Here is a 115343-nt window from a genome sequence, read left to right on the forward strand (position 1 = left end):
AAAGTATATATCCATGTTGACGGAGCGTCCGGCGGCATGTTCACCCCGTTTTGCGGACCCAACCGGCCGTGGGATTTTCGTTTGAAAAATGTTGTTTCGATCAACACGTCCGGTCATAAATACGGTCTGGTTTATCCGGGGGTCGGGTGGATTTTATGGAGAGATGAAAAATTCCTTCCTAAGGAGCTCGTCTTTGATGTGAGCTACCTGGGCGGCGATATGCCCACCATGGCCATTAATTTTTCTAGATCAGCAAGCCATATTATCGGCCAGTACTACAATTTTTCCCGCATGGGCTTTGACGGTTATCGGGTTGTACATGAAAAAACGCGTAAAATCGCTATGTACATAGCAAAAGAACTGAAAGAACTGGGAATCTTCGAGCTTTTAAACGATGGGGATGAAATGCCGATTGTTTGCTGGAAGCTGAAAGCAGATGAAAACCGCAAATGGAATCTCTACGATCTGGCAGATCGGATCCGCATGAGCGGCTGGCAGGTTCCGGCTTACCCGCTGCCGCAGGATTTGGAAACCATCGTCATCCAAAGAGCAGTGATCCGGGCCGACTTCTCCAGACAGCTGGCTATCCACTTTATCGATGATTTCCGCCGCGCTGTCAAAGAGCTGGATGAAGCGCGGATCCTGCCCGGTCCGGCGACCGATAAAGGCGTCTATGGCTTCACCCATTAACCTGTTTATAAATGAGACGGCGGCGCTACTGCGCAGATGGAAGAAAGGGCATCCCCGGCTTCATCGATGAAAACGGTTTTTCGAGCGATGTCCGCCATGGACAGCATGCCCACCAATTTGCCATTTTGTGTGACAGGCAGCCGCCGAACCTGGTATTTTGCCAATAATAATGCCGCATGATGGGTATTCATATCCGGTGAAGCACAGACAATGTTTGTGGACATTACATCACGGGCTTTTAATTGGCTTTCTTGGGCGCCGGATTTTCCCGGCGCCTTTTTTTCGCCGGAATGATCCCCGATCTCTCTGGCTAAAGCGCGCAGCACCAGGTCTCGGTCTGTCACTACGCCCAAAACCTCTCCTTTATCATTGCAGACAGGAATCAGCCCAACATCCTCCTGTTTCATTTGTTTGGCGATCTGCTTTAATGAAGTATCTTCCTTTACACAGCTTATTCCTGTAGTCATCAAATCTTTTACCAGCATAAAAATCCTCCCTGCTTCCGTAGTAATAAGCGCTTTTCCCAACGAAAAGAGCACCCCAAACGTTAGGATGCCCATTTATTTCCTTTTCATGCGATTTTTAGCGGTCTCTTCCCCAGAAGTTTCTCGTAAAGAGGATGACAATTGTAAATAGTTCCAGTCTTCCTACGATCATCAGCAAGCTGAGATAAAGCTTAAGGCCGTCTCCGAACATAGAGTAATTGCCCAGAGCGCCCACTTGGCCGAACGCCATTCCTGTATTGGAAAGCATGGCTGCCGACGTGGTAATCGTCGTTTCCAGATCAAGATTTTGCAGGGATAAAATCAGACTGGAGAAGAGGAACAGCCCCATATACATAAGAATGAACACGGTGATGGATGAGACCACCGGCGCAGGTACTGCTTTGCCCCTCAGTTTTACCGCCACCACAGAGCGGGGATGGATTCGTTTGTAAAAGCCGCGTCCGATCAACTTAAGAAAAACCACGATTCGAATTACCTTAATTGACCCGCAGGTAGAAGCCGCACAGCCTCCGATGAACATCAGCGTGAAGAGGATCAACTGGCATAGTGCCGGCCACAGGGTATAATCGGCGCTGGAATATCCGGATGTGGTGGCAACGCTGACCACCTGGAAAAAGGAATCCCGCAGCGCTTTTCCCAAGCTGGGATAGTGACCAAGAAAATATAGGCCCAGGGTACACAAAATAACGGCGCCTATGAGGATTCTCAAAAAGGCACGCAGTTCAATATCTTTTAAAACATACTTCCACTTACGCTTAATCGCGTAATGATAGAGTACGAAATTGACAGAAGCCAAAATGGTGAACACCCCGATCACGACCTCCACATAAATGCTGTCGTAGTAAGCGATCCCGTCAGGATGAGCCAAAAGGCCGCCGGTGCTGATGCTGCCCATGGTATTGATCAGCGCGTCAAATGGTGTCATCGATGGGCTGAGTGCGAGCAGGACAAATTCGATCACGGTAAAGGAAAAATACATCAAATAGAGAATTTTAGCTGAATCACTCATCCGTACCGCCATCTTTTCCAGAACCGGGCCGGGTGCTTCTGCTCTGACGATCAGCTGGCCATTGATGCCCAGCGCCGGCAGGATGGAAATAACAAAGACCAGGATTCCCATACCTCCCAGCCAGTGGGAGATGGCCTTCCACATGAGCAGAGAATGGGGCATGGTTTCGGCTCCAATGGATGTGCAGCCAGTCGTGGTAAAACCGGCCGTTGATTCAAAGAATCCGTCAATAAAGCTACCGGTAAAATCGGAGAGATAGTAGGGCAGGGTGCCAAACAGCGAAGCAATAATCCAGCACAGCGCAACCACAAGATACCCTTCCCTGGCGCGGAATTTGGCCTTTACCGGTCGGATGAACAAAACTACCAGAATACCTGCACTGATGGTAATGACAGCCGAAATGAGAATTGCCTTGAAGTTTCCCGGCTCATTGTATAAATGGGCGCAAAACAGAGCAGGGAGCATGGAAATGCCCACAATCAGAGTAATGACTCCCAATATTTTTACGATAGCCTGATAGTTTAGTGCAGTATTGAATGACATAGTTCTTCTCCCTTGCGGTTAATGATCCTGGTTCCAGAATTTCGGCGTCAGCAGAATGAGCAGTGTAAACAGCTCCAGCCTTCCTGCCAGCATTAAAAAGGATAAAAGCAGTTTGGAAGGAATGGCGTAAATAGAAAAGTTCGCCGTCGGTCCCACCAGTTCGAATCCAGGGCCGATGTTGCCCAGACAAGTAATGACAGAAGTAAAGCTGGTCGTCATGTTAAACCCGTTGAGGGAAATCAAGATCGTAGAGATGAAAACGACAGCCATATACAAAAACGCATGGTTGGCAATGGCCGTAACCGTGTCGGCCGGTACGGTGCTGCCGTTAAGTTTCACGTTGACTACAGCGCTGGGGTGGAGCCTGGTGGCGATTCCCCTGCGGATCAGCTTGAGCAGAATCAGAATACGGATCACCTTGACCCCGCCGCCGGTGGAGGAAGAGCAGCCTCCGACGAACATTAAGAGCATGAGCAGCATCTTGCTGAAGGTGGGCCACAAATCAAAGTCGGTGGTGGCAAATCCAGTGGTGGTCAGTATAGAAGCAGTTTGAAATAAAGAATAGCGTACAGCCTGTCCAATGCTTTCATAATAATGAGTAAGGAGCAGGTTCAGGCTGATCAGCGCGGTTGTGGAAGCGATGATAAACAGATAAAAGCGGAATTCCGCATCTCGAACCAGCGTTCGGATACCTCTGCGCAGCGACATGTAATAAAGGTTGAAGTTGGCTCCGGAGAGAATCATGAAAAGCGCGATGACCATATCCACATAGGCGCTGTCAAAGTGAGCGACGCTGTCCCCATAATTGGAGTATCCGCCGGTTCCCACAGAGCCGAAGGTATGAATCAGCGCATCATAAAGGCTCAGGCCGCCCAAGCACAGCAGGACTGTTTCTATGATGGTGAAAATTAAGTATACAAAATAGAGGGCTTTGGCCGTGTCGGACATTTTGGGCGTAACCTTGTCCAAGGTAGGACCGGGTGCTTCTGAAACAGCGATGTTCTGTCCGTTGATTCCCAAGGAAGGCATAAGGGCGATGGCAAATACCAGAATGCCCATGCCGCCGATCCAGTGGGTGAAGGAACGCCAAAAGAGTATGCTTTTGGGCAGGGCTTCAATATCGGAAAGGATGGAAGCACCTGTGGTGGAAAAGCCCGAACAGGTCTCGAAAAAGGCATCCACAAAGTTTGGAATACTCTGAGAAAAAACAAAAGGAACGGCCCCGATCACCGCTGAGACAATCCAGCAAAGGGTGACAATGAGAAAGCCGTCTCTTACCTTTAAAACAGCAGTGGAGCGATGTCCAAAGCGGATCATCACAAGTCCGGAGATTCCGGCAATGGCGATGGTGGACAAAAACGCCAAAAGAGCAGGCATTTCGTTGTAAATGCCTGCTACTGCAAGTGATGGTATCATGGAAGCTCCGATCACCAGGAGTACCAGCCCGATGATCCGGCATACTGCGCGTAAACTAAGATTCATGTTCTGACCTGCCTCTATTTCCGAAAGAAGGAGAATTTGCCGCTTACCTTCAGCAGTTTTTCCAAGTTTGGAAGCTCTGTCAGCAAGCTGAAAATGATGACCCGGTCATCTTCCTCGATGATGGTTTCGCCGTCAGGAATAATGACGTTAAGCCCCCGGTGTATGGCAGCTACGATTACACCTCTTGGCAGATTCAGCTCCCGCAGCGGCGTATCGACAAGCCGCATGTGGTCGGAAGCCACGATCTCCATGATTTCAGCTTGTCCCTGAATCAGCACGGAAGAAATAACCCGTTTGGAGCCCTGCACAAAGCGCAGAATCGTGCTGGCAGTAATATCCAATGGGTTGAGGGCCATATCAATTCCCATGCTTTCGATCAAATCGGAATAGCTTTCTCGGCTGACCTTTGCAATTACATCTTCAATGCCGTGACGTTTTGCCATGAGCGCCAGCAGCAGATTTTCTTCATCATAGCCGGTGGCCGTTACAAAGGCATCCATTTCATCCAGGTTTTCTTCTTCTAAAAGATCCAGATCCGTGGCATCGCCGTGGAGAACCATGACATCTTCCAAATGGGTTGAAAGATAATGGCAGCGGTTTTTATCCATTTCAATGATTTTGACAGCGACTCCGAATTCAGATAATTTTCCTGCCAGATAATATCCGGTCTTGCCGCCGCCTACGATCATAACTTTCTGCAGATCGGTATATTTGCCTTTTTCGTGGACCTGAGCGTTCAGCTCCATAACCGGCGTGCGTTCTCCGATCACATAGAGGCCGTCCTCCGGGTGAATTACCGTATCTCCGTGAGGAATAATCACTTTTCCGTTCCTGGAAATGGCAGCTACCAGCATATCGCCCAGGACAGAGCTGACTTCGGGCATGGACAGACCGATGAGCTGAGGCAGTTTTTCAGAATTAAATTCCAGCAAAGACACTTTTCCGCTGGAAAAGATTCCGTTGCTCAATGTATATTTTTCCACCAAGTATTTGTAGATTTCCACAGTAATAGAAAGATCTGGGTTAACAATGCTGTCAATATCCATCGTTTCTTTGATGAACCCCAGCTGCCCCATATGTTCAGGGTCACGTACCCTGGAGATCACTTTCGCGCAGCCTAGCTTTTTGGCAAAAGCGGCGATCACAATATTTGTTTCATCACTTTCGGTGACGGCGATCAGATAATCGTAAGTGGAAATACCCAGGTTTTTTAATATTTTTGTTTCTTTGGCGTTGGCATTTACAGTCATCACATCCAGATGAGAGCTTAATTTCTGCAAAACAGATTCGTCCTGGTCGATGATGGTCACAGAATGATCTCCTCCCAGGAGCGCTTCCGTAACCTTGAGACCCAGCTTCCCTGCGCCAACTATCGCAATCTTCATTTCTTACCTCCAATATGAATAACACAACCATTTTACCACTAATTTGCGGTTTGGCAACAGATATTTGAGAGGAATATTGAAGGAAGTGTAAAAATAGCAGGAAAAGGTGTTTTTTTGGACGAAATTCTATATTTGTGGTAAAATAACTGACAAAGAAAAAAGGATGGTTTTGTTATGAAAATAAAGCGTTTTATCGGAGGGGTGCTGGAAAGCAACGGTTATGTGATTTACCAAAGGGAAGGCGGACCGTGTTTTGTCATTGATCCAGGTTACAACCCGGATCGGTTTGCTCAATATATAAAGAAGATGAACCTGAAGATGGAAGGTATTCTTCTGACCCATCACCATTATGATCATACGGGTGCGGTGAAAAAGCTGAAGGCAGAATTTGACTGCCCGGTCTACCTCCATCGGGAGGATATGGATTTGTATAAAGATCCAGTGGAATATCCGCTGGAGGACGGAGATATGGTTTATCTTGAAGAGGAAGCTATTGAGGTCATTCATACGCCGGGGCATACCAGAGGCGGCGTGTGCTTTTATTCGGAAAAAAGCAAAATCGCCTTTACCGGAGATACGATCTTCAACGTGGATTTGGGGCGGACGGATTTGGAGGACGGCAGTGAAGCGGATATGATCCACTCCTGCAAAGCGATCATCGATAAATGGAGCAACGAAATTTTCATTTATCCCGGCCACGGAGATGGCTGCAATATGAAAACGGTAAGAAAGCTGAATCAAGAATTTTTAGATATAGTGAGGGAAACATCATGTCAATCAAATTAATTGCTTTAGATTTGGATGGAACGACATTAAACGATGACCGGGTGATTAGTGAGGCCAACCGGAAGGCCCTGGAGGAAGCCATTGACCGCGGGGTCAATGTTGTGATTGCCACCGGGCGGACTTACAGCGCTCTGCCGGAAGATGTTTTTCGGATCCGGGGAATCCAGTATGTGCTTACGTCCAACGGGGCTATCATAACGGATTTGAGGGAAAAAAAGGTGATTTATGAAAATTGCATCGCGCCCTCAGCGGTGGAAGAGGCTGTGGCGCTGCTGAAGCAGTATGATTTTATGGTGGAGGCGTTTACGGAGGGCCATGCGTATATCGATAAGTCTTTTTATGATCATATCAAGCAAACGGGCCTCAGCTTCCGCCATGTGGATTATGTGCTGACCACCAGGGAGCCGATTGCGGGGCTGTTTGATTTTATTTTGGAGCATAAGGAGCATATCGAAAATATTAATGTAAATTTTGAGGACCAGAGGGATCGGGCCAGGATGCGTCAGGTGCTTTTGGGCCTGGAAAATACCACGCTGACCACGTCCTTCGACCATAATTTGGAGATCGGCGGCGCTACCACCAGCAAGGCGGCGGCGCTCCAGGAGCTGGAGCATGTTTTGGGCGTCAAGCCGGAGGAAATGATGGCCATCGGAGACAGCCCCAATGATGCGGCGATGCTGCGGCTGGCGGGGATGCCGGTGGCTGTGGGCAACGCCAAGGATGAGGTGAAGGCTGTGGCGAAGTATGTGACCGGGACCAATCATGAGGATGGGGTCGCGCAGGCGGTGCGCAAGTTCGTGCTGGAGTGAAGGAGCTGGCAGGCTGGGGTGTAAAGAGGAAGGCGTCTGGCAGCCTGGGCGTGAAGGCTGGGCTGAGGGGGTGTTTTGTGGGATTTGGCAGATGAGGTGAACGTTTGTGCTGCTACGCTTCGGGGGCTGCGGCCGTCGGGGCTGGGAGGCTGGGGCAGGTGCTGGTACTGGAGCCTTGAGGCTCGAGGATTTGAGGCTTTGCGATTTGATAAACCGTATCGGTAGATAAACGTTGATCTTCAGCTTTTGATATGGTCTGGTGAAAGAAGGGTGGATGCACCCATGGACACAGAATAATGAAAGATGCGAGTCTTGACGAGCATCTTTTTTCCTTTTGTACTAGTAAGTGTGGTTTTGTGGATTTGATAATCGGGCCGGGGAAGGGCGATTTTCATTTTTTTCGCCGAAACCTATTCGAAATGGGCCAAATTAGTGTGAATGTCCATATAAAAATGGAATATGTTTCCTAAAAGACATGAGAAAACTAACTAATTTGCTGCTGTACGTGTGCTTAAAATTGGGAAGCTTGCGCTAACTTGGTTTTGTGATTCTAATATTTACTTATTTTTACTAAAAAAGGATCGTTTCGTATGGACATTGGTCTCGAAAATGTCGATTTCGAATAGGATTTGAGAAAATTTCTGTTTTGTCGGGCTGCCGCTATATTGGTTGCCCAGTTTCTCTAAACGCTGACCTGATTTCCCGGGCCCTAGAACTGCCATGAAGACCAGTTCGGCCAGGTTTCCATTACGCAGACGGCTCCCAAAAACACAAAATTGAAAAAAATGTAAAATATGGAATAAATTTCTTGACTTTTGTCTCTCGATCCGCTAACATAAGGATAAAATAGAAACACAAAGGGGATTTGAGTATGAACAACCAATTATTGGGACGTCTTGGAGAAGATGCTGCTGCACAATATCTGGGCGGAAAGGGATACCGGATTTTATGCAGGAACTTTTGCTGCAGGGCCGGAGAGATCGATATTGTGGCATTAAAAGGAACTTCCCTGCATTTTATAGAAGTAAAGACAAGGCAAAGCGATCTGTTTGGCACTCCGGCCGAAAGCGTGGATCAGCGGAAAAAGGGCCACATGCGGATGGCTGCGCGAATTTACCTGTCCACCCGATCCAAGAGCTTCCGCCAGCCCCGCCAGCTCCAATTCGATGTGGTGGAGGTCCAGATCAATCACATAGAAGATGTTTTTTAAGGGGGCGTTCAATTATGCTTTCGAAGATTTTCACTGCTTCGCTGCTGGGGATGGAAGCGGACATGGTAACTGTGGAGATCGATCTGCAGCCAGGCCTTCCGGCCATGAACATGGTCGGCCTTGCCGATACTACCATCAAAGAGGCAAAAGAGCGAATCCGCGCCGCCATCTTGAATTCCGGATTTGAATTCCCCAAAAGAAGGATTACGGTAAACCTTTCTCCAGCAGGAAGACCCAAAGAAGGAAGTCATTTCGACCTTCCTATTGCAGTTGGTATCCTGCTCCTTGGCAGTCAATGTGTGCCGGTCCGAACAGACACGGCTTTAATTGGAGAGCTGTCATTAGATGGCAAGGTAAAACATATTCGAGGTGCCTTGCCTCTGGCCATTGGCCTCAGAGAAAGAGGCATCCGCAAGCTGCTGCTTCCCTATAAGAATCTTGAGGAAGTGGCGCTGCTCGAAGACATCGACCTCTATCCGGTCAAGGATTTGCAGGAGAGCATGGATTATTATCTGGGGCTGAGACCTGCTTCCCCATATAATAGGAAGAAAAAAGGTACCTTCAGTCAGGCAAACCCATCGGATGATTTTTGTGACGTAGTGGGTCAAGAATGTGTAAAGAGGGCTGTCACAGTGGCTGCGGCGGGAAATCATGGACTTTTACTGATGGGCAGTCCGGGCAGCGGCAAAACGATGATCGCCAAACGGATACCTCAGATTATGCCGGAAATGAGCTATGCAGAACAGCTGGAAACCACTAGAATTCATAGCGCTGCCGGGCTTTTAAGTGAAAACTGCCCTTATATAAAGGAAAGGCCTTTTCGCATGCCCCATCATACTATTTCCAGAGCAGCGCTGATCGGCGGCGGCAGTAAGCCCAGGCCGGGCGAAATTTCATTGGCCCATAACGGAATTTTGTTTTTGGATGAATTCGGTGAGTTTGACCATCGAGTGACAGAACTGCTGCGTCAGCCGCTGGAAGACGGCAAGGTAGCCATCAGCCGCGCCCGGGGGACGATAGCTTTCCCTTGCAGCATAATGCTGGTCGCTGCAGCCAATCCCTGTAAATGCGGATATTTGGGAGACGAGCGGCACGTTTGCACCTGTACGGAAAAGCAGCTTAACCAATATCAATCTAAATTTTCCGGACCAGTACTGGAGCGGATCGATTTGCACATCAAGGTATCTGCAGTGCTTGACCCTAATTTGAAAAAGAAGGAAGGCGCATTGTCCAGCTATGAAATGAAAAAACAGGTTCAAAAGGCAGCGGCGCTGCAGGCGCAGCGCTACAAAGGGACCGGCGTTCGTTTTAACAGCCAGCTGGGGGAGCAGCAGATTTACAAGTATTGCCCCATGACAGCAGCCGGGCGGAAACTTCTGACGGATGCTTATCAAAAACTAGCGCTGAGCATGCGCACATATTACAAAATTATTAAGGTTGCCCGAACGATTGCTGACCTTCATGGTACCCACACAATCGATGAGTACCATATAGCAGAGGCGTTACAATATCGGGCATTGGATGATTTTTACAGGAGGCCGGACAATGGACATTAAAAAAGTCTCTATCAAGGATGCTGATTATCCACTGCTTCTGAAAGAAATAAAAAATCCGCCGAATCCGCTTTACTATATTGGTGATTTGACGTTGGCGAAGAGACGCTGTGTAGCAGTGGTCGGATCAAGAAAAGCGACGGAGTACGGGTGCTGGGCCGCAAAGCGGCTGGGAAACTGTCTGGCTGAAAGCGGGGCGGTGGTGGTCAGCGGAATGGCGAAAGGGATCGATACATGTGCCCATATGGGTGCGTTAGAAAGCTGCAGCAGCCAGCTTTCGGATGAATCCGGCGGAAAAAACCGGAAGGGCGGAACCATTGCGGTTTTAGGTTGCGGTATCGATATTTGCTATCCTCAGTCCAACCGCAGATTGCGTGACCAAATCGCCGCCCATGGACTACTGCTTTCTGAATATCCACAGGGTACGGAACCGGCCAGATACCATTTCCCGCAAAGAAATCGAATTATCAGCGGCTTGTCCGAAACCACAGTAGTCGTACAGGCTAAGGAGAGCAGCGGAGCGCTGATCACGGCCGAACTGGCCGCAGATCAGGGGAGAAATGTGTATGCGATTCCGGGGAATATTAACAGCGCCTATAATTTGGGAAACAATAAACTGCTTCGAGACGGGGCAACGCCCCTGGCCGTGCTGGAAGACCTTTTGGCTGATATGGGACTTTCCGGTCTTAGGTTCCAGAATTTACAAAAGAATTTAGGCAAAGATGAATTTGAGATCGTTTCTCTCCTCAAAAAAAATGGTGAAATGACGCCGGACCAGCTCTGCCGCGCCACTGGAAAGCCGGCTGGCCTTCTTAACGGAATCGTGACCATTTTGGAGTTGAAAGGAGTAATTTACACTTCTTTGGGAAAAATTTTTATTGCAAAATAAAAAAAAGGCGATATAATAAGCTTTTAGAACCAATAAGGAACAAAGTCGGCTTCACCGATTCTTAAAAAGAAGTAGATTTTGTTGATACTTCGGAAATATCGCTGACGATATTTCCTACGTAATAAAAAAATTCTGCAAGTTGTAGGATAATGATAATAGATGGGGAGGATTTTTTATGGCTGCTGCCAAGAAAAATTTGGTGATTGTGGAGTCACCATCAAAAGCAAAGACGATTGGGAAGTTCCTCGGAAGCAAATATAAAGTGATTGCTTCTGTAGGGCATGTAAGAGATTTGCCAAAGAGTAAGCTTGGGATTGATATTGAACATGATTTTGAACCGCAATATATCGCGATTCGTGGTAAAGGCGACATTATTAAAGAACTGAAAAAAGAAGCTAAAAATGCTGCCAAAGTCTTTCTGGCAACTGACCCGGACCGGGAGGGCGAAGCGATTTCATGGCACCTGGCGTTTCTGCTCGGCATTGACCAAAATACGCCATGTAGAATTGTCTTTAATGAAATCACTAAAAAAGCAGTACAGGCCGCGATTAAGAATCCTAGGCCGATTGACCTAAAACTGGTAGATGCGCAGCAGGCTAGAAGAGTGCTGGACCGGCTGGTAGGTTACCAGATCAGTCCCCTGCTGTGGAGAAAAGTTAGACGGGGATTGTCAGCGGGCCGAGTTCAGTCTGCGGCTCTGAAGATCATCTGCGATCGAGAAAACGAAATCAAAGCATTTATCCCCAAAGAATATTGGAATATTACGGCTGAGCTGAAAAAAGGAAAGAAGTTCACCGCAAAGCTGGCTGAATATAATGGTAAGAAACTTACGGTAGAGAATAAAGAACAGGCTGATGAAATTGTTAAAGTTTTGAAGGCCGGCGAGTATATGGTGAAAAAAGTAGAAGAGAAAGAACGCGCAAGAAAGCCGTATGCTCCCTTTACCACCAGCAGCCTCCAGCAGGAAGCTTCAACCAAGCTGGGCTTTTATACGAAAAAAACCATGCTCATTGCACAGCAGCTCTACGAAGGTATCGAAATTAAAGGACACGGGACGGTAGGTCTGGTTTCTTATATCAGAACGGATTCGGTGCGAATCTCGGATGAAGCAAAAGCCGCCGCAAAAGAATATATTTTTGAAAACCTAGGAGCTGAGTATTATCAGAATAATGTATATTCCAATAAAAAAAAGGATGTACAGGATGCCCACGAGGCCATCCGCCCCAGCTATATTGAGCTGGAGCCTGATGAAATTAAAGACTCCCTCAGTAAAGATCAATACAATCTATATAAGCTGATCTGGTCCAGATTTATGGCCAGTCAGATGTCTCCTGCCAAATTTATGGGCGTTTCCGCAGCGATCGATAACAGCGACTATATGTTTAAAGCTACCGGGTCTAAGTTGATCTTTGATGGCTTTTTAAAGGTATATTCACCCGGGAAAGAGGATGACAGCGATAAACTGCTTCCTCACCTGGAAAAAGGCGAAAAGCTGGAACTGGTGGAGCTGCTGTCAGAGCAAAACTTCACTCAGCCGCCGGCCAGGTTCACAGAAGCAAGTCTTGTAAAAGATTTGGAGGAAAAGGACATTGGCAGGCCGAGTACTTATGCCCCTATCATTGCCACCATTATCGAACGAAAATATGTCAATCGTGAAAAAAAGACGCTGACTCCTACGGAGCTGGGCTTTATTGTCACACAGATGATGGAAGAATATTTTAAAGAAATCGTTGATACTGGATTTACAGCAGATATGGAAGATAAACTGGATGCGGTGGAAGTAAAAGATGTGGAATGGAAAGATATCATTCGCGACTATTATGGAACCCTTGAAAAGGAACTTGAAACAGCGGATAAAGAAATAAAGAAGGTTGAATTTGAAGTGGAGCTTACCGGAGAACTCTGTGAGAAATGTGGCAAACCGATGGCTGTCAAGCATGGCCGATTTGGCGAATTTGCAGCCTGTACCGGTTATCCGGAATGTAAGAACACAAAGCCGATCGTCAAATCAACCAATGTCAAATGCCCTAATTGCGGCAAAGATATCGTGGCAAGAAAGAGTAAGACTGGTCGTGTTTTTTATGGATGCAGCGGTTATCCCGAATGCCAGCAGTCTTATTGGAATAAGCCGATCGACAGGAAATGCCCGAAATGCGGTTCACTTCTTGTTGAGAAAAAAACTAAAACGAGTAAGTATGCGTGCTCTAACAGCGAGTGCGATTATAAAGAAGAATAGAAGTTTTATTAATTAGAACAAGGGGAATCATGAATGGAGGTATGAACATGGTACAGTTCCACGCGACGACGATCGTTGCAGTAAGAAGAGGCCCTGACGATGTCTGCATAGGCGGCGACGGTCAGGTAACAATGGGTGAAACAGCCATTATGAAGAATGGTGCAAAAAAGGTTAAAAAAATCTATCGCAATTCTGTTTTGACGGGATTTGCAGGCTCTGTAGCAGATGCTTTCTCTCTGACAGAGAAATTTGAAAGCAAACTGGATGAACATGGAGGTAATTTAAAGCGGGCTGCGGTAGCGCTGGCTCAGCTTTGGCGTTCTGATAAAGCTATGAGAAGTCTGGAAGCGCTGATGATTGTAGCTGATCGGGAAAGCCTGCTGGTTGTCTCTGGAAACGGCGAAGTGATCGAACCGGATCAAGATTTTATCGCCATTGGATCTGGAGGAAACTATGCTTATTCAGCAGCAAAAGCACTCTATAATAATACCGACATGACCGCAGAGGAAATCGTAAAAGAGGCCCTGGGTATTGCCTCATCCATCTGCGTTTACACGAATGACAACATATCAGTAGAAAAACTGTAGGAGGAAATTATGGCAAACAAATTATACCAGATGACTCCCAAAGAAATCGTAGGGGAATTGGATAAATATATCATCGGACAGGACGAAGCTAAAAAATCAGTAGCCATCGCCCTCAGAAACCGCTATCGGAGAAGTCTGCTGTCAGAAGAAATGCAGGAAGAAATCACACCCAAGAACATCTTGATGATGGGCCCGACCGGAGTAGGTAAGACAGAGATTGCCAGGCGTCTGGCAAAGCTGATGGATGCTCCCTTTGTAAAAGTAGAGGCTACGAAATTTACGGAAGTGGGTTACGTGGGAAGAGACGTTGATTCCATGATCCGTGATCTGGTGGAGGCGTCCATTCGTATCACAAAACAAAGCCAGCTGGATGAAAAGTATGCAATTGCTGACGAGATCGTGGAAGAACGGATCATTGAAGCAATCATTCCAGGGAAAAAAAAGCCGGCTAATGAACCGAGCAACAATCGGAATCCGTTCGATTTTCTGCTGAGCGGCGGTGGTTATCAAAGCCAGAAGCAACAATATGAGCAGCAGCAGATGGAACAAAATACACAGAATCCTGACGAAAAGCAGGATGTTGAACTGGCCAGAGAACAGGTGAGACAACAGCTGAGACAGGGACTTCTTGAGGAACAGTTCATTGAAATACAGGTGACGGATGCTCCCAAGAGCAATACGCTGGACCTGAACGGGGAAGGTATGGGCATTGCCATTGGAAACATTTTCGGGGATATGATGCCGCAGAAGAAAAAGAATAAGAAAGTAAGAGTAAAGGATGCCAGAAAGATCCTCAGGGAAGAAGAGGCACAGAATCTGATCGATATGGATCAGGTAATTGAAGATGCACTGCATAACGCAGAGCAGAATGGAATCATTTTTATCGATGAAATCGATAAAATCGCTTCCGGAGCCGGCTACCGCTCTTCCGGCGCAGACGTGTCTAGAGAAGGGGTGCAGAGAGACATTCTTCCCATCGTAGAAGGCAGTGTTGTCAATACAAAGCATGGACCGGTCAAGACCGATCATATCCTCTTTATCGGTGCGGGTGCATTCCATACGGCAAAACCGACGGATCTGATTCCGGAACTCCAGGGTCGTTTTCCAATCCGTGTAGAATTGGAAAACCTGGACCGAGAAACGTTCCTCAAAATCTTGACGATTCCGGAAAACGCCCTGCTGAAGCAGCATAAAGCCCTTTTAGAAACCGAGGGCGTAGAGATTGAGTTCACGGACAGCGCGATAGAAGAGGTTGCTACGATGGCCTTTTTAATGAATGAACAGACGGAAAACATCGGTGCAAGAAGGCTGCATACCATTCTGGAGAAGCTTTTGGAGGATATTTCCTTTAATATTCCGGATATGGAAGAGGACAAATTTGTAATCGATGCTGATTATGTTAAAGAAAAATTCATGGAAAAAATTCATCCGGAAGACATCGATCGGTTTATCTTATAAGGTGGAGAAGGGTTTGAGCAAACACTCTACAATATACGCAAAATAGTAAAAAAGCGAACAATATAAAGGACAACTTAGTTTTAATTTTCTCGTTATAAAAAACTTTTTAGAAAACTCAAAAAATGAGTTGTCATATTTGAGAAAACCATATATAATACCTATATCAATAAAAAGATTGGAAATTTTGTACAACGACAAGTTGTAGAAGGAGAGACATCATATATGGAAAATCAAATTTTAGCAAAAGTAAGAAAACTGAACTGGGTCCTGCAGGAAAGCGTCGCAGGTGCATTTTCATTTAAAGAGCTGTGCGCGATCCTCAGCGATCTGATGGATGCCAATGTTTACATTGTTAATCGAAAGGGAAAGGTCATCGGTGTTAACTATAAGATTCGTTCCGATAGTTCCACAATCGCCGATCCGGAAACGGGATCTGAAAAGTTCCCAATCGAATATAACGAAGCATTGCTGAAAGTGACCACCACCCAGGCTAACCTGACAGCGGAAGAAGCGCTGAAGATTTTTAAATACGATTATGATACTTCGGACAAGCTTCACACCGTTATTCCCATTCTGGGAGGCGGGCAAAGATGGGGTACACTCATCGTGACCAGATATGCGCCGGAATTCAGCGATGAAGACTTAGTTCTCGGAGAATACGGGGCTACTGTGGTAGGGCTGGAAATACAGAGAAGAAAAGCGCTGGAAGAAGAAGAAGAATCCAGACAGAGGGCTGTCGTGCAAATGGCGATTGGAACCCTGTCTTACTCTGAGATTGAAGCCGTACAGCAGATCTTTTCCGAACTGAATGGAAATGAAGGTCTGCTGGTTGCCAGCAAGATTGCTGATCGTTCGGGAATCACCAGATCAGTCATCGTCAATGCGCTGAGAAAATTGGAAAGTGCCGGCGTAATTGAATCCAGATCCTTGGGCATGAAAGGCACGCATATTAAAATCGTTAATTCCAAATTTAACGAAGAACTTGAAAACCTGAATATTTAACGAATGAATAATTCGAAAAACAAGCACAAAACATCTCTGCCGAACATAGACTGATATAGTCGGCGGAGGTGTTATTATGAAAAGAAAAAGAAGACGGAGAGAAAGACGGTCCTTTGTACTGCCTTTGTCTCTGTTTTTAATATTTATCGCCATTGCTTCCTCTGCCAGCTATTATCTCAAGACTACGATAGAGCCCAATCTGGAAGAGATCGGAAAAATGAGGGCGCGGACACTGGTAACGCGAATGGTCAACAAGGCTATCAACGATCAGTTTCACGAAGAGACGGACACGGATAATCTGATCATTCGCAAGACCAATGATAAAGGTGAGACGGAAATGATCCAGGCGGATACCAAGGCCATGAACCTCCTCATTACTGAAATTTCCAAGGAACTACAGGAGGAATACCGCCGCATGGAAGAAGACAAGATCGATGTCCCTTTGGGAGCTGTCCTGGGAAGCCAGATTTTATCCGAGCACGGCCCCAAAGTCGATGTTAAGGTGATTCCTCTCAGTGTTTCCGGAATCGACTTTAAAACGGAATTTGAAGCCAAAGGGATCAACCAGACCAAGTATAAGGTATACATAATTTTAAAGAGTCAGGTCAAAGTGTTAGCTCCACTGTCGGCAGCAACCTTCGATATGTCCAGTACGGTTCTCATCGCCGAAGCTGTTATTCTGGGCGGTGTGCCCAAGAGCTACGTTCAGGTACCGAAAGAAGATATTTTAGATGTGACGGATGAGTAAAAGGTAGCATAATGCGGAAGAGTTGTGGTAAGATATAGCCATGGTTAGATTTAATGAAAAGAATGAAATAATAAAAGAAGAAGATTATCAGGCCATTCTGGTGGGCCTGCAGCTTGGGGAGGATATCTCCTATTCCATGGAGGAACTTTCCGGGCTGGCTCAGGCAGCGGGCGTCACTGTGTTGGGCCAGATGATCCAGAGCTTGGAAAAACCCAACTCCGCCACACTGATCGGAAAGGGCAAGGTGGAAGAACTGGCGCAGATGTGTGCTAATATGGAAGCGGATACGGTTATTTTCAACGAAGAGCTTTCCGGCATGCAGCTGCGGAATCTGGAAGAATCCCTGTCCGTCAGAGTGATCGATCGCACGATTTTGATCCTGGATATCTTTGCAGCCAGGGCCACGTCCAAGGAAGGCAAGCTGCAGGTTGAGCTGGCGCAGCTTCAGTACCGCCTGCCCCGATTGACCGGCTTTGGCAAATCCTTATCCAGGCTGGGCGGCGGCATCGGCACCAGGGGTCCGGGTGAAAAAAAGCTGGAGACAGACCGCAGGCATGTTGCCGGAAGGATGGACGATATAAAAAAAGAGCTGGCCCGCATAAAAAATACCAGGAGCGTCCAGCGTACACAAAGAGAAAAGGCCCAGATTCCAGTCGTGGCATTGGTCGGATATACCAACTCGGGAAAATCTGCACTTATGAACCGGCTTTTGAGCATGTCGGAAAAGGAAGACAAAGCAGTAAAAGAAAAGGACATGCTTTTTGCTACATTAGATACACAACAGCGCAGCATTCAACTGGAAAACAACTTTGAATTCATCCTAATCGATACCGTAGGCTTTGTCAGCAAGCTTCCTCATTCACTGGTGGAAGCCTTTAAAGCAACTCTGGAAGAGGTAAACTATGCCGATCTACTGCTGCATGTGGTGGATGGATCTTATGAAAATTATGATTTCCACATAGACGTGACCAATCGAGTAATTGATGAGATTGGGGCCGGCGGAAAAGAAAAGATTATGGTCTACAATAAGCTTGATCTGATACAAGAGCTTCCAGTGGATGCTACAGAATGCGAGTGCGTTTTTGTGTCTGCCAAATATGGGGATCATATTGACGAACTTTTGGCTAAAGTACGGGAAAAACTCTTTGCCTCTCGGGTGCGGGCCGCACTATTAATCCCCTATGACCGGGGGGAACTCTCTTCTTACTTATGTGAGAAGGCTATTGTGCATGGGATGGACTACAAGGAGGAGGGTACCCTTTTTGATGTTGAATTGTCGGAGATAGATTATAACAGGTTGAAAAAATATGATACAGTATAAAACCGTTGAAAAAGAGGCTCATGCAGAGCAGATTATAGAGAAATCCCGTTTTATCGCCTATGTCAAACCGGTAGAAACCAGAGAAGAAGCAGATGCTTTTATCGCTTCTGTAAGAGACTTGCATAAAACTGCTACCCATAACGTTCCTGCATTGGTTGTGGGAGAACAGTTTCAACTGCAGTGGGCCAGCGACGATGGTGAACCGCAGGGGACTTCCGGTGCGCCGATTGTCCAAATGCTGGTCAAAGAGGGCGTGACTAATGTGGCAGTCGTTGTGACTCGATATTTCGGCGGTATTAAACTGGGCACAGGTGGGCTTGTGAGAGCATATACCAGCAGCGCAAAACTGGGGCTTGAGGCGGCTGGAATTTGCAAAATGATGGAAATGCAGGCTATCCAGTACAAGATCGATTATTCCTTCCTCAGTAAAGTACAGAATCTTTCGCGAGATGGAAATTTTTCGATTACAGACATAATTTATGAAGAATTGGTTACGATAAAAGTGGTGACCGATGTGGAGAAAAGCGATGAAATAAAGGCGCTGCTGGGCAATCTTACCGCAGGGAAGGCAGCTCTCATTTCTGAGACGAAAGAGTTGAGAAAAAATGCTCTATAAATTTCCATAAATTGCGTTGACACGCACCTTTAGCTGTGCTAATATATAAAAGCTCTCAAGTTGTTCCAAGGTAGCTCAATGGTGGAGCAACCGGCTGTTAACCGGTAGGCTGTGGGTTCGAGCCCCACCCTTGGAGCCAATTTTTAGAAACAAGAACAAAAAGGGCGAGAACCCGAGAGGGTAGAAAGCTCCGGCGGAGCTTTCTTCGTGAAGCAGTGCCCCGGCACGGCGGAGCGGATTCAGCTTGCGCAGCAAGCGTGAGCCCCACCCTTGGAGCCAATTTTTAAAAACTGCGAGAACTGACAAAAAAGATTAAAAAAGTTCTTGACAACTTGAGGAAAATGCTGTATATTTAATAAATGTGTCGAGTAGATAAAAACACTTGCTCATGGGCGCTTAGCTCAGCTGGGAGAGCACCTGCCTTACAAGCAGGGGGTCATAGGTTCGAGCCCTATAGCGCCCACCATAACAGTTGACGTTTGGCTGAAAAAGCGGACGTGTTATCAAGGAAATGCGGTCCGGTAGTTCAGTTGGTTAGAATGCCAGCCTGTCACGCTGGAGGTCGACGGTTCGAGCCCGTTCCGGATCGCCAATTTTATCAGACTGATACCAAACAGCGATGTTTGCTGGCGTGGCTCAACGGTAGAGCAGCTGATTTGTAATCAGCAGGTTGGGGGTTCGATTCCCTCCGCCAGCTCCAAAAAAGTCATGAGTTCCTTTCAAAGGTAAGCGAGCCCGAAAGGGTATGACTGTGAATAACGTTAAGCAAATTGTTTGCAAGACGAAAGTCGCATGAGAAAGATGCGGCACCTATATCGAGGGTTTCCCGAGTGGCCAAAGGGGGCGGACTGTAAATCCGTTAGCTGAGCTTTCGGTGGTTCGAATCCACCACCCTCGACCAATTTCATTATTATGTTTAGTGTGCGGAAGTGGCTCAGGGGTAGAGCATCGCCTTGCCAAGGCGAGGGTCGCGAGTTCGAATCTCGTCTTCCGCTCCATTTATGCGGATGTAGTTCAATGGTAGAACCTCAGCCTTCCAAGCTGATGGCGTGAGTTCGATTCTCATCATCCGCTCCATTTTTGGGCTCATAGCTCAGTTGGATAGAGCAACGGCCTTCTAAGCCGTGTGTCCGGGGTTCGAATCCCTGTGGGCTCGCCATTTTTTCAAGATTGGGGTATAGCCAAGCCGGTTAAGGCAACGGACTTTGACTCCGTCATTCGTAGGTTCGAGTCCTGCTACCCCAGCCATACGACCCATTAGCTCAGTCGGCAGAGCACTTGACTTTTAATCAAGGTGTCCGGAGTTCGAATCTCCGATGGGTCACCAACTTTTTTAGGGTATGGTGTAGCAGAACAAAGACTTACAAGTGAGGAGAGGTGTCCGAGTGGTTTAAGGAGCTGGTCTTGAAAACCAGTGACTCCGAAAGGGGCCGTGGGTTCGAATCCCACCCTCTCCGCCATAAGGATTCTGAGGATACTCGCAGAATAATATGACGGGAAAAAATTATTTTAGCCTGGAGAAGTACTCAAGAGGCTGAAGAGGACGGTTTGCTAAATCGTTAGGGTTCGTTAAGGGCCGCATGGGTTCGAATCCCATCTTCTCCGCCATTTATAGGGGTATAGCTCAGTTGGTAGAGCAGTGGTCTCCAAAACCACGTGCCGTGGGTTCAAATCCTACTGCCCCTGCCATATCACTAATCCCACTTTCGGGGTGTAGCGCAGTTTGGTAGCGCAACTGGTTTGGGACCAGTGGGCCGCGGGTTCAAATCCTGCCACCCCGACCATCATAGAGGAAGATTGTGACAGAAGCCCGGGTAAATGGGAAACCTGTATACGGTTCGCTTCTCAGCATACTTTGTTCGCTGCACTTGTACATAGCGATGAAAGACCGCGTGAAATGGGCAACGTGCACACGGTGCACTCCTACGCAAACAAAGTTTGCTCCGCTGTCCCATTTGTACGATGCGGCTAAAGACCGCGTAAAATGGGCCATTAGCTCAGTTGGTCAGAGCATCCGGCTCATAACCGGCAGGTCCGGGGTTCAAGTCCCTGATGGCCCACCATAAATAAATATGATTATGCCCAGATAGCTCAGTAGGTAGAGCAGAGGACTGAAAATCCTCGTGTCCTTGGTTCAATTCCGAGTCTGGGCACCATTTTAAAGGTAATCTTTTGCTGACTTTATGTCCGAAGGGTTACTTTTTTTCTTGTCTGTAATGAATGTTCCCTTAATTTTTTGGCTGCGTTAGCAGTTGATTTTCCCTTCCTGGTACGATACAATGGATAGGCAGAAAGAAGGGAAGAGGTGAAGATAATTGGCTCAGCTTTATTATAGATACAGCACTATGAACGCCGGAAAATCGGCGGAGATCATCCGCATTGCGCATAATTACGAGGAGAGGAGCAAGCGGGTACTGACTCTTACGCCCAGCGTAGATGACCGTTACGGCCTAGGCGTAATCACGTCTAGAATAGGAATTCAGAGAGAGGCCCTGGTGGTCAACGAGAACACCAATATTTTGGAACTTTTTATGATGGAGAATACCAAAGAAGAGATTTCGTGTGTACTGATCGACGAAGCGCAGTTTTTAAAAAGGCATCATGTGGAAGAGCTGGTAGAAATTGTTGACAGCTGCGATGTGCCGGTGCTGGCTTACGGACTGAAAAATGACTTCCGCAATGAGCTGTTTGAAGGCTCGTATTATTTGTTGGTCTATGCAGATAAAATTGAAGAGATCAAGACGATTTGCTGGTGCGGACGAAAAGCAACCATGGTAGCCAGGATCGTGGATGGAAAATTGGTGAAAACCGGAGAACAGATTGTAATTGGGGGAAACGACATGTACGTTTCGCTTTGCAGGAAACATTATAATGACGGTAGAATCGGGCCTAAAATCAAGAAATAACGAATATAAGAGATGCTTTGCGTATGCAGGGCATTTTTTTTATGCAGAAAATTATGGAGATGAAACTATCTCCTGCAATTAGTTGCCCGTGCCGGACATCCTGTCGGATATTATCCGAAGAAATTGACATTTGTCGTTTTTTATGATAGGCTTATTTGGCATAGATACACAGAATGTTGTATTGTAAACTATTCCCAATCAATAATTTAAGTTGGTGATACAGTTATGGATGTTAAAGGATGCTATAAAAAAGGGATGGTGATTATGAGGAAGCGATTCGTTTAATGGGTAGTGATGAACGAATCATCAAATATTTTATTTATGAAGCTTCCATGAATCGTTTTTGTCTGTTCTATCTGAAGAAACGCCTTATGAGGAAGAAGTGAAATGAAATACGATAAATTTCAATATGATAGAATATTTGAGATCTTAAAGCACAAAATTGAATCAGGGCTGATGCCCAAAGGGACTATGCTTCCCTCTTTTGCTGATCTTTGCAAGGAATACAAAGTATCTAACAAAACGATACGCCGCGTGGTTGCAATGCTGTCTGACGCAGGACTCATTGAGACAAAGGAACGGCAGCTTTCTGTGGTTATTTTTGATCAAACTGACCCGGCGAACGATCATGCTGACAATTTGAAAGCGCCAAATGTACCGATTATGACAGACATTTTAAAAACAGCTGAAATTCTTTACTATCCTTTTATCTGTTATGGAATTTCTCTGTGCAATAAGAGCGATTGGGATATTCCCGAAAAAATAGTCCGGCAATTGAATCCTAAGCTACCGAACCTTTTTTGGAAAAACTCTAAACTGATCTGGCGCTTTTTTATCGCTAGATGCGAAAACGAGCTAAGCCTTCATATTGTCGATGCTCTTGGCTTTCTTGGGGTGGAATATCGGGAAAACAGTTTTTATTCACGCGTCGCATATCAGCAGACACTCATTGATTTTATTGAAAAGAGTAGAAAAGAGACACCAACAAGCGATGCCATCAAAGATTTTCTTGCATATATTCATTTTATTACGATTTCAAGAGATGATTTTCGGTGTTATGTTCCTGCTGATTCGCCCTTTCGCATCGGCGTTCAGGGGCTGGACCAATGGATGAAAACGGCAGAAGAGCGCTATTCCAGTGTATATCTGGATATTTTGGGACTCATCGCAATCGGTTATTATCAGCCGGGAGACAGGCTGCCGTCTCACGCCCAGATGCAAAAGCAGTATGGTGTTAGTGTTAACACAACGACGCAAGCCGTTCAATGTCTGCAAAAATGGGGTGTTGTAGAGGCTACTCGTGGAAAAGGAATTTTTGTTTCAACGAATATACAGGCATTGAACGATATTCCTTTGGACCCTCGGTTGATTGCCAGCCATATCAGAAGATATTTTGAATGTTTGGAGCTGCTTTCCTTGACCGTGGAGGGAGTGGCTTGCCATGCTGCCGCTCATGTTTCTGATGAGCAGATACATGAATTAATTCAGCGATTAGACGAAGCAAAAATATACGGGAGTTTGTATCAGCCGGCGCCTATTGTTTTGCTGGAGTTTTTAACAGAGCATATTCCATATGAGACCCTGCAGTCTGTCTATGCGATTATACTCAAAAACTATCGAATTGGCCGAAAAATACCCAAGCTAATAAATAGAGCCAACGCATCTAGAAAACTAGAGATACACCGCAAGTGTGTAGAAGCGGCAAATGCACTGATCGGCGGGGATCGCAGCGCATTTGCAAAACAAGCTGCGGAGATGTTCACATATACTAATCAGCTTATTATTGAAGAGTGTAAAAGGTTAGGCTACTGGAAGACCGTTAAAGATATTTATGACGGCTCGCAGCTGTGGAAATAGCATGAATTGGCCCCTAATAAAAGACAGATGGTATAGACGTGGTGCTGGATTTTGGATATTTATGGCTCCTATGCACAACGTAATGATAGATGATAAAGAGCTTTTCGGTGTTTTCATGCTGGGGGATTCAAACACCTACGCAGAGATCGCAGCCACTGCGTTATATCAAAATCAAGGCGCTTCCTATGTGGTGAATCAGCGGGGCGTTATTGAACTGCGGCCGAACAAATCCGCCGCCAACAATTATTTTGGAGGATATAACCTGCTTCATACCTTGCGGGAAAAGAACGTGGACGAGCAGCAAATCCATGCGTTGCAACGGGGGATGCAAGAGCAGCAAGAAGTCGAATTTGTCGCAGATATTAGCGGAGAAACTTGGCGTATTCAAAGCTTTCCCGATAGCTGGGGCAACAGCATCATCATTGTAGTACCCGTTTCGGTTACAGCAAAAGGAAAATGTGTTAAAATTGACCTTGGAGGACGGCAGTGAAATCGAGGATGACAAGGTCTACACCGTCGCCGCTTGGGCCACTTCAATAGACGAATCCTATATTGCATCTGCCCTGAAGAGCCACAGTGAGCTTGGCAGCAATATTGATTTGGTTACTGCGTCCGTCAAAAAGGCAGGAACCATCTCACCGCCAAAGGATAACCGGATTACCTTGGTCTGGGATAAAAAAGAAGAGTAAATATTTGCAACAAGGCGTTGGGATAGGAGGATATATGCGTTATTTGATAAGAACAAAGAGGAAACATATCATAAAGTTTTTTGCTGCGGTTTTGATGTTTATCACGATACTTTCAAGTACAGCGCCTGTTTTTGCTGGAGAAGACGCTCACGCCCGGATTCGGGTTCCGTTTCCGGAGGTCAAAGGCTTTACGATGATTGACGAAAACGGAAAACGCTCCGGTTTGATCGTGGATTATCTGTATGAAATTGCAAAATACACCGGTTGGTCATACGAATTTATTGATATCGATGCCAATGAAATGACGGAAGAGTTTATTGCAGGGAAATATGATCTCATGGGCGGCACATACTATTCAAAGGCGTTTGAGCAATACTTTGCCTATCCGGATTATAGCTGCGGCAATACCAAAGCCGTGCTGCTGGCGTGTCAGGAAGATAATTCCATAAAAGGGTATGATTTAAGAGACTTGAACGGGAAAACGATAGGCGTTGTGAAGCGTGCGGTCGAGAATGTACGCCGGTTGAAGGAATTCCTATCTGCCAATGACATAAGCTGTACAATTAAGCAATATACCTCTGAAGAAGTTGCAGCCGATCAAATCAATACGGATCTGATTACCGGGAAAATTGACCTGAAACTTGGAAATGCGACTGATGACACAGGTGAGTTCCGCGCGGTCGCGTACTTTAATGCACAGCCTCATTATCTGGTTGTGCAGCCGGACAACCAGGAACTGCTCGATCAGCTGAATTGGGCCATGAAACGTATTATGTTATCGGATCCCCATTTTTCAGAAGAACTATACAAGCGATATTTTGATGATACAGGTGTGGAAAACCTGCTGTTGACTAGAGAAGAAGCAGCCTATATTGAACAGAAGGGCGCCGTGACTGTAGCGGTCCCCGACTATTTTCACCCGCTTTATTGTATTGGTTATGAGGACGGTAATCATGCTGGACTGATTCCGGAGCTGCTGGAAAAGATTACAGACCGATATGGCGTAAAGTTTGAATATATATCTGCTGACTCTTATGCAGAAACGCAACAGCTTGTTATAGATGGCAAAGCGGATATGGCGGGCTTTTTCTTTGAGGATGCAGCTGATGCCATGCGCGATAAATTGGCTCAGACGAAACCATATGCCGCATTAAATGACCTAGTGGTGCGCAACCGATCGGTTACTTATCCGTCTGAAGGATTGACCTGCGGACTTTTAAAGGGCCGCAGGCTGCCGTCATATGCAAAAGCAAGTGAAGTAAAATATTATGAGACAATTGACGAGGTTTTAAATGCGGTCGATGATGGAAAAGTGGATTTTGCCTACGGGATTTCTGCACGAATAGAGCAGATGATCCAGGACAACGTTTATACCAACGTGATTCCTGTTACCTTATCGGCGAATCGCACCAACATTAGCTTTGCTATGTCGATGCCGGCAAATCCGGAGCTGCTGTCCATCATGAACAAAGGTATCAACAGCTTATCTGAGGATGACAGGAACTCTCTTTTAGATCATAACTTGGTCTCGATCGGGGACGCTAAGGTATCACTGAAAAATTTTGTGGCGACAAATCCTATTTTATCAATTACGGTTATATCCGCTTTTTTACTGCTCTTTTCACTGGTGATTATCGTAATTGCCACTATGCGTGTAAAGAACGCCAATATGCAAAAAAAATATGGCTAAAGCAGAGGCAGAAAACAAGGCAAAAAGCGAATTTCTTTCTCGCATGAGCCACGAAATCCGTACGCCAATGAATGCCATTGTAGGGACAACTGCATTGATTGCAATGAAGGATGATATACCCCAAAGTATAAAAGGATATCTGGCAAAGCTGAAAGCAACCTCGCAGTATTTGTTGGGGCTGATCAATGATATTTTAGACATGAGCCGTATTGACAACGGCATGCTTTCAATTGTAAAGGAAGATTTTTCCTTACAAAAGCTGCTCGATGAGCTTTACAGCATGATGCAAACACAGGCGCAGGCCGAGCAAGTAGGGCTTACTTGCGAAATAAAGATTGAACATTCAGATGTATGCGGAGATTGTATTCGGTTAAAGCAAGTCTTGATGAATTTGATTTCCAATGCCATTAAATTTACACCGGCAGGCGGAGACGTTCAGCTGTCAGTAGAGGAGTCCGATGCAACCGACGTACAAGCTGTCTATCTGTTTCGGATTTCTGACACTGGCGTTGGCATCAAAGCAGAAGATTTAGAGCGTGTTTTTGAATCCTTTGAGCAGGCCGGAACCAGTCATCTGCGCAGTCAGGGAACGGGGCTGGGACTACCGATCAGCCGAAATATCGTACAGCTCATGGGCGGCACTTTGAAGGTGAAAAGCGAAGTGAATATGGGCAGTGAATTTTATTTTAGCATTTGTCTCCCCTTCGGAAAGCCTATAGGTTTAGAAATACAGGCTGAACCTTCTGCCCATTTTGAAAATGCGCGAATTTTATTGGCTGAGGATCACCCAATAAATGCAGATATTGCGATAGACATATTAGAATCAAAGGGGATACAGGTGGAACTGGCTGAAGATGGAGAAGCAGCGGTTAAACGCTTTGAGCAAAGTACTCCCGGGTATTTTGACCTGATTTTAATGGATATGCGAATGCCCAACATGGGAGGCCTAGAGGCAACAAAGGCTATTCGAACCTCTGCTCATTCCGATGCAGTAAGCATTCCAATCGTTGCCCTAACCGCCAACTCTTTCCAGGAGGATCGCGATATGGCAAAGGATGCAGGTATGGATGATTTTCTTACAAAGCCATTGGAGATCGACCTGCTTTATGCGGTTCTTCAAAAGTGGATATCAAGTAAAAATGAAAAACGACAATAAGATATCAATCTTTTCTCACGATGAAAAATCATCGCAAATTAGACCAAAACAATCTTGAGCGATCATTTTACATTTCACCTTTTATGAATCTGGATCCGGAGGGCCTGATCCTTCGGCTCCAGCATGGCAGAGCAGCGCCTCTCCGAATGCCTCGTATTTCCAATCGTTTACAAAATGGATGGAAAAAAGGGCACATCGCATTCGTTTTCATGAATGCGACAGCCCCTTTGCCAGTATACAGCGCCCCTATTTCGCCAAACGCCCCTGCCAGGTTTTTCGGTCTTTGAGGGCCTTGTGGATTCCGTTTAAAATAGTCCTTTTCTTATAGCTCCATTCCGGCGCAATGAGCGTCGGCCTGGGCGCATCGCCGGAAAGCCGGTGAATGGTGATTTCGGACGGAATGATCTCCAGGGCAGCGACCGCCAGATCAATGTATTCTTCGATTGACTGGAAGGACACATAGTCAGGATAGAGGGTTTCCATCTGGGAACCGCGAACTAAATTGAGCATGTGCAGCTTGATGCCAAAGATTCGCTGCGGACACCTGCGCGAATTATCGGATCCGCTGATACCATCCAAAGATAAATCCCGGCAAACGTAGCGCACCGAATCCAGCATCTGCTGCTGTGATTCGCCGGGAAGGCCGAAAATCAAGTGGGTCACCACTGGAATTCCCCTGGCGGAAAGCGCAGCCACCGCCTGATCGTACACCTTCAGCGGATAGCAGCGATTAATGAGCTTTGCTGTTTCCTCATGGATCGTCTGCAGGCCCAGTTCTACCCACAGGAACGTTTTTTGATTGAATTCAGAGAGCAGGTCTAAAACTTCTTCGGACAGACAATCGGGCCGGGTGGCGATGGCAAGACCCACCACTCCCGGATAATCCAGGGCTTGGGAATACTTACAGCGAAGCTCGCTTATAGGAGCGTAGGTATTGGTGTGGCTTTGAAAATAAGCCAGATAGCTGGCATGAGGCCACTTGTCCGACAAAAGGCGGACCTGGGAAGGTATATCGCTGGCCAGATCGCCCGAGCCTGCCGCTGAACAGAAGATACAGCCGCCGGTTCCCTTGGTGCCGTCCCGGTTGGGACAGGTGAATCCGCCGTCTATAGAAAGCTTGACAATTTTACGGCCCATTTTTTCCTTTAAGTAAGCGCCGATGGCGTTGAAAGTGTAACTCGTTGAAATCTCTGACATCTTATCCCTTTCTAATCATAGAAAAAACACATTTTTTTAAGTCCTGAATATTTTCAGAAGAATATTTATATGATATAATAAATTGTTAAAATTGCAAACAAAAATCTCAGATAAGAAGGAATGAACTTTATGACAGGGGAGAAACGGACAAAACCGCTGCCAAGCGGGGGAAACTTCGGCGGACAAGCGAAAGAAAGCTTTGCCTGCATGAAAGGATTTTCTGATAAAATCGAAAAACCATCTTTGCTTCTGCACAGCTGCTGCGGTCCTTGCAGCACAGCCGTTATAGAAAGACTTGCCGGTGACTATCAGATCACCATCTTTTTTTATAATCCGTGCATTACCGACCAGGAAGAATACCGGCGGCGCAGGGAAGCACAGATGACCTTCATTAAAAAATACAACGAAAGCCTGCCGCCCAAAGAACACATCAGCTTTATGGAAGGACCTTACGACACCAAGAACTTTTATCGGGCCATAGCAGGTTTGGAAGACGAACCGGAAGGCGGAAAGCGGTGCCTGGAATGTTTTCGCATGCGGCTGGAAAAAACCGCGGAAACCTGCAAACTGGCGGGATGCGACTACTTCGGCACCACGTTGACGGTCAGCCCTCATAAAAACTACGAGCTAATCAGCAGTCTGGGTAAAAAACTGGCGGTCCGTTACGGACTCAGCTTTATCGATGAAGACTTTAAAAAGAAGGACGGCTTTAAACGGAGCATCCAGCTGTCCAAACAATACGGACTGTACAGACAGAATTACTGCGGATGCGAATTTTCTAAACGATAAAAGGAGAAACTATATGTCAAAAGTAATTATACCTGAGAATTACACGCCGGTGATCGACTTTATGGAAAGCCAGAGAGCGATCAAAAAGATCAAGGATTTTTTCCAGCAGGAGCTGGCTTACGGCCTGAGTCTGCGCAGAGTCACGGCACCGCTGTTCGTGGCGCCGGAAACCGGACTCAACGACAACCTGAATGGCGTTGAACGGACCGTAAGCTTTACGGTCAAGGATATGGGAGAAAAACCGGTGGAGATCGTCCAGTCCCTGGCAAAATGGAAGCGGATGGCCCTGGGCAAATACAGAATCCAGCCGGGCAACGGCATCTATACCGACATGAACGCCATCCGAAGAGACGAAGAACTGGATAACCTCCACTCCATCTACGTTGACCAGTGGGACTGGGAAAAGGTAATCACCAAAGAGCAGCGAACAGAGGAATATCTGAGGGAGATTGTGACAAACCTTTACAATGCGCTGAAGAACCTGGGCGATTATGTAAATCGCCTCTATCGAAATCTGAGGACAGAGCTTCCCAATGAAATTTTCTTCGTCACCACCCAGGAGCTGGAGGACATGTATCCGGATAAGACGCCCAAGGAACGGGAAGATGCGATTACGGAGGAAAAACGGGCCGTATTCATTATGAAGATCGGCGGAACGCTCAAATCGGGCCGGCGCCATGACGGACGCGCTCCCGATTATGACGACTGGGAGCTGAATGGAGATATCATTCTCTGGAATGAGATCCTGGGGCAGGCTTTTGAAATTTCATCCATGGGAATCCGGGTCGATGAGAAAGCCATGGAAAAACAATTAAAGGAAGCGGGAGCTGAAGATAGGCGTGCCATGGAATTCCATCGTATGATTTTGGGAAAAGAGCTGCCATATACCATCGGCGGCGGTATCGGCCAGAGCCGTCTGTGCATGTTTTTCCTGCGGAAGGCCCATATCGGAGAGGTGCAGGTTTCCATCTGGCCGGAGGATATGATCAAAGAATGCAGTGAAAACAATATATTCCTGCTGTAAGGGGAGCGGATGAAATACATAAACGTAGCCATAGACAACAAAAGCGAACATACAGACACGCTCTATACCTACGGGTGCGAGGACGACCAGGTCCGCGTCGGACAGAAAATCCGCGTACCCTTCGGATTGGGCGACCGGGTGAAGGATGCTTATGTGTTTCAGGTGCTGGATGAACCGGAGCAGGAATACAAACGTCTCAAATTTGCCGGGGAAAGAGACCCGGAAATCTTTCTAACAGAAGAAATCATCGATACCTGCCTATGGATGAAACGCAGATATCTTTGTAAATATATCGATGCGGTAAAGTGCTTCACACCTGCGGGCAGCAGGTCCAAGCGGGGCAAAGAGAGAAACCCCTACAAAGATACGCAGGGCGAACCGCAGAACATACCCAGCTTGACCGGCGAGCAGAAACAAGTGCTGGAGCCAATCCGGCAGGGGCTCGTCCAGGGCCGCCACCGGCGCTTTCTGCTCCACGGCGTTACCGGCAGCGGCAAGACGGAAGTCTACATGCAGGCGGCGCAAACTTGTCTTGAGCAGCAGCGGCAGGTAATTATGCTGGTGCCGGAAATTTCGCTGACAAAGCAGATTATCGAGCGGTTTATCGGCCGTTTCGGCGCCGAACATATTGCGGTGCTCCACAGTCGTCTTTCTCTGGGAGAGCGGTATGACGAGTGGAGAAGAATTCGGAGCGGACAGGTAAGCATTGTCATTGGTGCAAGATCAGCGGTCTTTGCGCCGTTGTCACGGATCGGGCTTATCATTCTCGATGAAGAGCATGAAGCCACATACAAATCGGACATGACGCCGAAATACGATACCGTAGAGGTTGCGTTAAAACGGCTCCAATCCCATGAGGGCGTATTGCTATTAGGCAGTGCCACCCCCGGCATATCCACTTATTTCCGCTCAGAGGAGGGCATCTATGAAAGGCTGGAGCTGACCAGCCGCTACAATCAGGTGGCGCTGCCTCAGGTATCGGTGGTGGACATGCGGACCGAGCTGAAAGATGGCAACCGCTCCATCATCAGCAGGCCCCTTTACCAGGCCATGAAAACAGCCCTTGAAAAGAAGAAGCAGATTATTTTGTTTCTCAACCGGAGGGGATACTCGACGTTTATATCCTGTAGAGAGTGCGGAAAAGTCCTTAAATGTCCGGATTGCGGCATATCCCTCACCTATCATAAAGAAAAAAACCGGGCTGTCTGCCATTACTGCGGATATGAAGAGGTTCCGCCTCCCATCTGCCCCGACTGCGGCAGCCATTACATCCGCTATTTCGGAACTGGGACGGAAAAAGTCGAAGAGACGGTCCGTGAGTTTTTCGAAAACACGACCATCGAGCGGCTGGATTTGGACACAACCAAACGCAAAGGCAGCATTGAGCGGATATTAAATAACTTCAAAAAGGGTAAAATCCATATATTGATCGGCACCCAGCTGGTTGCCAAAGGGCTGGACTTTAAAAATGTGGGTCTGGTGGGGATTATTTCAGCAGATGTCACTTTAAACATTCCCGATTTTCGTTCCCCGGAACGGACTTTCCAGATGATCACCCAAGCCGCCGGAAGAGCGGGGCGGGGCGATGAAACGGGGACCGTGATCATTCAGTCCTACACGCCGGATAATTACGCCGTGCAGCTGGCGGCGGCTCAGGACTACCGGGAATTTTATGAGACAGAAATTCAATTTCGAAAATACATGGGGTATCCGCCCTACAGCGATCTGATTCAGATGGTCTTTGCTTCCAAAGACGAAGAAAAGGTCCGGGCGGCCGCGGAGGTTTGGTATGAACGGATCCTGCACCATCTAAAGGAGGATGAAAAGCAGCATGTGTTCCGGCCCCAGCCGGCGCCCATGAGCAAGGTCAAAGAGCAGTACCGGTACTGCCTGCTGATCAAATGCCCCCAGGGGAAGCGAAGAGCTTACTCGGAAATCCTTGACAGCATCAAGGAAAAGGAAAAAATAAAGAAAAAAGAATATACGGTTACAGTGGATATCAATCCATACAGCTTTGTATAACATGGAGGAGAAAATGGCATTAAGAAATATTGTACTTGAAGGAGATCCAATTTTAAGAAAACATTGCAGAGAAGTGGACCAGGTGGATGATCGCATCCGCATGATCCTGGACGATATGGTGGAAACCATGCGCAGCGCCAACGGTTGCGGACTGGCTGCGCCTCAGATCGGCATGATGCGCCGCATGTTTGTGGCAGAGCCGGAGGAAGGCAGGGTATACTGCTTTGTGAATCCTGAGATCGTAAAAATGGAAGGATCCCAGACCGGTGATGAGGGCTGCCTGAGCGTGCCGGGCTACCAGGGAACGGTGGAGCGGCCGATGAAAATCAAGATCAAAGGCCTGGATCGGGAAGGAAATCCGCAGGAATTCGATTTTGAAGGCTGGGACGCGGTGGTTATGTGCCACGAGTTCGACCATCTGGAAGGAATTCTTTATATCGACAAGTCGAGTAACATCTATGAGCTTACAGACGCACAAGAGGAACAATAAATGAAGATTGTTTATATGGGAACCCCGGAGTTTGCCGTGCCGGCGCTGACCGCCTTGGCCGATGCCGGCCATGAGATTGGATATGTGGTGACTCAGCCGGATGCGGTGCGTGACCGGGGCAAAAAAGTAAAAATGACGCCGGTAAAAGAAAAAGCGCTGGAATTGGGACTGAAAGTATTGCAGCCGGAGAAACTAAAAAAAGACGCTGCCTTTTTTGCAGCCCTTCGTAACTATGAACCGGATTTGATCGCAGTGGCGGCCTACGGGCAGATCCTTCCCAAAGAGATCCTGGATCTCCCCAGGCTGGGATGTATCAATATCCACGGCTCCCTGCTGCCCCGCTTTCGCGGCGCGGCGCCCATTCAAAGAGCGATCCTGGAAGGCGATGAAGAAACGGGCATTACTCTCATGTATATGGAAGAGGGACTGGACACCGGCGCCATGCTGGCCAAGAAAACCACACCCATTGGAAAAAAGAACGGGCAGCAGCTCCACGACGAGCTGGCTCTGATGGGGGCGGAGCTCTTAGCAGAAACGCTGCCGGCCATCGAAGCCGGAGAAATAAAGCCGGAACCGCAGGATGACGCCAAATCCACCTATGCGCCGATGATTGCCAAAAAAGACGGGGAAATCGATTTTTCCTGGGACCCTCAGCGGATTGAGCGGCTGATTCGGGCCTTTGATCCCTGGCCGGGGGCATTTACCTCTTATCAGGGAAAGCTGCTGAAAATTTGGCAGGCGGACGTGTCCGATGCGCCGCAAACCGAGCCGGCCGGCACCATCACTGGGGTAACGGGGGAAGGAATTGAAATTTCTGCAGGAGGCGGAACGCTGATTGCTCGGGTCATACAGCTGCCTGGAAAAAAGAGAGTGGCTGTGAGCGACTATTTAAAGGGCAATAGCATTGAAAAAGGCAGCGTTTTAGGATAAAATAGAATGAAAAACAAAAGGAGGGGTACGGAATATGCCGATGTTTGGGATGTTTGATCCTACGATTATTCTGCTGATTCCGGCAATTTTATTTACGCTGTACGCACAGGGAAAGGTCAATCGTGCTTATCGAAAATTTTCGCAGGTACAGAACCGGACCCACATAACAGGGGCGCAGGCAGCGAGAAGAGTGCTGGATGCAAACGGTCTTCAGAACGTAAGGATTGAAATGGTGGGAGGAACGCTCAGCGACCACTATGACCCGAGGGACCGGGTCATGCGTCTTTCCGCTCAAGTATATAACGATGCGACAATCGCGTCGGTCAGTATAGCAGCCCATGAATCAGGACATGCCATCCAGCATGGGGCGGGCTATACGCTTTTGACAGTCAGAAACGCCATCGTTCCGGTGGTCAACGTGGCTTCCAATCTTTCCTGGTTGCTGCTGATTATCGGAATCGTGATTTCCGGTACCGGAAGAGTCACAACCGGAAACTTGGTTTTCGATATCGGGATTTTGTTCTTTGCGGCCGTGGTGGTTTTTCATCTGGTAACGCTGCCGGTGGAACTTAACGCCAGCAGCAGAGCGATCCAGCAGCTGCAGAGCCTGGGTATTATCGGTACGGATGAGATTTCAGGCGCGAAGAAGGTCCTATCCGCGGCAGCCATGACCTACGTGGCGGCCCTTGCGACAGCCGTTTTAAATTTAATAAGGTTATTATTGATTAGGGAGCGTGATTGATCATGGATGCAAACAGGAAAACCGCTTATTTAACACTGATGGATGTGGAATCAAAAAAATCCTATTCCAATATCGCTTTGAACCACCAGATTATTTGCAATAAGCCTAATTCCCAAGGCTTTGTCAGGGAACTGGTCTATGGAGTGCTGGAAAACAAACTGCTGCTTGATTATTATATCGACCAGCTTGTGAGCTCGGGTGCAGGTTCGCTTAGAACCAGTGATCTGACAGTACTGAGGATGGGAATTTATCAGCTGGGATGCATGAATTCAGTGCCTGAATACGCGGCAGTTAACGAGAGCGTTATTCTTGCCAAACGATATTGCCGGGGCAGAGAGGGCTTCGTAAACGGCGTCCTGAGAAATTATTTGAATCGAAAGTTCTCCATCAAGCTCCCGGATCGGGCGGAAGATGAGGTCAAGTATTTATCTATAAAATACTCTTATGCACCGTGGATCATCGAGCTGTGGCTGGAACAATATAAAGTGGATTTTGTGGAAGAAATGCTGAAAGCCGGCAATGAAACGCCTCAAACTACCATACGGCTCAACTGGCTGCGGATTATAAAAAAGGACTTGATTCAAAAGCTGGAAGAGAAGGGGTATGAAGTGACGCCGGGCGAGCTGTGCCAGAATGCCCTTCATATCAAAGGCAGCGAGCTTTTAGGCACGGAACTTTACAAGCACGGCCTCTTTTCCATTCAGGATGAAAGCTCGATGTTGGTAGCGGAAAAGCTGGATCCTAAGCATGGAGATGTGGTGATGGATGTTTGCGCGGCTCCCGGCGGAAAGACGATGGCCATTGCAGAACGAATGAACAATACGGGCAGTATCATTGCATCCGATATTTATCGCAGAAAGCTGGATATCATCGATAAAGAAGCTGAGCGGCTGGGGATCACCAATGTGGAAACCCGTTCCTGGGATGCGACCAGAGTGGATTCGTCCATGATCGAAAAGGCGGACCGAGTGGTGGTGGATGTTCCCTGCTCCGGTTTGGGCGTGGTCCGCAGAAAGCCGGAAATCAAATATAAGAAAAAAACTACGGAGATGGAGCTGCTGCCAAAGAAGCAACTGGCAATCCTGTCCGCATCTTCTCAGTATGTCAAGCCGGGCGGAACGCTGCTATACAGCACGTGCACCATTAACCCTTATGAAAATCAGAGAATCATTGCTGACTTTCTCAAAAAGAACCCGAGCTTCAAAAAGGAAGAGGCCATTCAGCTCTTGCCTCATATCAATCATACCGACGGATTTTTTATCTGCGTGATGAAGAAAAGCAGGGGCCTCGTATAACATTTGTTAATACATTTGAGCGGAGAAATGAATATGGCGCAAATTGGATTTAAGAGCAATACCGGGGTAATTCGCAATAATAATGAGGACGCGTGTTTCGTCATTCCCAGCCACAACGTTTACGTTGTGGCTGATGGTGTAGGCGGAAACAACGCCGGGGAGATCGCCAGCAGGACCTGTGTGCGGGGCGTAGCCGAATATGTGGCTGCCAACCCCATTGAGGACTGCAGAGATGATCAATCGATTTATCAATATTTTACCCGGTGCCTGGAACTGGTCAATGAAGAGATTTACCAGATGGGGCAAAAACATAAAGAAAATAAGGGCATGGCCACAACAGTGGTCATCGCCTACATCAGGGAGAATACCGCCTATGTGATCAATGTGGGAGACAGCCGCGCGTATTTATACCGCCAAGGGAGGATTTCACAGATTACAGAGGATCATACTTATGTAAACGAACTTCTGCGCAACGGCGTGATCACCACCGAGGAAGCGGAGAACCACAACCAGAAAAATGTGATCACCAGAGCCGTAGGAGCAGAACCTGCGATAAAAGCTGACTTTTTTCAGACTCAGCTGGAAAAGAACGATATATTGATGCTTTGTTCGGACGGACTTTACGGTGAGGTAGATGAACAAACGCTTGTTGAAATACTGGGCAAAAAGAATACCATGTCAGGAACATGCGCCCGTCTTGTGGAAGAAGCGATCCGCTGCGGCGGCAGGGATAACATCACCGTAGTCTGTTTGAAAATATAAGGGAGGATGAGAATGAGCAGTAAGATCTTAGCTGGGCGATATGAACTGTTTGAAAAGATTGGCGAAGGCGGTATGTCTGTTGTCTATAAAGCAAAAGACAAGCTTTTGAATCGCTATATCGCCATCAAAGTATTAAAACCGGAATTTGTCAAAGACCAAAAATTCATCGAAAGTTTCAGGAGGGAATCCCAGGCAGCTGCCAGCCTGTCTCATCCCAACATTGTAAATATTTTCGACGTAGGCCAGGAAGGGAATATACACTATATCGTCATGGAGCTGGTGGAAGGCAGAACCCTCAGCGATTTAATCCATGAGGAGGGACCGCTGCCTTATCCCAGGGCGATCGAACTGGCAAAGCAGATTGCCGCCGCCCTGAGCGTTGCCCACAAAAATCAGATTATACACAGAGATGTCAAACCCCATAATGTGCTGATTACTGCCGGCGGTACTGCCAAGATCACCGACTTCGGAATCGCCAAAGCGGTCAATTCATCCACCATTGTCGATACCACCGGAGGCGGAATCATGGGGTCGGTTCATTACTTTTCCCCAGAGCAGGCCAGAGGCGGTTACGTGGATGAGAAATCCGATATATATTCACTGGGAATTGTAATGTATGAAATGCTGACCGGAAGAGTTCCTTTTGACGGCGACAATCCGGTGAATATCGCCCTCATGCATATCAACAGCGAAATGGTACCGCCTTCAAAATTGGTTTCCGGCATTCCGCCGGCATTGGAGCGCATCGTTCTCAAATGTACGGATAAATATCAGACGAACCGGTTTGCCAGCGCCGACGATTTGATCAAGGCACTGGATAACCTGGAGTTTGTGGGAAGCGTTGTCGGAAACTCGGTGTTCATGACCGGAAACGATGATCCGGAGAAACCTTTGGTAGATACGGATTTTGACGATGGCGAGGATGATGAGGACGATTACGAGGAGCCAAAAAAGAAAAAGAAGAAAAAAGGCGGTATGAGCAAAAACAAAAAGATTGTGATTGGCGTGATCGCAGGTCTGGTCGTGGTGGCCGCGGTTGCTGTGGCCGCAGCTATGGGGTTGTTCAGCGGCAAACCGGTTATCGTGCCTGATCTGAGCGGTCAGACCCTGGAGCAGGCTCAGAAGCTGGCGGAAGAGGTAGGCTTTGAGGTGGAACAGGGGGATCTGGTCTCCGATCCCAAAATCCCTGAGGGACAGGTCGTTTCGCAAAATCCGGAGGCCAATACCACTGCTAAGAAAGGGACTACCATCAAGGTTAATATTAGTAAAGGCCCTGGAAACGGTAAAGTGCCGGATGTGACCGGAAAGACTGAGGCCGAGGCCAGGGAGCTGCTGGAAGCCAATAACTTTGAAGTGGGCAACGTGAGCACCGGGGCCAGTGAGCTGGAAAAGGGGAAAGTATTCAAGCAGACTCCGGAAGCAGGCTCGACAGAGAAGGAAGGCACATCCGTGGATCTGGTATTGAGCGACGGCTCCCAGATGAAAGTCGCAGTTCCTTATCTGATCGGAAAGGATATTGATACGGCCCGCCAGGAGTTGGAGGATCTGGGTCTGAAGCCGGGGAGAGTCGATTATGCACCGAGCACTACTTATTCGGTCAACCAGGTTATGTGGCAGCAGTACGACGCCAATAAAGAGGTCTCCAAGGGAACTTCCGTCAAGCTGACCGTCAGCACCGGACCGGAAGAATCAAAAGAAGTAGACCTGTATATCGATTTCAGTCAGGCAGAGAACGAAATGTTCTTTATGACCGTAACCCAGTCCGACAGCGATGGTACTAGAAATCTGATTTTTAATCAGCAGAGAATGAAAAGTGACGGCGGCGAGACTGTCAAGCTGGAAGGTAAAGGTACAGCTACTGTAATCGTTACCTTTGACAACAAACAAATGATGAAGAAAAAAGTGGACTTTACGAAGGGGACCATCCGTTGATGAAGGGAACCATTATCAAAGGAATTGCAGGATTTTATTATGTAAAAAGCGGCACTGAGGTTTTCCAGTGTAAGGCCAGAGGTGTCTTTAAAAAAGACGGTGTTACACCTTTTGTGGGAGATCTGGTGGAATTTGAAATGGGGCGGGGTCAGGAAGATGACGGGCTGATCACCAAGATTGCAGAACGCAGGAACCAGTTCATCCGTCCGCCCATTGCCAACGTGGACTGCTTTGCGGTGGTCATGGCGGCGGCCCGGCCCAAACCCAATCTTTCCATTGTCGATCGGTTTTTGGTTATGGCAGAAAGAAGCGGCGCTGATATTATTCTTTGCATGAACAAGATTGATCTGGCAGATGAGGAGCAAGTTTCCGCTATCAGGTCTGTCTATCAGCCCCTTTATCCGGTAGTCTGTCTATGCGGCAGCACCGGCCAGGGAATCGAGACGCTGAAAGATCAGCTAAAGGGAAAACGTACCGCCCTGGCAGGACCATCAGGTGTGGGAAAATCGACGATTTTAAATCGCCTCAAACCGGGTGCGGATGCAGAAATCGGCGATGTGAGCCAAAAGACGAGGCGGGGAAAACATACCACCCGCCACTGCGAGCTCTTTGATCTGGGCGGGGGTACCATGATCTTTGATACGCCCGGCTTTACTTCTTTTGATGTCTTGGAAGCGGATGAAGAGGAACTCCAATATCTGTATCCGGACATGGAACCTTTTATCGGCGGCTGCAAATATGATAATTGCAGGCATATCAAAGAGCCTGGCTGCGCCGTGCGTCAGGCAGCAAAGGAAGGTTTGATCGCTTTCCGCCGCTACCAATCTTATCAGGAGCAGCTGCAGGAGATACAGGAAAAGAAAAAATACTGACTATGATTAATAGAAAGGACTAGTTATGATCCGATTAGCACCATCCATTTTATCCGCCGATTTTTCCCGGCTGGGGGAGGAAGCGGCGGCCATTGAAAAGGCAGGAGCCCATGTGATTCACGTTGATGTGATGGACGGGCATTTTGTTCCCAATATCAGCTACGGAGCGACTGTTATGAAGAGTTTGTGCGGCAAAACCAAGCTGCCCTTTGACGTCCATTTGATGATCGAACATCCGGATAATTATCTTGAGGATTTTGTGACCGATCAAACAGAATATATAACGGTTCACCAAGAAGCATGCCCTCATCTGCACAGAACCGTGCAGCATATCAAAAGCCTCGGTGTGAAGGCTGGCGTGGCCTTAAATCCGGCCACCTCCCTGACGACTCTGGACTATATTCTGGATGAGGTGGATTTGGTTTTGATCATGTCGGTCAATCCGGGGTTCGGGGGCCAGAAATTCATCGGGTCGGCGCTGAAAAAGGTGGAAGCGCTCAATGCCTTGAAAGAGCAGAATGGTTATCCGTTTACCATCGAGATCGACGGCGGTATCAATCTGCAGAATGTCCGTTCTGTTACTGATGCCGGAGTGGAGCTGGTGGTTGCCGGTTCTTCTGTATTCGGCGCTGAGGACATCAGACAGCGTGTCGGCGAATTTTTGGATTTATTCTAGAAAAAATAAAAAAACTGCTTCCGAATCGGGGGCGGTTTTTTGCTTTTTCTGTCGAAAGGCTTCGAAACGTGTAAAGGCATGACGAACGGTGGTGCCTTAGAAACGTTGAAATTTCAATTTTTGTATGGTATACTGTTTTCTTGTCGGGGGTAAAATTTATGGATGAAAAAAAGAAGCAAAAACTAAGCATGATCGTTCCCTGCTATAATGAAGAAAAAGTTCTCCGATTATTTCATGGTGCACTGATCAAGCAGCTTCACCAGCTGAAACCGGAAAAATACGATTATGAGCTAATCTTCATCAATGATGGAAGCCGGGACAAGACCTTAAACTTAATTCTTGAATTCGCGGCCAAAAACGACCGCATTAAATACATTTCTTTCAGCCGAAACTTTGGAAAAGAGGCGGCCATGCTGGCCGGCCTGGAGCACGCATCTGGAGACTGCGCAATTATAATGGATGCGGATTTACAGCATCCTCCTTCCATGATCCACCAAATGCTGGATAAATACGAAGAAGGGTATGACCAGGTCATTGCCAAACGGGACCGCAAGGGCGAACCGAAGAAAGCCGCCTTCCTTGCCAGGACTTATTACAGGCTGGTTAATAAAATGGTGGATGTCCGTATGGTGGACGGCGCCGGCGATTTTCGTCTCCTCAGCCGGGAAACCATTGAAGCGGTTCTTTCTCTGAAAGAAACCAACCGCTTCTCCAAGGGTATCTTTTCCTGGGTAGGCTTTAACCAGACCTATATCGAGTACGCCAACCGGCAGCGGACGTTCGATGAGAGCCGCTGGTCCTTTAAACGGCTGCTCCGCTACGGCGTTGACGGCATCGTCTCTTTCAATGTGCAGCCTTTGCGCATGTGCGTGTACTTGGGCGGTGTTCTCCTGGGCATCAGCATGCTCTATTTAATTTATCTCTTCGTGCGAATTCTGATCTACGGCATCGACGTACCCGGCTACTTTACGACGATTACCCTGATCGCCGTGCTCGGCGGCGTGCAGCTGATCTCACTGGGGATCATTGGTGAATATGTGGGCAGGATTTATGCAGAAGTAAAAAAACGACCGATCTATATTGTGGCCAAAACAAACATCAAGAAAGATTGATGAATTTCCATTGATGAGTTTCAATTATTGCCAAGGAATGTGAGTAAGAGGAATTGTTAATATGATGGTGAGATGTGTGCTTGATAAGACTTTGTTTAAGTTCGTTATTGTTGGGATTATAAATACGCTTTTGGGCATGGCGATCATGTTCGGGCTCTATAATCTGGCGGGCGTGTCCTACTGGCTTTCAACGGCCGCCAACTATGTGATTGTCAGCTTTCTCAGTTTTTATCTCAATAAGCGGTTTACCTTTCGCCATGAGGGCAGCGCCATTAAAAGCGGACTGCGGTTCGCTCTGAATATCGGAGTTTGTTATTTTCTTGCCTATGGGGTGGCCAAACCTTGGACCATGATTATGTTCAGCGGACAGGATCGCGGGCTGCAGGAGAATGTAGCCATGCTGGCGGGGATGTGCCTGTTCACGCTGTTCAATTATCTGGGACAAAGGCTGTTCGTGTTCAGTGATTCCGGGCGGGGTCTTTGGGGCGCCCGCCGCGGCAAGACCAGGGAGGAGCTGGAGGCTGAGCTGCGGGAGGTAATGGACAGGAAAGATGACCGGGATCCTGGGTGCTATTTCGACCGGGAAGCGCTGGAAAGGCGGCGGGAGAAGGCGCTGGCTGCAGCCAGGCGCAATGTGATCGCTACCGAGCCGCCGAAGGAGATTGCCCGGCTGATTTGGGAGGCGGAGGAACGGGATCGGAAACAGGATTCGCTGGAGGGGGATGAATCCCGGCGGAAGGATTAAATTTGGTATTTTAGGGTGAAAATGGGGGAGGGATGGGGTATAATGGGAAAGGATGAGTAACTAGTTTTCAAACTCTACCCTATTGTTAGAAAAGCTGTCCAATATAGTTCGTGGAGTGGGAAAGGACTTTTATATGACTAAGAACTTATTAAAAAAGATGCTCATAATGATCACTGTACTGACCGTTGGTTTTGCATTTTCCGTTTCCTCTGCCTTTGCGGCAACAGCAGGGGATGTGATTTATGGTATAAAAGGTAATGTAATTGGCATCTACAATTCGGCTGGAGAGATTGAGTTTCAACCTTTGGAAAGCGATTATAAAGGGACAGAGTATGAGAAATTAAATGCCTTGGCACTGCAGCAGCTGTGCGGCAATGATGCGGCAAAAACCATCGTAATTCCTTCCGGGAAAACGGTTAGAATGAACTTTGCCATTTTAGTCGGCAATAATACAACGATAAAAGCGTCAGGTGCGACCATCGTTCAAGTGGATTCGAAAAAAGGAATGATTGCCAATAAGGTTGATGCTACTTCTTATAACTCGGTGAAAAATGTAAAGATTCTTGGCGGAGTCTGGAAAAACGCCAGCAGCAGCGGACTGAAAGGCTCCATGTTTAAACTGGCTCATGGGCAAAATATCCTGATCGATGGGTGCGATATTTCCGCAAACTATAATGGCCATTCAATTGAATTGATTGCGTGTAAAAATGCGACTGTTCAGAACTGCCAGATATACGGATTAGGGAAAGCAAGCAAAACCTGCAGTGAAGAGCAGGTTCAGATTGATATAGCTACGCCCAAAACAGCACCGGGAATTAAAGCATATGGGTCTAAATATGTAAAAGGTCAGACCTGCAAGAACATAAAGGTTTTGAATAACTATATTAAGGGAGCCAGGGGCGTATGCGCCAATTATGCTTCCAAAGAGAAAACGTATAAAAATAAGTTTCACAGCGGTATTACAGTGACCGGGAATACCATTGAAGGCATCAGAAGTGAAGCACTGGCCTTGTTTAATACGACAAGCGTAACGGTAAAGAACAATAAAATTTACTCCAAGGGAGGCAGAACTGGGAGCGCATATACTGTTGGTGTTCATTGTGCGATTTTTGGTAAGGCGCCATCTTCCATTAAGAAAGCTAAGATTACAATAAGCAATAACACGATCAAAGGCGGCAGACAGGCTGTGCAGGTCTATTCTCATACCAAATCCAAGTATGGGAAGGTAGCCATCACGAAGAATAAATTGTATTGCAAGAAAGGGAAGAAGAATGCGATAAAAGCTCCAAAGCAGTCGATCAGAAAGCTGTCGAAGAAGGAGAATAAGATTTATAAGTGGAAATAATTTGTATGAGATATGAGTAAATAGCCCCTGTAAACCTTTCAGGGGCGCTGTACTTGATATGGGCTTTGATATGGAACATGCAGAAAGGGCATCTGTTTCTTGTTAGATAGTATAAGGCAGGACTCGGAATTACAAATAAATATTTAGCACTTCAAGTGCGCTTTGGAAAAAACAGCATTTTTCATGGTGTTTTAAATGGGCTTTGAAATGTAATACTTAGACTTAAAAAACCAAATTTTTTGTTATCCTTGACGTAATCTTGAATTTCTGTGCAAAATATGATATACTTATTCGAGTTTTTGGGGATATAATAACTGAACCAAATGTGTATTCATTAAGAAAAGAGTGACTTTTAACCAATGGGTAAAAAATATAGTAGGATTATCATCTTAATACTGGTTGACATGGCTATTGTTGCCTTCTGTTCAATTATGCCGTTGGCGCTGCGCTTCGGTATCTTTACTATGGATGTAATGTATCTTGAGCCCGCTATCAAATGTCTCCCTGCAGATATTGTGATTACGATTATCGTTATGGCATTGTTTAAGCTCTACAATCGGGTTTGGACTTATGCGGGAATGGATGAATTGATGTCCGTTTTAAAGGCGTCGCTAATTATTGAAGCCCTCTACGTGGCGTATCGACTCTTTATGGGAGTTGCTATGCCGCGTAGTTTTTATGTGTTCAACTGGATCTTTTTGTTTCTTTTGCTGGCAGGCTCCCGGGTTTCTGTAAGGCTGTTCCGTCAAATAAAGCATAAATACACAAAAGGCGCGGGGACCCACAGAATGATGATCGTTGGAGCGGGATCTGCAGGCTCTGTATTGATTAAAGAACTACAATATAGTAGTAATGCAAAGATTGCCTGCTTGATTGATGACAACCCTGGGAAAAAAGGCAAGTACATCCACGGGATCCCCATTGTGGGTAATCGTCAGGATATTCCTCATATGGCTGAGAAATATGAAATCGATGAAATTATTATCGCCATTCCGTCTTCTGAACCAAGGGTGATACGTGACATTATTTCTCTTTGCAATGAAACACCGGCTAAGCTGAAAATTTTGCCGGCAATTACGTCAACACTAACCTCCTCACTGAGCCAGAAGGTTCGTGAGGTCAATTATGAAGACCTTTTGGGAAGAGATGCGGTTGTTATTAATAATAAAGATGTTGAGGAGTTCGTCAAGGACAAGACAGTAATGGTCACTGGCGGCGGCGGTACCATTGGCTCAGAGCTATGCAGACAAATTGTGGCCAATCATCCAAAGCAGCTGATTATCGTTGACATTTATGAAAATGGCGCGTATGAATTGCAAATGGAGCTTTTACGAAATTATCCAGAGGCAGATGTCAGGGTGCTGATTGCGTCGGTCAGAGACTTTGAGCGAATGGATACAATCTTCCAAACATACAACCCAGAAATTATTTATCATGCGGCCGCCCATAAACATGTACCACTTATGGAATATTCCCCTAACGAAGCGGTCAAGAATAACTGTAAGGGTACCTTAAATATGGTCAAGCTGTCGGATCAGTATGGTGTACAGCGTTTTGTGCTGATTTCTACGGATAAGGCGGTTCGGCCGACCAATGTGATGGGCGCTACTAAACGAATCTGTGAGATGATCATCCAGTCCTACAATAAGATGTCTGAGACTGAATTTGTAGCAGTGCGGTTTGGCAATGTGCTGGGCAGCAATGGCTCGGTAATCCCACTATTTTTAAAACAGATAGAAGCGGGAGGGCCGGTGACTTTGACTCACAGAGAAATCACCCGTTTCTTTATGACAGTCAGTGAGGCGGTATCTTTAGTATTGCAGGCAGGCCTTCTTGCCAGAGGCGGAGAAATCTTCGTCCTCGATATGGGACAACCTGTAAAAATTTATGATTTAGCAGTGAACTTAATTCGCTTGAAGGGCTATGTTCCAGATGAAGATATCAAGATTGAAATTGTGGGACTCAGGCCAGGCGAGAAATTGTATGAGGAACTCTTAATGGCAGAGGAAGGCTTGGAGAGTACACCCAATGAGTTGATTTATATTGGACAACCGATTGATATGGACTGCAGAAAATTCTTGAGACAGCTGGATAATTTAATATATGTAGCTGAAAAGAATGGAAATAACATTAAGAAGGAAATTGGAAAAGTCTGTGATACGTATAGTCCGCAGATGTAAAAGGTAATAGGCAATTATGAAAGAAAAGATGAACATACCTTTTTCACCGCCGGATATAACAGAGGCGGAGATCGAACAGGTAGTTGAAGTATTGCGATCCGGATGGATCACCACAGGCCCAAAGACAAAAGAGTTTGAAAAGAGACTGGCAGCCTACATGGGAACGAATAAAGTTGCCTGCCTCAGTTCGTCAACGGCGGCCATGGAATTGACCTTGCGGCTTTTAGGCGTAGGACCGGGTGATGAAGTTATCCTTCCAGCCTATACTTATACAGCAACCTGTAGTGTAATCTGTCACGTGGGTGCCACACCAGTCATGCTGGATATTCAGAATGATTGCCCAGAGATGGATTACGACAAGCTGGAGGCTGCAATTACAAAGAAGACCAAAGTGATTATGCCTGTAGATCTGGCAGGGATTCTTTGTGACTATAATAAACTATATGAAATTTTGGAAAAACATAGAGGCAAATTCTCTCCAAACAATGATATACAACGTAAGTTTGACCGTATTGTTGTGCTGGCAGATTCGGCTCATGGATTTGGAGCAGTAAGAGATGGGAAAATATCTGGACAATGGGCGGATTTTACCTGTTTTTCGTTTCATGCAGTAAAGAATCTTACTACAGCAGAAGGTGGTGCTGTGACCTGGAAATCAATCCCAGGGGTTGAAGACACGGATACTTACAAGCGGTTTATGGATTTGTCTTTACATGGACAGACAAAGGATGCTTTTAATAAAACAAGGGCAGGGGCTTGGGAATATGACATTATTTCTCCGGCATATAAATGCAATATGACCGATATCCAGGCAGGGATCGGCTTAGCACAGTTGAAACGATATCCACAAATGCTTGAAAGAAGGCAGGAAATCATCAAAGCATATGATGCTGCCTTTGAAAAGAATAATGTAGAACTGTTAAGCCATAAAGGATTGAATCATTGTTCCAGCGGCCATTTATATTTGATGAGGGTAAATGGTATGTCGGAAGAGGAAAGAAATCAACTGATTGTAAAGTTGGCTGATGCAGGAGTGGCTGCGAATGTTCATTACAAACCGCTTCCGATGATGACTGCATATAAAAAATTGGGATTTCATATTGCTGACTATCCAAATGCATTGGAATTTTATAAAAATGAAGTTACCTTGCCGTTATATAGTAAGTTGACAGATGAGCAGGTAAGCTTTATTATAGCAGAAGTGAGAAATGCCCTGAAGGAGTTCGGGAAGTAATGTTGATGAAGTGGGAAGACCTTCCTGAAGAAATGAAGACAGATGGTGCGAGGCCTTATTATGATATTCTTGTAAAAAAGAGAGCAAGCCTGATTATTAAACGTATTTTTGATTTTGTGATATCGCTGCTAATGCTGTGCCTTCTATCGCCAGTATTTCTTGTTTTAGCAATTCTGATCAAGCTGGATTCAAAAGGTCCGGTCTTTTATAGACAAGTACGTGTTACAACAGGAAGCCGCGATTTTCGAATCTATAAATTTCGGACGATGGTGCAGAATGCGGACAAAATTGGCTCGCTGGTCACGGCGGGGAATGATGCAAGAATTACGAAAATAGGCAGCAAGATAAGGAAATGCCGGTTAGATGAATTGCCTCAGCTGCTCAATGTAATAAAAGGCGAAATGAGTTTTGTTGGGACAAGGCCGGAAGTTCGAAAATATGTAGAGGCATATGACGATGAGATGCGGGCCACACTCCTGATGCCAGCGGGAATTACATCGCTGGCCAGCATCAACTTTAAGGATGAAGATGTAATAATGGATCGGTATCTGGACCAGGGAATGAGTGCAGATACGGCTTATATAAAATATGTTTTGCCGGAAAAGATGAAATATAATCTGGAATATATGAAAACATTCAGCTTTTGGGATGATGTGAAACTGATGATAAAAACGTTTATCAAGGTGTTAACATAGAAGGGAGGGCCTTTCAGCAAGTGAATATATTAATTATCAATCATTATGCGGGGTCCCCTGATATGGGTATGGAATTCAGACCATATTATTTTGCGCGCGAGTGGATTAAGATGGGGCACAAAGTAGATATCATTGCCGCAGATTTTTCGCATTTAAGAAGAGCAAACCCTCAGGTGGATCATGATTTTCAGGAAGAGGTAATTGACGAGATCCATTACCACTGGATTAAAACAGGCACCTATGAGGGGAATGGAGGCAAAAGAGCAATGACCATGTTTCAATTTGTTTCGAAACTTTGGATTCATGCGAAAAGTATAATTGCAGAGATGGAGCCAGATGTGGTAATTGCCTCTTCGACATATCCGCTGGATACCTATGTAGGGCAACGGATTAGGAAGTTGTCAAAGAAGAAAGTCAAGCTGATTCATGAAGTGCATGATATGTGGCCGATCAGTCCGGTAGAACTGGGAGGCATGTCGCCAAAACATCCATTTATACGAGTTTTGCAGAAAGCGGAAAATTCTTTTTGCAAAAACTCTGATGTAGTAGTTTCGTTGCTACCAGCAGCTAAAAATTACTTTATAGAACATGGAATGGATGCGGATAAATTTAGGCATGTTCCTAATGGTGTTGTTTTAGAAGAATGGGAAAATCCACAACCTCTACCGGAAAATCTTTTAAAGACCTTGCTCAAGGTGAAAAAAGAGGGGAAATTTATTCTTTGCTTTTTTGGCAGCCATACACAGTCGTATGCACTAGATTACTTAATTGATGCTGTAAAAGAGTTGGAGCAAGTAAACCTGCAGTTGATTTTCATCGGAAACGGGATTTTTAAGGAAGAATTAAAGAAACAGGCCTATGGATATGAAGACTCTATTCTATTTTTAGAACCCATTCCAAAAGCCTGTATTCCATCAGTTTTCGAACACATAGATGCTTCCTATGTGGGGGCGTTGGACAATAATATGTTTCGCTTTGGCATCTGTATGAACAAGCTGTTTGATTCTATGATGGGAGGTAAGCCTATTCTTTATGCAGTTAAGGCTCCTAATAATTATATTGATGAGTATAAGTGCGGAATTTCTGTTGAAACTGAGAACGTTAGCGCTTTAAAGGAAGGAATTTTGCAGTTGATTAGTTTATCTGCAGAGGATCGTGAAAAATTAGGTACATGTGGGAGAAATGCAGTTCTGGAATATTTTAATTACAAATTTCTTGCTAAGCAGTTCGAATTAATACTAAAGGAAAATATGAAATGATGAAAAATAATTTATTGCAAAAAATTAGAGAAAAAACGATACGCGTTGGAGTTGTTGGACTAGGATACGTGGGATTACCCCTAGCAGTTGAAAAGGCGAAAGCAGGTTTTAAGACAATTGGATTTGACGTTCAAGCCGAAAAGGTTAGCATGGTAAATCGCGGGGAAAACTATATTGGTGATGTAGTTGATAAAGATTTAAAAGATCTTGTTCAAAATCAAATGTTATCGGCAACTACAGATTTCTGCTTTGTAAAGGATGTGGACTTTATCGCTATTTGTGTTCCCACCCCACTGGATACACATCAACAACCCGATATATCCTATGTAAAGAGCTCTGTTAAAGAAATCAGTAAATATTTGCAGAAGGGCACCATGGTTGTTTTAGAATCAACGACGTATCCTGGAACTACAGAGGAATTAATTCAACCAATTCTTGAAGAAGGAACTGGATTGAAATGTGGGGTTGACTTTTACCTGGGATTTTCACCAGAAAGAGTAGATCCAGGCAATTTGATTTATAAAACGAAAAATACTCCCAAAGTAGTAGGTGCGATTGGACCGGATGCCACGGAAGTGATTGCAGAAATGTATCGAACAGTATTGGAAAGTGATATTCATACTGTATCTTCTCCTGCTGTGGCGGAAATGGAAAAAATTCTGGAAAACACTTATAGAAATATTAATATTGGACTAGCAAACGAAATGGCAATTTTATGTGATAAGATGGATATCAATTACTGGGAAGTGGTTGATGCGGCAAAAACTAAGCCGTATGGGTTCCAGGCATTTTACCCGGGGCCAGGACTGGGCGGGCACTGTATCCCACTTGATCCGTACTATCTTTCATGGAAGGCCAGAGAATTTGGATTCCATACATCTATGATCGAATCCTCAATGATGGTTAATGATAAAATGCCGGAATATTGTGTAGAAAGGGCTAGTAAGATTTTAAATCGAGATAAGAAGGCCTTGAACGGATCGAAAGTTTTGGTACTGGGTGTGGCATACAAACAGGATATTGATGATTATAGAGAAAGCCCTGCCATTGATGTTATAAACATTTTAAAAGCTTCTGGGGCTGAAACGGATTTTTATGATCCGTTTATTAAGGCATTCAAGTCAGACGGAAAGTTTTATAGCGGCCTGGACAATATTGACCCTGAGGTGATTGCAGGCTATGACCTGGTGATGATTACAACAGCGCATACGACAGTAGATTATGAGATGGTGCAAAAGAATGCAAAAGCTATTTTTGATACAAAGAATGCGATGAAAGGCATTGCAGACAGAACGAATATTGAGGTGCTTTAATTTGAAAATTGTAACGATTGTAGGGGCAAGGCCTCAATTCATAAAGGCAGCAGTAGTATCAAGAAAACTCTGGGAATTTTGTGAAGAGACTATCATCCATACGGGCCAACATTATGATTACAATATGTCAGATATTTTCTTTGAAGAACTAGAAATTCCGAAACCCAATTATAATCTTGGGATCTCTGGTGGAACTCACGGAAAGATGACGGGAGAGATGCTTATCAAGATTGAAGAAGTTCTGCTGCAGGAACAGCCCAATATGGTGCTAGTATATGGCGATACGAACTCAACTATGGCTGGGGCTTTGGCTGCTGTCAAATTGAATATACCGATCTGTCATGTAGAAGCTGGAGCAAGACTTGGAACCTTGTCTAATCCGGAAGAAGTGAATCGAATTACTACAGATCACGTGTCCTCGCTATTAGCATGCTGCACAGAGTCTGCGATTAATTTCCTTAGAAAAGAAGGGAAGACGAGAAATGTGTATTTAGTGGGGGATCCTATGTACGATGCGTTCCTGTTTTACGGAGAAAAAGTGGGGGATAATCAGCAGGAGTCCTTGGTCGATCTGAATGGCTTAGAGGTTGAACTTCCAACAGAATACTATTACATGACTTGTCATCGACAGGAAAATGCTGGGTCTGACGAAGTATTGTTAGAGATTTTAGATGCTGCAAATTCTTTGGAAGCCCCTTGTGTATATCCAGTACACCCGCGTAATCAAGCTCGTGTAGCAAGGCTTATAAATAAATATGACTTTAAAAATGTTATTACATGTAAACCAGTTGGTTATTTGATGTCTGTTTATTTGACGTTACATTGCAAAAAGGTTATAACAGATTCAGGCGGCCTTCAGCGAGAGGCATTTTTTGCTGGGAAGCAATGTGTCACAGTTTTTGATTATGTAGTTTGGCCAGAGACAATGGTCGATAATCGAAATCAACTAGCAAGGCCAGACAAGAAAGATATTTTAGATAAATTGTCTGCGATACAGCATGTTCGAGAAAGCATGACCCCATTTGGTGATGGAGATTCAGCAACTAAGATTGCTAAACTTATTTTAGACTATTGTAGCCAGTAGTATGGCGGAGGAAAGAGACTGATGAGTTATTTTGTACATGAAAGCAGCTTTGTTGACGAGGATGTAGTAATAGGTGAAAATACGAAAATCTGGTTTTTTTGTCATATTCAAGCTGGGGCCCGGATTGGATCAAACTGTTCTTTTGGTCAGAATGTAAATGTTTCTAATAATGTAAAAATTGGAGATGGATGTAAGATTCAAAATAATGTGTCGATATATGAAGGTGTAGAATTAGAGGACCATGTTTTTTGTGGCCCGTCAATGGTATTTACCAATGATTTGACACCGAGAGCGAAATATCCCAAAGGCAGTGTAGGTTATAAAAAAACCATCTTGCATACAGGGGCTTCTATTGGGGCGAATGCAACGATTATTTGCGGACATGAGATTGGAAAATGGGCAATGGTTGCGGCAGGAGCGGTGGTGACGAAAGATGTGCCAAACTATGCATTGGTGGCAGGCATTCCTGCAAAACAGATCGGCTGGGTCTGCGAATGTGGTGAAGTGTTGAAACATGGATTAATTTGTGGCAACTGTGGAAACCAATATAAAGAAAACAATGATGTTCTAGAGGAAGTATAAATGAAAATAATTGTATCGCATGATGTGGATCATTTATATAGAGATGACCATTACAAGGACTTGATTTATTTAAAACTCTGGGTTAGGAGTACACTTGAGTTCTTTAAAAGAGAATATGGTATAAGAGAATGGTTCCTTAGAATGTGCTCTCCCTTTAGAAAAGAGCGGCATCGAATATACGATATGATGGAATTTGATAAGAAAAAAGGAATTCCTTCAACTTTTTTTTTCGGAATGGAGAATGGTTTGGGAATGTCGTATAAAAGAGATAAGGCAGTACCACTAATAAAATATGTCGACGAATATGGGTTTGAGGTAGGAGTGCATGGTATAGAGTACCAACATATTGAAAAAATGAAACAAGAATATGAATCCTTCAGACGTATTTTACAAAGAAATGATTTTGGCATGCGAATGCACTATGTAAGATTTGACGAAACATCTTTTGAAAAATTGAGCAAATGCGGATATCAATTCGATTCGACGGAATTTGATAAAGAGGTGGGAACACAGATAAAAAAACCTTATAAGGTAAATGGTATGTGGGAATTTCCGCTTACAATTATGGATGGGTACCTTCCGAAAGAAAAGAACGAAAAAAAAGAGAAAACTATAGAACTTATTAATAAGGCTGAAGCTTCCGGTTTGCCATATTTAACGTTATTGTTTCATGATTACCAATTCTGTAGTGGATATGCATCCGAACGTGACTGGTATGTTTGGATTATAAGCTGGCTTAAAGATAATGGATATGAGTTTATTTCATATCGTGATGCAATTGATGAACTTGAAAAACGAGGTTAATATGGACAAAGAGGAAAGACAATATGTTAACTCAGTCTTTGAAAAAGATTGTTGGCTGGACATAGTAGCAAAAGGAAGTTGGGAACGTATTACTATAAAGAATAAAAGTGGAGATACGATAGCTTCATTTCCTATTTATAAAGCGAGATATATGGGATTTAAGACTTTAAAAATTCCACCTTTTACACAGACCCTGGGTATATATATGGAGGATACAGGAGCGAAGTTGTGTAAGCGTCTTGAGCGTGAAAAAAAGCTTATTAACCAAATTATTGAAAAGATTCCGCCGGGCTATAATTGTGATTTTAGTTTAGATATTAATAATCAATATATTTTACCTTTCATCTGGAAAGGATTCAAAGTACAACCCAGATTTTCTTACCGATTAGAAGGATTGAACGATTTAGAACAAATCTGGAAGGATTTTAAAGAAAATATAAAAACGGACATACGTAAAGCGGGAAAGAAAGTAGAGATAAAGAAAAGCAAGGATTTAGATGTGCTCATAGATATGCAAAATAAAACTTTTGCGAGGCAAAATAGAAAGGCACCATTCAACATAGAAGAACTGAAAAAACTTGATGATATGCTCCAAAAATGCAATGCAAGAGAATTGTTGTACGCTGTTGATGAAAGTGGCAATGTTCATGCAGCAACGTATTTTGTTTATGATGAAAACAGATGTTACTATCTAATGAGCGGAGGTGATCCAAACTATAGAAATTCGGGGGCAACTTCTCTTCTTGTTTGGGAAGGGATAAAGCATGCGGCAGGAAGAGTGAATATATTTGACTTTGAAGGATCGATGATTGAGGATATAGAGAGATTTATTAGAGGGTTTGGCGCACAATCAAGAGTGTACTATAACGTTAAAAAATTGAATTTTATTTTGTCGTTTGTTGAATATATGAAACCCAAAATTAAGAAGCTTATAGGATATAAATAAGGGAGGATTAAAACATGAAGTATGCATTAATTGGCTGTGGGAGAATAGCAGTAAACCATATGAAAGCAGCACTTAATAACAAGCTGGAAATTGTTGCAGTTTGTGATATCTTGCCGAATAAAATGAATGATCTTCTTGAAAAGTATAACTTGGATATTAATACAATCATCAAAAAATATACAGACTATAAGCAACTTATTAAAGAAGAAAAGCCAGACGTAGTCAGTATTGCAACAGAAAGTGGAAGCCACGCTGAGATTGCACTATATTGTATAGAACAAAATGTAAATGTGATCATAGAAAAGCCCATGACTATGAGTATAGAGGATGCTGATAAAATTATTGGCTTGGCAGAGGAGAAAAACGTCAAAGTCTCCGCTTGCCATCAGAATAGATTCAATCTAGCTATTCAAGAGCTTCGTAAAGCGGTTGAAAAAGGCAGATTTGGAAAACTGTCACATGGTTCTATACATGTACGCTGGAATCGAAGCAAACAATACTATGATCAGGCTCCTTGGAGGGGCACTTGGGAACAGGATGGGGGAGCTCTGATGAATCAGTGTATTCATGGCATAGATTTACTTCGATGGATGATGGGTGATGAAATTGATGAAATTTATGGCGTGTCGAGACAGCAGTTCCACAATTATCTAGAGGCAGAAGATGTGGGAATGGCTGTAGTTAAGTTTAGAAATGGAGCAATTGGTACAATTGAAGGAACCACCAACGTTTATCCAAAAAATTTGGAAGAAACTTTATATATTTTTGGAGAGAATGGGACTGTCAAGATTGGTGGAACTTCGACAAATAATATTGATATATGGGAGTTTGCTGATCAAACATATGCAGATGAGAAAAATAAGGGCTTAGAAGAGCAGACAAGTAATGTTTATGGAAACGGGCATACAAGTCTTTTTGCAGATGTAATTGATGCTATAAAGACGGACAGGAAACCATATGTTGATGCAGTTGCTGGAAGAAATGCCCTTGAAGTTGTTCTTGCAATTTATAAAAGTCAAAAAACCGGATATCCAGTTAAAATACCTCTGAACCATTTTTCAAGTACAGATATGCGAGGCGAATTTGATTGAAGTGATATTTATGAGTACAAGTGCATTTGAGCTTTGTATAAGTGTCGATATATCAACATTTATATCTAACAGTTTTTCAAAATATTTGCTTTGTAGTTAAATGAAGGGGTTTATAAATGAAAGTATTACACATAAATTCATATTATACTTTGGCTCCATTATATAAAAATCTGTATGATGAGCAACAATTGGGCGGATGTGATATTGATGTATATGTTTCATGTAGAAAAGGACAAAAAATATTAACGAAAAATTTTGGGACATACTCGAAGCTTTCATATGATTTTAACACTCTAGATCGATTGTTTTTTTATAGAAAACATAGAAAAATTTTGGCATCTATAAAAAAAGAATATAATTTCAATTCTTATGATGTTATACATGCACATTCGCTTTTTTCCAATGGTTATATTGCCTATAAATTAAATCAACTATACAATATACCCTATATTGTAGCAGTAAGAAATACGGATGTTAATGTTTTTTTTAAAAGGATGCCTTACCTGAGAAAGCTAGGGGTTGACATTTTAAGAAAAGCGTCAGGCATAGTGTTTATATCAGAACCATATAAACATTACGTTTTAGAGCAATATATACCACAGGATGAGGCCGATATTTTCAAAATGAAGACAACTGTAATCCCTAATGGCATAAATAAATTCTGGCTAGAAAATTTGAATTTTAAGCAAAAAGCAGAGATAAAACATAACGAAATTAAAATATTGTGTGTTGGAGATATTGATAAGAACAAGAACTATTTAACAACACTCAACGCATGCATAGAATTAAATAATCGAAACTACAATACAGAATTCCATGTAGTTGGACGAGTTATAGATCAAAAAATATTTAAGAGCTTACAGAAATTCTCTGGATTTTATTACCATGGAACCATGCATAAAGAGCAATTATTACAGCTTTATCGTAAATACGATATTTTTGTAATGCCTTCTAAAGCAGAAACTTTTGGGCTAGTATATGCAGAGGCGATATCCCAGGGTATGCCAGTAATATATACTAAGGATCAGGGATTTGATGGGCAGTTTAAAGATGGTGAAGTGGGTTTTGCGGTAAAATATGATAATGTACCTGAAATTGTACAAAGAATAGTATATATATATGATAATTTAGCGGTGTTTTCAAAACGGTGTTCAGAGTATGCAAACAAATTTAGTTGGAAACGAATTTGTTTAGAATATAAAAAGATTTATTTGGAAGTAAAGCGTAATGTGATATGAAAATATCTCGGCTTTTAATAACTGCGAATTTAGAATAACTAAACCTTCCTAAATATTTGAAGAGATCTGATTACAACTGTCTGATTCTTGTAATTGCTGAAAAAACATGGTATACTTGTTGAAATTTTGAGGATTAAGCGTGAAGATGATGGATAATTAACATGTACAAATAAATAGCTGAAACTTAAATGAGGATAGAATAGGAGAATAGCTCAGATGTTTAATAGTATTACATTTAATAAAAGAATAGGACAACACATAATATATTTATACCCGCTTCTTTTTATTATGGGAACTATTATAAATATAATATTGGGTGTATTTCCAGGTTTGCAAAATGACACTCAAAGTCGAATTGCAATTGGAGGATATATAATAATTGCAATTATTATTGGCTTAAATTTTATTAATGTATTAATGCATACGGAAAAAAAGCTAAGACTGTTCATAATAGTTATATTAATTTCATTAATAGGTATGGCACCATTTATTTTAGGACTATTATTTAATGGGGAGCTATTTATCTATGAAATTTTATTTAAGTATATTTTATTTGAGATACCGATGTGTCTTTTGGCCAGTTGCATAATAGTGGAGCAAAAGATCACATCATTTATCCTTTCTTTTAAATGGTACGGTGTAATAGTAATACCTTTTTGTGTCTTTTATATTGGTAGAATTTTGCTTGCAGATGATGTTAGCTTAGATTATATAAATTTTAAATCTGTAAACTATATGTCTATTGCATATATGCTTATGCCTGTCATTGTATGTTTGCTGATTGAAACGGTATTTCTAAATAGGCGGCATGCATTAGCAAAATTAGCACTTATGCTGTTATTATGGGTAACGTTACTTTTTACAGGGACTAGAGGAGCGGTCTTATGTGTGTTTTTTTGTATAGGGATGGCGATTTTGTATGAGATCATTTGGAACTCTTGTAGAAATGTAAAACCTATAATAAGTATCTTATTAATAATGATTTTGAGTTATTGTTTTTTTGTATTTATTTGGTCTCCACAATCTTCGGGAGCCAATTACAGACTAAATGGATTTAGTCGAGAAATAACAAAGTATGATTTTGATGAGAATAATAAAGTAACGTTAAACTTGCCAAATCAGAATGGGAAAAAGGTGGAAAAAAATAGTAGTGTCCTCGATTGTTATTTAAACTATATGGTTGAGAGCTCAAATAAAGGCGCAATTAGTATTCGTGAGATAAAAAATGGACAAGCAGAATTCCTTAAATATATGAACAAAGAGGAACGGGAAAGCGTCCAGCAGTACGAATTCATACCAAATAGAATGGAACTTTTTAAGCTTGCTTTTAAAGAAGCTAAAAAACATCTTATAGTTGGGAATGGTCTCTTTTATTTCCAAAATAAGTATGAAACCTACCCTCATAATATGATTTTAGAGTATCTTTGTGATTTTGGGATCATTGGAGCTAGTGTATTTGTTTTAATTGTAATAGGATTGATGGTGCAGCTGATTAGAAAGGTGAAATTTAAGAATGATTTATTGCCTGCATTGCTATTCATTCTTTCATATATACCACAATTTATGATATCGGGGACAATTTACTTTAATCCCATTGCGATGTTTGCAATTTCATATGCAATTATATATCTTTTTTATAATAAGGATGAAAATACAATTAAAAGATAAGGAGTTATTTATGTTTGAAAAAAAAATAGTATTAGTGACAGGCGGAACAGGTTCTTTTGGAAACTATATTGTTCATCGGCTACTAAGCAATTCAGAAGTTAGTGAAATTAGAATACTTAGTAGGGATGAAAAAAAACAATATGATATGAATATTCATTACAATAATAATCCTAAATTGAACTTTTTTATTGGAGATATCAGGGATTACGATAGAGTTGATGAAGTAATGAAAGATGTAAATATTGTGTATCAAGCTGCAGCATTAAAGCATGTTCCTGTTTGTGAAAAGTCTCCATTTGAAGCAGTAAAAACCAATGTTATAGGGGTGGAAAATATCATTAGAGCCTCCTTAAAACATTGTGTTGAGAAAGTAATATGTGTTAGCACAGATAAAGCGGTTAAGCCGGTAAATGTAATGGGTATGACAAAAGCAATTCAAGAACGGCTGATAATTAATGCAAATAAGTCTCCTGAAAATAAAGGGACAATTTTAGCGTTGGTAAGATATGGGAATGTGTTGCTATCAAGAGGGTCGGTAGTCCCATACTTTAGAAAATTGTTAAAGGAGAACCAGCCTATTACAATTACAGACGTAAAAATGACAAGGTTTTTACTAACTCTAGATGATGCAATTGATCTTGTTATGTATGCAACTAAGTATGCAACCGGAGGAGAGACCTTTGTAAAAAAAGCACCAAGCACATATATTACAAAATTAGCAGAGGTTCTCTGCGAAGAAGCGAATGTTCCCTTTAAATATGATGTAATTGGACGTTTCCCAGGTGAGAAGTTGGATGAAATTTTAATTACTGAAGAAGAGATGCCACGAGCGGAAGACTGTGGGGACTATTTGACGATCCACCCATGGTGGGATACAAGAATGTTTGATGACTTCAAAACAGAATTTAGTTCTAGTGAAATGGTTATAACAGATTTAAATTTGGTTAGAGAACTAATTAAAAAGGCAGATGAGAAGGCAGCGTGTGTACACGTAGAGAAAGGGGAATTTAGTAAGATATGATACCGATAGTAAAACCATATATCGCGCCAAAAGAAAAAATGATGCCCGCAATAGAAGAAATTTTGTATAGTGGGTATATTGCAGAAGGGCAAGCAGTGTATCAGTTTGAAGACCAGTTAAAGGAATTTCTAAATGTACCAAACCTGATAGCAACTAACTCAGGTACAGCAGCATTGCATATTGCTTTATTATTATTAGGAGTGACTGAGGGAGATGAAGTGATCTCCACTGCATTTACAGCGGAACCAACCAATACAACTATTGCTCTTACAGGAGCCAAAATCGTATGGGGTGATGTGGAACAAGCTACGGGGCTTCTGGATCCCATATCAGTAGAAAAGAAAATCACATCTAAAACAAAGGCTATCGTAGTGGTACATTATGCTGGTATGGTTTGTGATATGGATCGTTTTAATACAATTTCGGAAAAATATGGTATTCCAATAATTGAGGATGCAGCGCACGCATTGGGAAGTTGTTATTTAAACAAGAAAATTGGGTATAATTCTGCCTTTACATGCTTTTCCTTTCAAGCAATAAAACATATGACAACTGTTGATGGAGGGGCGCTGGCTATCAGGGATCAAAATCTTGTAAACGAAGCGAAGCGTCTGAGGTGGTTTGGATTAGATAAAGGTGTGTCCAGGCTAAAAAACAATATTAATCGAGCCGGGTATAAATATGCTATGAACAATGTTACTGCCACAATCGGTAGTGTACAGTTGACTGAGATGGACAAAGTATTAACCAAACATTTGGATAATGGAAAATATTTGGATGATAAACTATCTAAAATCAATGGTGTTAAGACTATACCATATCATCAAAATACAACACCATCTTATTGGCTATACACTTTACATGTAGAAAAAAAATCTGATTTTATAAAAATGATGGAAGCAAACGGAATAACAGCAACGGAACTTCATTTGAGAAATGATGCCCATACACTCTTCGCTGAATCAAAATGTGCATTACCTGGACTGGATGCTTTTTATAAAACATATATCCATATACCATGTGGATGGTGGGTTTCGGAGGAAGATCGAGAATACATTATTGATATAATTCGGGGTGGGTGGTAGTATACAACAAAATATAATGTGAGGTGAACAAATGATCCCATTATTTAAACCATATATGCCGGAACTAAAAAAAATAGAAGAGATTCTTTATTCAGGAAAGCTGACTTCGGGTTTCTATAGAAATGGTTTTGAACATAAGCTGAAAGACTTTTTCAGGACGGATAGGTACATTACAGCGAACACGTTCAGTAACGCAATTTATGTCACTTTAACGGCTTTAGGAATCGGTGCAGGTGATGAAATAATTGCTTCTCCTATGGCATGCCTTGTGTCTACACAGCCTTATTTAACTATGGGCATAAAAATAATATGGGCGGATGTAGATCCTTTGACTGGTACATTGGATCCGGATAATGTGAGAAAGAAAATCACCCCAAAGACAAAGGCAATCGTACATAATCATTTTTGCGGATATCCAGGCTATTTATCAGAAATAAACAGCATTGGATATGAAAAAGGAATATTCATAATTAATGATTGTATTGAGGCTTTTGGTAGTGAGTCAGACGATAAGCTTATAGGTCTTGATGGGGCCGACGCATCTGTGTTTTCTTTTGGACCTGTTCGAATACCGAATACCATTGATGGTGGTGGTGTGATTTTTAAGGATCATGATATTTATAAAAAAAGTATTCTTATTAGAGACTGTGGAATTGATAGAACTTTGTTTCGTGATGAATTGGGTGAAATTAACCCTGAGTGTGACATTAACTTAAAAGGCTACAGTGCTATGATGAATGAAGTTAATGCATATATTGGTTTTTGTCAAATGGATGTGACAAATAAATTGTTGAATGCCCAAAGGAAAAACGCACTTATTTGGGATTCTTTTCTTTTAGAAAATGCAATCGGGATTCCGATCGCCAGAAAGAACACAAAACCCAATTACTGGATATACGGAATGCGAGTAAAGAATAAACGCAAAACAATTGAAACGTTTCGGGATCAAGGGTACTATGCTTCAGGAGTGCATGTAAATAATAATATCTATAGCGTATTTGGAGATGATAGCTATTTATCTGGAGTTGTAGAATTTAACAACAGTTTTGTTGCTGTTCCCTGTGGCTGGTGGTTAAATTCCGACGGATAAGGAGAAATTAATGATAAGACATATTTCAATCAGAGAAATCGTAAACCATTTTGGAGAAATTTTATGTTATGGAAATGAAGATTTAATTATTGACGGTTTAAATTTATGCAATCGAAAATCAATATATAAATCAGTACTTTCTTATGCTGAAACCGGAGAATTTATAAATATAATTAAAAGCAACAAAAGTATAACTGCTGTTATTTTGAATGAGGATATATGGAGACAGAATCAAGACGCTCTCACCTGCTCACAATATACAGTGCTTGTAGCAGAGCAGCCAGAAATAATGTTTTATAAAATACATGATTACTTAATCAGAAATACGGATTTCTATGGAAATAATAATTTTGATAGTATAATTGGAAGGAATTGCATTATTGATAGTAGTGCAGTAATTAAATCCGGTGTGATAATTGGCGATCATGTAGTAATAGGGGCGAATACTGTTATTTGTTCAGGAACAATCATAGAAGATAATGTGGTAATAGATAATAATACAACAATAGGTGATACAGGTTTTCAAATTATTAAAGAGAATGGAGTTCCATATAATATAAGGCATGCGGGAAAAACTAGAATCTGTGAAAGTGCTTATATCGCAAGTAATTGTGTTATAGAAAAATCCTTGTTTGAAGGCGAGACCTTTATTGGCAAAAATGTACAAATAGATAGTCTTACTATCATTGGACATAATTCGTATATAGGAGAAAATACAGTTCTGACTGCTGGAGTAATTGTTTGTGGATCTGCATACATTTCGCAGAATGCGTGGATAGGTGTGGGTTCATCTATTTTAAATAAGGTGACTATAGAGGAAAATGCCTTAGTTGGGATTGGTAGCGTTGTGACAAGAGATGTCGAAAGAAATTCTAAAGTGTTTGGCGTTCCAGCAAAAAAAAGATAGCATGCATTTATGGAGAGGACGTTATTAAGTATGTGGGCGAAAAAAGATACAATAAAAAATTCAATAGCTAATATAACAAGTAAGTTCTGGAGTATTGTAGCTATTTATTTTTTTATTCCATTCTATATTAATATTTTAGGTGAGGAAGCTTATGGGTTGGTATCATTTTTTGCTACCCTTCAGGCTGCGATGAATATCTTGGGATTAGGTCTGGCCAATACTTTAAGACGGGAGTTTGCAATAGGGGATAGTAAAAATGATAATGTTAATATCCGAAAATATAAATTGTTAAAAAGTACTGAATTAATCTACTTTATGCTTGCTATACTTGTGGTAGCAATTTGTTTTTTGGGGAGTCATACCATTGCAGATCAATGGTTTTCTCAGTCTTCTTTGGGACAAAATATCATAGCTGTTACATTGGTTTTAATGGGAGGATCAATTGCATTACAATTTTTAACAAATATGTATCATGGCTGCATTTTGGGATTGGGTAACCAAATTACTGCAAATGCTATGTATATTGGTTGGTCAGCAATAAAAAATATAGGAGCACTGGTTGTGATTTGCATTATTGCACCAGATATAAGAGTATTTTATGTATGGCATATAATTTCTGATTTGATTTATTTAGTGATTTTGCGAATATATGTTGTACATAAATTGAACAGTAATAAAAGACTAGAGTGGAAACTTCAAGACTTTAAAATTATGAAATCTATCCTCCCATATACGGCGGGGATTTTAATTATATCGATTATTGCACTAATAAATAAACAGATGGATAAAATTATTATTAGCAAATATATGAGCCTAGAGGAGCTGGGTGCATATAATTCTGCTTTTTTGCTAGGCCAACTAATAACAATCGTGTCGTCTGCGGTTTCGGTAGCTTTGTTTTCTTATTACACCCAAATGTTTTCAAAAGGGGACATTTCTTTATTGCGCTCTAAATTTTTATATGATAATAAACTGATAACAATTATCATTGCTTGTTTGGGTGTATATATTGCAGTCTTTGCTCCCGAATTACTCATGTTTTGGACAAAAAGTAATATTTATGTCAGTATTATAGAACACGGTGTTTTTTTTATAGTTATGGGGTCACTTTTTTTAGCTCTTCAAGAAATACCGTATGCGTTTGTATTGGCACAGGGGAATACAAAAATAAATATTCAGTTGGGACTGTTTTCATTACCATTTACTATCGTTGGAATGGTAATGGCTGTAAAATCATACGGAGTGACAGGGGCTTCTATTTTTTATTTTCTGCTAATGGTCAGTTCTACCCTTATTTATATATGTATAATTTATAAAAAATATTTTGGGAAATGGAATTTAAAAGTGCTGTTTATAGATATAGTAATGCCAATAACTATATGCTTAGGCATAGCGATAGTAAGTCGAATAGCAATAAAGTCACTGTTGGTTGGATTAGTACCTACGATAATTGCTGCAATTTTTTGTGGAGCAGTTAACCTAATCGTTATGTTGTTATCTATAAAAAGCATTAGAAGGGTTATAAAAACGAAACTGTTTCCGTGAGTTAGGAGATCATTTATACATATGAAAGGAGAGCTGATATATTAATAGTATGTCAGTATAAAGTAAATGGAGAAAGAAATATTATTGAGTATTGTTATCCCAACGAAAGACAGAAGCCAATATTTAAAGTATTTTGTAGAGTACATTGATACATTTGCCACCGAAGAATTAGAATTAATTATACAAGATAATTCTGAAGACAACAGTGAGATTGAATTGTTTCTACAAAATAATTCATTTAAGTTTTTGAAATATTACCATGATGCAACGCCTATGCCAATAATAGATAATAGTGATTTAGCAATTAAACATGCAAAAGGTAAATACATTTGCTATATGGGGGATGATGATTTTATTTCTAGCTATATTCTTTGTTTTGTTAAGAAAATGGATATGGACGGGATAGAAGCCGCAGTATTTAATAGAGCAAGTTTTAATTGGCCTGGCGTAACTTATGTTAAGCACAAATTAAAAAACTTAAGAATCCCCAAGTTAGATAATTCGATTAAATATCTAAATGTAAAAACAATATTAAACCACTGTATGCATATAGGAGCCAGCAGAATAGAAAATATGCCTAGAGTCTACCATGGTATTATTAAAAAAGAATGCATGGATAAAGTCTTTGAAAAGGCAGGCACCTATTTCCCAGGTCCGAGCCCCGATATGGCTAATGCAATAGCGCTTTGTAGTGTTGTAAAGAAACACGTCTATTATGGTATTCCAATAGTAAGTTCGGGCACATGTCCTAAAAGTGCAGGTGGCCTCGGGGCTAAACACGAGCATGTAGGTGAATTGCGCGGTAAATCGTTCTTACCGAAAGATATTGAACAACGCTGGGATGTTAAACTTCCTAAAGTTTGGACAGGTGAAACCATTTATGCGCAAAGCGCGATAGAAGCAATGAAAGCATTGGATATGACAGAAGAGTTAAAGAAATTTAATTATATTTATGTATATGCAGCATTTAGGTCTTTTCATGGAAATTTGAAGGAAATGATTAATCATAAGTTCAACTCAATAGATAGGGCCAAGTACGGAAAATATATACTAGAGATCTTTTGGCTACGTGTAAAATCGTATATTGGGAATATGTTTGAGAGTAAGCTTGGTGTTTCACGTGGAAGCGTATATGATAATGTAAAAAATTCTAAAATAGCAGCGCAAATTGTAGATGATTCTATTGAAGCCCAAAAACTTAAGATCATATAGTTGTTATTTATCCTGTATTCTTTCATATTGTGGTGAGCTGTTACTGTGGACATTGGAGCTAAGAACTTGAAAAATAAAGTACAAGAGAGGTAATTATGAGGAATTATAACAATATCGGAATTATTATTCCAGCATTAAATCCTGATCGTAAAATGTTCAAGATGCTAGAAGAACTAAATAATTTAGGCTTTAATAATATGGTCTGCGTTAATGATGGCAGCGAACCTGTTTATGATAGCGTTTTCGAAGAAGCAAAAGATAAATATAATTGCATCATATTAAAACATGCAACTAATTTAGGTAAGGGAAGGGCGCTTAAAACGGCCTTTAATTATGTTCTAAATCAAAATTTATTGTTAGGGGGGTGTAGTTACTGTAGATGCCGATGGACAACATAAAACCAAAGATATAAAAGCCTGTGCAGATTTATTAGTAAGTAATCCCCAGAGTCTAATAATGGGTTGTAGGAATTTCCACAGGATGGAAACAATTAAAACGGAGAAAAGCAATGCATAATTATTTGCCAAGAAGGTTAAAGCTTTGGGGGACTTTGCTTATATTAGTATTATCATTTCATTGTGGAGGATCATGTAATATTGATGGAAAGATATCTGTCATTACATAATTGCAAATGGATTGTCTCTCTTGAATTTTTGGTAAGCGATTAGTCCATATAATTCCATTATGCAACTAATGAGGGTACATACATAGAATTTAGCAATTAAAGTTTGGTGCGAAGTATCCCTGCTACTCTTACTCAGGTATATATCACGAAAGTTGTTGGGAATAAGTTTATACGGCATCATTGTAACAGCAGTTTCTTACAAAATAAGTGCATTTTGAAGATTGCGAATGGAACTAGTGCTTTACAAGTATACGAGATGCAACAATTAGCGAAAGACTATTTAACAAACCCAATTTCTGCTAACATTTACTAATATACACATGTGTTTTGGCAAAAAGAATATTTGTAAAAAGGAGATACTAGTATGCAATTCAGAGACTTAAAACAACAATACCAATTATTAAAAGAAGATATTGATAAAGCCATGATCCAAGTCGCGACTGACTGCAACTTCATCAACGGTCAGCAGGTAAAAGATTTGGAAAACGAATTAGCTGAATATGTAGGTATAAAACATTGCATTACCTGCGCCAACGGAACTGACGCGCTAACCATGGCAATGATGGCTTGGGGCATCGGCGAAGGGGATGCAGTATTCGTACCGGATTTCACTTTCTTTTCTTCAGGAGAAATCGTTTCCCATGCAGGGGCAGTGCCAATCTTTGTTGACGTGGATTTGGATACTTTTAATATTTCTCCGAAAGCTTTGGAAAAGGCAATTGATAAAGTCGTGTCAGATAACACATTAACACCAAAAGTAATCATAGCTGTCGATTTATTTGGGTTGCCAGCGGATTTTAAAGAGATTAGAGATATTGCCGAGAAATATAATATGTTGGTACTCGAGGATGGAGCACAGGGATTTGGTGGTTCTATAGAAGGGAAGATGGCCTGTAGCTTTGGAGATATTAGTACGACTTCCTTCTTCCCAGCTAAGCCTTTAGGGTGCTACGGAGATGGCGGTGCAGTTTTTACGGATGATGATGAATTGGCTACACTACTGCAATCCATACGTGTTCATGGAAAAGGTGAGATGAAATATGATAATATAAGAATAGGCCTGAATTCGAGACTGGATACTATACAGGCGGCTATTTTGTCGGTTAAGCTTAGAGCATTTTATGAATATGAACTACAAAATATTAATACAATAGCACAAAAATATACAAAGTTGCTTGGTGACATTGTAAAGACACCAATGATACCAGAAGGGTTTTATTCCAGTTGGGCACAATATACGATTCAGCTCTCTGATCAGGCAACTAGGGATAATTTGCAGAACAAACTTAAGAAAAACGGAATTCCCAGCATGGTCTACTATCCAAAAGCTATGCATAGGCAAGAGGCTTTTAGTCAGTGTGCTTATAATGATAAGGATTTGATAAATACACTTAAACTGACAGAAACTGTCTTGTCTTTACCGATGCATCCATACTTAACAGATCAGGAGATTGAGACAGTGGCTGCCATAATTAGAAATGTGTTAGTATAACTTGTGCAACTGCTTGAAACTTACGGATGAAAAATTTCTGAAAGCAGAAAAAACGATCGGGCCACAGAAACCATCCCAAGTATGCATGGAGTCAAAGTATTTGACGATGCGGCTTGTAAGGCATGCAAAAAAACCCATTCTGTATCAAATGATTTCAAGCCCTAATTCTTTACTTCAAGGATCTCTTTGGTTCTATTTCTGCAATATCCGATCAGACACGACATTTCAACGTATCAAGCATTTCCAACTCTTAATGATATACAATTGCAGCCTATAGTGAATATCACCAAGAGGGTTCATAAAGGTAATTTGAAGATTCGTGGATAGCTAGACATCTAGTATTGCCTAGAAAATTTGAAACAAATGTAGATAGGGCAGATAGCTTGTACCATGGCTTTCTGCCCTATTTTCATTTAGAGGAAGGGCGGCTTCATACCTCTCAATGCTGTTGACGGGATCTGGATTATTGAAAGGATCTGCTCACCTAATGCAGAAAGCACATGGAAATGCTAAATGTTAATTGTCAATAACTTGAGAAAATGTCTCTTTTTGTGAGAGAAATTCACTTGAGAAAATGTCTCCTTTATAAAAGGGCGGAACCGCCCTTTTATAAAGCTGGTTTGGATTGTTTTTCAAAGAAAATCTCGTAAAGGAATTTGAGCGATAGGTTGTAGTCTTCCATCCACCAGATCCGTTTCCATTCCTCGCTGCCATGTCGTAGCTCCACATGCGGCGTAACGGTGCTTACAACTTTCCTGGGAACCTTGGTATTGGCGTTTTTGTTCTGCGGCTTCAGATAGCGGATTGTGTCATAGGTTCGCCCCTGGTATTCTACGCGGATCCCGCGATTTGGATGGATGAGGACCGTGATTTCCTTGCGGGCGCTTACGATTGGGAAACCAGCGTCTAGGATTTGAAAGCAGCGGTTTTTGAAAGAAAACACACCGGCCGCGTCGGTTTTCCTTGTATGCTTCACGCACAGAATCGCGTCCAGGTCGATCGTCTCCCGCACGGGGACGAACAGGGAGCTTGCTTCGGCTTCTACTGCGAAACGGGCATTGAACTGGTCCAGATAAGCTTCTTCCAGGAACCGATTGGCCTCGGAAAGGGTCCGGAACCCCCGTTTGGCGAATTCGACGGGCAGGCGGCTCTGTAGCGTCGCCCAGAGGCGTTCCACCCGGCCTTTGGCCTGGGGTGAACCGGCAAAGATCAGGTCAACGCCCAGTTCCCGCATGGCCCGCCCAAACTGGGTCAAGTTCACCTGTTTGCCGTCCAGCAGTTCTTCCACGGTAAGCTTGCCGGTCTTGGGGGAACGGAAAATGGTATGGTTATCCGAATAAACGCTTTGCGGCACGCCAAAGCGGCGGCAGCATTGGCCCATGGTCCGCAGATAGCCATAGAGGCACTCGTTGCTGGTCAAGAACAGGCCGACAATGTTCCCGGTGGCGTCATCGATGGCACCATGCAGGGCGTATTTGGCCTTCCCGCCAAACCATTCATAAGGCGTGGCATCGACCTGGATGAGTTGTCCAGGATGGGGTTTGCGCGTTCTACGGTGTGTCCGATGGCGGATTTTTTTCTTTTTGGGGCTATCTTTTCCGGCGTTTTTCAGTATACTGGAAAGTGCGGAATAGGAAAGGGAAATTCCGAAATCCGTGGACAGAATTTCTTTGAAATGGAGGAAGTTGGCCCTAGACAATTCCGGGCGGGAATAAATCTTAAGGACTGCTTCCTTCGTTTCGTCTGAAACAGCATGGGCGGGTTTTCTACCGGTATTTTTATGAATCAGGGATTCGGGGCCAGAAGCGAGGACTCCTTTCTTTAAACGTGAGATCTGGCGGGTAGAAAGACCTAACAGGTCCGCGGCCTGCTGCCTGGTAATGTCTTTGTGGATGTAACGGTTGATGACCGTTAGTGTTTTCAGTTGTTTTTGTGACAACGCAATGTTACCTTCTTTCATAAGTTTCAGTCTATCAAATTGGGACATTTTCTCAAGTGAATCCTATGGTGACATTATCACAAGTTAACAACAAATGCTAAATGTTAATTTGCAATTGTTAGGGCTACTTGTTATAATTACAAATGCAGCCTGTCCTTGACAGACTTTGGTAAGAATAAATAGGAGATGACATCATGAGTTTGATACAAAAATTATATTGCACAATATTAAATCCCTGCTATGCGGTGATAAATAAAATACCGGAGAAAACGAGAACGCAGATAAATTTTGTTTGCGTGTTGTTGGTAGTGCTGCTTGCGTATTATGGTGAAGCAAAGGACTATATGAAGGGACCACCTATTACAACGTTATGTATTTTGCAGAGCATTTTGTTGATGATAATCACCCTTATGAGCATGAATGGCCCTCTCCGCCTAATGAAATGGAGCAAGCTTATCCCATGGAGCTGGTTTCTTTTCAGCATTATTGTTATACTAACAGGTTTTGATCATGTAATTGGCCCTGGATTCCGTCCAATGGCCATTGTAATGTTGCTATTTTATCCATTGTTATTTTTTGTATGGAGTAATAGAGGCGATTATCAGATGCTATTTGATATGGTGGCGAAATCAACCGTCATCGTTGGGCTTGCATTTTTCGTAGCATGCATGTTCTACAACCCCTTGACAGAGGAGGTGCTTCGTTACACAGGATTCACTGGAAATCCAGGATCCTTGGGAAAGATAGGAGTCGCTGTTTTGACCTGCGGTTTGTACCTGGTCATGACTATGCGCAGGAATTATTGGCTATATGCACTCTTTAGCGGACTGGCATGCACACTGATTATATTGTCTCTTTCAAGGACAGCTTTACTTGCCATGTGTGCGCTGCTGTTGTTTTTGCTGCTGTTTTGTATAAAAGAATTTCTGGATCATCGTGAAATTCGAAAAAAATTGCTGGTACGCATTTTAGCGATTGTGCTTATGCTGGTTATCGCATATCCAACAACAAATTTTTTATTAGAAAATGGCTACGCAATATTGCAGGAGACCTATCATGTTTCAAAAGAAAACAAGAATGGAGCACCCGGTGCGAGCAATTCAACAGACGTTAATAATCAACAAACGGAAGCTGCAACGGACACGATAGCTGAACGACAGAAAACGCAGGATGTTCCGGAAGGTGCCGATAAGGAAGAATTAACCAAAGAGCGTGTCAGCCTGGAGGGGAAGGATCTTAATTCATTTAGTACAGGCAGGCTTGCAATCTATAAAGCACGCATAGCCTTGTTGAATTGGAAGGGAAATGATGCGACTGATTCAATTTACGCAGAAGGCTATGGCCGGAACCGTTGGTCCCATAATACAGTTCTGGAATTCGCATACCGCAGTGGTATTATTGCAGGCGGATTGTTTTTCTTAATTGAACTGCTGTCTGCAATCTATGTATTCCGAAAACTGTTTTCAAGAGAAAAGGTTTTAATCTATCAGTACTTTGTGTTCTTTGCTATAATAGGATTTGGAATTATGTCCTTGACAGACGTTATTTTTACGCCGGCAGCTGATCCGGGAGTGCTATATTATTTCTTGGCGATGATGCCGTTATTTTGCAGAAAATCAAAGAAAAAGGAATGATTGATGATGAAGGGAATTCTTCTGACCGCAGGAAAGGGAAGCAGGCTGTATCCAATGACAAAAGCAACCAATAAAGCTTTGCTTCCTGTATATGATAAACCACTGATCTATTATCCTCTGGACACACTGATGCAGGCAGGAATCAGGGAAATCCTTATTATTATCTCGCCAGGGAACGAGGATGCATTTGAAGAACTGCTGGGCGATGGAAGCGATTTGGGTCTTTCCATCACCTATAAAGTGCAGGTAGAAGCCAGAGGCATTGCAGATGCTTTAATCCTTGGAAAAGAATTTATAGGAAGCGATGATATTTGCCTTATTTTGGGTGATAATATCTTCTATCATCCGAAAATTAAGGAAATGTTGCAGATAACAGAGAAGGAAATGGATGGTGCAGTAGTCTTTGGCTATTGGGTAGAAGACCCAAGACCTTTTGGTGTTGCGGAATTTGATGAATGGGGAAGAGTGGTTTCGATTGAAGAAAAACCCCAAAACCCAAAGTCGAATTATATTATTCCAGGGCTATACTTTTACGATAATCAGGCCATTGAGATTGCACAGAACTTAAAGCCTTCACAGAGAGGTGAGTTGGAAATAACAGATGTAAATGCTGAGTATCTTCAGCGTGGACAGCTGCGGATCATCCCAATGGAAAAAGATGTGCTGTGGTTTGATGCCGGGAATGCAGACAGGCTGTTTCGGGCATCAGAAGCAATTCGCCGCTTGCAGCAGGATGGCAGATATATTGGATGTATTGAAGAGACTGCTTATGAAAATGGTTATATTTCACTTGACCATATTCATTCCTTGGGGGAACGTATTGTGATGACAGAATATGGACAATACTTAAAAGAATTGAAATGATAATTGGATATTGTATGAGTTCAAAAAGAAAGGAAATGTGTAATGGATGGCTGCATCCATATACAGCGAAAGCAACATGAGAGTACCGGAAATTTCAATAATTGTCCCTGTTTATAATGTAGATAAATATCTCGATAAGATGCTTGGAAGTTTGCGGACACAGTCTTTTGCAGACTTCGAGGTGATTATCATAAATGATGGGTCGACTGATGGATCGGCAGAAATCATAGAACGATACTGTCATGAAGATGAAAGGTTTCATGGTTACTGGCAAAAAAACCAGGGGGTAGCTGCTGCCAGAAATACTGGCCTGACCTATGCACAGGGAAAATATATCGCGTTTTATGATTCAGACGATATCGTACCAACCGATGCACTTAAAAATCTTTATCAGACTGCGGAGAAAAAAGAGGCGGACCTGGTAATTGGCGTAACAGAAATTGTCGAGGGGTTTCAATCCCGAATTAGTCTGCCATCCAAGCGTCTGGCACTGGTGAAAAATATTGGAAAATACACCTATAATCTAGTCTGGAGTTTTGGACTATGGAATAAATTGTACCGAAGAAGTGTAATGGTAGAACACAATCTGCGGTTCGATGACCTGACATTTTCTGAGGATGCGGTTTTTGTTTTTCGATACATTTTCGCATGTGAAAAGATTGCGGGCTGCAATGCTGTTGTCTATCAATATCGCCTGAGGGATTTCTGGGAAAATCCATCAATTACGCAGAAAACAAGGAAAAAATCTTTATGTGATGCAGTTCAGGCATATGAGATTTTAAGAGAGCTGGTGACCAAAGCCATAGAGGAAGATGAAAAAAATTTAATTGATAACAATGACGTGACAGATCTGCAGGTCGAACGGGAAAAGCAAATTCATGCTAATTTCAGGCAAAAGCTTTTTACACGTATCATTAATTTTAATCTGTTGAACAATTTTTATCGAAGGATATGGCGTTCTGAAGAAGATTTATATCCGATTATGAAAAATGCGGTAGAATCCCTTAAAACAGAAATTTCTCAGGAGTATTGGCAAAGCATTGTTGCGGCCCAGAAAGATTTGCGCCTGGAAAGAGGGCTGATGACCATAGAGGAACTGACGGAAGAGCCGCTGGTTTCTTTTGCTGTCTTAGAATCAATATCGAAGAATCGGGCCGGTTTAATTCTTCAAGGAATTTACAATCAATGTGTCCCAGCTTTTGAGGTACTGGTGCATGAATCATTGCTCGAGTCTCTCCCTGAGCGGTTTCAGAATATGGCAAACCTTCATATATTAACGGAGAATAGCCATTCGGCAAAAATGGAAGCTCTGAAAAAAGCAAAAGGTGCTTTTCTTAGCTTTGTTGAAGAGGACATTTTCTTTTCAATCAATAATATGCGTACAATGGCAGAAATGCTGATAGACGATCCGGCAGCTGATGCAGTTTCTCTTTCCGTAAAGTATATTAAGAATGGCAGCATAGAAGGTATTCCTTGCCTTGACTTTGTGTTCTCCAGAAGAGCAGAAGACTTGCGTGATACGGCAGATTTTAATAGATTAAACTGGATGTTTACGAACAAGCTGTTCCGAGTTGCAGCGATTAAGAATCAGGAAATAACTTTTTCCGATGATAGCTTTAGTGATATGATGAAACTTTATGATCAGTTGAATATTATAAAGAATTACCAGGAATTTATGCTGACCTATGAAGTTGATGAGACGCTGATTCTGCAGAAATGTGGGCGGCTGGCGGAACTTTATCTGCAGGAGCAGGTTTATTTGAAAGCAGGAATTAAAAAGGAATGGTCCAGGAGAGTTTCAGCTCCGAAAGTCTATAAGAGGAGTGGTCTCCATGGGATTAAAAATAATTTGTTAGTGCTGGCGGAAGGGCGTTCACATTCTGGGTTGTCGGGAGGCTTGAAATGTATCTATGATAAGCTGGAGACGCAGGAAAACCTGGAGGTTAGAATCTACTTTTTGGATGAAGAGAAGTATAAGCCTTATCGATATCGGGCATTTTATCAGCAGGCTGCTGAAGCCAAATTCCTTTTTTATAATAACAAAAGAACTTTATCCAATCTGAAAGTCAGAGAGGAAACTACTGCAGTTTATATTCCTCTGGAGGCTGATTTTGATTTGTTTCAAGAAGCAGATGACATGGGTCAGACAGTAAGAAAAGAATTGGAACGCCAATTTCCGCAAGTAAGACGAAAAAAACTTGCATTCTATTGTGGAACACAGATTTTTTCTGCGGAAGAACTAAAGGCATTAAGAAAGATAATGCGACGCAGCAATATGATCTTAATGATTTGGCATATTCCAACTGCGGAAGAAAAAGGAATGTCTCTGAACGAAAGAGAAGAGTATTTAATTGATGTGTCCGCTTTCCTTACAGTGGACGCAGCGTTAAGTGCAAGTGATGTACTTGTATCAGACCGATGCGACCAACTTGGGAAATTTATTTTTTTGAATCGCCCAGCAGCAGTATGGAAGTCGATTTGGGCCGATGAAGATTTAGATTCAATGAAAAATGAGCTGATGAGGCAGAGTCCAATCCTCAAGAACACAGAGGAAATGGGTGCATGGATAGAGTCTTTGAAAAACGAGCAGAATCAGGCAGGGACGCTGCTGAAGGAAGAACTGTTTGGAAACTGTAAGGGCAGCTTCACTGAAGGTTTATTGCAAAGATTGAATCTGATTTGATTTTCAAGGGGGCTAGTGATATAATGAGTAGCAGTGCATTTTTGAAACATTGAAAAATACGAGGTGGCGCGATGAGAAAAGTAATAACATATGGAACTTTCGATTTATTTCACCAGGGACATTATAATATTTTAAAGCGGGCAAAGGAGCAAGGTGACTACCTGATTGTTGGAGTAACCAGCGAGAGTTATGATATTGAGAGAGGTAAGCTATCTGTCCAGGACAGCCTGACTCAGAGAATTGAAAACGTTAAAAACACCGGATTCGTAGATGAAATTATCATTGAAGAATATTTGGGTCAAAAAATACGCGATATCATAAAATATGATATCGATGTTCTGGTGATTGGCGATGATTGGCGAGGACGTTTTGATCATTTAAAACAATATTGCGAAGTTGTGTATTTGGAAAGAACGAAGAATATCTCCAGTACGCAGATCAGAGAACAAAGCAGCAATAATTTTAAAATTGGGATTATTACCGATGATGTAAACGATAATGGAGTCATTGATGAAGCAAAGTATGTCAGTGGACTTCATGTTGAAAATGTTCTGGTAGAAGACGAAACTGTTGGACGAAAATTCTGTGAAAAATACCCAGTTGATCGATATCATATGGACTTTCAGGAGTTTAAGGATGGATTGGATATTGTGATCGTGTCCACATCTTTGGATAAAAGGGCAGACTATGTTAAAAAGGCGCTCGAGGCCGGAAAACATGTAATTGCCGTAGCGCCTATTACGATGAACAAACAAGAAATCAAGGAACTTTTGGATCTGGCCAAAAGCAAAGGACTGGCATTGATTGAAAGTATTACTACGGTCTATCTACGGGCATTTACTCAATTATTATGGATGGTTCAGGGCGATATTGTGGGCAAAGTCCATAGTGTGAACTGTTCCCTCTCATCCAGCAGTTTTCGGAATAAAGATACTTATCTTGACATGGAAAATCTGGGTGTTACAATGATTGTCAAATTCCTGGGTACGGAATTTGATAACATTATTAAAAAAGTTGCGAAAGATGATTCCGGCAAGATTAAGTATGCCAATATTTTCTTCACAAAGGATAATGCTGTTGGGAACATTGAAATTGGAACCGATATCGAACTGGAAGATGAGATGGTGATTGTCGGAGATAATGCGACAGTTGTGGTCAAGGATGACTGGTGGAATACCGGATACTTTGAACTGAAAGACTATAAAGAAAAGTTTGTGAAGAAATATAGCTACAATTTTGAAGGCACCGGATTCAGATATATTCTGCAGGAGCTGTTGATCATGCTCAGAAATAACAGGAGTGAATGTACAAGATTGTTCCCGGAAGAATCCTTGGCAATTGTAGATATCATCAATAAAATTGATAATATATAGGTGGAAGTATGATTGTTAAATGCATGCAGAAAAATTTGCAGGATATATTGGACTATATAGGACAGGACTATGGACAATGCCTCTATCTTTATATAGACCTGCTTAAATATGGTTTCGAAAATGAAAATATCAATGTTTGGTGGCAAAAACAAGATGAGAAAACAACCGCGTTGGTATTACAGTATTACACTGGGACACATGTCTTTTCCAGACAGGGCAAATATGATGCAGCAGAAATTGCTTTTTTGCTCAAAGAAATCGACCCGTCCATGATTTGTGGCATGAAAATGACGCTCAGCCAACTGGAACCGTTCTTTGAAAACTATGAATTAGAACTTGGACTCGTAGGAAAGCTAACAAATCTCAAGACTTATCATACACAAGGATGTTATAAAGCAAACGAGGAAGAAATTCGGGAGTTGGCACAAGTACTGTCAGAAGATGAAGCTCTGGGAAAACCTTACGGATTTGAATTGCTGTATAAGCAGCTGCTGGAACGGTATAGAGAAGGATTTGGCAGAAACTATATTAACAGAGACGAGGGCAGGATTGTTGCTACAGCATCAACGTATGCAGAGCAGAGGGGAGTTGCCGTCATTTCTGGTGTTTTCGTGGAACCAAAATTTAGAGGGAAAGGGCTATCAAAGAATGTGCTGTCAGCTATTTGCGCTGATCTGATAGAAGAAGGAATCGAGGTCTTTTCTTACTACTATATTGAATCCGCCACCAGGATGCATCAAGCTGTTGGCTTTGAGCCAATTGGAGATTGGGCTAAACTGGTAAGGATATGAGTGTATTGCAATAAGATCGGAGGATAATGCTTTGGAAAAAATGCATGAGCATATTTTAGGCCTTTTACACGAAATAGATGAAATATGCAGGAAGTATGAAATTACCTATTATGCTGCTGGGGGGACAACTATCGGCGCAGCAAGACATCACGGTTTCATACCATGGGACGACGATGCGGATCTTTATATGACAAGAGAAAACTTTTATCGTTTTCGAGAAGCGTTTCGAAAAGAACAGCCAAAAGATCGGGTCCTTGAATGTCTGGATGATAATCCCCACTATCCAGGGACTATCCCGCGCTATATAGAAGAAACTACAACCACTTTGGGAAGATTTCATTGTTTGAATACTTGTTCCGGCGGCCTTATTATAGATATTTTTATATTGGATCCCATACCAGATGATCCGCAGAAGCAAGAAGAGCATTTGGCAAAGTTTAATATTTATAGTGACCTGGTTGTACCTTATTATGTATATTCTCATAGAAATAACAATGGATACTATCATTACTATGAATATTATAAGAAAAAAATAAAACACCAGGGACGAGAGTCAGTACTACGAGAACTAGAAGAGGAACTCTTTCAATATAAGGAAGAAGATTGTAGTTCCTATGTTTTGAGATGGGCAACGTTGCCAAGCATTTTTCCAAAGGAGATGATGGGTGAGCCTGTCTATTTGCCGTTTGAGGACATGGAGATTCCAGTGCCTTCAAAATGGTGGGACTATCTGTATCAGTTATATGGAGCTGATTGGATGTATGTACCTAATCATGAGGAAGCTACACAGCATGTTTTTGTTGTTAATATGGAACAGCCGTATACTGTCTATACTTCACAGATCGATCGTTTTATCGACAAAGAAGAAGCATTGAAAGACTACTTGCTACGAAAAGATCTAAAGGTTGAAGAAGAAAAGCTGAGAAGGCCATGGTATGAAATTCTTTTGCAAGTGAATTCAGACTATGTAATGTATGTTCAAAAGAAAATCATCAGAGAGCACGGTTACAATTTAGCAGAAATGATGAAGTCAGGAAAATATAGAGACATTGTTCATGCTTTTGAATTCTATTTAGAAAATCAATGTACTCCACAATTCTTAGGAAGTATGAGGCATTCGTTATGGTACCGGTATAAGAATCCTGTATTTATTCAGCTGGAAGATAGCCTGTTATCCTACCTGCTGTATGCATTGATCGCAGTTGGACATGAAAAAAAGGCCCAAAACATTTTAAAAGCTCGAAAATTTACTGGTATCAATCTGATGGAAGAGCTGAAGAACATCGAGCAGCTGCTCTATCAAATGAAGAATATCTGTAATGCCTATTATTCGGGGAGACTCGATGAAGCGCAAAAAGCTTTAGAACGAGTAGCAGATAAGGACATGCATGTCTTAACTTTGAGGCGTGTGTCTTTGCTTATGGCTGTTGAAAAGGCGGTACTCCCCACCGAATTCGAAGCAGTAGAGGAAATGATTCATGCCGCCCTTAAAAACGATCCTCAGGATGGCGAATTTTTAAAAGCTTATGGAGATTTGTTATACAAGCAGGGTAAAATTCAAGAAGCAAAAGCGATATATGAAAAAGCAGTGCCACTTACTAATAATGGTATGCTGATTTTGGATATAAAAGAAAAAATTGGTTTTTTTGGACAAGCATCTTCAGACAATAGTCCTGATGGCCTAGAAAAGACATCACATTTATCTCCATTTGAGCAGGTACAGTTTGAATTACTCAAGGAAATTGACCAGATTTGTAATGAAAACTCAATTGAATACGTTTTATATGGCAAAACGGCAACACAAGCGTATCGCTATCATACGTTTGAAAGGGACTATAAGAACAATACAATTGTAATGACTGCTGATAATGCACTAAAGTTTATGGAAGCGGTCAAGAAGGAAAATCGACAAGATCGCTATTTAAGCTCAATGCTCACCAATGCCAATCATGTGCTCTATGATCTGTGTTACGCAGATCAAAACACATTATACTTTCCCCTTAACGATTATGATCATAGTCAAAATATGGGAATCTATATTAGAATAAAAATTTTAAGGAAAAAGGGCTCCAACCGTATGAAAAATTATATAATGCGGGGACTCGAAAGTCTGCATGAGTCTTATCTGGTGAGGATTCCGGCAACAGCTAGTAAAAAGGAACGGCTAATAGGGAAAATCGGCAAAGGAATAATGAAAATCAGCGGCGAGAGTGGCAGAAAAAGATTGGCAGGATATTTGTTTAAATATATCAGTGATCAGGCTCTTCACCCAAAACGAAAAGAATATTTTGTTACGAATGGTAACATTGGGTTAAAACATAAAAACGAAGTCTACCCTGTCAAAAACTTTAATAAAAAAGAGAGCGCCCTGCTATATGATTACCAATTCCCAATTCCGGCATTTATCGCAAAAAGAAAGTATAGTTATGATGAGGGTGCAGGAGGGGCAGATGCTGGCCGCAGAGGGGTCTTTCGTTTTATGGATACGCATCTTACGTATTCGGAGTTTCTTAATAATATAGATTTATCGCCTCTTTATGGACCAGAAAGAGAAAATTTTGAAAAGTCCAGGAGCTATACAGACCGCGTTCGACTGCTCAACAGGCAAATTGGAAGATACTGGGCAATCGTGTGCAGGATTGATGATACTATGAAAATGAAGGAAGAATACGGTCCTCTCAAAGCTAAAATTAAATTATTGTATCAACAAAAAAAATATGATACGATTTTAGACATGTTGTGGGATTATGATGAGTTAGTCAGTTATTATCAGTCTTTCAAACTGGGCTTTTACTTTGATAAAGAAATTCTTGATATTTATTGTAATTGCCTTAAAATAAATGAGAGACAAGAAAAAGCGGATCGACTGCTGGAATATATTGGACAAGAAAAGGATTATTGATTTAGGAGGAAACGATGTACTACGTTAACGAAAATATTAAGGACTTAAACAGAATTTTTGACCAAAATTCTAGAGAAGGATATCTCAGATTAGACTTAAACGAAAACCCGGGCGGATTGTCAAACGATTTTATTCGCCAGGTTTTAGGTACGGTGGATTCTGAGTTTGTAGCAAAATATCCGGAAACGAAAGAGTTTACAGAAAAACTTGCCGATTTTATTCATGTGGATCCTGACCAGATTTGCTTGACGAATGGCTCTGCAGAAGCCATTCGTCATATCATAGAAGTATATACACAGCCTGGTGGAAAAATAGTATCTGTCGCGCCGTCTTACGCGATGTATGCGGTCTATTCTAAGATGTATGGACGTATACATGTACCGGTGCCATATAATAAAAACATGCAGGTTACAGCACAGGATATCATTGATAAGATTGATGATTCAGTCGATTTAGTAGTAGTTTTGAATCCTAATAACCCAATTGGTGATGTTCATAGTACGGAAGATATGAATCGTATCCTAGCTGCCGCGAAGGAACATGAAGCTACTGTTTTAATTGATGAGGCATATTTCTATTTCTATCCCAACTCCTTTGTTGAGTTTGCAATGAACAACGACCATGTGTTCCTGACAAGAACTTTTTCAAAATTGTTTTCGCTAGCTGGCTGCCGTTTGGGATACGTTGTGGGAAAAGCAGATGGGATTGCTTTAATCCAGAAGGCATGTACGCCGCATAATGTAAATGGATTTGGTATAAAGTTTGCCCAGGCAATTATTGAGAATAATATGATTGAGCAAATGGTAAAAGAGCAGCTGGAAGGTAAACGATATTTGGTTGAGTGTCTTGAGCAGAAAGGCTATGAGGTCAATGCAAGAGAGGGCAATTTTATCTTTATTAAACCGAAAAGCAACGCAAAGAGTTTGACAAAAAAATTAAAAGAAAATGGAATTCTTGTTAAGTATTATGATAATGAAATGCTGGGGGAACTTATTCGTGTAACGACAGGAACAAAAGAAATTATGCAACAGTTTGTGGATATGATAGTAAAGCTGGATTGTTAGTGAACTATAAACGACAAGTGACTCATTGTTAAATAGAGGGTGAGAGGATCATAGTGAACACGATTAGACAAATTTGTAAAGAGCATTATGAGTGGCGTAGTCAGATTTTCAAACTGGCAAAGGCTGATATTATAAAGACATATAGTGGTGCGGCGTTAGGCTGGGCATGGGCAATTGTTAAACCAACTGTTACGATTTTAGTCTTTTGGTTTGCTTTTTCAGTTGGCCTGCGTGCAGGAAAGGATGTAGAGGGCTATCCATTTATTTTATGGTTGATTTCGGGTTTGATTCCATGGTTTTATATGAGCGATATGATTACTCAGGGGGCAAATGCTATAAGAAGATATAAACATCTGGTTACAAAGATGAAATTTCCAGTATCTACCATACCGACATTTGTTTCGTTTTCTAAACTAGCGGTACATTTGTGCCTTATGGTAATTGTAATCGCGATATTTGTTTTTTTTGGGCGTTACCCCGATATTTACATGGTACAATTACCTTTTTATATGTTGTGTATGTTCTTATTCTTTACGGTATGGGGACTGTTTTCGTCGATGCTGTCAGCTATGAGTAAGGATTTTTTGAATTTGGTAAAATCATTGACGACAGCATTATTCTGGCTTTCAGGTATCATGTGGGATGTACATCGTATTCCATATGAGTGGCTTCAGACTTTACTGTATTTCAATCCGATCACGTTTGTAGCATCAGGATATCGAAATGTATTTATTTATAAGATATGGTTTTTCGACGAGCCGCAGCACTTGCTATACTTTGCAATTATGCTGGCACTGATGATGTTTTTAGCAATCTGGAGTTATAAGAAGCTGATTAAAGAAATTCCAGATGTATTATAGGAGCAATGTGATGGAAAAAACAGTTATTGAGTTTAAAGATGTGTCGAAAATCTACAAATTATATAAGAATGATAAGCAACGGTTGCTGTCTGTTTTTTCTAAGAGAGTGCCATGTAAGAAGAAAAAGGCAGTGGATCACGTTTCATTTGAAATTAAGAAGGGTGAATCAGTGGCCATATTTGGTAAAAATGGCGCGGGAAAATCGACAGTGCTGAAGATGATTACTGGAGTAGCCTTTCCAACAGAAGGGGATATAAAAGTTGAAGGCCGAGTAAGTGCACTTTTAGAACTGACATCTGGATTTGATCCGGAATTTACAGGCAGAGAGAATATTTATTTGAAAGGGCAATTATCAGGATTAAAGGATAGTGAAATAAAAGAATTGGAAGATGATATTGTTGAATTTGCAGAAATAGGAGAATATATAGATCAGCCGGTCCGCACTTATTCAAGTGGAATGAAAGCTCGGCTTGGATTTGCTGTTAATGTAAACATAAGGCCAGAAATTCTGATTGTCGATGAGGCGTTGAGTGTTGGTGATGTAGCCTTTAAAGATAAATGTATAAAAAAGGTCAACGATATTATTTATAATCAAGGCGTTACCTTGTTATTTGTGACGCATGCAACTGGCACTGCACAGCAATTTTGCAAGCGGGGTATCGTAATGAAAAATGGAAAGATTATCTATGACAATAAAATTGAGGATGCGGTAGAAGTGTACAACAAAAGTATTAAGAAAAAGTGAGATGGTGGATGATTAATGAGAATTATAATTTTGATCGGCAGGTTAGTTCTCAATGTAATTTACTTTTTTCACAAGCTGTTTCCGATTCGGAATAAAGTTGCGATTATTAGCCGGCAAAGTAATGAACCAACTTTGGATATACGGCTTATTTCAGAAGAATTGGAACAACGAAAAGATATTGAAGTAAAAGTATTATGCAAAACCTTGGAATCAGGGATGCTATCCAAAATCCGATATTTATTTCATATGATTGGTCCACAAATGCATGCATTTGCAACATCAAAGGTGGTTGTGTTAGATAGCTATTGTATTGCAGCCAGTTTATTACATCACCGCAGCAAGCTGAAAATTATTCAGATGTGGCATGCTATGGGGGGATTCAAAAAATTCGGATATAGTATCATAGATAAAGAAGAGGGCTCCAAGGGCTGGATTGCAAGAACGATGAGAATGCATAATAACTATGACTATATTTTGGCCAGCAGTAAAGAAAGTGCCATATTTTTTAGCGAAGCGTTTGGATATGATTTGGACCATTTTAAGATTCTGCCGTTGCCCAGAACTGACTTGCTCAGAAGTGCAGAGTTTATGACTGATACGCGTAGAAAAATTATTGAAACGATACCTCAGCTAGAGGAGAGAGAAACGATCCTTTATGCGCCGACATTTCGTAAGGATGAGGCTGGGATTGACGGCATTGATGATTTAATTCGTGAAGTTGATCTTGAACGATATAATCTTATCGTCGCTTTACATCCGCTTATGAGTGGTGTTCAGATGCCGGAACAAGTGATTACTACACAGCAATTTACTACACTGGAATTGCTTTCGGTATGTGAATATTTTATTACCGATTATTCGGCTATGATTTATGAGGCGGCTCTTGCAGCCAAACCTATATTCCTGTATGCTTATGATTTTGACCAGTATACAGGAAAGAGAGGCTTTTACATTGACTATTGTAATGATTTACCAGAGAGACCGTATTTCGATCCAAAGGAAATCATGGAGGCAGTCAAGCTGCACGAATACGATGTTAAACGCAGCATTTCTTTTGGGGAACGCTATGTTGCCAAAACAGAAGAACCATGTACGGTGGAGCTGGCGGACTTTATCAATACTCTAGTAAAAAAGCATAAACCCATTGTTGGAACAAAAGGAGAAAAGGAGATATAAGATGATATTTGGAGCAATCCTTGCAGGCGGCGTCGGTACCAGAATGGGAAACTCGGAGAAACCAAAACAGTATATGTTAGTGGGGGGAAAACCGATTATTGCTTATACGGTAGAAGCATTTTCATGCTGCAGTAAAATAGATATAACCATTGTGCTTTGTCCCAATGACTGGGTAGCCTATACAAATGACCTGCTAACCTCGAATGGTATAGATATGAATAAAGTGGTGGTTACTGCCGGTGGCACTATGCGCAATGATACAATCATGAATGCGGTCAATTATATAGAAGAGCATTATGAATTAAATGATGATACGGTAATTTTGACGCATGATGCAGTCAGACCCTTTGTGACAGAACGCATCATAGAAGACAATATAAATACCGTAATGAAATATGGTGCATGCGATACAGTTATTGCAGCTACAGATACAATTGTGGAGAGTACGAATGGGAAAGTGATTACCAATATTCCGGATCGAGCATATTTATATCAAGGACAGACCCCCCAATCCTTTAAAGCAAAAGCGTTTAAAGAATTATACAGCAGTTTGACAGAGCAGGAGAAAGAAGTTCTGACAGATGCCGCCAAAGTTTTTGTCTTAAAAGGACAAGCTGTTAATTTGGTAAGGGGCGAAACGTATAATATTAAGATTACTTATCCGTCGGACTTACAGCTTGCGGAATCGTTATTAGGAGATAATTAAAATTGGAAAATACAATATATAGACTAATAAAACCAGGTGAGTTTGTTGAACAAAGAGTGGAAATAGGCGATGGGACAGATGCGGTGATTGTAAAACCCAGATTCCTATCGATTTGTCATGCGGATCAAAGATACTACCAGGGACTTCGTGCCCCTGAAATTTTAGCTAAAAAGCTTCCCATGGCATTAATCCATGAAGGCATTGGAGAGGTTTTGTATGATCCACAAAATGAGTTCAAGCCGGGAATGCTGGTGGCTATGGTTCCTAATACGCCTGTGGAAGAAGACGAAGTTATTGCAGAAAACTATCTGAGAAGCAGTAAATTTCGTGCCAGTGGCTTTGATGGATTCATGCAGGATAAAATCGATATGGAAAGGACTCGCTTGGTTTTGCTTCCAGAAGGAATCGATACGAATGTAGCGGCTTTTACGGAATTAGTAGCTGTTAGCTACCATACAATTAACCGCTTTGATCGTATCGCACATGCAAGACGAAATACGATTGGTATTTGGGGTGATGGAAATTTGGGATATATTACTTCATTACTATTGAAAACCAGATATCCAGAATATAAGGTGTATGTTTTTGGCATTGACGAAAAGAAAATGTTAGATTTCGATTTTGTTGACGGAACCTACCATTGTTCCAACATTCCAAAAGATTTAAGTATAGACCATGCTTTTGAGTGTGTAGGTATGGCAGCTTCCGGTACAGCTATTAATCAGATTATTGATTATATTTGTCCAGAAGGTACGATTGCAATTATGGGGGTTTCAGAAGAACCAGTTCCTATTAATACTCGTATGGTGTTGGAAAAAGGCCTGCGTATTTTTGGAAGCAGCCGTTGTGGAATAGCAGACTTTAAAGCACTGCTGCATCTATACAGTGAGCGGCCGGAGCTGGTGAAAAAGATGAAGAAAATCATTGGCGAAATTGTGACGATCAATTCAATAGAAGATATGAAGGATGCTTTTGAAAAAGATGCGGCTATGCCTGGGGGGAAAACTGTTATGATTTGGGAGAAATAGAAAGAATGAAAAAAATCCTCATGCGGGCAGCTATGCTGCCGCTAAATGAACTTGATACTTTTCAGATAATAGCTGAAGACAGAATCGGGACCAATGCTGGTAATCTTTTTTTTCCGTATAGTCTGTCCAGAACTTTAATGCGGGATTCGAGCGTACAAATTGATTCAATATTGACCAAGTATAAATATTCGGAAGAAAGGATCAGGGAGATTAATGAACAATATGACTGTTTTGTAATTCCGCTTGCCAATGCTTTCCGAATCTCTTTTGTCAAGGAATTGAATTTTATTACAGACTTAGTAAAAAGGTTAAAAATACCGTGTATCGTAGTGGGGGTAGGCTTACAAACCGGTGTTGACGCGAGAGCCAATCAATCTTATGCAATTGATGAATCGGTAAAAAAATTCGTAAAAGCAATACTTGATAAATCAGATAAACTTGGTGTCAGAGGTCAGATTACTGCTGACTATTTGAAACATTTGGGCTTTAAAGAAGACAGGGATTTTACTGTGATTGGCTGTCCTTCAATGTTTTTATTTGGTGATCAACTTCCACAAATCACAAAAAAGGAATTAAAACCAGATTCTTTTGTTTGTATTAACCGAAAGATCGGAATTCCTTTATATCTTCATGCGTTTTTGGAAAAATGCCAGATCGAGTTTTCCAACTATTGTTTTATTCCACAAAATACGTTTGATTTAAGACTTCTATATGGGGGAGTGCCGTTGGACATGGATCAAGATAGAAATACGCCTCCCAACTACCCGCAGCACTATCTGGATGCTTGTTTTAAGGAAGATAAAGTCAGAGGCTTTGTAAATGTTCCTTCATGGTTGGACTTTATGAAACAAGCTACTTTTAATTTTGGGAGCAGAATCCATGGTAATATTGCAGGTATACTCGCAGGTATTCCGAGTTATATTTTTGTATCAGATTCCAGAATTTTAGAATTGGCGGATTACCACAATATTCCTCATATGCTGGCGAGGGATATAGACCAAAATACCAATATCTACGACATCTATGAGCATACAGATTTTAATTTAGTACATAAAGGTCATAAAGAACGCTTTGAGCATTATTTGGATTTTCTGCAGAAAAACGGATTAAAAACGGTATATGACGGGGATAGGCGTAGGGATGAAGTGTATTTTGATCGGGAAATGCGTAAGCAAAAACTTCAACCACCAATTAAACCATTTATCCTTGAGACTCCGGAGGAACAGATGAGACGAACAGAACAATATTATAAGTATTTATATGAGTCTCTTGCAGTGGAAAATAAAGAGCTGAAACAACGCTTAAACAAGGAACAAAAACATTTAATAAACAAAATTATAAGGAGGTTAAGGGGACTTCATGGAGCCAAGAATTGATGTTATTCAGTTGTGTATTCATGATAAAAGATTATTTATAGCTATTGAGGGGGAGATAGCGTGTAATCATAGGCCATTAAAACCAAAAGTGTTACTATGGTTTGATAATGGGCAAGAAGACCGGAATTTTTTAATGCGGATCACAGAGATACGCTATGGCCCTGGTGAGAGCTGCGGGTTTAAAGGGGAATTTTGCTGTGAGTTAGAACATGTGTTTTCTAAGAGGTGTATTAAAAGCTTTCCCTTCAATATGCATTTTGATATTGTTTATGATGACAATTATTACAGAAAGATTAGGGTAACTTGTGATCCTTCAACTTTTGGCTTGCAGGCGAATTCCTATAACATAGAATTCGTCAATCAAAATTCTTTTAACTTCTATGCACTTAAGGCTAAAGAGTCAGTATTACACAAGAGTTGGGTGAAGATAAAAAATATCGTGTGCAATATTATGATTGTTTGCGGTTTGACAGTAATGATTCCGTGGGGAATTTTGGAACTTCTGTTAATACCTTTTGGACTTATTCCGTTAGAGAACAAAAGACAGGCTATGTATGAGAGAATGCGTAAGAGCAAGGCTCTTTCTCTTACTGATAAAGGATTCTATCTATTTAATCGCGTATTAAGAAGGCTAAAAAAGAGTTTAATTCGAGCTGGATATTATGGCTTGTCCGTACTTCCTAAAAAGTCGAAATCAGTATCTTTTATATCACAAAGAAGCAAAAGGATTGAAGGAAATTTTAAATTTGTATATGAGGGGCTATCCAATCATTCAGATATAAAGCTGAGAACCTTTTTAAATACGCGAACGATTGAAAGAATGACATATAAAGACATTTTTTGCTTTGTAAAGGCTTGTGCTTACAGCCAAGTTGTTCTCGTGGATGAATACATGCCTGCAATGTATGCGATTAGGTTGAAGGAGCCGACTAAGCTAATTCAATTGTGGCATGCATGTGGAGCTTTTAAGACTTTTGGCTTTTCAAGGATTGGACTGCCAGGAGAACCTCCACAGAGTTCTCCTGTCCATAGAACGTATGATTATGTGACAGTTAGCTCTGAAAATGTAAGAGTGTGGTATGCTCAAGGATTTGGGTTGCCAATGGAAGCGATAATTCCTACGGGAGTACCTCGAACAGATATTTTTATTAATTCCGAATATGCCTATAAGGTAAGAACTGATTTTTATGAAGCCTATCCAAAATTAAAAAATAAAAAGATACTTTTGTTTGCACCCACTTTTCGCGGAACAGGTAAAGAAACCGCATTTTATCCGATGGAGAGATTTCAGCCAGAGAGAATTTATAAAGAAACAGGCGGGGAATATGCAATACTTATAAAACAACATCCTTTTGTGCAAAATTCTATTACAATCAATGAGAAATATAGTGATTACATTCTAAATATGTCGAATTTCCCAGAAATCAATGATCTGCTATTTATTTCGGATTTGATTGTTACAGATTATTCATCGTTAATTTTTGAAGCATCATTATTAAATCTACCGATGTTGTTTTATGTATATGACTTGGAAGAATATACAAGTGAACGAGATTTCTACTTTGACTTTGATTCCTCAGTTCCAGGTAAAAAAGTTTTTACACAGGAAGAGCTGATTACTGCAATTAATGAAAGTGACTTTCAGCATGAAAAGGTTGATCAATTTGCAAAACGGTATTTCGATCATATTGATGGGCAATCAACCAAAAGAGTTGTAGACTTAATTCTTGAAAATTTATAAAGGATCATTTATGAAACTAATGCGGAAAACCAGGACAGCCGTTAGAGTTGTGCCATTTATAATTATAAATCGAATTGTATCGATGTTTATAAAAGTGAAAGAAAATCGAGTTTTATTTGCCTCAGATGTAAGAAAAGAACTTGGTGGAAATCTAAAGTTTGTATATGATTACCTGCCTGAGTCATTTGAAAAAGTTGTTGATTTCAAAGAAGACAGAAGATTCCGCCGCAGCTTTATGAATTATTTAAAACTTGCATATAATATGGCTGTTTCAAATTATATATTATTGGAAGACTTCTTGGACTATACGGCCTTCATAAGATTGAGAAAGGGGCAGCAGATTTGTCAACTCTGGCATGGCGCTGGTGCCTATAAAAAATTTGGTTATAGCAGACAACTCAATGAAAATGAAAAGATAAAAATTCACCAGGGATATAAACGGTATGCAAAGGCCATTGTTAGCGCAGATGCGATCAGAGCATGTTATGCGGAAGCTTTTTCTATGCCCATTGAACATGTACAGGCAACAGGAATTCCGCGGACAGATATTTTTTTTGATAATGAATATATCATAAAGACAAAGCAGACGTTATATCAAAAATATCCAATCTTTAAAGATAAAAAGGTAATTCTCTTCGCGCCAACTTATCGTGGAACGCTGGTAAAAGATGCGGCTTATGATTTTGATAGTCTGAAACTTCCGCACCTTTACAATGCGCTGCACGAGGACTACGTATTTATTTTTAAATGGCATCCTGCAGCTTATAATAATATCAAGAGTTCAAATTTAGAAGTTTATAATTTGGAGGCCTATCCGGATTTTTATTTCGATTTGTCACAATACAGAGACATCAATGATTTGCTGTTAATTACAGACATATTGATCACAGACTATTCTTCGGTTATTTTTGATTATCTGTTGGTAGATAAACCAATTATTTACTACGTTCCTGACCTGAATAATTATAGCGGCGATCGTGGGATGTATTTTAATTTTTCTGAATATGTTTATGGAGATGTGGTGACTAATTGGTCGGATTTGATTGATTCGATTCATTCAGAAAAGATGGAGCCTGCCAAAAGACTGCAGTTCCGGAAAAAATTTATGGATGCCTGCGATGGCGAAGCTACGAAGAAAACTTGCAGCTGGATTTTTGGTATCTTTTGTTAGGTATATCGTTTTTACTTGAGATTCGAATCATAATATGATAAAATTTATGGACAGAATTCAGTGTATGAAAATAAAAGAGGAGTTATATGGCATGAAACATAAAAAAGTAAAAGTACTAATATTAATGCTCTTGATATCAGTTTTTGTCTTTGCAAGCATTACTCCAGCATATGCAGCTAAAAGCAAAAGCAGCAGAACCCCGGTAATATCAAAAATTGTCTCGACAAAATCGAGCGTAAAGGTTTCTTGGAAAAAGGCAAAGGGAACTTCGAAATATTACATATATAAAAAAACAGCGAAAGGCAAATACAAAAAAGTAGCTACCCTCAGCAAGAAAAAGAGTACATATACAGATAAGAAAGTTGTTGCCGGAAAAAAATATGCATATCGAATTGTAAGCAGAACCAAATCGAGAACATATACAAGTAAAGGCAGAAGTGTAACGCCAGTAAGGATTAAAGCTCCTCAATTACAGACACTTAAACGTTATACAACGGATAACAAAGAGCGTACAAATATCAGCTGGAAATCAGTTAAGGGATATTCATATGATGTATTAAGGAGGACTGGAAATGGTGCATATACAAAAATTGCATCAGTAAAAGCAAAATCCAGTGAGTGTTCCTATACAGATAAAAACATAAATAAAAATAAAAATTATACTTATACGGTAAAACCAATAAGAAAAGTTGGTAAGATTCTATATAAATATGGTGATTATGACAGCCGTGGCATTTCAACGTTATTAGATAAACCAAAGGTAAATGTAGATTTTACAAATCTGCATGCCACAATTACCTGGGATGGAGTTGAGGGTGCAGAAGGCTATAAAGTATATAGAAAAAACAGTCTGAATGGTGATTATCGTGCAATTGCGACAGTCAAAGCTGGGAATGGTACATACAAGGACGTTTATAGGCAAAGTTTTACAACTGCAGCTGAAAAAGATTTATTGAATTCAGAGTACTTTTTAGATCCAGCGCACAATGGCATTGTTTATACTGTTCGAGCTTATTCGGATGATGGCAGTAAGAGAAGTTATAGTAATTATGATAAAGATGGTTATTTTGAATTAACAACACCTTCCATCGTTGACGTTACTAAAAATAGTTCCAGCAAAGCAACTATTGAGTGGAGTACAGTGAAAAATGCTAAGAATTACTACCTATACACGGGATATAATGATGCTAGTGGAAGCCGTCATTGGCAGAGAATTACGAGTGTTAAGCACAAATCAGGTACAAGACAGAAAGCGACAATAGACGTAAATCCGGATCATCCTTTTTTCACTGTAAAAGCTATGTCTGTAAGAAATGGTGAGACGATTTACAGCAGCTATGATAAGGGATTTGATATTAGTGACAGAAATTATGGCAATACAAATATTTTGTATATTGGAGACAGTATAACCTTTGGTTCGCCATACAAGGGTGCAACTACGAAAGAAGTCTTTTCTTATCCGTGGAGAGTAAACCAACTGACCGGCGTGCAGTATTATAATCCATCTATTCCTGGAGCGACTTATGCTTATAAGGAGAGTACAAGCAGATTTCGGCTTCTTACAGATGTTGCGGAAAAGATGGAAAAGGGAGAGACTCCAAAAGAAGCTCTTTATCCCAACTCTCAAAAATATGAAGACTTTGATGTAGTTATTATGGCAGCAGGAACCAATGATTATTTAGATAATACAGAACTGGGTGATTTAGACAGTAATTATTGGCAGAACAGCAAAGATGATTCCAATAAAGAGGAAGATCAAAATAAACAGGATGAGGAAAATAATCAGGATAAACAGGGTGATCAGCAAAAGCAAGATATTCGGGATAATCCAGAATCGAAGACTTTCAATGGGGCCATTAATCAGATTATGACTTGGATTAAAGAAGGAAGCGACAAACGGGTAGCCAAAGGTAAGAGTCCCATTAAGGTGGTGTTTGTTGATCTGTTCTACAGCGATCGAACCCATGACTATGCTCAATTAACCAATCGTTTTGTTACCAAGAATAAGATTGATCTAACGCTCACGGACTATCAGAACGATATTGATCAATTGGTTAAGAAATATCAAAACGATCCAAACTATGGTCTTGATATCAAGCAATTCAGTACAGCTGAGTTTGTTACGCAGAGTACTTGCCCATATGTGACTTCTGACAATTTACATATGACCAGATTTACTTATACGCAAATAGGAAATAAGTTATCTAAGTTTTTAATTAATGAGCAGATTATTGTAAGAAAATAGAGTTACTGAGAAACGTTAATAATGCTTTCTATGCTTAAATCATAGAAGGCATTATTTTTTCGTTTGTGAACAGTAGATGAAGAAAAGATAAAGATTCATAGCATAGCTTGACGAATATTGGTAGTTACAGTATGATATTAAAGTGTGTATAGCGTGTCTTAGGAGAGTTGAATACTCTTAAATGACGTTATACATTTTTTTATTTTAATTTGAAATTAGCAGCATGCAGAAAGAGGTACTTACAAATGAGAGAAACAGTTTTGGCAATTTTAAAAGATATTCGAGGTGATGTAAATTTTGAAGAAAACATCAAATTAATTGATGATGAGATTCTTGAATCCTTGGATATTGTAGCAATTGTCGGCGAATTCAACGAAGAATTTGATATTGAAATTTCAGTAGAGGATTTGACACCTGAGAATTTTAATTCTCTGGAAGCCATGGTTGCTTTGATTGTGAAAGCGCAGGGATAGATTGAAAAATGGCGTTTACATCTCTTAATTTTTTAATCTTTGTTTTTGCTGTAGTCTGTATATATTTTGCAGTACCTAAAAAGATTCAGTGGACCGTGCTGCTGGCAGGCAGTTATGTCTTTTATTTGCTATCTAGTCCAAGGACGTTTGTTTTCATTTTATTCACAACGGTGGTTACTTTTTTTGGCGGTCAGGCCATCGGCAAGAAAAATACAGAACATAAGAATTATATTGACAGAAACGCTGATCAACTTAGCAGGGAAGAGAAAAAGGAGGCTAAGGCACAGGTACAGAAAAAAAAGCGCAGTCTGGTGGTCCTGATCTTGATTGTTAATTTTGGAGTACTGGCGGTCGTAAAGTATTTTCGCTATTATATTGAAGCCTTAGGAATTGCAGGGATTCACTTTGATTCTGGTGTTTTAATCCCTTTAGGAATTTCTTTCTATACGTTTCAGTCAGTGGCCTATATTATTGATTTATACCGAAATAAGTTCGAAGCAGATCAGAATATTTTTAAATTTGCTCTTTTTGTGTCCTTTTTCCCTCAGATTATACAAGGCCCTATCAGCAGATATGATCAACTAGCCGGACAACTTTATGCAGGACATACTTTTAATTATCAAAATCTTTCCTACGGCGCCCAATTGATCCTATGGGGGTTTTTAAAAAAATTGGTGATTGCAGATCGTGTGGGAATTTTCGTGAATGAAGTATTTGATAATTATACGGAATATGTGGGTTTTTATGTTGCAATTGCTCTGCTCCTTTATTCTATACAAATTTATGCGGACTTTTCGGGCGGGATTGACATTGCGCGAGGTGTTGCGCAAATCCTTGGAATTGAGATGGTCAATAATTTTGAACGGCCCTATTTTTCTGATAGTATTTCAGAATTCTGGCGCAGATGGCATATAACCCTGGGAAATTGGTGTCGCGATTATATCTTTTATCCCATCTCACTTTCAAAAACGTTTGGCAAAGCAGGAAAAAAACTACGGAGTACGTTAGGAGATCGACTGGGAAAGTTGTTTCCCGTACTGGTAGCGCAAATGGCCACCTTTCTTACTATTGGGTTGTGGCATGGAGCAGAATTCAAATATATCGCATATGGCTTGTATAACGGAGGCATTATTATCATGGGTTTGGTTCTAAAGCCCTATTTGGATAAGCTGATAGAAATATTGCGGATTAATACTAAGACCTTCAGCTGGCGTCTTTTTCAAATTTTGCGCACATTTTTTCTGATTGTAATTGGCAGGCTGCTCCCAAAGGCTGTGTCCTTTACCGCAGCAATTAGTATGTTCAAATCGCTCTGTATTTTTAATCCGGGAGTGATTTTTAACGGAAGCATTTATCAACTGGGGCTTACTGAAAAGGATATTGCTTTAGTATTTCTTTTCTGTACAGTTTGGTTTGTTATCAGCTTAATGCAGGAAAACGGGTGGAAAATAAGAGAATCCCTGGCCAGACAAAATATTTTGTTTCGCTGGGGTGTCTACTTAGCGGCAATCGTTGCAGTATTTATTTTCGGTATTTACGGACCGGGGTATGATGCCAGTGCGTTCATATATCGAGGCTTCTAATTTGATGATCATAAACGAATGGAGCATATATGTCTAAAAGGAATCTTATAAGAGCAATCATTTTTATATTTGTTTGTGTTTTGACTTTTTTTTACTTGAACAAAGCATTTTCGCTAGGAGAGGAGGATGAAAATAAACAGGTTCTTAACAGTTTTTATGCAGAAGAGAAAAACACGCTTGATGGAGTTTACATGGGATCCAGTGCGGCAAATCGATTTTGGAATGCACCAAGAGCATACGCGCAGCAAGGGATCAGCATATTTAGTCTCTCGACCTCTGACCAGCCGATGGTGTTGTTTAAATATTTGATAGAAGAGGTTGAAAAGAGTCAGGACCCTGCTGTATATGTGTTGGAGATGAGAGAGGTGACAGAGAGCGCAAGCGAAGTCAAAGAAGAAGGAATTCGGAGAGTTACCGATAGTATGCGTTTTTCGATGAACCGTAAAAAGATGATTGATTCAGCAGTAGAGTATGCCAGGTTAGGCGATAATGGTGTTGATGAAAACAAAATGAATTATTATTTCCCTATTTTAAAATATCATGGAAGATGGCAGGCGGAGGATTTAACTTCGGATGATTTGCTGCTCCGAGATAAAATGCAGGACACAAAAGGTTTTTTTGTAAGCGGTACAAAATCTTTTCAACAGGTTATGCAAACTCCTCCACAATACTATGATGGAGAAGAATCGCTATCGGAAGACACGGAAAAGTTGTTAGAATCCCTATTAAACTATTGTGATACCCTTGATGCAGAAGTGCTGTTTGTTTTATCTCCCTTCTCAACTCAAGACCCTGTAAAAATGGGAAGGATGAACAAAGCAGTTAAACTAATCGAAGATCACGGTTATACAGTGCTTAATTTTAACACAGAGGAAATGGCCAAAAAGATAGGGATTAATTGGGATAAAGATTATTATGATAATAAACATACCAATATTTTAGGGTCAACAAAATACACCGATTATCTTGCTCAATACCTATCGACACATTATAATTTAACGGACCATAGAGGTGATAAGACTTATCAAAGCTGGAAGGAAGCGTACGACTACTATTTAGACTATATTGCAGAAAGAAAATCTGCAATGCAAGAATAAAACAAATAAAAAAAGCTGTGATTGATGAGCACAGCTTTTTTTATTATAGGCCAATTTTTTTCGGGGCAGTATATTTGCCATATATGGTTTTGCCTTTAACGCGTTTGTAAGCCCTGGCTTTATAATAATAAGTTTTCTTTTTCTTAACCTTCTTATCAATAAGATATCGGGAGGAGCGGGAAGACTTAGTTTTTATCCTTCTGTATTTACCATTTTTTGATGTGGAGCGGTAGATGGAATAGCCATCTACTTTTGAAAGTTTGCTCCATCTTACCTTGACACTTTTTGAGGATTTTTTTGATAGTGCAAGTCCGGGCTTTGCAGGTGCTGCTTTAGCGCTGTATATTTTAGAATAAGAGCCATATATACGTTTACCTGAGACTGTTCGATAAGCCCGCATTTTATAGTAATAAGTGCGTCCAGTCTTTAAACCCGACGAGTTAATATAAGAGGTAGTATTACTGCGAGAGATTCTTTTTATGTACTTGTATACTCCGTTCTTCGATGTTGAACGATATAAGCCATAACCGGATGCGCCTTTGACCTTCTTCCACTTGAGTTGAATGCTTTTATATGTCTTACTGGAAACGCTAAATTGGGATGTTGCAGCTGGTAGTGGGAGCGCTTTTGTCATAACATGAGGACTATATGCCCGTTTGTTATCGAGAGTGCCATAAGCCCGTACTTTATAATAATAGGACTTTCCAGTTGTAAGTCCGGAATCAATATAGCTTGTGGTGTTCTTGCTTGAGATTGTCTGAATACGGTTAAACGTTCCTGATTGTGAGGTTGAGCGGTATATTTGATAACCTTTGGCAGAGGCCACTTTTGACCAACTGATTTTCACCCCATTATAACCACTTGATACAGCTTTTGCGGAGACAGGCGCAGGAAGCTTGCTTGCTGATGGTGCTGGATATCCTGCAGCTTTAGAGACTGCGGCAAAGGCATTTACATTGCCGCACCTGGTATAAATATCGTCGCCATATGTATATAAGTCGGTAGCTGTATCAACAAGGATTTTTTTTACTTCATTTGATGTGATTTTAGGATTGACATAGTAGACCATCGCCGCTACAGCTGAAACGACAGGAGCAGCAAAAGAAGTTCCAGAGGATGAGTTATTGGAATACCCTCCACTGGGCTGGGTTGTACTTATTAAATATCCTGGTGCAGAGATATCCTTTTTCCAGCCGTAACCGGAAGTAGCCGCTTTAGAGTTGGAATATACGTCAGAATAATTAGTAGTCGAGATAACACTGATGCAATCATCAAAGTCAGAGGGATACCAAGATACAGTACTGTTTTTGTTGCCTGCGGAACAGACAATCGTCACATTCTTTGTATTTACAGCATCGTGAATTGTCTGTTTTAACAGATTATCTGTTCCTACAACACCATCAGGCAGTATTCCACTATTTGACTCACGATCGCCCGGATAATGTCCCAGACTCATATTAATGACTTTAGCCCCGGCAGTATCACAAGCATAACTGATTCCTTTGATAATATCTGCAGAAGTGGCAAGCCGATCTTTACCGGAGTTGTAACGAGTATAAACGTCAATAACAGCTAATTCAATGAGATCATTGCTGTTTCCTGCAGCAACGCCGGCCACGCCAATACCGTTACCGGAAGTAGCAGCAATTACACCCGAAACCTTGGTTCCATGCCCTCCATTATCGCCATGGTTGACATCAGATACCTTTAATTTTGGATAGTTAGCCGGATCCTGTTCATTTACCACCCTGACACATTTGTCCTTGTTTAACGCTGCCTGCAGATCGGGATGCTCCAGGTTGACTCCTGTATCCAGCACCGCAACCGTAACCTTCTCCCGCGGCTGACCGTCTTTCTTCACTTCATCAATCAAATCCCAAGATTGCTGGGTATCGACCTTTTTTAGATTCCAAAGATCGGTGTCATCTTTCCCTGCAGTCGCTGCCCTGGCAGATGCAAGTTCGTTGTCTTCCCCGGCATCCAGACTATACAGATAATTGGGCTGAGCATAGGCGACCGCTTTTTCCTTTTCCAGGTCTTTCACCGCATCCTCCATCGACTCCCCTTTGTCCAGCGTCACAACATAAGGCGTTTCCTCGACAGGTGTTTCCACCTCCTCTACTTTTTTTGCGTCCACTTCGTCCGTGACAGAGCGAAGTTCCTTTTTCGAAGGTTCCTCCTCAAAGACGACCAGGACTTCATCCTTTACGTATTCACTATCGCCTACGGAAGGAGAATCTGCCGCATATGCGGCGGGCGCTGCTGTAAAGGTCATTGTTGTAAACAAGGCGGCGATTAACATAAATGATATTGCTTTTTTCATAATAAACCTCAGTATCCTCATTGTGCTTAATCAATCAGTTGGTACGGTCGATCAATTTATTCCGCTGAATTTTTCCATTAAAGGTCCGGGGAATTTGATCAATCACTTCGATAAACTTGGGCTGCTTATTGGCATCCAGATTTTTCAGCAAATAGTTTTTCAACTCTTTTTGGTCGTATTGCTGGGGATCCTGGATGGAAATGAACAGCTTGGGCGCTTGGCCGGTGAGGGGATCTTTCACCGGGATACAGGCACAGTCGTTAACCTGCGGATGCTTAATCACGATGCTTTCGATCTCCTCGGGCGAAATTTTGATACCGCCGTAATTGATGACATCATCTTTTCTTCCCATCATATAAATAAAGCCTTCCTCATCGATATACCCTAAATCTTTGGTATAGAGAAAGCCGTTCTCCATGGCTTCCTTTGTCAGCTGGGGGTCTTTCCAGTATCCTTTCATATTGATGGAGCCGGAGCTGGCCAGAAAGCCCAAATGATCGATGGAAGAATCAATAACATTTCGATTTTCATCTACAACGATGAACTGGGCGTTTTTGGCCGGTTTGCCGATGCATCCCGGCTTTCCTGAAGCCGCGTTGAAATCCAGCAGGCAGGAGCAGCCGGCTTCCGTGCTACCGTAAAAATTATAGAGCCTGGTCTTGGGCAGAAGCCTCGAAAGGTGAAGCTTGTCCTCCTCTGGAAGGGGCGCCGAACCCAGTTGAATATAATCCAGCTGATCGGCGTAGTCGCCCAGCCGGTCTTTGGAAAGCTTAAAGATAATGGATAGATTGCTGGGCGACAGATCCATAGATGTGACATGATACTGATCCATGAGACTGAAAACTGCCTGCAGCAGCGTAACCCCATTGATAAAGACCGCGGAGCTGCCGTTGAGCATATTACCGTAACAGCGTCTCAATCCGTGGGAATGGCTGAGGGGCATGGGAATCAGCTCCACATTGTATTCTTTCATCTGTACCCCATATATGACGTTTTCCGCCAGGGCCACATCATTTCCGTGGGAAAGTTCAATTCCCTTGGATTTGCCGGTGGTACCGGTGGAAAATAAAATTTCAGCCGTGTCGGATTCCTTTGGGAAGGTGACGTTATCTAAATCGATGGATCCATCGTACTGATAATCAGACACGCTTTGGATTGGTAAAAATGGGACTTCTTCGTTTATGGCTTTTTTTCCTATATATAATTTGCCGTCAACACCCTGAACCATGCTATGAATTCGATCAGCGGCCGAATTCTTTTCCACAGGAACAAAAATTCCACCGGCTAGCTGGATGGCGAACTCGCAGATCATGTAATCCACATTCTGGGTGCATTCGACTAAAACGCAATCGCCGGTGCTGACTCCAATTGTTTTAAGGTGCCGGGACAGACCGTAAATATTGCGCCAGACTTGCTGATAGCTTGCGGCCTTGGCCCCATCTGCAAGACATAATCTGTCGGGCTGCTGCTGGGCGTGGAATGCGATCCATTCCACGATGGACTGATGTGTTGTCATTTAACCCCTCCTAAGTAGTAATGTGGCTCTATTATATCGTATTTTTTAAGAATTCTTAAGAAATTAAGAGAATCTTCACCGTTTTTTCACAATGGAAGGATATAATTGGCGACGATATAAAAGAGTGCTTATGTGTGTATAAATAAAACGTTATGGAGAGGTGAAAAATGAATATTGTTCCGTCCAGCTATGTTCTGGCAGCAGCGCAGTATAAGAGCATATCCAAGGCTGCTGAGAAATTGGGGATTTCTCAGCCTGCATTGAGCGCTCATTTAAAAAAGATTGAGGATCAACTGGGAATCACGATTTTTGATCGATCTCACAAGCCGCTTACTTTGACCGATGCCGGAGACATCTACCTGCATTACGCAAAGCAGGCTTTGGAGCTCGACAAGGCATTCGAGCAGCGCATTTCCGATCTCAATAATCTGGCTACTGGCAATCTGGTTCTCGGCGGGGCCAGTTTTTTTAATGTAAGCTACCTGCCTAAGGCAGTGGCGGAGTACACGCGCCGCTACCCGGGGATCAAAATCCAGGTGGTTGATGGGAAAATGCCGGAAATCATCGAGAAAGCCCTCAATAACGAAATCGATCTCTTCATTTCGCCGCCCTGGCAGCAAGATGACCGATTTTCTTATGAGCGGTTTCTCAGTGAACGGATTTTCATCTGTGTTCCGCCAAAGTGGCCCATTAATGATGCCCTCGCAGAACAGAGGTTATCAATCGATGACATTTTGTCGGACAGGAAAAAAGAAGAGGCTTCGCTTAAGACCGTTGACTTTAAACGATTTGAGAATGAACCCTTTGTTCTGCTCAAGGATGACCAGCATATTGGAAACATGATGAAACAGCTTTTTGAGCGCCATGGATTTCCTCCAAAGCGTAGCGTTGAAGTAGAACAGACCATAACCAGCTACGCATTTACCTTGGCGGGGGTCGGCATTTCGCTGATGACGGCAAGTACCATTAAAAACAGCCATCTTCAGGATTACCCAGCTTTTTATTTAACCGATCCGGATATCTGCCAGAGGGATATGTTCATCGCTTATCCCAAACAAAAATATTTATCGCGCGCTTGCAAAGAATTCGTCGCTGTTTTAAAAGATTCTTTGGAGTCGTTTGGATAAACATGTAACTTATTATTAAAGGAGAATAAAATGAAACATCGAAAGAAACTAATCGCAATTATTTTGACACTGATTTTAACCGTATCTCTGGCGGCCTGCGGCGGGGATTCGGATTCGGACGCAAAGAACAAGCTTACGATTGCGCATCAGTACGGAATGGCGTATGCGCCGCTGCAAGTGATGAAGGAGCAGAAGCTGATCGAGAAGTATTATGATGGGGTAGAGATCGAATGGTCCGTACTTAATTCCGGCTCTGCCATCACGGAAGGCTTTGCCGGCGGCAGCATCGACGTGGGCGCTATGGGTGTGGGACCTGCAATTACGGGAATTACCAGCGGCGTTCCATATAAAATTTGCTCCAACATGTCGGCTCAGCCCCATAAGATCATGACCAACAACCCAAAGATCAAATCCTTAAAAGACATCAAGGATGAAAAAATTGCTCTGGTCAACATGGGAAGCTTCCAGCATATTGTCCTTGCAATGGCGGCAAAAGAACAGCTGGGTGATGCCCACGCTCTGGACAACAATATTGTAGCCATGTCCCATCCCGATGGAATGTCGGCGCTTCTTTCCGGCAGTGTGGATTGTCAGCTGACCACATCGCCATACGTTTTCAAGGAAGCCGCAGAGACGGGTATCTCCGAAGTGGAGGCTCTGGAATCGGTTTGGCCCAGCGGTAATTCCTTTATCGTAGCGGTCGCTTCCACCTCCCTGCAAGAGGAAAATCCCGAACTTTATGATGCGGTTGTAAAGGCTTTTGATGATGCCATTGAATTCCTTAACAGCAATACCAAAGAAGCGGCTGAAATGCTCTGTGAAGCGGAAGATGTAGATGCAGCCACCATGGAGAAATGGCTCAAGGACAAGGATTGCGTTTACTCAACAGAAACAAAGGGACTGATGGATTTTGCCAACTTTATGTCGGATAACGGTTTCTTGGAAAATGACGGTCCTAAGGATATCAGCGATCTGGTATTTGACAATGTTAAAGGCAACTAGGAAGCGAGGGGCACGCGGATGAAAGAAGCAAGAACACAAATTATCTTTGTCATTTGTTTTCTGGTAGTCTGGCAGATCGTCTATGAAATGCAGGCTTTCAGCGAACTGATCTTTCCTTCTCTGAAGGATATTGGGCAGAGCTTTATCGATGGATTTCGGGAAGACAGCCTGTTTACTTTTACTATGTATTCCATGTCCTTGATTTTAAAAGGACTGGCGATCGGTATTATACTGGCGTTTATCTTTTCCAGTATCGCGGTGGTATCTAAGACCTTTAAGGCTATCTATCATTTAATTGTTTCGATCTGCGACCTGCTGCCGGGTGTGGCGCTGCTGCCTCTGGCCATTCTCTGGTTTGGGATCGGTGAGCTGACTACCATTTTTATTGTGGTTCATTCCATCATTTGGCCCATGTCCAGAAGCATCATGGATGGATACAATTCTGTTTCCAGCATTTACATAGAGAGCGGCAAGAACATAGGACTAAAAGGCTTCAACCTGGTAAAAGGGGTCTATTTGCCGGCGGCCTTTACCCATGTGCTGTCGGGCATGCGGGTTGGCTGGGCCAGGGCCTGGCGGGCTTTGATCAGTATCGAAATGATCTTCGGTACCACTGGAGCCGGCGCCGGGATCGGCTGGTTTATCTTTATGAAACGGACCAATGTGGATATCGCAGGTGTGTTCGCAGCCTTAATCGTGATCATGATTATTGGAATCATTATCGAATACGGGCTTTTCCATACCATTGAACGAAAGACCGTAAAGAAATGGGGGATGGCAAGATGAGCAAGCTTTTAGAAATCCAAGGACTGACAAAGAATTATCACGATGCCCCAGACTCGGAGGATATTCTCAAGAATTTGAATTTAACCGTCAATGAAGGGGAGTTTATCTGTATTTTGGGCCCCTCCGGCTGTGGTAAAACTACGTTGATCCGCTGCATTGCCGGATTTGAAGACTATGAAGGCGTCATAAAGGTCGATGGCAAGGAGGTCCGTAAGCCTGGCATTGATCGGATCATGGTTTTCCAGGATTTTAATCAGTTGTTTCCGTGGAAGACGGTTCGCAAGAACATCCAGTACCCGTTGAAGATCAATGGCATAACGGATAAAGAAGAGCTGGACCGGATTACCCGGGAGCATCTGGAGCTTGTTGGCCTGTCCGACTACGGCGACTTTTATCCCCATCAGTTGAGCGGCGGGATGAAACAGCGAGTGGCCATTGCCAAAGGACTGGCCCTTAATCCGAAGATTATCCTGATGGACGAACCCTTTGCCAGCCTGGATGCCATGACTAGAAACAAGCTGCAGGCTGAGCTATGGCGCATTAAAGAAAAAGAGAACGCTACGGTCATCTTTATCACCCATAATATCCAGGAAGCGCTGGTTCTCGGAACCCGTATCCTGCTCCTTTCCAAGCAGGGTAAGATCAAGATCGATATGGATAATAACATTGAAAAGCCCGTTACCCCGGCATCCTCAGGATACGGTGAAATGTGGAAAATGTTCAACGACGCATTATGGGAAGAGGATGAAGATCAGCAGTAAGGGAAGCAGCGTGGAGAAGGTAAAAACGCCTGGAGAATAAATGTTTATAGAAGGGGCATATCGCATCCGTGAAAACAAATGCGATGTGCCCCTTCTTTCGATCCATTTTGCGAAAGGAGCGGACCCTCCGGGCACGGATTCATAAAAGAAGAAAAGTAAAATGATCGCTCGAGCTTGTTTTGGTCGAGGCTTGCAATGATTTGCTCACGACTCCGGAACCCCGACCCCCCGACTCCTCGAGAACATGACGCTCAAGGATTCAGGGATCACGGCGATCACGATCACATTACTGCGGCAGCTCCTTTTTCTGTACTTGACTGGGAACTTGACAGGTGGTACCATACTTATAAGTGTGGATCGATTCAATAAAAGAAAGGAACTCAGTCATGAAAAGAAGGTTTTTAACCAGAGGCAGTATTTGCCTTGCCGCTGTGCTGGCGGTTACCTTTGTCTTGGGGGGAAGCAACATCGACGTTACCAGAGCGGAGACGGCTTTTGATTCGCAGCGCTTGTCACAGACAAAGCCAGGGGAGGGCTGGGAATGGACACTGGATTATATGGACGTTCCCGAAGCCTGGAATCTGATCGATGAGATCAAACCCAGACAGATGCGAAAGGAAAGCGACAAAATAATAGTCGCAACGCTGGATACGGGGATTGATACCAGCCACCCTGATCTTCAGGCCAATCTTAATAAGGAGCATTGTGTTTCTGTGGCAGGAAAGACAGCTCCATATCCTACATATCAGACTCCAAAATTTCCCCATGGAACCAAGACTGCCGGCATTATTGCAGCCACATCTGGCAACGGCAAAGGAATTTCCGGTGTAGCAGCGGGAAACGATAATGACTTGATTTCACTCATGGGGGTCAATGTATTCCAAGACAAACAATATACAGCCCAGAGCAACGCCTCAACGAAGGATATCATCAAGGGCCTCAATTATGCCTGCGACCACGGCGCGCGGGTGATTAACATGTGTCTGGGCCACAGTCCGGGAGCTAAGGATCTGTCAGGAAAGAAACACAACGATAAAGCATTGGAAAAGGCCATCAACGACGCTGTATATAATAAGAATGTGGTAATTGTTTGCTCTGCAGGAAACCATAATAATGAAAAAACCTGGTATCCTTCGGATTTTGACGCCACAATCAGTGTAATCAGCACCCAGAAATATAAAAACGCCTGGAGCCGCCATACCAAAGCACCCAGCTCCAATTACGGAAAGAAAAAAGATCTTTCTGCGCCGGGAGACGCTATCTATACGACCACGCTGGGAGGGGCGTATGTATCGGGTTCCGGAACTTCTTACGCAGCGCCTTCTGTGGCAGCAGTGGCCGCACTGATGCTGTATGTAAATCCGAATTTGAAGGCGCGGGAAGTAAAGGAGATTCTCTGTTCCACCGCTACCGATCTTTATACCCGGGGATCTGATCGATATACCGGCAGCGGCAACGTGAACGCTTATCGGGCGGTGGCGGCGGCAGCGGGACGCCGGATCCAAACAAATGCAGAGGCACTGCCCCAGCCGGAGGCCAAAGCCCAGTCAGACGGCAGACATACGATAAAAGTTTCCTGGGATCGAATACCTCAGGCCAATGGTTATTGGATCTATCGCGCGGCTGAAAAAAATGGGCATTATAAGCGGATCAAACAAATCCGAAAAGGAGATCAGAGATACTTCCTGGATCCAAAACGGAAGTTCAACAAGAATTATTTTTATAAAGTAAAAGCCTACGGCACCACGGAAGACGGGAAAAAGATGGTCAGCGATTTCAGCAGCGCTGCGGCCGCCAAAGCCCGGGGTTCGGGAAAGGTAGCCGCTTTGAAATGCAAAACCATTAACTATAAAACGATTGCTCTTTCTTGGAAGCAGACAAAAAACGCCGATGGGTATGTGGTTTACCGAAAGACAGCCAATCAAGGCGCCTATAAACCGGTGAAGACCATTTCAAAAAATACAACTACGAAATGGAGAAATTCCAAGCTGCGCCCGGGCAAAACCTATTCTTATAAAGTCTGCTCTTACCGTGTCGTTTCCGGCAAACGGTACTATGGCGAAGCATCCGAGATCAAGACTGGAACTGCAAGGCCTGCGCGGCCTGCTGTAACTATCAGCAAAAAGGGCGCGTCGATTACGTTAAAATGGAAGAAAGTTCCTCAGGCCAGCGGCTACAAAATCTATCGCAGCCAAGGCTCGTCCTCAAAGTGGAAGCAGGTTCATAAAAAAGGGGCAAATGGCAGAACCTATGTCAATAAGGGCCTGATAAAGGGCAGAAAATATCGATATAAAGTAGTAGCCTATAAACGGATTCACGGGAAAACTGTTTACAGCGCCTACTCAGCCATCAAAGCAAAACGAATATAAAGGGCCTCTTAATATTCCCTTACGATTCCTAAATTTTCCCGTCATTTCTTGCCTTTGAAGCGGTTTACTGCTATAATAAATCCGCTATACAAGAAGGAGAAAACTCGATGAGATCAGATAAGTACAGCGGAAAAAGAGACAGCAGCCGGGACACCCAGTCGTATGACGGCTGGGAAGAAACGCAGATGCTTTTTCAAAGCCGCGATCAGGAAAAAGAAGCAGAAAAAAAGCGCAGACAGCGGGAAGCTGCCTATCAGGAATATTTAGCTTTACGGGAAAATACCGATGCCAGCCGCGCGCCTGAGGATGATGTACGGACCTATACCCGCAAAAAGCGTGCAAACAAGCAGCAATCCAGTGTCTTTGAAGAACCGAAGCCTTCCCGCAGGGAGAAAAAAGAACAGAAAAAACCGCCAGCAAAAAAGAAAAAGAAAAAAGGCAGGAGCCTCCGGCGGGTAATCCTGATCGTGCTCCTCCTTTTGATTGCGGCTGCTGCCGCGGGGATACTCTTTGTCATGGGCCTGATGGAAAAAGTGGGAACTGAGGAGATCGACCAGGCCAACCTGGGAATCAACCCACAGGTTGAGCACGACTTGAAAAACTACCAGAACATTGCCCTGCTGGGTGTGGACGCAAGGGATATGGAAGACTATAAGACCTGCAGGACCGATGCAATCATTATGCTCAGCATTGACAAGCAGAATAAGGCGATTCGTCAGATTTCCGTTTATCGGGATACGTATCTTCATGCCAATAAAAAATACGGCTATGATAAAATTACCAACGTTCACGCTTATGCGGGCACCACGGGAACCCTGCACAGCTTAAATGAGAATATGGACCTTAATATCCGAGAAGCCGTCATCGTCAACTGGAAGGCGGTGGCCGATGCCATCGACGGCCTGGGCGGGATTGATGTTGAAATCAAAAAGTCTGAAATCAAAGAGATGAACAAATATATTAAGGATACCCAGAAGAATATCGGCGGCTCCAAAGAGAAGATTAAAAAAGCCGGTATGCAGACTCTCAACGGTAATCAGGCCGTGACCTATGCGCGAATTCGAAAGGATTCGTCGGAAGGCGATTACCGCAGAAACGAGAGGATGAAGATTGTCGTTTCCGCAGCAGTGGATAAGGCAAAAAAGACCAACCCATTCAAGCTGAAGCAGATTGCCGATCAGGTAATGCCGCAGATCAGGACCAATATGGATACCAATAGCCTGCTCAAAGTCATGTTTGCATTTCTAAGGTACGATATGACCGACAGCGCAGGATGGCCCTTTGAAACCGGAAGCTGGACCAGCTACAACGGAGCATGGGTGGGTCCGCCGGTCACCCTGAAACGCAATGTGACCGAGCTCCATGAAAAATACTTCGGACAGCCTGGGTACGAACCGACTCAGACCGTACAGGATATAAGCAAAGAAATTTCCAGACGGACAGGGCTGTATTAGGCGACAGATAATAAGACTGCTGCATGAAATCACTTTTCATATGGAAAAGCGGTTTTATGCAGCAGTGTGCGTTTATAGAGAATGGGCAGAGTTGCTACAAAAGGATAAAAACCATCGGCTTTTGTATCTTTTTTCAACGCGGACAGGATCTGATTGGCGCTGACTTAGGTCCAATCAGGCTGCTGCAGAAGATTTTTCCCATTTAAGGCTCTGGAGCCTGCAAAGTTGCTGCAAAAAACGAATAAATCTTTTGCTTTATATCTACGCAATCGCCTCTGGAACAAAGTCGGCTTCGCCGATTCTTAAAAGAAGTAGACTTTGTTGATACTCCGGAACTATCGCTGACGATATTTCCTACGTAATAAAAAAGGCTCCTGCCTTTTGGTTTACCATAATGAAAACCTTGGAAACGTTGAAATTCCACACTAAATTTTTAAAAATCAAAAATTTAGTGTACCCCTATGTATCCCGCACCCCCATGTAGAGCCGCATAAATCAAATCAGTTTTCAGCAGGCAGCCCCTTTCAGCTGCACCCCGCCAAGCCAGTTGCATCCGGGCCCTCATCCCTTGCCCAATCAGATCACCCAAATACCTCCGGCCCATATTTGTGAAGAATGTCTTAAAATGCCGCTTTTTGTTGCATTTTAGGGCTAGTATTGGTATAATAGGAACGTTATTTAGGGGGTTCCGCCCCCACCAACCGGCTCTAATTTACGTTATTGAAAGAAGGAATGTCTGAGAACACCTGAGGGTAAGAGACAGAAAGGAGAAATCCGAAATGAGCTCTGAGAATCAGTTCAATCATGGAAAAAATGATCATGGATTTGAAAATATAGAAGAATTACTGGCAAAAACTTTGGAGGATGAAGAAACAGCAGCGGACGGCCAGGAACAAACCGGCGGCAGCGTCCTCGAAGGCGGCGGACGGTCGGCTAAAAGCAGCGCTGGCAAAGAAGAGACAGAAAAAGAACGAAAAGCCCGGGAAAAGCAGGAAAAGCGAGAGCAAAAAGAACGGGAAAAAGAAGAAAAGCGCCAAACAAAGGCAAGGGCAGATGAATCCGGTCAGAAAAAAAAGAAGAAAAAAAGCAACAAGCCACTGGTGATCGCGCTGGTGGTGGTCCTGGTCCTGGTGGTGGCCCTGGGAGGCGTCATTGGCGCCGGACTGACAGTAGTTCATACCAAGCTTGACAAAGTGGCGAAAGTACAGGTTAATCGGGAGGCCCTGGGAATCGACGACCGGGTGGCCAAGGAACTGAAAAATTACCGAAATATCGCCCTTTTGGGTATAGATGCCAGGGATATGGACGATGATTCTAATACAAGGAGCGATGCGATGATCATCGCCAGTATCAACGAAAAGACTAACGAAGTTAAGCTGGTATCCCTGTATCGGGACACCTATGTGAGTTTGGGAGACAATTTCGGTCTCGATAAGATGACCCACGCCTATTTTTACGGCAAAGCGGCCCAGACCCTGCAGACCATCAACCGGAATCTGGACTTGAACTGCGAGGAAGCTGTGGTGGTCAATTGGAAGTCGGTAGCCGATACAGTGGACGAGCTGGGCGGCCTTGATATTGAAATCAAGGAATCAGAAATCAAAGAAATGAATAAGTATATTAAGGATACGCAAAAAAATATCGGCGGACCGAAGAAGAAAATCAAGAAAGCCGGTAAGCAGACACTCAACGGAAATCAGGCTGTAACCTATGCCAGAATCCGAAAGGATTCGGCTGACGGCGACCACCGAAGAAACGAACGTATGAAAATCGTGCTTTCAGCTGCCTTTGAGAAGGCCAAAACTCTGAGCCTCAGCCAGCTGAATCAGATAGCCGATAAAATTCTGCCGACCATCAAGACGAATATGTCTACCAATCAGATGATGGAAATGATTCTGGAAATTAACTCTTATAATATCACGGAAAGTAAGAACTGGCCTTACAAATCGGCAGACTGGATGCACAATAACATATACTACGGACCGCCAGTGACGCTCAAAAGCAATGTCATTCAGCTCCACGAAGAATTCTTTAATCAAAAGGATTATGAGCCCACCGAAACCGTAGAAAAAATCAGCAACAGTATTTCAAGCATAACAGGGATATGGTAGGTTCCTGTAGAAAGGGTATTCGATGAAACAGCGACTACTAGTCCTCTTTGGAGGAGCATCATCGGAGCATGAAGTGTCCTGCCTTTCGGCAGCCTCTGTGCTCAAACATTTGGATGAGAGTAAATATGAAATATACAAAGCAGGTATTACAAAAGAGGGGAACTGGTTTTTGACCGATTCCCCTGTTTCAGATGTGGAAGACGGCAGCTGGATCAAAAACCCGGCCAACCAAAAAGCCTTTTTATCGCCGGATAACCAGACCCGGGGCCTGGTGGTTCTGAACCAGGAAAAATATGAAATTCTGCCACTCGATGTGGTTTTCCCGGTGCTTCATGGAAAGAACGGCGAGGACGGAACCATACAGGGCCTTTTGGACTTGTCGGGCATTCCATACGTGGGAGCAGGAACTACGGCGTCGGCGGCATCGATGGACAAAGCAATCACAAAGGTGATCGTAGCACAAACCGGTGTCAGGCAGGCGGACTTTTACCTCACCGACCGCTACACCTTTGCATCCGATCCCCAGGGAATTTTGAAAGCAGCAGAAGAACATTTCAGCGGCGCTTACCCGCTCTTTGTCAAGCCGGCCAATGCCGGATCGTCGGTGGGCATTTCCAAAGCCAAGAGCAGCAAAGAGCTCTTTGAAGCCATTCGTATCGCCGCTGAGGAAGATCACAAGGTACTGATTGAGGAAACGATCACCGGCCGGGAGATCGAAGTGGCCGTGCTGGGCAACCGCCACCCAAAGGCATCGCCGGTGGGCGAAATTCTGGCTGCCAACGAATTTTATGATTACGAAGCAAAATACATCAGCAGCCAGTCTCGGACTCGAATTCTGGACGATGTGCCGCAAGAAAAAGAAGAAGAGATTCAGCAGGCGGCCCTGACTGTTTACCAGGCAATGGGCTGCGAGGGACTGGCCCGGGTGGACTTTTTCCTGAGCGACAGCGATCAGGTGGTATTCAACGAAATCAATACCCTGCCGGGATTCACCAATATCAGCATGTATCCCAAGCTGTGGGAAGCGGCGGGCCTTTCTTACAATGAACTTTTAGATACATTGATCGCGCTGGCGACCGATGAAATGGAATAAACAGGAGGATGAAAAGATGGCGAAAGAAAAGATGAATTTTGAAGATGAACAGATGAGGCTGCGTTACAGGCATACCACGTCCCACATTCTGGCGCAGGCAGTAAAAAAGCTGTGGCCCGAAGCCAAGCTGGCAATCGGTCCTGCCATTGAAAACGGATTTTATTATGACTTTGATCTGGAACATAAATTTACCGATCAGGATCTGATGAAACTCCAAAAAGAAATGAAAAAGATCATTCAGGCCAACTATCCGCTGGAACGCTTCGAGCTTCCGCGGGAGGAAGCCATTTCCAAGATGAAGGAGCTGAATGAAGATTATAAAGTAGAGTTGATTGAGGACCTGCCGGAGGATGAAGTGATTTCCTTCTACAAGCAGGGAGACTTCGTCGATCTGTGCGCAGGACCCCATATGGAAAAGACCGGCCAGATCAAGGCGGTAAAGCTGCAGAGCGTAGCAGGGGCCTACTGGCGGGGCGACGAAAACCGCAAGATGCTCCAGAGAATTTACGGAACCTGCTTCCCTTCCCAGGCCGAGCTGGATGAATATTTAAAGAAGCTGGAAGAAGCCAAAAAGCGGGATCACCGCAAGATCGGAAAAGAAATGGACCTCTTTGCCCTCTATGAAGAGGGACCAGGTTTCCCATTCTTCATGCCCAACGGTATGATCATCCGCAATGAGCTGGAGAACTTCTGGAGACAGGAGCACCGAAAGAGAGGATATCAGGAGATTAAAACACCGCTGATCTTGAATGAACAGCTTTGGCATACTTCCGGACACTGGGACCACTATCAGGAGAATATGTACTTCACCAAGATTGACGATGCCGATTATGCCATCAAACCCATGAACTGTCCGGGAGCAATGCTGGTCTACAAGCGCAGGATGTACTCTTACCGGGATTTCCCCATCCGCATGGGCGAACTGGGCCAGGTGCACAGGCACGAGCTGTCAGGCGCTCTCCACGGCCTGATGCGGGTAAGAACCTTTACCCAGGACGATGCCCATATCTTCATGCTGCCAGACCAGATTACCGATGAGATCATGGGTGTCATTGACTTTATCGATTATGTTTACAGCCTCTTTGGTTTCAAATATCATGTAGAGTTATCAACCAAACCAGAAGATTCCATGGGATCGGAAGAAGAATGGGATCGGGCTACCAATGCCCTCAGAGAGGCCATGGAAAAGAAGGGCATGGATTATATTGTAAACGAAGGCGACGGCGCTTTCTACGGTCCAAAGCTGGACTTCCATCTGGAAGACTCTCTGGGGAGAACCTGGCAGTGCGGAACCATTCAGCTGGACTTCCAGATGCCCCAGCGCTTTGACCTGACCTATATCGGCCCGGATGGAGAAAAGCACAGACCGATCATGATTCACCGGGTAATCTTCGGTTCCATCGAGCGGTTTATCGGCATTTTGACAGAACACTTTGCCGGCAAATTCCCCCTGTGGCTGGCGCCGGTGCAGGTAAAACTGCTGACGGTAACCGAAAAATTTAACGACTATGCGCTGGAAGTGGGAGCCGAACTGGAAGAAGCCGGACTGCGCGCTGCAGTAGATGTTAGAAACGAAAAGATCGGCTACAAAATTCGAGAAGCGAGAAACGAACGTACTCCGTATATCTGCATCATCGGCGAGCGGGAAGCCGAAGCAGGAACTCTGACTGTACGGTCCAGCAAAGCAGGCGAGCTGGGAGAAATGCGAGTGGACCAACTGAAGGCCAAATTGCTTAAAGAAATTGAGGATAAGGATGTTTAGCAACTACGATAAAAAAGAACCGTGGAGGGACGGGGTCTATCTTTGTACTGCGGACAGCAGTTTTCAAGCCGACCTATTGGAATCCAAGCTGCGCAGCGAAGGCATCCCCTGTGTCAAAAAGTATCAGGGTGCCAGCAATTTTCTTGAAATTGCCATGGGCGGCAACAGTGCGTATCCCATCGATATCTACGTGCCGGAGGAAACTTTGGAAGAAGCGAGAGCTGTCATTATTCCGGTGCCCATCGAGGATGATTTTGAAGAAAAATAGAGATGGATGTTAGCAGCTGCCAGCTGGAGGCTGCTCCTGGGCCGGTTCCCGGGAATGATCGCTGGAAAGAGTGTTTATGGCTGCCAGCGATAAAATGGAAAAAGTCGTTTCGAGGCCTTACAAACTTATGCGACAAAGGGGCTGATCACATCACTGGATGCGATCAGCCCCTTTCCTTTATGTTCACAACACACACTTACAACAAAAAACACAACACACACGATATTAAATCACAACACACACATTGCGGCCCCGTAACCGCTGGAAAAAGCGAACTGCAAATTGTAGCCGCCGGTATCCCCATCAATGTCCAGCACTTCCCCGATGAGAAACAGTCCGGGATATTGTTTGCTTTCAAAAGTTTTTGTATCCACTTCTGTCAGGCTGACACCGCCGCTGGTGGCCATAGCCGATCCGAACCCGGATGTACCGCTAATGGAAAAGAGATCCTCCCTCAGCAGAGCAGTCACCCGGCGCAGCTGGGAAATTGGCAACGAAGCCGCCCTGGTCGCCGGATCGGCCCCTGCCCTGAAAAGGAGAACTTCTGCAAAGCGCTTGGGAATTTGGAAACTATCTGCGATAAACGTGCCGGCTCTCCTGCGATCCCCGGACGCATCCGGCAGATCTGCCCGGGGAAGATAGCTGATTTTCAGCCTGCCTCCCGGCCGGACATAACGGGATAAATTGAGTACTGCCGGCCCGGAAAAGCTGTTGTGGGTAAACAGCAGGCCGCCTGTCAGGCTGTGATCATCGATCCTTACGATCGCTTCTGCAAAGGAAATGCCCGCAAGATCGCTGTAAGGATACTGCTGTACCGTCACTGGCACCAGCGCTGGTTTGGGCTTGATTATGCTCAGGCCCAGCCCCTGCAAAAGAGGGAGCATGCTGCCGTCCGACCCGGTCGCCGGATAAGAGCAGCCCCCGGAGGCCACGATAACCTGCTTGGCCCGCAAATGGCCGTTGATGAGAAACGTTCCATCATTCTCCGCGGCCAGAGATGTCACGGGACAACTCGTCCGCAGACTCCAGCCCTTTTCCCTTGCCTGGGCCAAAAGCAGATCCAGCACCTGCGCTGCATCCATAGACTTGGGAAAAATTTTTCCGTCCTCCCGCTCGACAAGCGCCAGTCCCCGGTCCGCAAAAAACTTCATCAAGGATAAATTGCTGGCTTTGTAAAGGGCAGGACGGATTTTTGTGCCGCCCGGACCATAGTGGCCGATAAAGTCTTTGATGCTGCCGCCGTGGGTAAGATTACATTGGCCGCTTCCTGAAAGAAGCAGCTTCTGTCCGGGTGATTGGGTTCTTTCAAGAATAAGCCCTCTGCCCGCCGGGCTGAAAGCGGCAAAGTAGAGACCGGCCGCTCCGCCGCCTATTATAATCCGATCATATACCATAATATTCCCCTAGTTTATCAATTCCTTCAAAAAGGAAGGCGCACTTTCCAAGCTGTAATAAAAGGTGACTTCTTCGCCGTCAAAGACCGTATTCTTCTTAAAGGTGATCTCACAAATAAAGATGTCCGGATTCACCTCGCAAGTATCCAAAACCGTTTGAATCTGCTTTGGATCTTTTAAAACTGCTGCCTTTTTAAAGTAAGATGAATATTTGGGCTCTAACATAGATAATTCCTCCAATGCCTTTTTCCGTTTGGACGGATCGCATACATACACTTGAATTTCCTTTACATCATCTGCAGTCGGCCGCAGGGAGCGCAGCGACTTATGCTCATCCAGCCACTTCAATGTGCGGGTATCGGTGTCCAGCAGATTGAGATTGACCCCATCAACCGTATAGCCATTGCCCGGTACCAAGGTCTTGAAGGTGAGACAGACGCTGGCACAGGGGCGCTTTTTATCCAACTGTTCTTCATAGGTGCGATCAAGAAAATCCGCATCTAAGCATTTTAAAAAGGACTTGCGCTCATGTTCGTTAATCTGGATATCCTCATAGCTAAAAGACGAATAGACGCTCAGCTCACCCTTGTTCAGCCGTTTTAGATTGCTTGCCAGATACAAATTTTTATATTCGCTGGATTCATAGATTTTTTTATAGGAAGCATTGCTGCAGAAGAACGATTCATCTACTAGATAGCTTCGCTGTAAATCCACTCCGTCTTTGTAATAATGAACTCCAAAGACCAGCCCGTCTTCTGCGGTCGGCATTTTTTGCGAATAAGCGGAAAGAATGTCCCGGTGCAGGGCGGCGATCGCCTGAATGTTTCCAGGCGTTTGATAAATTTCCTGTGCTGTTTTGCGGCCTCCTTTAAAGTAAGAGGGATCAAAACGGGGATCGCTTTCCCGAAGAGAAGCATCGTCCACCGCAACCTTGGAGACCAAAGCAGTATCGGGAATACGATTTTCATACCCAGTCCAATCAAAAATCAAAACGCACAAAAAGAGGATGGCGACTGCTGCGTAAGCGGCAAAGGCTTTTAATGCGGCAAGATCGAAAATGTGCAGCGACTTTTTTACCACCATTCGGCTGATGAGAAATGCTACCAGGCCGCCGCCGGCAAATCCGGCATAGGTGATCCATTTGGCACTCTGGCTGGAGAATAGAACCAATCCGGCCAGCGTCATACCAAAGAAGGTCAGCAGAAAACAGGCTGCTGTGTCCATCCCCCTGAAAACAAATGCTTTCTGGGTTCGCTCCAATTTACGCTTTTGATAGAAGAGGGATGAAAGGCTAAGCAAAATCAGACTGCCGGCCAGGTAAACCATGATCAACGGCGTCGACGGGGTTACAACCGATGGGTTTGTCAAACCAGTAAACGGTGAAAGACTGGTGATCAAAGCTTGCATGCTATCTCCCGTAACGTAACCGAAGAGAAATGCGCTGAAATAATAGGTCAACATGGTCATAAAAGTCGTAGCTAGAAAATTAAACCCGATCGCCGTAAAAAACTGAATGATGCCGCTTCCGCTGAGCACTGCGGCAAAAACAGAAATGGCATACACACATAGGACTGTCAGCAGTGTCTGACCGATCCAGCACAAAACCAAATGGTGGGAGAACACGTTCATATGGGATAAAATAGCGCTTTCATTTATGCTGCCCAATTCCTGCATATACGAAGTGGTTTTGGAAAAATACACAGGCTTGGCCAAAAAAAGCAGGACTATTCCGGTCAATATGACAGGAAGCGTGCTGAACAAAAGACCGGAAAGCACATTGGTATTGAACAGCCGATTCCTGGTAAATGGAAGCGCATGCATGATTGTTGCCGAACTGCGGCTGTACAAATAGCGGAATACCAAACTAGCGGCAATAACCGGCACCAACAGGCTGAGTGCTGCGTAAAACGGATAGGCCTGATTCAGCAGCGGATTTATAAAGCCTGCAAGACGGCCTTCATGTTTATAGTTAGCCAGAATCGGGACAATACCAGCAACTAAATAGGCTAGAAACGCAACTACCGGCAGTGCCCAGAACCTGCGGAAATTTTCTTTAATCATAGGTGCGGATAAGCTAAAATAAGATGTCTTCATTTTCTGCGCCTCCCAGTTCATAAATAAAAATTTCTTCCAGTGTGAGGGGCAGCATGTCAAAAATAGCCGGGTGGGTGGACCGAATCTGACTTTCTACCTTCTCTTTTTTCTCTCGGACAATGAGCAAATCCACGGAGCCGCGCCTTTCCTGATGCAGGATGTTAAGGCCTTGGTATGGATTCTCCATTGGCTGGCGGTAAGCAATCTGAATCTTATGCACGTCGGACTTTAGGTCATCCAAATCACGCTCAATGACCATGGAGCCAGCTGATAAAATACCGATACAGTCACAAACGCCCTCCATTTCCCTAAGATTATGAGACGAAACTAGTACAGTCATTTCTCTGTCTGCCACATCATCCATGACTAACTGCCAGACCAGCTTGCGCACAATCGGATCCAGACCGTCAATGGGTTCATCCAAAATCAAATAATCCGGATGAGCTGCCATGACCAGCGCAAAGGCAGCCTGCTTCTGCATGCCCTTGGAAAATTGAGACAGCTTCCTGCGCAAATCCAGTTTAAAGCGCATAATGGTAGCGTCGAACTGGCTCTGATCCCAGGTCGGATAGAGACCGCGGAAAAAGTTGGCCAGATCGGTCAAATTATAGCAAGATAAAAAATAAAGATCATCGGGAATATATCCTACTCTTTCCTTAATGGCCAGATTGTCGTAAACAGGCTGTCCGGCAATGGTGATTCGTCCGCTGTCGGGCCGCAGCACTCCGGTAATATGTTTAATAATTGTTGTTTTTCCTGCTCCATTGGTTCCAACAAGTCCATAAATGGAACCCTTTTTTATCGTTATGTCTAAATTTTTTAAAGCCTGAAAACTATCAAAACTTTTATTGACCTTTTCGACCTTGATCATTTCCAGCCCTCCTTCTCATTCAATACTTCTTCAAAGAGACGTCGAATTTCTGGCGGGGTGACACCCAGATAAAAGAGCTCTGCGACTTCATTGCGGATCCGATCCATGACTTCAGCCACTTTCTTGGGATCAGCGTTGGCATTCGCCTGGTCAGCGGCAAATGTACCCAGCCCGGATGAAGTATAGACATAGCCCTGCCGTTCCAGTTCCCGGTATGCCTTTTGAACGGTGTTTGGATTCACAGTCAGCATTCGGGACAGCTCCCGAACAGAAGGCAATTTTTCTCCGCTCTTCAAAACGCCGGAAATAATCATCTCTTTTAAGTTGTCAACCACCTGCTCGTAAATGGATTTACGGCTTTTTAGGTCCAGTTGAAACATACGGCAAGAACCCCCATTCTTTTAGTATATTAAGTGTACTATCTCGCATAGTACACTGTCAAGAGGAATCTTTACGAGCCGCTGAAAAAATGGTATAGTAAACACATCAGAAAAGCGGCTGCGCCGCAGAGAAAGGGGAAACATACATGAATGGAAGCAAAAAACCCGTGATCAGCGCCCCCGATAGCAATGGGGTCCGCTATTATCAAATGGGGCAGCAGGTCTCTGAGCCCGCGCCGCCATCCGGTGAAACAGGCAGCCAGCCGCAAGAGGAAGAGACGGCACTTCCAGTTTTTGAAGAAGGCGGGGAACTTGATCAGGCGGCAGATGGGAATATAAAACCAGGGGAGGAAGCAGGTTCCGGAGGAGCGGGCGGATCTGGAATTCCGCCGGAGGCATGCAGCGGTGGACCTGGGGGACCCGGGGGCCGGAAAAAATCGCTGAAAAAG

Annotated in this window: 94 protein-coding genes and 16 tRNA genes (2 of these 110 only partly in view); 98 read left to right on the top strand and 12 right to left on the bottom strand. The window is 43.0% G+C overall.

The genetic code is table 11. The annotated features are described in order from the left end of the window. A protein-coding gene (locus tag NIA71_RS17320; protein WP_148395440.1) for a glutamate decarboxylase crosses the window boundary here: on the top strand, positions 1 to 690 show its 3' end. Its footprint begins 693 nt before the window's first position; the window shows 690 of its 1383 coding nt (coding positions 694-1383); its start codon lies off the left edge, out of view; the stop codon is at positions 688 to 690. 5 nt (positions 691 to 695) lie between these two features. On the opposite strand, the gene NIA71_RS17325 is transcribed toward NIA71_RS17320, so the two are convergent. The 4 genes from NIA71_RS17325 to trkA all read right to left on the bottom strand — a co-directional run bounded on the left by NIA71_RS17325 (position 696) and on the right by trkA (position 5615). Then, positions 696 to 1175 (bottom strand): CBS domain-containing protein, encoded by a 480-nt coding sequence (locus tag NIA71_RS17325; RefSeq protein ID WP_253021074.1) that lies wholly within the window; start codon positions 1173 to 1175, stop codon positions 696 to 698. 97 nt (positions 1176 to 1272) lie between these two features. Next, positions 1273 to 2748, bottom strand: coding sequence for a TrkH family potassium uptake protein (locus NIA71_RS17330; RefSeq protein ID WP_253021075.1), 1476 nt, complete (start codon positions 2746 to 2748; stop codon positions 1273 to 1275). Positions 2749 to 2766: 18 nt separating this feature from the next. After that, positions 2767 to 4230, bottom strand: coding sequence for a TrkH family potassium uptake protein (locus NIA71_RS17335; RefSeq protein ID WP_148395443.1), 1464 nt, complete (start codon positions 4228 to 4230; stop codon positions 2767 to 2769). Between the two features lie 14 nt (positions 4231 to 4244). Further along, positions 4245 to 5615: a Trk system potassium transporter TrkA gene (trkA, locus tag NIA71_RS17340; protein WP_253021076.1), complete on the bottom strand. Its 1371-nt coding sequence runs from the start codon at positions 5613 to 5615 to the stop codon at positions 4245 to 4247. Between the two features lie 174 nt (positions 5616 to 5789). On the opposite strand from trkA, the gene NIA71_RS17345 reads away from it, so the two are divergent. The 33 genes from NIA71_RS17345 (at position 5790) to NIA71_RS17505 (ending at position 27128) form a co-directional block, all read left to right on the top strand. After that, positions 5790 to 6401: an MBL fold metallo-hydrolase gene (locus tag NIA71_RS17345; RefSeq protein WP_148395445.1), complete on the top strand. Its 612-nt coding sequence runs from the start codon at positions 5790 to 5792 to the stop codon at positions 6399 to 6401. Further along, positions 6386 to 7210, top strand: coding sequence for a Cof-type HAD-IIB family hydrolase (locus NIA71_RS17350; RefSeq protein ID WP_253021077.1), 825 nt, complete (start codon positions 6386 to 6388; stop codon positions 7208 to 7210). Before NIA71_RS17345 ends, NIA71_RS17350 begins: the two co-directional genes overlap by 16 nt. Before the next feature lie 871 nt (positions 7211 to 8081). After that, positions 8082 to 8420 (top strand): YraN family protein, encoded by a 339-nt coding sequence (locus tag NIA71_RS17355; RefSeq protein WP_148395447.1) that lies wholly within the window; start codon positions 8082 to 8084, stop codon positions 8418 to 8420. Between the two features lie 14 nt (positions 8421 to 8434). Beyond that, positions 8435 to 9976 carry a YifB family Mg chelatase-like AAA ATPase gene (locus NIA71_RS17360; protein WP_253021078.1) on the top strand — a complete coding sequence of 514 codons (1542 nt, stop codon included), beginning with the start codon at positions 8435 to 8437 and terminating at the stop codon, positions 9974 to 9976. Further along, the gene (gene dprA / locus NIA71_RS17365) at positions 9966 to 10862 is read left to right on the top strand and encodes a DNA-processing protein DprA (protein WP_253021079.1); all 897 of its coding nucleotides are present in this window, start codon (positions 9966 to 9968) and stop codon (positions 10860 to 10862) included. The genes NIA71_RS17360 and dprA overlap by 11 nt, the downstream gene beginning before the upstream one ends. A 175-nt stretch (positions 10863 to 11037) precedes the next feature. Then, positions 11038 to 13098: a type I DNA topoisomerase gene (gene topA, locus NIA71_RS17370; RefSeq protein WP_148395450.1), complete on the top strand. Its 2061-nt coding sequence runs from the start codon at positions 11038 to 11040 to the stop codon at positions 13096 to 13098. A 47-nt stretch (positions 13099 to 13145) separates the two neighbouring features. Next, on the top strand, positions 13146 to 13685 hold the full coding sequence (hslV, locus tag NIA71_RS17375) for an ATP-dependent protease subunit HslV (protein ID WP_148395451.1): 540 nt from the start codon (positions 13146 to 13148) through the stop codon (positions 13683 to 13685). A 9-nt stretch (positions 13686 to 13694) separates the two neighbouring features. Further along, the gene (hslU, locus tag NIA71_RS17380; RefSeq protein ID WP_253021080.1) at positions 13695 to 15143 is read left to right on the top strand and encodes an ATP-dependent protease ATPase subunit HslU; all 1449 of its coding nucleotides are present in this window, start codon (positions 13695 to 13697) and stop codon (positions 15141 to 15143) included. Positions 15144 to 15365: 222 nt separating this feature from the next. Further along, positions 15366 to 16145 (top strand): GTP-sensing pleiotropic transcriptional regulator CodY, encoded by a 780-nt coding sequence (gene codY / locus NIA71_RS17385; protein WP_148395453.1) that lies wholly within the window; start codon positions 15366 to 15368, stop codon positions 16143 to 16145. 76 nt (positions 16146 to 16221) lie between these two features. After that, positions 16222 to 16893 (top strand): sporulation protein YunB, encoded by a 672-nt coding sequence (gene yunB / locus NIA71_RS17390; RefSeq protein ID WP_148395454.1) that lies wholly within the window; start codon positions 16222 to 16224, stop codon positions 16891 to 16893. A gap of 40 nt (positions 16894 to 16933) precedes the next feature. Next, positions 16934 to 18214 (top strand): GTPase HflX, encoded by a 1281-nt coding sequence (hflX, locus tag NIA71_RS17395; protein WP_253021081.1) that lies wholly within the window; start codon positions 16934 to 16936, stop codon positions 18212 to 18214. After that, entirely contained in the window at positions 18201 to 18830 is a 630-nt protein-coding gene (locus tag NIA71_RS17400; RefSeq protein WP_148395455.1) for a YigZ family protein, read from the top strand. Before hflX ends, NIA71_RS17400 begins: the two co-directional genes overlap by 14 nt. A gap of 64 nt (positions 18831 to 18894) precedes the next feature. After that, positions 18895 to 18969 (top strand) — tRNA-Asn (locus NIA71_RS17405). A 251-nt stretch (positions 18970 to 19220) separates the two neighbouring features. Continuing rightward, positions 19221 to 19296: transfer RNA gene (locus tag NIA71_RS17410), tRNA-Val, on the top strand. A 49-nt stretch (positions 19297 to 19345) separates the two neighbouring features. Beyond that, positions 19346 to 19422, top strand: a tRNA-Asp gene (locus tag NIA71_RS17415). A 33-nt stretch (positions 19423 to 19455) separates the two neighbouring features. Further along, positions 19456 to 19530: transfer RNA gene (locus tag NIA71_RS17420), tRNA-Thr, on the top strand. A gap of 116 nt (positions 19531 to 19646) precedes the next feature. Continuing rightward, a tRNA-Tyr gene (locus tag NIA71_RS17425) sits at positions 19647 to 19731 on the top strand. Positions 19732 to 19753: 22 nt separating this feature from the next. Next, positions 19754 to 19828, top strand: a tRNA-Gly gene (locus NIA71_RS17430). Between the two features lie 5 nt (positions 19829 to 19833). Continuing rightward, positions 19834 to 19907, top strand: a tRNA-Gly gene (locus NIA71_RS17435). 5 nt (positions 19908 to 19912) lie between these two features. Further along, positions 19913 to 19989: transfer RNA gene (locus NIA71_RS17440), tRNA-Arg, on the top strand. A 12-nt stretch (positions 19990 to 20001) separates the two neighbouring features. Further along, positions 20002 to 20078: transfer RNA gene (locus tag NIA71_RS17445), tRNA-Gln, on the top strand. 3 nt (positions 20079 to 20081) lie between these two features. Next, a tRNA-Lys gene (locus NIA71_RS17450) sits at positions 20082 to 20157 on the top strand. A 44-nt stretch (positions 20158 to 20201) separates the two neighbouring features. Continuing rightward, positions 20202 to 20290, top strand: a tRNA-Ser gene (locus tag NIA71_RS17455). Positions 20291 to 20346: 56 nt separating this feature from the next. Beyond that, positions 20347 to 20438, top strand: a tRNA-Ser gene (locus tag NIA71_RS17460). A gap of 5 nt (positions 20439 to 20443) precedes the next feature. After that, positions 20444 to 20519 (top strand) — tRNA-Trp (locus NIA71_RS17465). 18 nt (positions 20520 to 20537) lie between these two features. Continuing rightward, positions 20538 to 20614: transfer RNA gene (locus tag NIA71_RS17470), tRNA-Pro, on the top strand. Between the two features lie 202 nt (positions 20615 to 20816). Next, a tRNA-Ile gene (locus NIA71_RS17475) sits at positions 20817 to 20893 on the top strand. A gap of 17 nt (positions 20894 to 20910) precedes the next feature. Beyond that, positions 20911 to 20986 (top strand) — tRNA-Phe (locus tag NIA71_RS17480). Positions 20987 to 21145: 159 nt separating this feature from the next. Further along, positions 21146 to 21736 carry a thymidine kinase gene (locus NIA71_RS17485; protein WP_148395456.1) on the top strand — a complete coding sequence of 197 codons (591 nt, stop codon included), beginning with the start codon at positions 21146 to 21148 and terminating at the stop codon, positions 21734 to 21736. 387 nt (positions 21737 to 22123) lie between these two features. Next, on the top strand, positions 22124 to 23593 hold the full coding sequence (locus tag NIA71_RS17490) for a GntR family transcriptional regulator (protein ID WP_253021082.1): 1470 nt from the start codon (positions 22124 to 22126) through the stop codon (positions 23591 to 23593). Positions 23594 to 23675: 82 nt separating this feature from the next. Continuing rightward, positions 23676 to 24083, top strand: coding sequence for a hypothetical protein (locus NIA71_RS17495; RefSeq protein WP_253021083.1), 408 nt, complete (start codon positions 23676 to 23678; stop codon positions 24081 to 24083). A 92-nt stretch (positions 24084 to 24175) separates the two neighbouring features. Beyond that, a complete protein-coding gene (locus tag NIA71_RS17500) occupies positions 24176 to 25972 on the top strand; it encodes a transporter substrate-binding domain-containing protein (protein WP_253021084.1) in 1797 nt (598 codons plus the stop codon). Next, on the top strand, positions 25965 to 27128 hold the full coding sequence (locus NIA71_RS17505) for an ATP-binding protein (protein ID WP_253021085.1): 1164 nt from the start codon (positions 25965 to 25967) through the stop codon (positions 27126 to 27128). The genes NIA71_RS17500 and NIA71_RS17505 overlap by 8 nt, the downstream gene beginning before the upstream one ends. Positions 27129 to 27374: 246 nt before the next feature. On the opposite strand, the gene NIA71_RS17510 is transcribed toward NIA71_RS17505, so the two are convergent. Beyond that, positions 27375 to 28325, bottom strand: coding sequence for a TIGR01212 family radical SAM protein (locus tag NIA71_RS17510; protein ID WP_253021086.1), 951 nt, complete (start codon positions 28323 to 28325; stop codon positions 27375 to 27377). A 129-nt stretch (positions 28326 to 28454) separates the two neighbouring features. On the opposite strand from NIA71_RS17510, the gene NIA71_RS17515 reads away from it, so the two are divergent. The 34 genes from NIA71_RS17515 (at position 28455) to NIA71_RS17680 (ending at position 66132) form a co-directional block, all read left to right on the top strand. After that, positions 28455 to 29114, top strand: coding sequence for an epoxyqueuosine reductase QueH (locus tag NIA71_RS17515; RefSeq protein WP_253021087.1), 660 nt, complete (start codon positions 28455 to 28457; stop codon positions 29112 to 29114). A 13-nt stretch (positions 29115 to 29127) separates the two neighbouring features. Then, the gene (gene asnA / locus NIA71_RS17520; RefSeq protein ID WP_148395461.1) at positions 29128 to 30138 is read left to right on the top strand and encodes an aspartate--ammonia ligase; all 1011 of its coding nucleotides are present in this window, start codon (positions 29128 to 29130) and stop codon (positions 30136 to 30138) included. Between the two features lie 9 nt (positions 30139 to 30147). After that, complete coding sequence (gene priA / locus NIA71_RS17525; RefSeq protein ID WP_253021088.1) at positions 30148 to 32160, top strand: replication restart helicase PriA; 2013 nt, start codon at positions 30148 to 30150, stop codon at positions 32158 to 32160. 13 nt (positions 32161 to 32173) lie between these two features. Beyond that, positions 32174 to 32650, top strand: a complete 477-nt coding sequence (gene def, locus NIA71_RS17530) for a peptide deformylase (RefSeq protein WP_148395463.1) — start codon at positions 32174 to 32176, stop codon at positions 32648 to 32650. Beyond that, on the top strand, positions 32651 to 33580 hold the full coding sequence (gene fmt / locus NIA71_RS17535) for a methionyl-tRNA formyltransferase (protein WP_253021089.1): 930 nt from the start codon (positions 32651 to 32653) through the stop codon (positions 33578 to 33580). Between the two features lie 40 nt (positions 33581 to 33620). Next, entirely contained in the window at positions 33621 to 34322 is a 702-nt protein-coding gene (locus NIA71_RS17540; protein ID WP_148395708.1) for a zinc metallopeptidase, read from the top strand. Positions 34323 to 34324: 2 nt separating this feature from the next. Continuing rightward, entirely contained in the window at positions 34325 to 35617 is a 1293-nt protein-coding gene (gene rsmB / locus NIA71_RS17545; RefSeq protein WP_148395465.1) for a 16S rRNA (cytosine(967)-C(5))-methyltransferase RsmB, read from the top strand. Positions 35618 to 35650: 33 nt separating this feature from the next. After that, entirely contained in the window at positions 35651 to 36379 is a 729-nt protein-coding gene (locus NIA71_RS17550) for a Stp1/IreP family PP2C-type Ser/Thr phosphatase (RefSeq protein ID WP_253021090.1), read from the top strand. A 12-nt stretch (positions 36380 to 36391) separates the two neighbouring features. Continuing rightward, complete coding sequence (gene pknB / locus NIA71_RS17555; RefSeq protein WP_253021091.1) at positions 36392 to 38311, top strand: Stk1 family PASTA domain-containing Ser/Thr kinase; 1920 nt, start codon at positions 36392 to 36394, stop codon at positions 38309 to 38311. Next, a complete protein-coding gene (rsgA, locus tag NIA71_RS17560; protein WP_148395468.1) occupies positions 38311 to 39183 on the top strand; it encodes a ribosome small subunit-dependent GTPase A in 873 nt (290 codons plus the stop codon). The genes pknB and rsgA overlap by 1 nt, the downstream gene beginning before the upstream one ends. A 25-nt stretch (positions 39184 to 39208) precedes the next feature. Beyond that, entirely contained in the window at positions 39209 to 39859 is a 651-nt protein-coding gene (rpe, locus tag NIA71_RS17565; protein WP_253021092.1) for a ribulose-phosphate 3-epimerase, read from the top strand. Positions 39860 to 40017: 158 nt separating this feature from the next. Then, complete coding sequence (locus NIA71_RS17570) at positions 40018 to 40971, top strand: glycosyltransferase family 2 protein (protein WP_148395469.1); 954 nt, start codon at positions 40018 to 40020, stop codon at positions 40969 to 40971. A gap of 61 nt (positions 40972 to 41032) precedes the next feature. Then, positions 41033 to 41716: a GtrA family protein gene (locus NIA71_RS17575; protein ID WP_253021093.1), complete on the top strand. Its 684-nt coding sequence runs from the start codon at positions 41033 to 41035 to the stop codon at positions 41714 to 41716. A 133-nt stretch (positions 41717 to 41849) separates the two neighbouring features. Then, positions 41850 to 43061, top strand: a complete 1212-nt coding sequence (locus tag NIA71_RS17580; RefSeq protein WP_253021094.1) for a right-handed parallel beta-helix repeat-containing protein — start codon at positions 41850 to 41852, stop codon at positions 43059 to 43061. A gap of 359 nt (positions 43062 to 43420) precedes the next feature. Further along, the gene (locus NIA71_RS17585; RefSeq protein WP_253021095.1) at positions 43421 to 45241 is read left to right on the top strand and encodes a polysaccharide biosynthesis protein; all 1821 of its coding nucleotides are present in this window, start codon (positions 43421 to 43423) and stop codon (positions 45239 to 45241) included. 28 nt (positions 45242 to 45269) lie between these two features. Continuing rightward, positions 45270 to 46475 (top strand): DegT/DnrJ/EryC1/StrS family aminotransferase, encoded by a 1206-nt coding sequence (locus NIA71_RS17590; protein ID WP_253021329.1) that lies wholly within the window; start codon positions 45270 to 45272, stop codon positions 46473 to 46475. Positions 46476 to 46477: 2 nt separating this feature from the next. Beyond that, the gene (locus tag NIA71_RS17595) at positions 46478 to 47170 is read left to right on the top strand and encodes a sugar transferase (protein ID WP_332108597.1); all 693 of its coding nucleotides are present in this window, start codon (positions 46478 to 46480) and stop codon (positions 47168 to 47170) included. 20 nt (positions 47171 to 47190) lie between these two features. Next, positions 47191 to 48429: a glycosyltransferase family 4 protein gene (locus NIA71_RS17600; protein WP_253021097.1), complete on the top strand. Its 1239-nt coding sequence runs from the start codon at positions 47191 to 47193 to the stop codon at positions 48427 to 48429. Then, the gene (locus NIA71_RS17605) at positions 48429 to 49742 is read left to right on the top strand and encodes a nucleotide sugar dehydrogenase (RefSeq protein ID WP_253021330.1); all 1314 of its coding nucleotides are present in this window, start codon (positions 48429 to 48431) and stop codon (positions 49740 to 49742) included. The genes NIA71_RS17600 and NIA71_RS17605 overlap by 1 nt, the downstream gene beginning before the upstream one ends. Before the next feature lies 1 nt (position 49743). Beyond that, positions 49744 to 50826, top strand: coding sequence for a non-hydrolyzing UDP-N-acetylglucosamine 2-epimerase (gene wecB, locus NIA71_RS17610; RefSeq protein WP_253021098.1), 1083 nt, complete (start codon positions 49744 to 49746; stop codon positions 50824 to 50826). A gap of 21 nt (positions 50827 to 50847) precedes the next feature. Beyond that, positions 50848 to 51408, top strand: coding sequence for an acyltransferase (locus NIA71_RS17615; RefSeq protein ID WP_367177903.1), 561 nt, complete (start codon positions 50848 to 50850; stop codon positions 51406 to 51408). Next, positions 51409 to 52212 (top strand): hypothetical protein, encoded by an 804-nt coding sequence (locus NIA71_RS17620; RefSeq protein WP_253021099.1) that lies wholly within the window; start codon positions 51409 to 51411, stop codon positions 52210 to 52212. 1 nt (position 52213) lies between these two features. Further along, complete coding sequence (locus tag NIA71_RS17625) at positions 52214 to 53158, top strand: GNAT family N-acetyltransferase (protein ID WP_253021100.1); 945 nt, start codon at positions 52214 to 52216, stop codon at positions 53156 to 53158. Between the two features lie 14 nt (positions 53159 to 53172). Further along, the gene (locus NIA71_RS17630) at positions 53173 to 54249 is read left to right on the top strand and encodes a Gfo/Idh/MocA family protein (protein WP_253021101.1); all 1077 of its coding nucleotides are present in this window, start codon (positions 53173 to 53175) and stop codon (positions 54247 to 54249) included. A gap of 116 nt (positions 54250 to 54365) precedes the next feature. Then, complete coding sequence (locus NIA71_RS17635) at positions 54366 to 55487, top strand: glycosyltransferase family 4 protein (protein ID WP_253021102.1); 1122 nt, start codon at positions 54366 to 54368, stop codon at positions 55485 to 55487. Between the two features lie 216 nt (positions 55488 to 55703). Next, positions 55704 to 57155: an O-antigen ligase family protein gene (locus tag NIA71_RS17640; protein WP_253021103.1), complete on the top strand. Its 1452-nt coding sequence runs from the start codon at positions 55704 to 55706 to the stop codon at positions 57153 to 57155. Between the two features lie 10 nt (positions 57156 to 57165). Further along, a complete protein-coding gene (locus tag NIA71_RS17645) occupies positions 57166 to 58176 on the top strand; it encodes a polysaccharide biosynthesis protein (RefSeq protein ID WP_253021104.1) in 1011 nt (336 codons plus the stop codon). Next, positions 58173 to 59261, top strand: a complete 1089-nt coding sequence (locus NIA71_RS17650) for a DegT/DnrJ/EryC1/StrS family aminotransferase (RefSeq protein ID WP_253021105.1) — start codon at positions 58173 to 58175, stop codon at positions 59259 to 59261. Before NIA71_RS17645 ends, NIA71_RS17650 begins: the two co-directional genes overlap by 4 nt. A gap of 31 nt (positions 59262 to 59292) precedes the next feature. Then, positions 59293 to 60351 carry a DegT/DnrJ/EryC1/StrS family aminotransferase gene (locus NIA71_RS17655; protein WP_253021106.1) on the top strand — a complete coding sequence of 353 codons (1059 nt, stop codon included), beginning with the start codon at positions 59293 to 59295 and terminating at the stop codon, positions 60349 to 60351. A 10-nt stretch (positions 60352 to 60361) separates the two neighbouring features. After that, on the top strand, positions 60362 to 61258 hold the full coding sequence (locus NIA71_RS17660) for a DapH/DapD/GlmU-related protein (RefSeq protein ID WP_253021107.1): 897 nt from the start codon (positions 60362 to 60364) through the stop codon (positions 61256 to 61258). Between the two features lie 30 nt (positions 61259 to 61288). Beyond that, a complete protein-coding gene (locus tag NIA71_RS17665; RefSeq protein WP_253021108.1) occupies positions 61289 to 62803 on the top strand; it encodes a lipopolysaccharide biosynthesis protein in 1515 nt (504 codons plus the stop codon). Between the two features lie 66 nt (positions 62804 to 62869). Further along, on the top strand, positions 62870 to 64015 hold the full coding sequence (locus NIA71_RS17670; RefSeq protein ID WP_253021109.1) for a glycosyltransferase: 1146 nt from the start codon (positions 62870 to 62872) through the stop codon (positions 64013 to 64015). 95 nt (positions 64016 to 64110) lie between these two features. Next, on the top strand, positions 64111 to 64413 hold the full coding sequence (locus NIA71_RS17675; RefSeq protein ID WP_253021110.1) for a glycosyltransferase: 303 nt from the start codon (positions 64111 to 64113) through the stop codon (positions 64411 to 64413). Between the two features lie 591 nt (positions 64414 to 65004). Further along, positions 65005 to 66132, top strand: a complete 1128-nt coding sequence (locus NIA71_RS17680; RefSeq protein ID WP_253021111.1) for a DegT/DnrJ/EryC1/StrS family aminotransferase — start codon at positions 65005 to 65007, stop codon at positions 66130 to 66132. Positions 66133 to 66739: 607 nt separating this feature from the next. Here NIA71_RS17680 and NIA71_RS17685 read toward each other — a convergent pair. Further along, the gene (locus tag NIA71_RS17685; RefSeq protein WP_253020852.1) at positions 66740 to 68071 is read right to left on the bottom strand and encodes an ISNCY family transposase; all 1332 of its coding nucleotides are present in this window, start codon (positions 68069 to 68071) and stop codon (positions 66740 to 66742) included. A 194-nt stretch (positions 68072 to 68265) separates the two neighbouring features. Between NIA71_RS17685 and NIA71_RS17690 the strand changes: the two genes are divergently transcribed. The 19 genes from NIA71_RS17690 to NIA71_RS17780 all read left to right on the top strand — a co-directional run bounded on the left by NIA71_RS17690 (position 68266) and on the right by NIA71_RS17780 (position 93583). Further along, positions 68266 to 69705: an O-antigen ligase family protein gene (locus tag NIA71_RS17690; RefSeq protein ID WP_227754827.1), complete on the top strand. Its 1440-nt coding sequence runs from the start codon at positions 68266 to 68268 to the stop codon at positions 69703 to 69705. A gap of 6 nt (positions 69706 to 69711) precedes the next feature. After that, the gene (gene rfbA, locus NIA71_RS17695; RefSeq protein ID WP_227754836.1) at positions 69712 to 70569 is read left to right on the top strand and encodes a glucose-1-phosphate thymidylyltransferase RfbA; all 858 of its coding nucleotides are present in this window, start codon (positions 69712 to 69714) and stop codon (positions 70567 to 70569) included. A gap of 46 nt (positions 70570 to 70615) precedes the next feature. Further along, positions 70616 to 73252 (top strand): glycosyltransferase family 2 protein, encoded by a 2637-nt coding sequence (locus NIA71_RS17700; RefSeq protein WP_253021112.1) that lies wholly within the window; start codon positions 70616 to 70618, stop codon positions 73250 to 73252. A 71-nt stretch (positions 73253 to 73323) separates the two neighbouring features. Continuing rightward, positions 73324 to 74625 carry an adenylyltransferase/cytidyltransferase family protein gene (locus NIA71_RS17705; protein ID WP_227754826.1) on the top strand — a complete coding sequence of 434 codons (1302 nt, stop codon included), beginning with the start codon at positions 73324 to 73326 and terminating at the stop codon, positions 74623 to 74625. An 8-nt stretch (positions 74626 to 74633) separates the two neighbouring features. Continuing rightward, positions 74634 to 75416 carry a GNAT family N-acetyltransferase gene (locus NIA71_RS17710; protein WP_227754825.1) on the top strand — a complete coding sequence of 261 codons (783 nt, stop codon included), beginning with the start codon at positions 74634 to 74636 and terminating at the stop codon, positions 75414 to 75416. Positions 75417 to 75456: 40 nt separating this feature from the next. Next, positions 75457 to 78318, top strand: a complete 2862-nt coding sequence (locus tag NIA71_RS17715; protein ID WP_227754835.1) for a LicD family protein — start codon at positions 75457 to 75459, stop codon at positions 78316 to 78318. A 14-nt stretch (positions 78319 to 78332) separates the two neighbouring features. Beyond that, entirely contained in the window at positions 78333 to 79382 is a 1050-nt protein-coding gene (locus NIA71_RS17720) for a pyridoxal phosphate-dependent aminotransferase (RefSeq protein ID WP_227754824.1), read from the top strand. 53 nt (positions 79383 to 79435) lie between these two features. Further along, positions 79436 to 80242 (top strand): ABC transporter permease, encoded by an 807-nt coding sequence (locus NIA71_RS17725; protein ID WP_227754823.1) that lies wholly within the window; start codon positions 79436 to 79438, stop codon positions 80240 to 80242. Positions 80243 to 80252: 10 nt separating this feature from the next. Further along, a complete protein-coding gene (locus tag NIA71_RS17730) occupies positions 80253 to 80987 on the top strand; it encodes an ABC transporter ATP-binding protein (RefSeq protein WP_227754822.1) in 735 nt (244 codons plus the stop codon). Positions 80988 to 81002: 15 nt separating this feature from the next. Beyond that, positions 81003 to 82163: a CDP-glycerol glycerophosphotransferase family protein gene (locus tag NIA71_RS17735; protein ID WP_227754821.1), complete on the top strand. Its 1161-nt coding sequence runs from the start codon at positions 81003 to 81005 to the stop codon at positions 82161 to 82163. Between the two features lies 1 nt (position 82164). After that, complete coding sequence (locus tag NIA71_RS17740; protein WP_227754820.1) at positions 82165 to 82869, top strand: 2-C-methyl-D-erythritol 4-phosphate cytidylyltransferase; 705 nt, start codon at positions 82165 to 82167, stop codon at positions 82867 to 82869. A gap of 2 nt (positions 82870 to 82871) precedes the next feature. Then, positions 82872 to 83897: a zinc-binding dehydrogenase gene (locus NIA71_RS17745; RefSeq protein ID WP_227754819.1), complete on the top strand. Its 1026-nt coding sequence runs from the start codon at positions 82872 to 82874 to the stop codon at positions 83895 to 83897. Between the two features lie 5 nt (positions 83898 to 83902). Then, complete coding sequence (locus NIA71_RS17750; RefSeq protein ID WP_253021113.1) at positions 83903 to 85273, top strand: polysaccharide pyruvyl transferase family protein; 1371 nt, start codon at positions 83903 to 83905, stop codon at positions 85271 to 85273. Further along, on the top strand, positions 85257 to 87014 hold the full coding sequence (locus NIA71_RS17755) for a CDP-glycerol glycerophosphotransferase family protein (RefSeq protein WP_227754817.1): 1758 nt from the start codon (positions 85257 to 85259) through the stop codon (positions 87012 to 87014). The genes NIA71_RS17750 and NIA71_RS17755 overlap by 17 nt, the downstream gene beginning before the upstream one ends. A 10-nt stretch (positions 87015 to 87024) precedes the next feature. Continuing rightward, entirely contained in the window at positions 87025 to 88185 is a 1161-nt protein-coding gene (locus NIA71_RS17760; RefSeq protein ID WP_253021114.1) for a CDP-glycerol glycerophosphotransferase family protein, read from the top strand. Between the two features lie 91 nt (positions 88186 to 88276). Next, positions 88277 to 90430, top strand: a complete 2154-nt coding sequence (locus NIA71_RS17765; RefSeq protein ID WP_253021115.1) for an SGNH/GDSL hydrolase family protein — start codon at positions 88277 to 88279, stop codon at positions 90428 to 90430. Between the two features lie 245 nt (positions 90431 to 90675). Next, entirely contained in the window at positions 90676 to 90903 is a 228-nt protein-coding gene (locus NIA71_RS17770) for a phosphopantetheine-binding protein (protein WP_227754814.1), read from the top strand. An 8-nt stretch (positions 90904 to 90911) separates the two neighbouring features. Continuing rightward, positions 90912 to 92486 carry an MBOAT family O-acyltransferase gene (locus NIA71_RS17775; protein WP_227754813.1) on the top strand — a complete coding sequence of 525 codons (1575 nt, stop codon included), beginning with the start codon at positions 90912 to 90914 and terminating at the stop codon, positions 92484 to 92486. A 29-nt stretch (positions 92487 to 92515) separates the two neighbouring features. Then, positions 92516 to 93583: a hypothetical protein gene (locus NIA71_RS17780; protein ID WP_227754812.1), complete on the top strand. Its 1068-nt coding sequence runs from the start codon at positions 92516 to 92518 to the stop codon at positions 93581 to 93583. Between the two features lie 43 nt (positions 93584 to 93626). Here NIA71_RS17780 and NIA71_RS17785 read toward each other — a convergent pair whose 3' ends face one another. Together NIA71_RS17785 and NIA71_RS17790 are read right to left on the bottom strand one after the other, a co-directional pair. After that, positions 93627 to 95906, bottom strand: coding sequence for a S8 family serine peptidase (locus NIA71_RS17785; protein ID WP_253021116.1), 2280 nt, complete (start codon positions 95904 to 95906; stop codon positions 93627 to 93629). Between the two features lie 34 nt (positions 95907 to 95940). Then, positions 95941 to 97422: a class I adenylate-forming enzyme family protein gene (locus NIA71_RS17790; protein ID WP_253021117.1), complete on the bottom strand. Its 1482-nt coding sequence runs from the start codon at positions 97420 to 97422 to the stop codon at positions 95941 to 95943. A gap of 167 nt (positions 97423 to 97589) precedes the next feature. On the opposite strand from NIA71_RS17790, the gene NIA71_RS17795 reads away from it, so the two are divergent. The 10 genes from NIA71_RS17795 to NIA71_RS17840 all read left to right on the top strand — a co-directional run bounded on the left by NIA71_RS17795 (position 97590) and on the right by NIA71_RS17840 (position 110155). Continuing rightward, positions 97590 to 98549, top strand: a complete 960-nt coding sequence (locus NIA71_RS17795) for a LysR family transcriptional regulator (RefSeq protein WP_253021118.1) — start codon at positions 97590 to 97592, stop codon at positions 98547 to 98549. A gap of 30 nt (positions 98550 to 98579) precedes the next feature. Further along, the gene (locus NIA71_RS17800) at positions 98580 to 99551 is read left to right on the top strand and encodes an ABC transporter substrate-binding protein (RefSeq protein WP_227754808.1); all 972 of its coding nucleotides are present in this window, start codon (positions 98580 to 98582) and stop codon (positions 99549 to 99551) included. Positions 99552 to 99569: 18 nt separating this feature from the next. Continuing rightward, complete coding sequence (locus NIA71_RS17805) at positions 99570 to 100337, top strand: ABC transporter permease (protein WP_227754807.1); 768 nt, start codon at positions 99570 to 99572, stop codon at positions 100335 to 100337. After that, on the top strand, positions 100334 to 101098 hold the full coding sequence (locus NIA71_RS17810) for an ABC transporter ATP-binding protein (protein ID WP_227754806.1): 765 nt from the start codon (positions 100334 to 100336) through the stop codon (positions 101096 to 101098). The genes NIA71_RS17805 and NIA71_RS17810 overlap by 4 nt, the downstream gene beginning before the upstream one ends. A 386-nt stretch (positions 101099 to 101484) precedes the next feature. Beyond that, positions 101485 to 103467 carry a S8 family serine peptidase gene (locus NIA71_RS17815; protein ID WP_227754805.1) on the top strand — a complete coding sequence of 661 codons (1983 nt, stop codon included), beginning with the start codon at positions 101485 to 101487 and terminating at the stop codon, positions 103465 to 103467. Between the two features lie 107 nt (positions 103468 to 103574). Continuing rightward, positions 103575 to 104921, top strand: a complete 1347-nt coding sequence (locus NIA71_RS17820; protein WP_253021119.1) for an LCP family protein — start codon at positions 103575 to 103577, stop codon at positions 104919 to 104921. A 779-nt stretch (positions 104922 to 105700) separates the two neighbouring features. Further along, the gene (locus NIA71_RS17825) at positions 105701 to 107032 is read left to right on the top strand and encodes an LCP family protein (RefSeq protein WP_148395517.1); all 1332 of its coding nucleotides are present in this window, start codon (positions 105701 to 105703) and stop codon (positions 107030 to 107032) included. Positions 107033 to 107054: 22 nt separating this feature from the next. Continuing rightward, complete coding sequence (locus tag NIA71_RS17830; RefSeq protein ID WP_253021120.1) at positions 107055 to 108125, top strand: D-alanine--D-alanine ligase family protein; 1071 nt, start codon at positions 107055 to 107057, stop codon at positions 108123 to 108125. Next, positions 108112 to 109887 carry a threonine--tRNA ligase gene (thrS, locus tag NIA71_RS17835; protein WP_148395519.1) on the top strand — a complete coding sequence of 592 codons (1776 nt, stop codon included), beginning with the start codon at positions 108112 to 108114 and terminating at the stop codon, positions 109885 to 109887. The genes NIA71_RS17830 and thrS overlap by 14 nt, the downstream gene beginning before the upstream one ends. Then, positions 109880 to 110155, top strand: a complete 276-nt coding sequence (locus tag NIA71_RS17840; protein ID WP_148395520.1) for a DUF2007 domain-containing protein — start codon at positions 109880 to 109882, stop codon at positions 110153 to 110155. Before thrS ends, NIA71_RS17840 begins: the two co-directional genes overlap by 8 nt. Before the next feature lie 230 nt (positions 110156 to 110385). Here NIA71_RS17840 and NIA71_RS17845 read toward each other — a convergent pair whose 3' ends face one another. The 4 genes from NIA71_RS17845 to NIA71_RS17860 are packed head-to-tail and all read right to left on the bottom strand — an operon-like array spanning position 110386 to position 114894. Then, positions 110386 to 111549 (bottom strand): NAD(P)/FAD-dependent oxidoreductase, encoded by a 1164-nt coding sequence (locus tag NIA71_RS17845; RefSeq protein ID WP_227754803.1) that lies wholly within the window; start codon positions 111547 to 111549, stop codon positions 110386 to 110388. Positions 111550 to 111558: 9 nt separating this feature from the next. Further along, positions 111559 to 113643: a hypothetical protein gene (locus NIA71_RS17850; protein ID WP_253021121.1), complete on the bottom strand. Its 2085-nt coding sequence runs from the start codon at positions 113641 to 113643 to the stop codon at positions 111559 to 111561. Further along, positions 113624 to 114514 carry an ABC transporter ATP-binding protein gene (locus tag NIA71_RS17855; protein ID WP_148395523.1) on the bottom strand — a complete coding sequence of 297 codons (891 nt, stop codon included), beginning with the start codon at positions 114512 to 114514 and terminating at the stop codon, positions 113624 to 113626. The genes NIA71_RS17850 and NIA71_RS17855 overlap by 20 nt, the downstream gene beginning before the upstream one ends. Continuing rightward, complete coding sequence (locus tag NIA71_RS17860) at positions 114511 to 114894, bottom strand: GntR family transcriptional regulator (protein WP_148395524.1); 384 nt, start codon at positions 114892 to 114894, stop codon at positions 114511 to 114513. Before NIA71_RS17860 ends, NIA71_RS17855 begins: the two co-directional genes overlap by 4 nt. 146 nt (positions 114895 to 115040) lie before the next feature. On the opposite strand from NIA71_RS17860, the gene sppA reads away from it, so the two are divergent. Then, positions 115041 to 115343 carry the start of a signal peptide peptidase SppA gene (sppA, locus tag NIA71_RS17865; protein WP_253021122.1) on the top strand. The gene runs 951 nt beyond the window's last position, so only the first 303 of its 1254 coding nucleotides appear in the window; its start codon is at positions 115041 to 115043; its stop codon lies off the right edge, out of view.

The sequence above is a fragment of the Ihubacter massiliensis genome, assembly GCF_024125305.1.
Taxonomy (GTDB): Bacteria; Bacillota; Clostridia; order Peptostreptococcales; family Anaerovoracaceae; genus Hominibacterium; species Hominibacterium faecale.

Excerpts from the sequence above, each read along its gene's own strand:
- NIA71_RS17325 (WP_253021074.1), bottom strand. The coding sequence starts at position 1,175 with ATGCTGGTAAAAGATTTGATGACTACAGGAATAAGCTGTGTAAAGGAA.
- NIA71_RS17330 (WP_253021075.1), bottom strand. The coding sequence starts at position 2,748 with ATGTCATTCAATACTGCACTAAACTATCAGGCTATCGTAAAAATATTG.
- NIA71_RS17335 (WP_148395443.1), bottom strand. The coding sequence starts at position 4,230 with ATGAATCTTAGTTTACGCGCAGTATGCCGGATCATCGGGCTGGTACTC.
- trkA (WP_253021076.1), bottom strand. The coding sequence starts at position 5,615 with ATGAAGATTGCGATAGTTGGCGCAGGGAAGCTGGGTCTCAAGGTTACG.
- NIA71_RS17345 (WP_148395445.1), top strand. The coding sequence starts at position 5,790 with ATGAAAATAAAGCGTTTTATCGGAGGGGTGCTGGAAAGCAACGGTTAT.
- NIA71_RS17350 (WP_253021077.1), top strand. The coding sequence starts at position 6,386 with ATGTCAATCAAATTAATTGCTTTAGATTTGGATGGAACGACATTAAAC.
- NIA71_RS17355 (WP_148395447.1), top strand. The coding sequence starts at position 8,082 with ATGAACAACCAATTATTGGGACGTCTTGGAGAAGATGCTGCTGCACAA.
- NIA71_RS17360 (WP_253021078.1), top strand. The coding sequence starts at position 8,435 with ATGCTTTCGAAGATTTTCACTGCTTCGCTGCTGGGGATGGAAGCGGAC.
- dprA (WP_253021079.1), top strand. The coding sequence starts at position 9,966 with ATGGACATTAAAAAAGTCTCTATCAAGGATGCTGATTATCCACTGCTT.
- topA (WP_148395450.1), top strand. The coding sequence starts at position 11,038 with ATGGCTGCTGCCAAGAAAAATTTGGTGATTGTGGAGTCACCATCAAAA.
- hslV (WP_148395451.1), top strand. The coding sequence starts at position 13,146 with ATGGTACAGTTCCACGCGACGACGATCGTTGCAGTAAGAAGAGGCCCT.
- hslU (WP_253021080.1), top strand. The coding sequence starts at position 13,695 with ATGGCAAACAAATTATACCAGATGACTCCCAAAGAAATCGTAGGGGAA.
- codY (WP_148395453.1), top strand. The coding sequence starts at position 15,366 with ATGGAAAATCAAATTTTAGCAAAAGTAAGAAAACTGAACTGGGTCCTG.
- yunB (WP_148395454.1), top strand. The coding sequence starts at position 16,222 with ATGAAAAGAAAAAGAAGACGGAGAGAAAGACGGTCCTTTGTACTGCCT.
- hflX (WP_253021081.1), top strand. The coding sequence starts at position 16,934 with ATGGTTAGATTTAATGAAAAGAATGAAATAATAAAAGAAGAAGATTAT.
- NIA71_RS17400 (WP_148395455.1), top strand. The coding sequence starts at position 18,201 with ATGATACAGTATAAAACCGTTGAAAAAGAGGCTCATGCAGAGCAGATT.
- NIA71_RS17490 (WP_253021082.1), top strand. The coding sequence starts at position 22,124 with ATGAAATACGATAAATTTCAATATGATAGAATATTTGAGATCTTAAAG.
- NIA71_RS17495 (WP_253021083.1), top strand. The coding sequence starts at position 23,676 with ATGATAGATGATAAAGAGCTTTTCGGTGTTTTCATGCTGGGGGATTCA.
- NIA71_RS17505 (WP_253021085.1), top strand. The coding sequence starts at position 25,965 with ATGGCTAAAGCAGAGGCAGAAAACAAGGCAAAAAGCGAATTTCTTTCT.
- NIA71_RS17510 (WP_253021086.1), bottom strand. The coding sequence starts at position 28,325 with ATGTCAGAGATTTCAACGAGTTACACTTTCAACGCCATCGGCGCTTAC.
- NIA71_RS17515 (WP_253021087.1), top strand. The coding sequence starts at position 28,455 with ATGACAGGGGAGAAACGGACAAAACCGCTGCCAAGCGGGGGAAACTTC.
- asnA (WP_148395461.1), top strand. The coding sequence starts at position 29,128 with ATGTCAAAAGTAATTATACCTGAGAATTACACGCCGGTGATCGACTTT.
- priA (WP_253021088.1), top strand. The coding sequence starts at position 30,148 with ATGAAATACATAAACGTAGCCATAGACAACAAAAGCGAACATACAGAC.
- def (WP_148395463.1), top strand. The coding sequence starts at position 32,174 with ATGGCATTAAGAAATATTGTACTTGAAGGAGATCCAATTTTAAGAAAA.
- fmt (WP_253021089.1), top strand. The coding sequence starts at position 32,651 with ATGAAGATTGTTTATATGGGAACCCCGGAGTTTGCCGTGCCGGCGCTG.
- NIA71_RS17540 (WP_148395708.1), top strand. The coding sequence starts at position 33,621 with ATGTTTGGGATGTTTGATCCTACGATTATTCTGCTGATTCCGGCAATT.
- rsmB (WP_148395465.1), top strand. The coding sequence starts at position 34,325 with ATGGATGCAAACAGGAAAACCGCTTATTTAACACTGATGGATGTGGAA.
- NIA71_RS17550 (WP_253021090.1), top strand. The coding sequence starts at position 35,651 with ATGGCGCAAATTGGATTTAAGAGCAATACCGGGGTAATTCGCAATAAT.
- pknB (WP_253021091.1), top strand. The coding sequence starts at position 36,392 with ATGAGCAGTAAGATCTTAGCTGGGCGATATGAACTGTTTGAAAAGATT.
- rsgA (WP_148395468.1), top strand. The coding sequence starts at position 38,311 with ATGAAGGGAACCATTATCAAAGGAATTGCAGGATTTTATTATGTAAAA.
- rpe (WP_253021092.1), top strand. The coding sequence starts at position 39,209 with ATGATCCGATTAGCACCATCCATTTTATCCGCCGATTTTTCCCGGCTG.
- NIA71_RS17570 (WP_148395469.1), top strand. The coding sequence starts at position 40,018 with ATGGATGAAAAAAAGAAGCAAAAACTAAGCATGATCGTTCCCTGCTAT.
- NIA71_RS17575 (WP_253021093.1), top strand. The coding sequence starts at position 41,033 with ATGATGGTGAGATGTGTGCTTGATAAGACTTTGTTTAAGTTCGTTATT.
- NIA71_RS17580 (WP_253021094.1), top strand. The coding sequence starts at position 41,850 with ATGACTAAGAACTTATTAAAAAAGATGCTCATAATGATCACTGTACTG.
- NIA71_RS17585 (WP_253021095.1), top strand. The coding sequence starts at position 43,421 with ATGGGTAAAAAATATAGTAGGATTATCATCTTAATACTGGTTGACATG.
- NIA71_RS17590 (WP_253021329.1), top strand. The coding sequence starts at position 45,270 with ATGAACATACCTTTTTCACCGCCGGATATAACAGAGGCGGAGATCGAA.
- NIA71_RS17605 (WP_253021330.1), top strand. The coding sequence starts at position 48,429 with ATGAAAAATAATTTATTGCAAAAAATTAGAGAAAAAACGATACGCGTT.
- NIA71_RS17615 (WP_367177903.1), top strand. The coding sequence starts at position 50,848 with ATGAGTTATTTTGTACATGAAAGCAGCTTTGTTGACGAGGATGTAGTA.
- NIA71_RS17620 (WP_253021099.1), top strand. The coding sequence starts at position 51,409 with ATGAAAATAATTGTATCGCATGATGTGGATCATTTATATAGAGATGAC.
- NIA71_RS17625 (WP_253021100.1), top strand. The coding sequence starts at position 52,214 with ATGGACAAAGAGGAAAGACAATATGTTAACTCAGTCTTTGAAAAAGAT.
- NIA71_RS17630 (WP_253021101.1), top strand. The coding sequence starts at position 53,173 with ATGAAGTATGCATTAATTGGCTGTGGGAGAATAGCAGTAAACCATATG.
- NIA71_RS17635 (WP_253021102.1), top strand. The coding sequence starts at position 54,366 with ATGAAAGTATTACACATAAATTCATATTATACTTTGGCTCCATTATAT.
- NIA71_RS17640 (WP_253021103.1), top strand. The coding sequence starts at position 55,704 with ATGTTTAATAGTATTACATTTAATAAAAGAATAGGACAACACATAATA.
- NIA71_RS17645 (WP_253021104.1), top strand. The coding sequence starts at position 57,166 with ATGTTTGAAAAAAAAATAGTATTAGTGACAGGCGGAACAGGTTCTTTT.
- NIA71_RS17650 (WP_253021105.1), top strand. The coding sequence starts at position 58,173 with ATGATACCGATAGTAAAACCATATATCGCGCCAAAAGAAAAAATGATG.
- NIA71_RS17655 (WP_253021106.1), top strand. The coding sequence starts at position 59,293 with ATGATCCCATTATTTAAACCATATATGCCGGAACTAAAAAAAATAGAA.
- NIA71_RS17660 (WP_253021107.1), top strand. The coding sequence starts at position 60,362 with ATGATAAGACATATTTCAATCAGAGAAATCGTAAACCATTTTGGAGAA.
- NIA71_RS17665 (WP_253021108.1), top strand. The coding sequence starts at position 61,289 with ATGTGGGCGAAAAAAGATACAATAAAAAATTCAATAGCTAATATAACA.
- NIA71_RS17670 (WP_253021109.1), top strand. The coding sequence starts at position 62,870 with ATGGAGAAAGAAATATTATTGAGTATTGTTATCCCAACGAAAGACAGA.
- NIA71_RS17675 (WP_253021110.1), top strand. The coding sequence starts at position 64,111 with ATGAGGAATTATAACAATATCGGAATTATTATTCCAGCATTAAATCCT.
- NIA71_RS17680 (WP_253021111.1), top strand. The coding sequence starts at position 65,005 with ATGCAATTCAGAGACTTAAAACAACAATACCAATTATTAAAAGAAGAT.
- NIA71_RS17690 (WP_227754827.1), top strand. The coding sequence starts at position 68,266 with ATGAGTTTGATACAAAAATTATATTGCACAATATTAAATCCCTGCTAT.
- rfbA (WP_227754836.1), top strand. The coding sequence starts at position 69,712 with ATGAAGGGAATTCTTCTGACCGCAGGAAAGGGAAGCAGGCTGTATCCA.
- NIA71_RS17700 (WP_253021112.1), top strand. The coding sequence starts at position 70,616 with ATGGCTGCATCCATATACAGCGAAAGCAACATGAGAGTACCGGAAATT.
- NIA71_RS17705 (WP_227754826.1), top strand. The coding sequence starts at position 73,324 with ATGAGAAAAGTAATAACATATGGAACTTTCGATTTATTTCACCAGGGA.
- NIA71_RS17710 (WP_227754825.1), top strand. The coding sequence starts at position 74,634 with ATGATTGTTAAATGCATGCAGAAAAATTTGCAGGATATATTGGACTAT.
- NIA71_RS17715 (WP_227754835.1), top strand. The coding sequence starts at position 75,457 with ATGCATGAGCATATTTTAGGCCTTTTACACGAAATAGATGAAATATGC.
- NIA71_RS17720 (WP_227754824.1), top strand. The coding sequence starts at position 78,333 with ATGTACTACGTTAACGAAAATATTAAGGACTTAAACAGAATTTTTGAC.
- NIA71_RS17730 (WP_227754822.1), top strand. The coding sequence starts at position 80,253 with ATGGAAAAAACAGTTATTGAGTTTAAAGATGTGTCGAAAATCTACAAA.
- NIA71_RS17735 (WP_227754821.1), top strand. The coding sequence starts at position 81,003 with ATGAGAATTATAATTTTGATCGGCAGGTTAGTTCTCAATGTAATTTAC.
- NIA71_RS17740 (WP_227754820.1), top strand. The coding sequence starts at position 82,165 with ATGATATTTGGAGCAATCCTTGCAGGCGGCGTCGGTACCAGAATGGGA.
- NIA71_RS17750 (WP_253021113.1), top strand. The coding sequence starts at position 83,903 with ATGAAAAAAATCCTCATGCGGGCAGCTATGCTGCCGCTAAATGAACTT.
- NIA71_RS17755 (WP_227754817.1), top strand. The coding sequence starts at position 85,257 with ATGGAGCCAAGAATTGATGTTATTCAGTTGTGTATTCATGATAAAAGA.
- NIA71_RS17760 (WP_253021114.1), top strand. The coding sequence starts at position 87,025 with ATGAAACTAATGCGGAAAACCAGGACAGCCGTTAGAGTTGTGCCATTT.
- NIA71_RS17765 (WP_253021115.1), top strand. The coding sequence starts at position 88,277 with ATGAAACATAAAAAAGTAAAAGTACTAATATTAATGCTCTTGATATCA.
- NIA71_RS17770 (WP_227754814.1), top strand. The coding sequence starts at position 90,676 with ATGAGAGAAACAGTTTTGGCAATTTTAAAAGATATTCGAGGTGATGTA.
- NIA71_RS17775 (WP_227754813.1), top strand. The coding sequence starts at position 90,912 with ATGGCGTTTACATCTCTTAATTTTTTAATCTTTGTTTTTGCTGTAGTC.
- NIA71_RS17780 (WP_227754812.1), top strand. The coding sequence starts at position 92,516 with ATGTCTAAAAGGAATCTTATAAGAGCAATCATTTTTATATTTGTTTGT.
- NIA71_RS17785 (WP_253021116.1), bottom strand. The coding sequence starts at position 95,906 with ATGAAAAAAGCAATATCATTTATGTTAATCGCCGCCTTGTTTACAACA.
- NIA71_RS17790 (WP_253021117.1), bottom strand. The coding sequence starts at position 97,422 with ATGACAACACATCAGTCCATCGTGGAATGGATCGCATTCCACGCCCAG.
- NIA71_RS17795 (WP_253021118.1), top strand. The coding sequence starts at position 97,590 with ATGAATATTGTTCCGTCCAGCTATGTTCTGGCAGCAGCGCAGTATAAG.
- NIA71_RS17800 (WP_227754808.1), top strand. The coding sequence starts at position 98,580 with ATGAAACATCGAAAGAAACTAATCGCAATTATTTTGACACTGATTTTA.
- NIA71_RS17805 (WP_227754807.1), top strand. The coding sequence starts at position 99,570 with ATGAAAGAAGCAAGAACACAAATTATCTTTGTCATTTGTTTTCTGGTA.
- NIA71_RS17810 (WP_227754806.1), top strand. The coding sequence starts at position 100,334 with ATGAGCAAGCTTTTAGAAATCCAAGGACTGACAAAGAATTATCACGAT.
- NIA71_RS17815 (WP_227754805.1), top strand. The coding sequence starts at position 101,485 with ATGAAAAGAAGGTTTTTAACCAGAGGCAGTATTTGCCTTGCCGCTGTG.
- NIA71_RS17820 (WP_253021119.1), top strand. The coding sequence starts at position 103,575 with ATGAGATCAGATAAGTACAGCGGAAAAAGAGACAGCAGCCGGGACACC.
- NIA71_RS17825 (WP_148395517.1), top strand. The coding sequence starts at position 105,701 with ATGAGCTCTGAGAATCAGTTCAATCATGGAAAAAATGATCATGGATTT.
- NIA71_RS17830 (WP_253021120.1), top strand. The coding sequence starts at position 107,055 with ATGAAACAGCGACTACTAGTCCTCTTTGGAGGAGCATCATCGGAGCAT.
- thrS (WP_148395519.1), top strand. The coding sequence starts at position 108,112 with ATGAAATGGAATAAACAGGAGGATGAAAAGATGGCGAAAGAAAAGATG.
- NIA71_RS17840 (WP_148395520.1), top strand. The coding sequence starts at position 109,880 with ATGTTTAGCAACTACGATAAAAAAGAACCGTGGAGGGACGGGGTCTAT.
- NIA71_RS17845 (WP_227754803.1), bottom strand. The coding sequence starts at position 111,549 with ATGGTATATGATCGGATTATAATAGGCGGCGGAGCGGCCGGTCTCTAC.
- NIA71_RS17850 (WP_253021121.1), bottom strand. The coding sequence starts at position 113,643 with ATGAAGACATCTTATTTTAGCTTATCCGCACCTATGATTAAAGAAAAT.
- NIA71_RS17855 (WP_148395523.1), bottom strand. The coding sequence starts at position 114,514 with ATGATCAAGGTCGAAAAGGTCAATAAAAGTTTTGATAGTTTTCAGGCT.
- NIA71_RS17860 (WP_148395524.1), bottom strand. The coding sequence starts at position 114,894 with ATGTTTCAACTGGACCTAAAAAGCCGTAAATCCATTTACGAGCAGGTG.